Consider the following 114878-nt stretch of genomic DNA (forward strand, 5'->3'; position numbering starts at 1 on the left):
CTGCGAAGCGCTACGCATTTTTAAGCAGAAATAGAAAAGGGGCGATGATGATCGCCCCTGGGTAAGTCAGTTTATTGCAGTTACGCGGCTTCGGTGTGTTTCAGGCGCTTATCCTGCTTGAGCGACTTTTCCGGCTTACTGGCCGCCAGCGCATCCGGCTCGAAGTCATCCACGTTGATGGAACGCAGACGGCTTTCTTCGGCTTTCACCAGGATCTTCGCCTCGTCGGCGTTGATCTTGCCTTCTTCCAGCGCGCGCTGCGCCAGACGATCCAGTCGGGTGAACGGCAGATTCTTGCCGGCCGCCTTGCACAGACGATCGTGAATCGGTTCGGCGGCGATCACGTCAGCCAGTGCGGCTTCCAGCAGGCCAACCGGGTTATGCTCGCTTGGTGTCAGATATTGGCCACGGCCCAGACGGCTACGGGTGGCAGACGGCTGTTGGATGATCTTGGCCAATTGGTGATCCAGACGGTCAGAGGGTGCAGTATGGACTCGGCCTAACGGGAAAACGACCAGGCGCATCACTCCGGCGATGAAGCGGTTCGGGAAGTTGCGCAGCAGGTCATCGAGTGCCTGTTCTGCCTGATGCAGACTGTCCTGTACGGCCCAATGTACCAGCGGCAAATCTTCTTTCTGACGACCTTCGTCTTCAAAGCGTTTCAGTGCCGCAGAAGCCAGATACATTTGGCTGAGGATATCCCCCAGACGGGCAGAGATACGCTCACGGCGCTTCAGGCTGCCGCCCAGTACGCCCATGGAAACGTCCGACAACAGCGCCAGGTTAGCGCTCAGGCGGTTCAACTGCTGGTAGTAACGACGAGTCGCGTCTTTGGTTGGTGTGCTGCTGGTGCGACCGTTAGTCAGGCCCAGCCAGAAACTGCGTACCTTGTTGCTGCCCACGTGGCCCAGATGGCCGAACAGTAATTTGTCGTAGGCGTTCAGGTCGTTATTCTGCGCTGCAGCCATTTCATCCAGCACGTAAGGATGGCAGCGGATAGCCCCCTGACCGAAGATCATCATGGTACGAGTCAGGATATTGGCGCCTTCAACCGTGATGGCGATAGGCGCGCCCTGGTAAGCTCGGGCCAGGAAGTTGGATTTACCCAGCATGATGCCTTTACCGCCGGCGATATCCATTGCATCAATGATTGCCTGCTGGCCGCGGTGGGTACAGTGGTATTTCACGATGGCCGACAGCACGGCCGGTTTCTCACCCAGCATCAGGCCGCTGGTGATAAGCGTAGCCGCAGCATCCATCACGTAGGTGTTACCGGCGATACGCGCCAGTGGCTCTTCGATACCTTCCATCTTGCCGATTGAGAGCTTGAACTGACGGCGGATATGGGCGTAGGCCCCAATCGCCAGCGCCATGGACTTCACGCTACCGGTGGAGTTGGAAGGCAGGGTGATGCCACGCCCTACCGACAGGCATTCAACCAGCATACGCCAGCCCTGACCGGCCATTTTTGGCCCGCCGATGATGTAATCAATAGGTACGAACACGTCATTACCGCGAGTCGGGCCGTTTTGGAACGGTACGTTCAGCGGGAAGTGGCGGTTACCGATTTCAACACCTGGCGTGCTGGTTGGGATCAGCGCACAGGTGATGCCCGGTGATTCGTTATCGCCCAGCAGGTGATTCGGGTCATACAGTTTGAACGCCAGGCCCAGCACGGTCGCAACCGGTGCCAGCGTGATATAGCGTTTGTTCCAGGTCAGGCGCATGCCCAGTACCTGTTCGCCTTGCCACTCACCCATGCAGACGGTGCCGACATCCGGAATGGCACCGGCATCGGAGCCTGCTTCCGGGCTGGTCAGGGCGAAACAAGGGATCTCGTCGCCGCGCGCCAGGCCTGGCAGGTAATGGTTTTTCTGTTCGTCAGTACCGTAATGTTGCAGCAGTTCGCCAGGGCCGAGGGAGTTTGGTACGCCGACGGTGATGGCCAGAATGCCGGAAACGCCGGACAGTTTTTGCAGTACGCGCGCCTGAGCATAAGGAGAGAAGTCCAGGCCGCCGTATTCTTTCTTGATGATCATCGCGAAGAAGCGGTGTTCTTTCAGATATGCCCACAGTTCTGGCGGCAAGTCAGCCAGTTCATGGGTGATTTGGAAGTCGTTGGCCATACGGCAGGCTTCTTCCACCGGGCCGTCGATGAACGCTTGTTCTTCGGCGGTCAGCTGCGGTTTCGGGTAGTTATGCAGTTTGTTCCAGTCCGGCGTACCGCGGAACAGATCGCCTTCCCACCAGGTGGTCCCGGCTTCGATTGCTTCCTTTTCAGTGGTGGACATCGGCGGCATCACCTTGCGGAATGCGCGCAGCGCTGGGGCGGACAGCAATGAACGGCGCAATGACGTGACGTTCAACGGCAGCAGGATAATTGCCAGCGGCAGCAGCATCCAGAAGCTCCACAGACCGATAGCGCCCATGGCGGCGGTGTATGCCAGAAGAATAAGGCTACTGAGGGTAAGGTTCACTCGGTGATAAAACACCACACCAATGAGTGCCAGCAAAACAACAATACTAAGAACCATCATAAGAAGCTCCAAAGTGGCAAGAGGTCTGACCTGTTGTGTGTATGTAATAGGTTTTAGTACAACCCCATATTTTTATCAATGCATTTACAGTTTAATTACAACTTAAGTCACAAACTAACCGCATCAATCATCAAAAACCTCATCGTTGCCTCAACCGGGCTGCTGTTTGACTGACAATGCTTCTCGGTTTTTCCCCGATCCGTTACACTGCGGGGCGGAAGATTGACGATAACAAGAGGTTCCTCATGTACCACGACCTTATTCGCAGTGAACTGAACGAAGCAGCCGATACCCTGGCGAAATTTATCAATGACGACGCCAATATCGACGCGATCCAACGCGCAGCCGTGCTGCTGGCCGATTCCTTTAAAGCCGGCGGGAAAGTCATTTCTTGCGGTAACGGTGGCTCCCACTGTGACGCGATGCACTTTGCCGAAGAGCTGACTGGCCGCTACCGTGAAAACCGTCCGGGTTATCCGGCGATTGCCATTTCCGACGTTAGCCACCTGTCTTGCGTCAGCAACGACTTTGGTTACGAGTATGTGTTTTCACGCTATGTGGAAGCGGTAGGTCGTGAAGGCGATGTATTGCTGGGCATTTCCACCTCGGGTAATTCCGGCAACATTATTAAAGCCATCGAAGCGGCGCGTGCCAAAGGGATGAAAGTGATCACCCTGACTGGCAAAGACGGCGGCAAAATGGCCGGTTCTGCCGATGTGGAAATCCGCGTACCGCACTTCGGTTACGCTGACCGCATTCAGGAAATTCATATCAAAGCGATCCACATCTTGATTCAGCTGATTGAAAAAGAGATGGTTAAGGCTTAATGGCTTTAGGGGGCGTCAAGCCCCCGCTAATCATGTATAGCGCGAGTGGTTAAGGAGTGGCAATCGATGTGTGAACTGCTCGGGATGAGCGCAAACGTACCGACCGATATTTGCTTTAGCTTTACCGGGCTGGTTCAGCGCGGTGGCCGTACCGGGCCACATAAAGATGGTTGGGGTATTACCTTCTATGAAGGGAACGGTTGCCGCACGTTTAAGGATCCCCAGCCGAGTTTCGACTCGCCAATTGCCCGTCTGGTGCAGGAATACCCGATCAAATCCTGTGCGGTGGTATCGCATATTCGCCAGGCCAATCGCGGTGAAGTTGCGCTGGAAAATACCCATCCCTTTACCCGTGAGTTGTGGGGTCGTAACTGGACCTACGCGCACAATGGCCAGTTGAAAGGCTACCGCCAGTTGGAAACCGGCACTTTCCGCCCGGTTGGCCAGACTGACAGCGAGTACGCTTTCTGCTGGTTGCTGCATCAGCTTTCCCTGAAATACCCGCGCACCCCGAGCCGTTGGCCACCGGTTTTCCGTTATATCGCTTTGCTGGCGGATCAACTGCGTCAGAAGGGGGTATTCAATATGTTGCTGTCGGATGGGCGCTTTGTGATGGCTTATTGCTCGACCAACCTGTACTGGATCACGCGTCGCGCGCCGTTTGGCAAAGCCACGCTGCTCGATCAGGACGTAGAGATTGATTTTCAGCAGCAGACCACACCTAACGATGTGGTCACGGTAATTGCTACCCAGCCGCTGACGGCGAATGAAACCTGGCACAAGATAGCGCCAGGCGAATTCGCACTATTTCACTTCGGTGAGCGGCTTGCTCTGGGCGAAGGGATTGGTGCTGACAACGGGAGCCGCGGTTGACGCGTACTGCGTCATCTGGCTGCTGCTCAGCACGGGTTGACCCAATACGTACTGACCATTGGCTACGCTGACCATCGGCGGCTGGTGGTTTTTGACGAAGTAGTCATAGCCTGGCTTCAACTGGCGCCAGAAGGCGATGTAGCTGGAGGAGCTATGGCGTTTCAGGTTCTTGTCGGTCATGCGGAACGGATAGATACTGATATCGATCCGGCTCTGGCCGTAAGCGAACGCGGCTTCGACATAGCGGTAAATCTCATCCATATAGGTGTTGGTCATGGCATAACACCCAATAGATTTACATTCACCGTGGATCATCAGATAAGCGCCGGAATAACCCTGCGATTTATCGTAATCATTCGGGAAGCCAATATTGATGGCACGGTAATACTTGCTGTCGGGTTTCAGATGGCGCGCGTCGACGCTATAAAAGCCTTCCGGACTCTTAAAGTCACCTTCACGGCGTTTCGGGCCGAGGCCGCCGGAGAAATTACAGATTTGAAAAGAGTTCACCAGACGGAATTCGTTGCCCATTTTGGCATACAATTCCAGCGTGCGTTCTTCTTTGAAAATCTGAATATAGACCGGTGAACCCACTAATTGCTGCTTAACTACCGGAACCTCGGGAACCTGCTCGCTGGCGCTGCAGGCCGTGATCATCGGCATAGAAAAAAGCATCGCAAACAACAACGCGATTTTGCTCATTATTATTCCTGCTTATATTTATCTGCTGGCTCAATGCACTTGGCCAACATGCCACTGATTATTGTTTTACGGTCTTAAAACACCGCCAGATTACCAGTGTGTTCTTTTTTAGCAATATGTGTTGTGTATAAAAAAACTACAAACTTCGATAAAAGTGAATCGACAGGCAGATTTTAACGATTAGTGGGGCGAAACAGCCGAAATTTAATTGTGTTTGCTTGACTCAGGTCACTGCCTGACGCAGAAAAATGTTGTGGAAAATGTTAATATTCCGCCTCGAATTAACGCACAAAAAATGGACGCAGGAGTCAATCAACGGAATGTACGTTACCCCATTTTGTCAGTGCGAAAAATTTCATGTTGAGCGTGATGCCATTGCGCTCAACCCAGAGGCTGCCGATGTGGCCTCATCATCCAGGCATCGTCACTACCAGCCTCTGGGGTCGGTAAGACGTGTGAAACTAACCAACATCGTATAAATCCTATGATTAAAATCAGAAAAGGGTTAGATCTGCCAATTGCCGGAGCCCCGGCTCAGGCGATTCAGGACGGCCCAATCATTCAGCATGTCGCCCTGCTTGGGGAAGATTACGTCGGAATGCGCCCGTCTATGCTGGTGCAGGAAGGCGAAAGCGTTAAGAAAGGCCAGGCGCTGTTCGAAGATAAAAAGACCCCCGGGGTTTTCTTCACCGCTCCCGCCAGTGGCCGTATCCTGGCGATCAACCGCGGTGAACGGCGCGTATTGCAGTCGGTAGTCATCGCCGTTGAAAACGGCGGCGACGAGCAACTGGAGTTTGCCCATTATCCGGTAGCCGAATTGGCCCTGCTGCCGCGGGAACAGGTCGAAAGCGAATTGCTCGCCAGCGGCCTGTGGACTGCGCTGCGTACCCGCCCATTCAGTAAAACGCCTGCACCGGGCACCACTCCGCGCGCCATCTTCGTTACCGCCATGGACAGCCAGCCTCTGGCTGCCGATCCGCAGGTGATCATCGCCGAACAGTTGGCGGCGTTCAACGCCGGGCTGGCGGTATTGGCCCGCCTGACCGATGGCAAGGTGCACGTTTGCCACGCCGCAGGCGTGAACCTGGGCAAACAACCCGATGCCCAGGTGACCTATAACGAATTTGCCGGCCCACATCCAGCAGGTCTGGTAGGCACGCATATTCATTTCCTCGAGCCGGTCAGTTTGAAAAAAACCGTCTGGCATATCGGCTATCAGGATGCGATCGCCATCGGCACCTTGTTCACCACCGGCAAGCTCGATACCCACCGGGTGGTGGCATTGGCCGGGCCGCAGGTGGAACAGCCGGTGCTGCTGCGCACCCGCTTGGGCGCCAGCATCGACGAACTGACCGCCGGGCGTCTGAAAGCCGGTGAGAACCGGGTGATTTCCGGCTCGGTGCTGAGCGGCACCCACGTTGCCGGGCCGAACGCTTACCTCGGTCGTTTCCATTCGCTGGTTTCCGTCCTGCAGGAAGGGCGCGATAAAGAGCTGTTCGGTTGGATCGCACCATCACCGGATAAATTCTCCATCACCCGCACCACGCTGGGCCACTTCCTGAAGAACAAATTGTTCGCCTTCTCGACCACCACCCACGGTGGTGAGCGTGCGATGGTGCCGATTGGCAACTACGAGCGGGTGATGCCGCTGGATATCCTGCCGACCCTGCTGCTGCGCGACCTGCTGGCGGGTGACAGCGACAGCGCACAGGCGTTGGGCTGTCTGGAGCTGGATGAAGAAGATCTGGCGCTGTGCACCTTCGTTTGCCCCGGCAAGTATGAATACGCTCCGGTGCTGCGCGATGTGCTGACCAAGATTGAGCAGGAAGGATAACCGATGGGCCTGAAGAACTTTTTTGAAAAAATCGAGCATCACTTCACACCGGGCGGCAAGCTGGAAAAGTGGTACCCGCTGTTTGAAGCGACGACCACGGTGTTCTATACCCCTGGTTTGGTGACGCGCGGCGCTTCGCACGTGCGCGATGCCATCGATCTGAAACGTATGATGATCCTGGTGTGGCTGGCGGTCTTCCCGGCGATGTTCTGGGGGATGTACAACGTCGGCCAACAGGCCATTCCGGCATTGCACCACCTTTACAGTGGCGATCAACTGCAGCAGGTGCTGGCGGGTGATTGGCACTATCGGTTGGCGCAATGGTTGGGGGCCTCACTGGCGGCGGATGCGGGCTGGGTCAGCAAAATGGTGCTGGGTGCCTGCTATTTCCTGCCGATTTACGCCGTGGTGTTCCTGGTCGGTGGTTTTTGGGAGGTGCTGTTCGCCGTCATTCGCAAGCATGAGATTAACGAAGGCTTTTTCGTCACCTCAATTCTGTTTGCACTGATTGTGCCGCCAACCTTGCCGCTGTGGCAGGCCGCGCTGGGTATCACCTTCGGCGTCGTGGTGGCGAAAGAGATATTCGGCGGCACCGGACGTAACTTCCTTAACCCGGCTTTGGCAGGGCGCGCGTTCCTGTTCTTTGCTTATCCGGCACAGATTTCCGGTGACCTGGTGTGGACCTCCGCCGACGGTTTCTCCGGCGCGACGCCGTTGGCACAGTGGAGCGCGGGCGGGGCACACAGCCTGAGCAACGTGGCTACCGGCCAGTCCATCAGTTGGATGGATGCGTTTCTCGGCAACATTCCCGGCTCGGTGGGTGAAGTTTCCACGCTGATGATCCTGCTCGGCGGGGCGATAATCCTGTTTGGTCGCGTAGCTTCCTGGCGCATTGTCGCCGGCGTGATGCTCGGCATGATGGCGACCGCCTTCCTGTTCAACGCTATCGGTTCTACCACCAACCCGCTGTTTGCCATGCCGTGGTATTGGCACCTGGTGTTGGGCGGCTTCGCCTTCGGCATGATCTTTATGGCTACCGACCCGGTTTCCGCCTCGTTCACCAACAAGGGGAAATGGTGGTACGGCATTTTGATTGGCGTGATGTGCGTGCTGATCCGGGTGGTCAACCCGGCCTATCCGGAAGGCATGATGCTGGCGATCCTGTTCGCCAACCTGTTCGCACCGCTGTTCGATTACCTGGTGGTGCAGGCCAACATCAAGCGGAGAAAAGCCCGTGGCGAATGAATCTAAAAACGACAGCATCGGTAAAACGCTGCTGGTGGTACTGCTATTGTGCCTGGTGTGTTCTGTGGTGGTGGCGGGTTCCGCCGTCGGCCTGAAGTCTAAACAGCAGGAACAGAAGTTACTCGACAAACAGCGCAATATTCTCGACGTGGCCGGTTTGCTGCAGCCGAAAATGGAAGGCGAGCAGGTCAAGGCGCTGTTCACCCAACGTATCGAACCGCACCTGCTGGATTTGAACAGTGGCGAGTTTGTCACCGGCAAGGCAGCAACATTCGATCTGGCTGCGGCCCTGCGTGATGACGCCAAAAGCGTGGCACTGCCGGCGGCGGACGATCCGGCCGGCATCAAGCGCCGCAGCAACCTGGCGGAAATCTACCTGGTGCGCGACGACAGCGGTGCGGTGAACAAAATCGTACTGCCGGTCTACGGCACCGGCCTGTGGTCGATGATGTACGCCTTTGTGGCGCTGGATAACGACGGCAACACGGTGAAGGGCATCACTTACTACCAGCAGGGGGAAACTCCGGGGCTGGGTGGTGAAGTGGAGAATGCCGGCTGGCGCCAGCAGTGGATCGGCAAAAAACTGTTTGACGACAGTGGCAAACCGGCGATCCGCGTGGTGAAAGGCGGAGCGCGTCAGGGGGATGAACATGGGGTGGACGGCTTGTCCGGTGCCACGCTGACCTCCAACGGCGTGCAGCATACTTTTGACTTCTGGTTGGGCGAGCACGGCTTTGGCCCGTTCCTGAAAAAAGTTCGTGAAGGAGCGCTGAAAAATGGCTGATTCCAAAGAGATTAAGCGGGTCCTTTTAGGGCCGTTGTTCGACAACAACCCGATTGCCTTGCAGGTGTTGGGCGTCTGTTCCGCGCTGGCGGTGACCACCAAGCTGGAAACGGCGGTGGTGATGACTATCGCCGTGACGCTGGTTACCGCGTTCTCCAGCTTCTTTATTTCACTGATCCGCCACCATATTCCGAACAGCGTGCGCATCATCGTGCAGATGGCGATTATCGCTTCGCTGGTGATTGTGGTTGATCAGTTGCTGCGTGCTTATGCGTTCGAGATATCCAAGCAGCTGTCGGTGTTTGTCGGCCTGATCATCACCAACTGTATCGTGATGGGGCGCGCCGAAGCCTATGCCATGAAATCGCCACCGATCGAGAGTTTTATGGACGGTATCGGCAACGGCCTGGGCTACGGGGTGATCCTGGTGTTGGTTGGCTTCCTGCGTGAGCTGTTTGGTTCCGGCAAGCTGTTTGGCATCCCGGTGCTTGAAACCGTGCAGAACGGCGGCTGGTATCAGCCAAACGGCTTGTTCCTGCTGGCACCGAGCGCGTTCTTTATCATCGGCTTGCTGATTTGGGCGCTACGCACCCTGAAACCAGCGCAGATCGAAAAGGAGTAATGGCCGATGGAACATTATATCAGCCTGTTTGTACGCGCGGTGTTCGTTGAGAACATGGCGTTGGCGTTCTTCCTGGGGATGTGTACCTTCCTGGCCGTGTCCAAAAAGGTGTCGACGGCCTTTGGTTTGGGCATTGCGGTGACTTTGGTGCTCGGGATCTCCGTGCCGGTGAACAACCTGGTCTACAACCTGATCCTGCGTGACGGTGCGCTGGTGGAAGGCGTCGATCTGAGCTTCCTCAACTTCATTACCTTTATCGGCGTGATTGCGGCGCTGGTGCAGATTCTGGAGATGATCCTCGATCGCTTCTTCCCGTCGCTGTACAACGCGCTAGGCATTTTCCTGCCGCTTATCACCGTGAACTGCGCCATCTTCGGCGGCGTGTCCTTTATGGTGCAACGTGACTACAACTTCGCCGAGTCGGTGGTTTACGGCTTCGGCTCCGGCACCGGCTGGATGTTGGCGATTGTCGCGATGGCGGGGATCCGCGAAAAACTCAAGTATGCCAATGTCCCCGCAGGGTTGCGCGGCCTGGGCATTACCTTTATCACCACCGGGCTGATGGCGTTGGGCTTTATGTCCTTCTCCGGTGTTCAGTTGTAAAGGCGGGAAGAATTTATGGAAATTATTTTAGGTGTCGCGATGTTTACCGGCATCGTTATGGTGCTGGTATTGCTCATTTTATTCGCCAAATCCAAGCTGGTGAACACCGGTGACATTGCGGTGGAAGTGAACGGCGATTTGGACAAAAGCTTTACCGCTCCGGCGGGTGACAAGCTGTTGAATATGCTCTCCAGCCAGGGGATCTTCGTTTCGTCCGCCTGTGGCGGCGGCGGCTCTTGCGGCCAGTGCCGGGTGGTGATCAAAGAGGGTGGCGGCGATATCCTGCCGACCGAACTGTCACACATCAACAAGCGTGAAGCGAAAGAGGGCTGCCGGTTGGCCTGTCAGGTGAACGTGAAGCAGAACCTGAAAATCGAGCTGCCGGAAGAGATCTTTGGTGTGAAGAAGTGGGAGTGCGAGGTTATCTCCAATGATAACAAAGCCACCTTTATCAAAGAACTGAAGCTGAAAATCCCTGACGGGGAAGACGTGCCGTTCCGCGCCGGTGGTTTTATCCAGATCGAAGCGCCGGCACACGACATCAGCTATGCCGATTTTGACGTGCCTGAAGAGTACCGGGGCGACTGGGACAAGTTCAACCTGTTCCGCTACCGCTCGGTAGTGAATGAAACCACGGTGCGTGCCTACTCGATGGCCAACTACCCGGACGAAAAGGGCATTATTATGCTCAACGTGCGTATCGCCACGCCGCCACCGCGCGATCCTGACGTGCCGCCGGGCATCATGTCCTCTTATATCTGGTCGCTAAAAGCCGGTGACAAGGTGACCATCTCCGGGCCGTTCGGCGAGTTCTTCGCCAAAGACACCGACGCGGAAATGATCTTTATCGGCGGTGGTGCCGGTATGGCACCGATGCGTTCGCACATCTTTGACCAGCTCAATCGTCTGAAGTCGAAGCGTAAAATCACCTTCTGGTACGGCGCGCGTTCACTGCGTGAAATGTTCTACGAGGAAGATTTCAACCAACTGCAGGCAGAGAACGAGAACTTTACCTGGCATGTGGCGCTTTCCGATCCGCAGCCTGAGGATAACTGGACGGGTTACACCGGCTTTATCCATAATGTTCTGTTGGAGAACTATCTGCGGAACCACCCGGCACCGGAAGACTGCGAGTTTTACATGTGCGGTCCGCCAATGATGAACGCCGCGGTGATCAAGATGTTGAAAGACCTGGGCGTCGAAGACGAAAATATCATGCTTGATGACTTTGGTGGCTAAATGCGCGCATGGGCAATGAAGGGGTTAATGACGACGGTGGCGCTCAGCGCCGCCCTGTTATTGACCGGCTGCGGACCGGAGCAGGTCAATCTCGATGGCAAAACCATGGGGACATCTTATTCTGTCCGTTACGTCACCGGTGACGACACGCCGTCTGCCGCCAAAATTCAGGCGGAGATCGACAAGCGCCTGGAATTGGTGAATGACCAGATGTCCACCTACCGGCCGGATTCTGAACTGAGCCGCTTCAACGCCAGCCGCGTAGTGGATAAGCCCTTTCCGGTATCGGCAGCGACCACCGAGGTGGTGCTGGAAGCGCTACGCATTAACCGCGTCACCGACGGCGCGCTGGACGTGACCGTCGGGCCGCTGGTTAATCTGTGGGGCTTTGGCCCGGAAGGTCGACCGGATAAGGTGCCGAGCGCTGCCGAACTGGAGCGCCGTCGTGCCTGGACCGGTATCGACAAGCTGTCGGTGCAAGGCAACGCACTGGTAAAGAGCATTCCTGAGCTGTATGTCGATCTCTCCTCGATCGCCAAGGGCTACGGGGTGGATGTGATTGCCCAGTATCTGCAATCGCAGCAGATTAAGAACTACATGGTAGATATTGGCGGCGAAGTTCGTACTCGCGGCCACAACGGTGAGAAAAAACCGTGGCGTATCGCCATTGAACGGCCGACGGCGGGTATGGAGCAGAAGGCGCAACTGGTGATCCAGCCGGGCGAGATGTCGATCGCCACCTCGGGGGATTATCGCAACTACTTCGAGCAGGGCGGCGTGCGTTATTCGCATACCATAGATCCGGTTACCGGCAAGCCGATCCATCATCATCTGGTGTCGGTTACGGTGCTGAGCCCGACCTGTATGGCTGCCGATGGCCTGTCGACCGGGTTGAACGTATTGGGGCCGGAGCGCGGTATGGCGTTGGCGAACCTGATGGGGATCCCGGTGTTCATGATTGTGAAAACCGCCAAAGGTTTTGAAGAGCGCTACTCCGAGGCGTTCAAACCCTATTTGAATAAGAGCTGATGAGGTCGCTATGTTGACAGTATTTGTCGCCAGCTTCGCGTTGTTTCTGCTGATTGTCGGCGGGATGTCGTTGGGTTACGTGTTCAAGCGTAAAAGCCTGCAGGGCAGCTGCGGCGGCATTACGGCGTTGGGGATGGATAAAGTCTGTGACTGTCCTGAACCCTGCGATGCGCGTAAAAAGCGTCTGGAGAAAGAGGCATTACGGCAGAAACAGTTGGAAAAACACCGGATCATCTGAATAACAGGGGCGCATACAGCGCCCCTTTTTTTATCGGTTATTTTGCCTTAACAAAGCTCTTTGCTTCGGCCGGTGAGTTGACCATCACCCCGTCCACGCCTAATGCCACCGCCTGCTGGTATTCCGCCGGTGAGTTGATGCCGAACAAAATGATGTGCGCCGGCCCTTGTGAGCGGAAGCAGTCGATCGATTCTTTATCCCAGGTCAGAAACGCCTTGGAGCGCCCTTCACCCAGGGTAAATTTCTCCACCACTTCTACTTCACGCTTCAGTTCCAGCCCGTACCAGCGCGGTTGCTGGTGGTCTGGCTTCAACTCGCACAGGTGCGACAGGCTGATATTCGCCAGCAGGTCGCGGGTTCTATCGCGGGTTTCAAAGCGGTTGATCGCTGGCGGTAGTGCTTGCAGATATTTTGCATCGGTGGAGTACACGCGGGTGCGGTTCAGGCTGTGGGTTTTTTCCAGCGTCGCCAGCAGGGCTTTGCCGAACTGTGCCGGGTCTGCGTCTGGGGATTTGATATCCAGATAGAAGTTAACCTTGGGGAAGGCAGTGAGGATCTCATCCAAACGAGGAATGCCAATGCCTTTCCCCCGGAACGGGTGGGTTTCACCTTTGGCGAATGACCAACCTGCGTCAACTTTCGCCAGTTGCGCAGCGGTAAAGGCGGAGACCAGCCCCTGCTGATTGGTTAGCGCTTTCAGATCGGAAGGGCGGTAAAGCACGATCACACCGTCTTTGGATTCCTGCAGAGTGATCCAGATGGCGTCGGCGCCGTTTTTCAGTGCGGTTTCAATGGCGACGCGGGTATTTTCAGGAGCGTCGGCAGTACCACCACGGTGAGCGATAATGGCGGGGGCGGCGGTCGCGGCAAGGGATATCAGGGATAAGGCAGAAGCTAATAAATAGACCGATAATGATTTCATGTAGGGCACCATCCTGTGCATAGAGTTATTGTTGTCAGTAACTGCGGCGACTAATTCGCCACAGCGTACTATTGAAAAATTACGCTTTTTTAACAAGTCGAAGATAATTGGGTGAAACCCTGTTTTCTCCGAGTAGAGCCGAGGCTTGAGCTTTTCACTATCACCTGTATACTTATACAGTGTTATTGGAGGCGCGATGCGTAAAATCATTCATGTCGATATGGACTGCTTCTTTGCAGCGGTAGAAATGCGCGACGACCCCAGCCTGCGCGACATTCCATTGGCGATCGGCGGTAGCGCTGAGCGCCGTGGGGTGATCAGTACCGCCAACTATCCTGCGCGCCGTTATGGTGTGCACAGTGCAATGTCGACGGCGATGGCGCTCAAGCTGTGCCCGCACCTTAAACTGCTGCCGGGCCGTATGGCGGCCTATAAGGAAGCCTCGCTGCATATTCGCGAAATCTTCGCCCGCTACACCCCACTAATCGAGCCCCTGTCGCTGGATGAAGCCTATCTGGACGTGACTGACTGCAGCCAGTGCAACGGTTCGGCGACGTTGATCGCCGAGCAAATCCGCCAGACTATCTCCGACGAACTCAACCTTACCGCTTCTGCCGGTATCGCGCCGATCAAGTTCCTCGCCAAGATTGCCTCAGAGCTGAATAAACCGAACGGACAGTACGTCATCACCCCGGCACAGGTGCCGGCGTTTTTACAGCAATTACCGCTGAGTAAAATCCCCGGTGTGGGCAAAGTGACCGCCAAACGGCTGGAAGAAGTGGGGCTGATCACCTGCGCCGACGTACAGCAGTATGACCTGGTGGCGTTGTTAAAGCGCTTCGGCAAGTTTGGCAGGGTGCTGTGGGAGCGTTGTCAGGGGATTGATCTACGTGAGGTTTCACCAGAGCGGTTGCGTAAATCGGTGGGAGTGGAGCGCACACTGGCGGAAGATATTCATGCTTGGGAAGACTGCGAAGCGCTGATTGTCGACAAACTCTATCCCGAGCTGGAACTGCGGTTGCGTAAGGTGAAACCGGATCTGCACATTGCCCGGCAGGGGGTAAAACTCAAGTTTCAGGATTTCCAGCAAACGACTCAGGAACATGTTTGGCCGGTACTGAATAAAGACGATTTGATCAACGTGGCACGGCAGGTCTGGCGTGAACGGCGTGAAGGTCGCGGGGTGCGACTGGTCGGGTTGCACGTGACGCTGCTGGATCCGCAACTGGAGCGGCAACTGCTGCTACCCTGGGAATAACAAAGGCGCAAATATTTGCGCCTTTGGTTTATCTGTAATATTACGCGCGTTCCGGGATCGCTTTCAGCAGTGCCGTCAGCAGTTTCCAGTACAGACCCACGCTTTCGATATGCACCTGCTCATCCGGTGAGTGTGGCCCGGTGATGGTTGGCCCAATCGATACCATATCCATGTTCGGGTACGGCTTTTTAAACAGGCCGCATTCCAGACCGGCGTGGATCACCATGATGTTCGGTGTCTTGTTGAACAAGTCCTGATAGATCTCGCGCACCAGATGCATCACCGGTGAGTCGGCGTCCGGCTGCCAGCCTGGGTAGCCGCCTTTTGGCGCCACTTTGGCGTTGGCCAATTGACCCAGAGCGGTCAGCATGCCGACCACGTAGTCTTTACCGCTGTCGATCAGTGAGCGGATCAGGCAGATGATTTCTGCTTCGCTGTCGCTGGTGGTGACCACGCCCACGTTCAGTGAGGTTTCCACCACGCCTTTCACCGCGTCGCTCATGCGGATCACACCGTTTGGCGTACCGTTCAGCAGCGCCACAAAACGCTGCTGGCTATCGGCGGTCATCGCCTGCGAGGCACTGGTGACAGGCTCCAGCAACACGGTGATGTTCTTCTCTTTGGCAGCCAGCTCGTTTTGCAGAGTCGCCAGGAACGCCTGGCTCAGCGCTTTCAGCGCATCGGCTTTTTCGGCCGGCACGGCAACTACCGCAGAGGCTTCACGCGGAATAGCATTACGCAGCGTACCGCCGTTCAGATCCAGCAGGCGCAGGTTCAGCTCGGCGCTATGGTCGAACAGGAAGCGTGCCAGCAGTTTGTTGGCGTTGCCCAGCCCGACATGGATATCCGCGCCAGAGTGGCCGCCTTTCAGGCCCTTGATGGTCAGTTTCAGTGTCTGATAACCGGCAGGCACGGCTTCGCGCTGCAGTGGCAGGGTGGTGATGAAATCAATCCCCCCGGCGCAACCCATGTAGATCTCACCTTCCTCTTCGGAGTCGGTGTTGATCAGGATATCCGCTTGCAACCAGTTGGCCTGCAGGCCGAATGCACCGTCCATGCCGGCTTCTTCGGTCATGGTCAGCAGCACTTCCAACGGGCCATGCTCGACGCTGTCGTCGGCCAGTACGGCCAGCGCGGAGGCCATACCGATACCGTTGTCGGCACCCAGCGTGGTACCGCGTGCTTTGATCCATTCACCGTCGATGTACGGCTGAATCGGATCCTTGGTGAAGTCGTGCACGGTGTCGTTATTTTTCTGCGGCACCATGTCCAGGTGCGCTTGCAGGGCAACCGGCTTACGGTTTTCCATCCCTTTGGTGGCAGGTTTGCGCAGCAGGATGTTGCCGACATGGTCACGCTCGGCGTGCAGGTGTTTCTCTTTGGCCCACTCGAGGATGTGCTGTGCCAGCGCTTCTTCATGATAAGAAGGATGCGGAATAGAGCAGATTTTGGCAAAAATATCCCACAGCGGCTGTGGCGAAAGTTGAGACAATTCAGACACTATAAGTCTCCTGTAACAGCATTCTCGGCAGTGCGGGAATGCCGCTCGGTTAGGGTTAGGGGCATCTGTGCGGCTTTGGCACGATCTCCAGAGAATATCACTTTATTCCGGGCGGTGCCCGTACCGTATTGCGCTGTTCAAGCGCTTGATCACACTAGTTTGGTTGGTCATCGCTCATTTATTCAGCATCAATCACCAGACGAAATACTGATGAAATCCAAGGTACAACTGGTATTTGATGCGGTCAGTCTTTATAATCTCGCGCAACCTTTTTTCCCCTGATTACTGAGTAAGCCGCACCACTGCTGGCTGGGACACCATTCTATGAGCGAAAAATACGTTGTTACCTGGGACATGCTGCAAATGCAAGCACGCAAACTGGCTCACCGCCTGCTGCCTGCTGACCAATGGAAGGGCATTATTGCCGTAAGCCGCGGCGGTCTGGTACCGGCTTCTCTGTTGGCACGTGAGTTGAGCATTCGTTATGTGGATACCGTCTGCATTTCCAGCTATGACCATGACAACCAACGCGAAATGAAAGTGCTCAAGCGCGCCGAAGGCGACGGTGAAGGCTTTATCGTTATCGACGATCTGGTGGATACCGGCGGCACCGCGAAAGCGATCCGCGAAATGTACCCGAAAGCGCATTTCGTGACTATCTTCGCCAAGCCGGCAGGTCGCCCGCTGGTAGACGATTATGTGGTTGATATCCCACAGGATACCTGGATTGAGCAGCCATGGGACATGGCGGTGACCTTCGTGCCACCGATCGGCGGCCGTTAAGTTTGCCACGCTGATTGATTAAAACGCCCGGTACTGCCGGGCGTTTGCGTTATTTTGGTTTATCGTTCCAGAGTTAGGTACACTACCTCCAGTTGATTAGGCTGTTTGCGGCCTATTACCAGATTTACGGAGGCTGTTGTTACCATGGCACAAGCCAACCTTTCTGAAATCCTGTTCAAACCCTCATTTAAACACCCTGAGACCTCAACGCTGGTGATGCGCGCGCGCAGTAAAGTCAGTGCCGATCTGCATTCCACGCTGGAAGGCGACACCGTCAGCAATTGGTACCGCATGCTCAACCCGCTGTTGTGGGCCTGGCGTGGCGTCGATCCAATTGAAATCAACGAAGTGCTGGCACGCATTGCGGTCGCGGATGTGGAACACACCAACGACAAATGGCTCGATACTGTGGTCGGTTACCGTAACGGCAACTGGATCTACGAATGGGTGCATCAGGGCATGCTCTGGCAGCAGCGCGCGCTGGAACAGCAGGATCCGCTGCTCGGCGGCCAGTACTGGCTTAAAGCTGCCAACTTTTACAGCATTGCCGGCTACCCGCATCTGAAAGGCGACGAACTGGCCGAGCAGGCGGAGGCATTGTCCAACCGGGCTTACGAAGAGGCCGCGTTGTTATTGCCGTACCAGTTGAAAGAGCTGGAGTTCCGCATTGAAGGTGGCAGCAGCATTACCGGCTTCCTGCATATGCCGGAGAAGGGCGAGGCGCCGTTCCCGACGGTGCTGATGTGCGGCAGCCTGGACACCCTGCAGACCGACTATCACCGCCTGTTCCACGATTATCTGGCTCCGCAGGGCATCGCCATGCTGACCATTGATATGCCTTCCATCGGATCTTCTTACAAGTGGAAGCTGACGCAAGATTCCAGCTTCCTGCATCAGCAGGTGCTGACCCAACTGGCCGACGTGCCCTGGATTGACCACCAACGCGTCACCGCGTTTGGCTTCCGCTTTGGCGCCAATGTGGCGGTGCGTCTGGCCTATCTGGAGCCACAGCGGCTGCGTGGCGTGGCCTGCCTGGGGCCGGTGGTGCATCGCTTGCTGTGCGACAGCAGCACCCAGAAAAACGTACCGGACATGTATATGGACGTACTGGCCAGCCGGATGGGCATGGCCAACGCTTCGGATCATGTGCTGAAGGTCGAGTTGAACAGCTATTCGCTGAAAACCCAGGGCCTGCTGGGCCGCCGTTGCCCGACGCCGATGCTGGCCGGTTACTGGGAGCAGGATCCACTCAGCCCGAAAGAAGAGTCGCAACTGATCGTTTCATCCTCGATGGATGGCAAACTGATCGCCATACCGCGCAAGCCGGTGTACAGCAGTTTCCACAAGGCGTTGCTGCAAATGTCCCATTGGATGAAAGATAAAATGCGTTAATTAGTTGCTAAATTTTAACAGTTTGTTAAAAAGAGTGGTCTACATTGAGGAGCTTAAGAATGACGTTACCGAGTGGTCACCCTAAAAGCCGACTAATGAAACGTTTCGCCAGCTTGGGGCCGTATCTGCGTGAAGGGCAATGTGAGAACGACCGTTTTTTCTTTGATTGTTTAGCCGTCTGCGTCAATGTTAAGCCTGCTCCAGAACTGCGTGAGTTTTGGGGCTGGTGGATCGAACTGCATGCTGAAGATACGCGTTTCACCTACGCCTATCAGTTTGGCCTGTTTGATAAGAAAGGGCAGTGGACGCCGGAAAAGATTAAAGATACTGAAGTTAAAGCCAAGCTGGAAACCACACTGCGTGATTTCCATCGACGTCTGGGTGAGCTGTTGACCACCATGGAACTGACGTTGGAACCCGCCGATGATTTCAAAGAAAAACTGATTAAACTTTCCGCCTGACCCCGTTTGACCGCAAGTATTCTGCTGATTTCGCGTTGTGCCTGTTGGCATAACGCGTCTCTCCTGTTACAAAGTCCCTAAGCATTATTCTTCTCATCTTATACGGCAGAAACACTATGAACGGCAGCCAGACACTGGTTGTGAAATTGGGCACCAGCGTGTTGACCGGCGGATCGCTGCGTCTTAACCGTGCCCATATTGTCGAACTGGTTCGCCAGTGCGCACAACAGCATGCAGCGGGTCACCGCATCGTTATCGTCACCTCCGGCGCGATTGCCGCCGGGCGCGAACATTTGGGCTACCCCGAACTCCCCGCCACCATCGCCTCCAAGCAGTTGCTGGCGGCGGTTGGGCAGAGCCGGTTGATCCAACTGTGGGAGCAACTGTTTTCCATTTATGGCATCCACGTCGGGCAGATGTTGCTGACGCGTGCCGATCTGGAAGACCGCGAACGCTTCCTCAATGCGCGTGACACCATGACGGCGTTGCTGGACAACCGTATCGTGCCGGTGATCAATGAGAACGACGCGGTAGCGACCGCAGAAATCAAGGTGGGCGACAACGACAACCTGTCGGCATTGGCGGCGATCCTGGCCGGGGCCGACAAACTGTTGTTGCTGACCGATCAACAGGGGCTGTACACCGCCGACCCACGCAACAACCCGCAGGCAGAGCTGATCCGTGAAGTGCACGGCATCGACGATGCACTGCGCGCCATCGCCGGAGACAGCGTTTCCGGCCTGGGCACCGGCGGCATGGGCACCAAGCTGCAAGCCGCCGACGTGGCCTGCCGCGCCGGTATCGACGTGATCATCGCCGCCGGTAGCAAGCCGGGCGTGGTGGCTGATGTGATTGAAGGCAAACCGGTGGGCACCCGTTTCCACGCGCTGGAAACCCCGCTGGAGAACCGCAAACGCTGGATCTTCGGCGCCCCTCCGGCCGGTGAGATCACCGTCGACGACGGTGCGGTCGACGCCATTATGGCGCGCGGCAGTTCACTGCTGCCGAAGGGCATCCGCGAAGTCAAAGGCGATTTCTCCCGTGGCGAAGTGATCCGCATCCGCAACCTGACGGGGCGCGATCTGGCGCACGGCGTCAGCCGTTATAACAGCGACGCGATGCGCATGATTGCCGGTCACCACTCGCAGGAAATCAGCGAAATTCTCGGTTATGAATACGGCCCGGTGGCAGTTCACCGCGACGATATGATTGTCAGCTAAGGAGTGAGCATGCTGGAGCAGATGGGGAAGGCCGCCAAGCAGGCCTCCTGGCAACTGGCGGTGCTGAGCACGGCGAAGAAAAACCAGGTGCTGTCGGTGATTGCCGACAGACTGGAAGCCGAAAGCGAAGTGATTTTACAGGCTAACGAACAGGATATGGAACAGGCACGCGCCAGCGGGATGACCGAAGCGCTGCTCGATCGCCTGTTACTGACCCCGGCACGTCTGGCGGCGATCGCCAATGACGTGCGTCAGGTGTGTCGCCTGAACGACCCGGTCGGCCACGTATTGGACGGCAGCCTGCTGGACAGTGGCTTGAAGCTGGAACGCCGCCGGGTACCGCTCGGGGTGATTGGCGTGATTTATGAAGCACGGCCAAACGTCACCATCGACGTCGCCAGCCTGTGCCTGAAAACCGGCAACGCGGTGATCCTGCGCGGCGGCAAAGAAACGCACCGCACCAACCAGGCGACGGTGAAGGTGATCCAGCAGGCGCTGGAACAGTGCGGCCTGCCAGCTGCGGCGGTACAGGCGATTGAAAGCCCGGATCGCGCGCTGGTGAATGAACTGCTGCGCCTGGATCGCTACGTCGACATGCTGATCCCACGCGGTGGCGCTGGCCTGCACAAGCTGTGCCGCGAACAGTCGACCATCCCGGTGATCACCGGCGGTATTGGCGTTTGCCATACCTACGTGGATGACAGCGTGGATTTCGACAAAGCGCTGACGGTAATCGAAAACGCCAAAATTCAACGCCCAAGCGCCTGTAACTCGCTGGAAACGCTGCTGGTGAACCGCAACATCGCCGCAGAGTTCCTACCTGCCTTGAGCACCCGAATGGCGGCGGTTGGCGTTACCCTGCACGCAGCGGAGAACGCCATGCCGCTGTTGCAAGACGGCCCGGCAACGGTGGTGGCGGTAGCGGCGGAAGATTACGACGACGAATGGCTGTCATTGGACCTGAATGTGGCGCTGGTGGATGACATCGATCAGGCCATAGACCATATCCGCACCCACGGCACCAGCCACTCCGACGCGATCCTCACCCGTTCACTGAGCAGCGCCGAGCACTTCGTACGTGCGGTGGACTCCAGCGCGGTGTACGTCAATGCCAGTACCCGCTTCACCGACGGCGGCCAGTTCGGCCTGGGCGCAGAAGTGGCCGTCAGCACCCAGAAACTGCACGCCCGCGGCCCAATGGGCCTGGACGCACTGACCACCTACAAGTGGATCGGCTACGGTGATGATTTGGTTCGTAGCTAAGTTTTAGTTCGGGGCTTAAAAATGCGGGGCGCAGTTCATTTGGACTGTGCCCTTTGTATTTGGGGAGTTTAGCGTTGCTGGCCTAAGCGGAACCTTATCTGACAGTCGGCTTTGTGCCAGGAGCGGACGTTTCTATAGTAATTGTGTGTCAAAAAATGGGGCGCGAATAAAGCCGATGATGCGTTGGAGACCCCTGAGTCGATTGAAGTCTAAAATGGTCAAGCTGCAAATGTAAGCAGCCCTCAGTCAAAAATGGACAGATTCTAATGTTCTGGTTTCTTAAAGAAAAAGTGCAAATCAAAGTACTCGTAACTCTTCCTCTTATGTAAGTTTACATTTTTGAAATAAATGCTAAATTAAGTCAATGCACTCTAGCTGTCCATGTAATAAGCTAGGATAAGCACCAACACAGCTCTAAATAACAACGATGGCAAGGATTTTAGAATGAAAATTTCATATATATGGGTTGAGAAATATAAAGGATTTATGGATTTCGCCATAAATTTAGCAAGCGACAAGAGGTTTTCATACAATCAAGACTCATGTTCAATAAATATGATAGATAATGAAGATTATATTGCTAATTTATTCTCTACTAAAATAACAGATGTCACAGCCATTGTTGGAAAAAATGGTGTTGGGAAAACAAATTGCTTAGAGTTGATATGTACTATCCTAGAAGGAACCATGCGTCAGTACAACACAAGTTTTTTGGCTATTGTAGAAGATGATGAGAAAAAATACACTATTTATCACAATCTAGAACAAGGTATTGAAGCTAACTTTGAGTATGAATATGAGTCAGACAGAAATAAAATAAAAGGAATTAAGGGAATGTTCTTCTCAAATATTCATGATAACAGGAGATATAATTTTGGTCGAGAGATTACATATGCTACTTCAAATAACAACTATGGCTATCGTAATTACAGTTCAAGCGGAGACAAGGTTAACTTATTATCTTCACAAATCGATTTGATTACAAAACATCGAACCATTCTAAAAAATGAAATTAAAATATCGATACCTACATCTCTTGGGATAGACTTATACGTTTTTTCCGAGAAACTGGATTTTGAAGACGGTCAAAACTTCACAAGCCTGGTAAGAAAAAGGATTAAAGATATTGTTAACCCTAAAAATAAATTCATCTACTCTTTAAAGTATATGTTTTTAGTTAAACTAATAAACAATATATCAAATGATTTTGAAAAAAAACATCTAGAACAAATTAATTTCGAATCAATGGACAACGAATCAACGGATTTATATCTGCAAAAAATTGGCGAGCAAGTATCTGGTTGCATTGCTGAAATTATAGATGGTTATAAAATAGATAATAAAAAGCATGAAAAATACTCTGATTTACAGGCAGGGTTTAGTGACTTTTCTAAAATTGAAAATAATCTAAATACGATCAATCCAATTGTTAATAATACGGTTAGTGGTTTCAGTTCTTATACTCGCTATACGATAGAAGTAAGTGAGAAAAATTTAGAGGTAATTAAAGATATAAATTATCTCTTCGGGAAAAGAGGGGATTTTCGGGCCGATTGGGAAGGTGTTAGTTCAGGTTCAAAAGCTTATTTAACATTATTTACTGTACTTAGAGAAAGATTGAAAAATGTAAGAACTGATACTTTAATATGCATTGATGAAGGAGATTTATATCTACATCCTTCATGGCAGATTGACTTCTTAAATAATTTAAATAAAATGCTCCCTAACTTTTCTAATTATAATATTCAGTTAGTGCTTACATCACATTCTCCTTTTTTGTTGACCGATTTGCCACATAGTAATGTGATAATTTTGGAAGAGGAAAGTGTTCTGCTCTCTGAAAATAAGGATGTCAGAACTTTTGGCTCTAATATTTATGATTTATACTCAACCATATTTTTTCTTGACAACCAAAGATATGGTACGTTTGCAACTAACCATATAAAAAAAATAATACGAAAGATTTCCAACCGATCCTATAGTAACTTAGAAAAAGAAGAGATCAATAAATTCATAAATATGATTGGTGATAAGTTTCTTCATAACCAATTAAAGGCTATGCTTTATGAAAATGAAATCACCCCAAGAATAAACGAGGGGGTTGAGAATGATTAAGTTTATAAATAGTATTTCATCTGCTAACCCCAAGGTATATTTGAATGGTAAAGTATCAGAGTTTTGGGATGTATTAAATCCGCGAACAAATAATGATGAGTTATTTAAAAAATCTTTATGTGGCAGACTTTCCAAGCTATTGACCGAATATAAAGGCGGGCAGCACTTAAATACTTCCGCATCAGGTTCCAAACAAACACAAAAACGCCACATAAAATACCTTCAAAGATTAGAATTCAATAATTACAAGAAATTAAAAGAATTAATAACCTCAGAGCCGCAGTATTTCCCTATTAGAATTCGTGAGGCTTTTAATATTTTAGACGCTGACGATATTTCTCAATGTGTAAATGGAGTTTGGCAGCCGACTAAACTTGGAGAACTTTTATTAAGACGAGTATTTTTCTATGACACATTTAGAAGTAGTTCTAAATGTGTTGAGTTTTATAAAAACACTCACATTAAAAGAATGCATTGCTTTTATTGCGGAATTTATGATCTGAAAGTTATATCAGATATAAAACCAACCATAAATAATAACTATAGAGACGGAAATAATAAAATTCTTTTCGACTTAGACCATTTTTATCTAAAAAGTAAGTATCCTTTTCTATCCTTGTCTTTTTATAACCTCATACCGTGCTGTGGTATATGTAATAGCCGAATTCGCTCCACAAAAGAATTTGACATAACTACACATATTAACCCTTATGCTGATTCATTTGATTCTCATTACAAGTTTAATTTTAGTAAGGAAGATATCGTAATGGCAACACTTATGGGGAACTCTGAAATCACTAATTTAAATCTAGACATCAACGAGCAATCTGCAAGAGTTAATGACACAACAGCAATTGATTTGCAACTTGAGAATCGATATCAAGAATATAAAGGTGAGCTGAGTGTTTTTTTGAATGAGATATTTAACTATAGAGATAAAAATTTACAAGAAATAGAAGATCAAATTTACGCACGTGGAAGGCAAAAAATACCGAAAAACAGCAATGAAATACCTTATTATCAAAGAGGTAAGTTCTATCTTGATTTTTGGGAGCAAGTAAAACCGAATCTAAAAAACCGTTTATAACAGAACGGCCTGTAATTAATTAGCCATTTAAAATGTTATGATTAATTTGTGTTGAAATCACACACACCTATAGCAGCACGGTTCGGATTCAACATTTCTTCAACTGTGCTGCTTAGGCAACTCCAAAAGAAGTACAACTTCCGCTTTTCGCTCATAGCTGACATGCGCTCCTTGCAACAGGCAGCATTGTGCCAGGAACGGACATCATTGACTGGCTATCCCTTTCTCTTAAATAATTGTAACAGTCCTTTTACTGTAACATCCAATTGACTCCCCTCGTTATACAAAGCAGGAACAACATAATTAGCCCTCTCTTCAGCTATTAACTTCTCGACTTTTTCTTGCGTAGTCTTATTATTCCATTTTTTATTGTCAAATACAGCCAAAGAAACTCCACCTTGATATCGAACCATTTTCATTGCTGGAATGTCTGTGTCTCCATCTCCAAAGTATATCATTTTTTGGAAAGGGATCTCGCGATCTTCAGGTTCAATGAATTTATTGATAGCTGCATTATCCCATGAGTTAGGAATGCCTTTATTTATTCTAAATAAAAATTGAGTCTTTGTAGTGTAATTGATTGCTTGTGCTGGCCATGTAACGGATTTACCATCAGGAGAATAATGATATTTACATGCATAGATATCACGGAATTTACAGCCTATGGATGTCCCTCTAATCATCGCATCTAAACCACTGGAAATTATGTAATGATATAATTCCAAACCGTGTTGTTGAGCATAATCATTTATTCGCTCAAACCAGCCTTCAACACCGGGGAATAACGGGATTGATTTTCCATGTTTTTTCAAGTTGGCTTCAGTTAACTCTTGGGAACCAAGCTCACTTGCTTTCTCAGCAAGAAGTCCAAGATAAGACAATATTTCATCGCCATCATCATTCTTGGCCCGGTGTTTAACGGACTGCCAAAAAGAAGCAATATCATCAATTCCTAAAGCGGGCATAAGTCCGTGTTGGGCACAATCACCTTCTGCTAGAGTTCCATCAAAATCATAAATTAACGCACATTTCATTGGTTATACCTTCTTAACGTAACGCAAAAATATAGAACATAGTATGCAATGGTTGGAGGCAACGCAGTGATGTAAAAGATCAAAACTATATTAATGCTGATTTAAAATCGGTCAATAGAGATTTTAGCAATATGTCAAAAATTCTGCTCCACCAACTGGCTATTTCCTTTTGATTAAAAAACCAGATGTTAGTGATGCCCTAACTAATTTGACAAATAAAAGTGAACTTCCGCTCCTCGCTCATAGCCGCCGAAGCTCTGTGGGTGGTCCAGCCCAAACCTGCTAGGTAAACCTGTGGCAGATTCACTCTGCTGTTCTGTTAGCAACACATCGTTCGAGATACACGGAAGGTTCACTGTGGCAGACATGACAGGGGCAGGATTACGCTGGCACAGACCTTGGCTGTTAGATCCGATCCTCTTTAGCGCACAGCAATAACCAGAGTAATACCTCCCTCAGATAATACTCAAAGTGGGTGATGTAGCTCCCTTTCAGAACATAGAAAGTAAAAATGCCCTTGAAGCGAGACCCGTTGTCAGTGACACTTCAAAAATCCCCCATCGACAAGGAAACTCATGTATCTCGCCGTCCCGCCAGGGCAGAAAACTATCGCATGGTCGGAAATGGCCCTCGACCGCGAAGCCAGGAAGCTGGTCAATATCGCTAATACTGTCGCATCCTCCCACCTGAAAGACGGGTTAACACGCATCAAGTTCGTGGAAGAAATACGCGATCTGGTGACGCTGCAACTTACGTGGGTAAGAAAGTCGAAAACCATCGAAGCTTATACTCAGGCTACGCAGACATTACGCACTGAAACCAACAATTTGCTGGAACAAGACCGGTTGATTCGCACCAAGGCCGCGCAACTCTATGCCAAAATTGAATTTGTGCGTGAGAACAACAGCATTGTTGGCTATGTGATCAGCTCGATAAATGTGGTTCTGGCAGGTGTGGAAATTTTTACAGGGACGGTGTTGGTCGGAACATCGACGCCGATAGGCGTGCTTGCGGGGGCGATACTTTTCGCTGATGGCTTTAACACGATATCAAAAGAGTTCGATCACTATTTTAGAGACAAAAAGAACTCGGAAGGCGTGCTGGCAAATGGCGCAATGTCAGCGGCTGAATTTATGGGGTTCTCAAGAGCAGACGGGCTTGGGGTTTTCAAAGTGGTAGCCCTGACAGCCAATATATACAGCATCATTGGGCTTATAAAACGCCCTGGAACATGGAGACTATTCCATCATTTGCCATCTGATTTCTACCGAAAGGTTAGCTCAATGAGTAAACCCGCGTTAACTATGAAAATCGTGGGTTATGGACTGAAAGCTAGAATAGTCTTTGATTTGTTAACTACGGAACATCCTGAGAATTGAAAGATTGTTTTCTGCTGGACCACGCCCTGTAAGCTAATGGGATTGGAACAGTGAACCAAACAATGGCCAGGGCGATTAAAGCCGCGACTGCGGCAGAAGCTGCGTCACCCAATGAACCGCCGAACAGAACCGTCAAGCAAACGACAACCACTGCCGCAGTGATCCAGATATTTGCTCGAAACCTGTTCGACAGACCTTGTATGACCTGTTCAAACGAACCACCGTAATTATCGAGGTTGTTCTTCAGCTTTTGCACATCTGCTAGCGTAAAACCTGCAGCCAGCAATTTTTCTTCAGTGATCGCCATAGCGCAGTTTCCTCAGACGGCTAGAGTGTAGAAACGAGGGGTAAACAAGCAGTTTTAAACACCCGCAAACATTCTAGCAACCTTCACCCCGAAATTCCTGTACGTTTCCGCTCCGTTGGTCCTCAAACTCTTTTACCAAATAGCTCTCGCTCGTCCAAGTTCGTCGTCGCATTGGCGATAAACGACTGAGGGCGGCCCAGTACTTCGGCCAGCTTGGCCTGAGTGATGCCTTTTTCAATGCGAGCATCCCAAAGTGTTTTTATAACTAATTGATACTCTGATAAATACACTGAAATCATGGCGTTTTCCCACTTGTAATTTTCCAGGAGAGTGTAAGAAAAGTGAGCGACAGGGGCGGTGTATAAGAGGGTAGTGAGTTTGGCTGACCGTTAACGCTTTTTCAGCCACGGCAGCATACGCACCAGCGCATTGTCCTTAACGAGGTAATGATGGAACAGCGCCGCCGCCGCATGCAGCCCAATCAGCCAATAGCCGAAGGCTGCCAGCGTCTTGTGCCAGCCGATAATCATCCTTGCCTGCGGCCGGTCGGCGACGTCGGCAAAGGGCATCGGCAGGCCAAACAGAAACCACTCTTTACCGCCCAGATAGCGGGAATAAACGCCCAGCACCGGTAGCGTCAGCAGCAACAGATAAATCAGGCTGTGCACCAGATGCGCCGCGCCGGTTTGCCACTTTGCCGGCTTTGGCTCGATGGCAGGGCTGGTGTGGCGCCAACGCAGCAACAGGCGGGCGATCATCAATACAAATACTGTCACCCCACAGCTGAAGTGGGTCACCACCAGTACATACCACAGCGGGGTGCCAGGTACGCTAAAGCCTCTCAGCTCAATGGTGGTGCAGGTGATGACCAGCAGGATCGCCACCAGCCAGTGCAGACGGATCTGCATCGGCATATAAGAGTTCTGCACCGGGTTGCCTTTGAATGTTAAATCACAGTGCTGATGAGAGTAACCAAATGTTACAGATGAGGAAAGCGCCGGATGAGAATATCATCCGGCGCGGGCTGCGACTCAGTCGGCCTTGGCTTTGGCAAAGTCACTGCCGTTAACGTCAACCACATAGCCGCTGACGTTGCTGCGGGTGGCGTAGAACACCTTGCCGTTAGCCAATGGCAGCAGTGGCACCTGTTTGGCAAAAATCACCTGCGCCTGCTGGTAAAGCTTGGCGCGCTCGGCCGGAGCGCTGACCAAAATGGCCTGATGGATCAGCTTGTCATAGCTGCTGTCGCACCAGCGGGCCACGTTGGCCCCGGTCTGTACGCCGGCGCAGTTGAGCAGGGTGGCGAAGTTGTCCGGGTCGCCGTTATCCGACATCCAGCCGTACAGCGCGCTTTGCTGTTCCCCTTTGCGCAGCCCGGCCAGATACTGGCCCCATTCCCAGGTGACGATTTTGGCCTTCACACCCACTTTGGCCCAGTCGCTCTGGATCATCTCGGCGATGCGCCGTGAGTTAGGGTTGTAAGGGCGCGCCACCGGCATTGACCAAATGTCGGTTTCAAAGCCTTTTTCCAGCCCGGCCTGCTTGAGCAGTTCACGCGCTTTGTCCGGGTTATAAGCGTATTCCGGCAGCTTGTCGTTGTAGCCCAGCATGCCCGGCGGCAGTATTGAATTGGCTGTGTTGCCGCTTTCCTTGAAGACCGCCGCAATGATGGCCTTTTTGTCCACCGCATAGCTCAGCGCCTGGCGCACCAGCACATTATCAAACGGTTTCTTCTGGGTGTTGAACGCCAGATAGCCGACGTTCAGGCCGTCGATACTGTGCAGCTGCAGGTTTTTGTCGCTCTTGATGGCGTCAAACTGTTCCGCCAGCGGGGCAGGGATAATCTGGCACTCGTTGGTTTTCAGCTTCGCCAGCCGGGTTTGCGGGTTCGGCGTGATGGAGAAGATCAGGTGCTTGCTGGCGACCTCGCCCTGCCAGTAATGCGGGTTGGCGATGTAGCGGATCAGTGAATCCTGTTTGTACTGTTGCAGCGCGAACGGACCGGTGCCGATCGGCCAGTTGTCGACGTTCTCCGGCGTGCCTTTTTTCAGCATGGCGTCGGCATATTCAGCAGAAAGGATCGAAGCGAAGTCCATGGTCCAGTCCGCCAGGAAGGCGGCATTAGGCTGGCTCAGCGTAAAGCGCACGTGGTCGTTATCCACCGCTTCCACTTTGGTGATCAGCTTGTCCAGCCCGGTGTCGGTAAAGTACTCGTAGTTGCCGCCGGACACCTTGTGATACGGATTATTGGCATCTTTTTGACGCATCACGGTGAACACCACGTCCTCGGCGTTGAAGTCGCGCGTTGGGGTGAAGAACTTGTTGCTGTTGAATTTCACGCCCTTGCGCAGCGTAAAGGTGTAGGTCTTGCCGTCCGGGCTGATGGTCCACTCGGTCGCCAGTGAGGGAGCGGGGGTTTTATCGCTTTCACGCAGCGTCAGCAGGCGGTTGTACAACACCTGCGAGGTGGCGATAAAGGTGGTTCCGGAGCTCGATAGCTGCGGGTTGAAAGACTCCGGCGAGGCCACGGTGCAGTAGACCAGGGTATCGCTGGCGGCCAGGGCATTGCCCGCCGTCAACAGGCCGGTTCCCGCCAATAACAGACCCACAGTGCTTGGTTTTAAACGCATAAAATGGATGGCTCCCTCAGGTTGATTGAGGACACTGCCGCTGCATTGGCATTCAGGCAGCCCTCAATTTAAATATAAGTGATTGATAGCAGATATGGGAACTGGGGGGTGAGAGTTCTCTCCCGATATTTCTGTTTCGCCATGCTCCGGTTGGTCAAGCAAGTTTGCGATATGAGCAGGTTGTTCTATATTCATGAAAATGATAATAAGTGTTATTATCATTTTCATTTGTAACTGAATAGAAACATCTTCAGCGCGCTGCGGCTGCCGTTTTAAGTGGCCCACGCCGTCTCGTTTTACCTGAACCAGGGAGGTCAGGCACGCCAACCACCATAAGAAGGAACACGCCGGGCCGTTTGCAAAGGTGTCGCCCAGCCGTGTCTGCATTTACCCCGTTTTGGTCGCTATCAGCCGTAATCTGCGGCGGCGGGGTTTTGGCTTGTGTTGTTTCAACATTTGTTTATGGCTTATCAAAGGTAGGTAACATGTCGGGAACTGTTTTGGCGACTGAATGGCTGCCGCTGACAGCGGCGCAGTTAGACTTCTGGGACGAATTTACCTTGCACCCTGGGCAACCTTTTTCCACCGTCGCCCACGTCACCGAATTGCGTGGCGCGGTGGACGAGGTGGCGCTGGCTCGGGCAATTACACTCACCATGGCGGAAACGCAGGCGTTTGCTTTGCGCTTTAGCGCCGGTATTGGCGACAGCCCACCGCTGCAGCGTTACGATCCCCAATCGGTGCCGCCCTTGCAGCGTGTTGATCTGCAGGCGCAGCCCGATCCTTATCAGGCGGCGATGCGGCTGATGCAGGTGGATGTCGAGCGACCGATAGATTTATGCAGCGAGCCGATGGCGGCCGTGTGGCTGATCAAACTGGCGCCGTCGCGCTACGTCTGGTATCTGCGCGCCCAGCATATTGTGATCGATGGCTTCGGTATGGCGCTGGTCGAACACCGCTGCGCCACGCTATACGCGCACTTTCTTGGCAACGGCGCGGCGGGGCAGGCTCTGGGTACCTTCAGCGCTTTCCAGCATCATGAACTGGCTTATGCTGCTTCTGAACGCTGCGCAAAGGATCGGCTTTTTTGGCAGAACTATCTGCCACCGTCGCAGACCTTGCCGACGGTGCGCAAAGGCGGCCGGGAGTACGGTGTGAAATGCCTGAGCACCAGCACGGCTCTGCCGGAAGAGATCTCACAGCGGTTGCGTTGGTTATCGGAGCGCAGCGGTATTGGCTGGCCCGATCTGCTGTTGGCGCTGTCTGCCGCCTGGTTGTTCTTTACTTTACCGCCGTTGCCGCATGATAAAGGCGATACACGCACCCTCTGGATGCCGGTGATGAATCGTCGTAGCAGCCAGGCGACCAATACCCCGGCGTTGGCGGTCAATACGCTGCCGTTTTTGGTCTCACTGCGCGGGGAGGAGACGCTGGGGCGTTTTCTGTCTGATATGGCGCAGAAGCTGCGCGAGCTGCGCAGCCACGCCGGTTATCGCTTGCGACAGATTGCTGCCGATCGCGGCGTGACGCCGGCTTCGCGTTTGTTTATCTCTCCGTTTATCAACGTTCAGCCGTTTGAACCGGCCGGTTTCAGTGGTTGCAGCAGCACTCGTCGGGTACTGGCCGGGGGATCTGGCGATGGCGCCAACCTGACCTTCCGTGGTCGCACCGATGCCGGCGATCTGTATCTGGATATTGATATTTACGTGCAGCAGTTCCCCACGGCCGGGGTTGCCGACTACGGCAATGCTCTCCAGGAGTTTTTACTGCGTGCGCTGCGGGAAGAGGCGTTGGAAACGGCGGTTGGTGAACTGGTGGCGGTGCCAGCCTGATTGCGAACCGGTAGGGGTCGAACATGTTCGACCCGATTTATCCTTGGGGGATGTGAGCGGGCGCAGCATACAGCGCCCCTACGTTTAAACCCTGTTAACGCGCCAGCAGTGCTGCGACCTCCCGGGCATTTTTACAGGGGATCAGCAGCGTGGGCGGCAGACGGGTGCCGAAAGCGTCGTTGAGCTGCGCGGCCACCTGCCGGATGTGCGGCAGTTTCAGTCCCATGCTGATAAAGGCGGTTTCCTCCCCCCATTCCGGGCGCGGCGTTGCGCCGATCGCCTGCCAATAGATAGCTAAAATCTTGCCGCTATTGGCCGGTGCTGCGCCTGGCAACGGTGCTGCGCAGGCGTTTAACCCCGGCGCTGCCCGTTCGGTGCTGAAGGCGGCGCGGATGCGGTGGCGGTCTGTCTTGCCATTGCCCGAAAGCGGCAGGGCTTCGGCATGGATAAAACGCGTCGGGATATGGGTACAAGGCAGGTAGCCGGTTGAGAATGCGCGGATCGCCGCCAGCGACAGCGGTTTGCCGTCGTGGGTGAGGTACATTGCCCCGAGCGTGGCTTCGCCATTATCTCCGCCGGGGTAATCCACTACCACGATGTCGAGGATCGCTTCGTGTCCACGCAGCACGTCTTCAATCTCCGGCAGCGAGACGCGCACGCCACGGATTTTCACGTAGCCGTTCACCCGGCTGGCGAACAGGATGTTGCCGTCAGCCCGATAGTAACCCTGGTCACCGGTGCGGAAGGCGCGCAGCGGTTGGCCGTCTGGCCCCTCCAACGTGACGAAATCATGCTGTTTTAAATCGCCGTCTTCCAGATAACCCAGTGCCAGATTCACCCCCGCCGTGTGGATGCGGCCGACCACTCCGGCCGGGCAGTGGCTGCCGTCGTCATGGCAAATAAAATACTGGTTGGCCGGCAGTGGCTGGCCATAGGGCACGGTTCCGGTGTCCTGCTCCGCTATCGGGTGCCAGATGCTCCAGATGGTGGTTTCGGTTGGCCCGCCGAGCGAAAACAGGCGGATATCCGGGCGCAAGCCGCGCAACTGCTGCACCGTGGCCGGCTTGATGTAGTCGCCACCCTGAGCCACCAGCCGCAGCGAACGCAGGCTGTGGTCGGTTTTACAAGTGAGCAGCATCTCCAGAATGGCCGGTACCGAACACCACAGGCTGACGCGATGGCGCTCCACCAACTGGTTCCAGCTGATGGCGTCTTTTTCCTGATGCGCAGCCGGTAGCACCAAGGTGGCACCGGCGCTGAGCGAGCCGAACAGATCAAACATCGACATATCATGATGCGGCGGGGTGACCGAGATCATCACATCGTCGGCGGTGACCGCCCAGCGCTGCAGGGTCTGGCCGATGACGTTAGCGGTGGCGCGGTTGTTGAGCACCACACACTTTGGCTTGCCGGTGGTGCCGGAGGTGTACAGGTAATAGCTGGCTTCGGTGCTGGCGCTGCGCTCGGTCAGCGTCTGGCGGTCCGGCAATGCTGCGTGGCTTGTTGCCGGGGTGAGCAGCTCGGCCGGTGTTACCCCGTTCGGTGTCGCCAGTTCACCATGCTGTACCACCAGATCGGGCCGACAGTTGGTCAGCAGATAAGCGGTGCGTTCCGGCGGCGAGTTAATGTCGAGCGGCACCCAGATAATCCCCAGCAGCGCACAGGCCAGGGAGATGGTGACATGTTCCGGGCTGCGCGCCAGATACAGCGCCAGTACGCTGCCATGCCCCAGACCGCGCTGTTGCAGATTGGCCATCACGGTGACGACCTGTTGGCCAAGCTGTGGGTAAGTCAGGCTTTGTTGATCGCAGATCAGCGCCGGTCGCGGCTGCGGATCGTTAAACAACCGTTCAGCTAACTGAGCAAGATAAGGATAGGCGCTGAAGGTCGTTTCATTGTGGTTATGCCGATAGTGGCGGTAATCGATAAATTGCGACGGCGCAATCTCCAGTTCGCCCTGTTGGCACATCAGCATCACCCGGCGTTGCAGTGCGTCCAGCATCGCCTGCACCTGCTCGCCGTCCAGCGCTTGCTCGGCGTAGTCGACGCACAGCAGCAGATTTTTGTCGGCATCCAGCGTCAGCCGAATATCGATCGCCACCTGCGGCGTCTGGGTTACGCCGTCAAAATAATGCACCGGTGCCTGGGGCGGCAGCGTCTCCCACCCCAGGCAGTTGGTGAGGATCACCGGCAGCGCAGGAGCTCCCTGGCTGTGGCTTTGCAGCTGCCGCGCCAGATCAACGCCGGAAAACGTCAGATGGTCGAGTGCGCCGAGCACGTCGTCTTGCAGCGCCTGCGCGCGGCTGACAAAGTTGCCGCCCAGACGTGAATAACGCACCGCCACGAAGGTGGAGGCGTTACTGAGTGAGCCATCCGCCGCCGGAAAGGCCACGGGTACGCCAACGCAAAGCTCGCCGTCGGTGGTCCATTGCGCCAGCGTATCGAGGATCAACGCCGAAAGGCTGCTGTTGCGCAGCAGGGCATGGGCGGAACCCAGGCGAGAGAACTGTTTCAGCACTTCGCGCGGCAGGGTCAGGTTGGCGCGACGGTAGCGCGAAGATTTAATCGTGGCCAGCGGTGTGCGCCACGGCAACGCCGAAGGGGTGGTGATGTCCTGCAGTTTGGCCTGCCAGTAGGCGGTGTCGGCCTGACGTTGTTGCGCGCTGGCGGCCGCCGCTGGGCTGGGTGGCGCGATAGGCGTCAACGGGGCGTCGTCAAACAGCCGGGCGATCACGCTGGAAATACCCTGGCCGTCGAGAATTAGCGCGTCGAAGCTGGTGAAAATCACGCTGTCGTAGGGGTTGCCCGCAGCGTCCTGCATCTCGGGTAATTGAATGGCGACAATGCGCCACAGTGGCTGCGTGGGATCGTGGCGTTGGTGAGAATACAGCTCGCGCAGGTCGGCCAGCCGTTGTTGTGCGGCCTGATGATCGAGCGTCCGCAGATCCTGCCGATCCAGGTTCAGCGTGGCCTCCGGTCGAACATGCTGAGTAAAGCGCTGGGGATCGATGCAGGTGCGAAGCGCCGCGTAATGTTGTACCAGTTCTCTCAGCCGGGCTTCCAGCCGGGCCAAATCCAGCCGCAGGCCGTGGTATTCGCGAAAGTCGTGCATTGCCACGCCGCCGAGCGGCCATTGTTCGCTGCGGCCGAGCAGATAAGCCTGCTGTAGCGTGGTTAATGGTGTCTCCATGGTATTTCCCTATTGTCGCTAACCAACGAAAAAGAATGCGGAGCGCGTGAGGCTACGCGCCCGGAACCGATATCAGGCTTTGGGTGCCAGCACCTTTAGCAGCAGTTGCGCCCCCTCGGCGGCGTTGGGCGCTCGCTGGCAAATCAGCGCGGCGAGTGCTGCCGGGGTCGGGTTGGCCGCTACGTCCGCCGGGGTCAGCGCCACCGAAAGATATTTATTCACCACCGCCAGTAAGGCCGGCAGCCCGTCCTGCGGCAATGGCAGGGCGTTGATGTCGTCGTCATCGCTCAGTCTGGCGTCCGGCACCACGCGTGCCAGCAAACGATGCAGCAATTGGCGCACTGGCATTTGGCGGGCCAATGCCGGTGCGGAGCACTGTGTCAGCCACTGCGCCAGCGGCAGATTGAAGCTGCCCGGTTGGGTGGCGGCCTGTTTCAGCAAGGCGCCATAGGTGGCAAACAACTGCGGCAGCAGCCCATCCGGGAAGGCATCCAGACGCACGTCCCAGTTGATCAGAATGCCGCCGTTGGCGTGCGCCACCTGGGCATCCAGTGCCACCTGCGGCCCCTGGGAAATCACCCATTCCAGCGGACCAAAGGTGCGGGTGACATTGTCTGAGAACAGCGCTTTGCCGCGGATGCCGAAACCGGCGGTAAATACCACCGGCGAGGGCTGCATGCTGCCCTGCAGGCGCGACAGGTCACGCATCACGCTGACGCCCGGATAGTCGGCATGGGCGATCAATTCCGCCAGTTGGGCCATCAGGCGGCGGCAGAAGACAGGCAGGCTTTCTGCCGGATCCAGCTCCACGCCAAGCAGCACCAAATTGGAGAAGTCGCCAATCAGGTTGCCTGCGTTTTCTTCGGCTCGATGGAACAGCGGCACGTTCAACCGAAAGCGCGACAGCTTCCAGCCGTGGCCGACGGTGACGGCGAACAGCGCTAAAAACAACGATGAAAGCGTGATGCGGTGCGCTTTGGCGACCTGTTCCAGTGCCTGGGTTTCTTTGGTGCTCAGTTGCAGCGCCAGCCGATCGCTACGGCAGAGATCCGGGGTACGCAGCAAGTGCGGTGCGGGCGGTAACTGGGGCAGGCGCTCACGCCACCAGGCCTGCGCACGGGTGCGGCGTGCCTGTAGCGCGCTGTCGGCCTGCTGCCGTTCCAGATAGTCAAAGTAGGCCACGCTGTTGTCGTTGGGGGCGGCAGGACACTGATGATAAAAGCGCGCCAAATCCTCCATCAGCACGCGGAAGCCCATGGCATCACCGGCAATCATATCCAAATCGACATGCAACCTGCTGTGGCTACCCGGCAGCAGGCTGAGGCTGATATCACAGGGAATACCCTGTTCCAGCGGCAGCTTTTGGCTGCTTTTTGCCAGCCGTTTTTCGGCAAGCCGGTGGGTGACAGTGGCAGTGTCTGCGTGACTAAAATCGTCCAGATGCAGGCCATGTTGTGGGCCGCAGGGAGCGATGGTCTGCTGGCCATCGGCGGTGACCTGCAGGCGCAACATCGGGTGATGCAGGTAAAGAGTGGCAACGGCCTGTCTCAATCGTTCGACATCCAGGTCGCAGCAGTTAAATTCCGCATACAGGTGGGCGGAGACTCCCCCCAGCGGCGCTGAGGATTGCCGGCCCACCCAGTAGGCGGCCTGCATCGTGGTCAAGGCTTTCATCGGGTTTCCATCAGTATTGAGAGACTGTAAGAATATATTGCAATGTTAATGGGAATGAAAATTATTACTATTAATATTTATTATGATAACTCAGGTGAATCGTATGGGTAATGCGGGATTCTGCTCAGGGGGATAAATTATTAACTCTGATATGATTATGTTTTATATTCATTTTAAATGAAATTATTAATTTTTTAGCGATGTGAGGCTTTTGCTTTGTCTCTTTCCTTTCTGATTGATTTCCCTGGTATTCATTCACTCAAGTGATAATGATTTGCATTAAAATATGTAAAATATTATCATTATTAACAATTCTTTACGTTTCCAGACAAAAAACAGTCTCTACCCGCTGCGCATCGGGGGTGGGGCGTTTGTCTGCGGCAAGGATATGCAACAGCAAGGTCAGGAAGGCCGCAATGCCATTGTCAGTGTGAAAAGCAGCGTCGTTACCTATGTGAAAACAATTAAATTTTTGTGCATCTGGGATGAAAGGAGAATACATCTATGAGCAAGCATTTAGCGGCTCAAAGGCATAAAATCGTAGGAAACAGGGAAAAAGCAGGCTTACAGGCCATTGGGGCATTTTCCTCACTCTTTCTGGGTCTTTGTTCTCTGTCCGTGGGCAGCGTTAACGCCGCCGTCGTGGACGAGAAGGTTCAGGAAACCGCAGACAGCAAACGTAACGATAACTGGCAGGACTCGGAAAGCCTGTTGGTCACCGGCGAAAAAATCAAACGCAGCATTTTTGATACCGGCTCCAGCGTGCAAGTGTTCGACAGTGAACGCATTGCCTCTATGCCCAATGCGTTGCAGGTCCCCGATTTGCTGCGCATGACCCCCAACGTGGTGGATTTGGGCATTGGCAACAATCTGCCGACCGTGCGCGGCATCGATGGCTCCGGCCCGAATACCGGTGCCAATGCCTTCCTCAGCGGTACCCGTCCGCGCCTCAACCTGTCACTGGATGGTCGCTCATTAACCTACAACGAGCAGGCGTTCGGCCCGCAGTCGCTGTGGGATTTGGATCGTGTCGAGGTGTTCCTCGGCCCACAGAGTTATATCCAGGGGCGTAACGCGATTGCCGGCGCCATCGTGATGACCAGTAAGGATCCGACCTTTGACTGGGAAAGTGCCTTCAAGGGCGGGGCGGGTAACCAGCATTCATCACAGTTGTCTGCCATGGCTTCCGGCCCGCTGGTGGAAGATCAACTGGCGTTCCGCGTCAGCGTTGACCGCCAGCGTCGCCGCAGTGACGTTGACTTGCCTGCCTATGAGCCGGTGGGCGACCCACGCGAGATAGAAGCTACCACCGCCCGGGCCAAGTTGCTGTTCAACCCGGCGGGGATGCGTGAATTGACCACCAAGCTGACCTTTAACCATTTTGGCAGCACCTCACCGCAAAACGAGAGCCTCAACCCATTGGTTCACCCTACCAACCCACGTCATGATCCACGCCGTGCGGTGTTTAAAAGCAACTCGAACAGCGGCGTCTGGGATCTGGCCTGGGAGCAGTCCGACAGCCTGACGCTGGAAAATCGGGTGATTTACACCGACTTTAATATCAACCGTCCTACCGCCTACAACATTCAATATGCCGAAATCGGCGGTAAAGAGGTGCACGTCGAGCCGGTGGCGCGCTTTGGCGGGCCGGACAGCCGCCTGCACGGGCTGGCGGGGCTGCGTTATTTCCACGCCAAGCAGGATGAGTTCGTTAATATTTTCGGCGGATCCAGCTTCAAGGATAAAACCGATACCCATTCGGCGTTCGCCGAACTGACCTATGCCATCACGCCACAGGTAGACCTGACCGCGGCCAGCCGCCTGGAGCGAGAGCACCGCCAGCGTAATGGCGGCAGCCAGGCCGTACGTATCGACTTCGACGAAACCTATACGGTGTTCCTGCCGAAGCTGGATCTGGCCTGGAAACCGACGGATACCCAGACCTACGGCGCCAAGGTGGCACGCGGTTATAACGCCGGCGGTGGCGGTATCACTATTGGTGTGCCGGTGGTCAGTTATACCTACGGTTCCGAGTATGTCTGGAACTATGAACTCTACACCCGCCACCACCTGAAAGACGCCAACGTCATTCTGACCAGCAACGTCTTCTATAACGACTACAAGGACATGCAACTGCCTTACTCCCTGGGCGAGAACTCCAGTGTGATCCGCAATGCCGACAAGGTAGAAACCTATGGTGCGGAAATGGGTGCAACCTGGCAACCGCGCTGGGACTTCGAGTTGTTCAGCAACGTGGGCTTGTTGAAGACCAAGATCAAGAAATTCTCGGGCAGCGGTGTAGAAGGGCATGAGCTGGCGCGTGCACCGGCTTATACCGCCAATATGGGAGCCAAGTATCAGTTGATGGCCGGGCTGGAACTGAGCGGCAACGTGGCGTTCTCGGATTCCTACTACTCGCAGTACGACAACGACTCACGCGGGCGTATCGGTTCTTATTGGTCGGCGAATACCCAACTGGCGTACACCTTCGCCTATGGGCGCGCCACCCTGTATGCACAGAACCTGTTCGACTCTGAGCGCCGCGTGATGGTCAGTGGCAACGACGTGTATACCGCGACCCAACAGCGTCCGCGCATGGTGGGTGCTGCAGTTGAACTGACATTCTGATGCGTTAGCAACCCGTCTGCACAAGGGGCGTATCGACGCCTGAGGTTGTTGACAAAGTACTCGGCTGTTTAATGGTAGGGGCGCTGCATGCTGCGCCCAATAGCATCATCAATGGGTTAAATCGGGTCGAACATGTTCGACCCCTACGGTTTAGCACTTGCGCGAGTTTGTCAGCAGTTTGAGGGCGGATCGACGCCCCTTCTTATCATCAGCATTCCCCGATGTTCCGGCATAGCCGGGCGCAAGGAGAGACAGCAGTGAGCGGTTATTTTGACAATATTCTCAGCGATGACGAGGCCCAGCGTCTGGATCTGGCGTTCGAGACTCTGGGGGCTCGGGCGCAGGACGCCAGCCAGCCATTGAGCGAAGCGGAAGAGCTGGCGTGGTTTATGCACCAGCAGCGGGGCGATGGCAGCTGTCAGCAGGCAATGGCCTGGCGCCTGGGTGGCGAGCCGGATATCGGCCGTTTGGTCAGCGCGCTGGAAGCCCTGACGCGGCTGATGCCGGAGCTGGACGTTCGTTATGACTTTGATGATGAACAGGGTTTACGCAAGCTGCGGGGGAGCGCGACGCTAAACCCGGTGAGCATTCAGGCGGTTATCGGCCAGCAACAGGCGGTTAGCCGTTTGCTGCAGGCGCAGGCCGCTCCTTTCGAACTGGCGCGAGAAGCACCGATACGTTTCCTGCTGTTTACCGGCAGCGGTGCGATATTAGGTGTAGTGGCGCACGATATTTTGGCCCCCACGCTGTCCTGTCGGCAATTATTGACCACGCTGTCGGCGCTGTATAACGGCATTGAGCCGACGCCGAGTTTTGCCATCATTTCCCCGGTGGCGACCCTGCCGGAAGCCAGCGAGTTGGTGCTGCCGTGGCCGCGTCAGGCGACGGCGCTGCGGGATTATCAGACATCCGTCCCTCAGAATGAGCTGCTGGCTCAGGCCGGGGTGCGTATAGCGACCCGCGTAGCGCGCAAAATCTTGCCGACTACAGACAACCCGGCGACGCTGCTGGCGGCGATTGCCGTGCGTTTTGGGCGCTTTATCAGCGCTCAGTCCGGCGGGCAACCAGTGCAACTGAGTGTGCCGCAGGGCGATGCGCAGCAGGCGAGCGGCCTGAACGCCTGGATGAGCACTGCGCAGCTAAAACGTCTGACCCTGGGGCCTGTGGATCCGGAGGCGGAAGGTCGCCTGCTGACACAGCAAACGGCGGAACTGGCTAATCCCCAACTGGCCCAACTGTTGGTGACCTGGCTGGCAGACCCGTCGGTGGCGCTGCAACTTGAAGGTGTCAGCGCTGAACGACTGTTGCTACCGCCGCTGCATACGCCGTTTGAATTGGTACTGGCCCTGAGCCTGCCGGATCCGGACTCGGTGGTGCTGGAACTGGTTACGGATCCCCGTTTGACGCCGCATGTCGCGCCTTTCCTGCTGGAACAGTTTGTCGCTTTCCTTGCCGGAGGAGCGATCACGGCGGCGCAGCTACCAGTGGCTGCGCAACCGTTAGCTGCGGTTGAGCACGCCTTGCCAGTGGATAATGCGCAAGAAAATGACGCGATCGCCCAACTGATCCTGGCGGAATTCCGCGACGCGCTGGTCGCACCGGAGATGACCGTCGATGAAGATTTCTTCGATCGCGGCGGGCACTCGCTGGTGGCTACCCGGGTTATCGGCCGTTTGCTCAGCCTGCACCGCATCGAGCTCAACATTAACGATTTGTTCAGTCACGCCACCGCCCGCGGGCTGTCGGCTTACGCCAAGCGTCAGGCGGTGGCGGAACCGAACGCACAGCAACTTGCCGCACAACCGCAGGATGAAGCCGTTCTGGCTCCCCTGTCGCTGGCGCAGCATTCCTTGTGGAAGGTCTACGAGGCGTTCGGCCACGATGAGATCTTCAATCTGCCATTCGCCATCTGCTTCCTCGATCCGGTGGATGAAACGGCGCTGCGTCAGGCATTTATCGACGTGATGACCCGCCACAGCGTATTGCGTTCGCTGTTTATCGAGCGCGACGGCGAGGTATATCAACAGGTGGTGCCAGCCGCTGACTTGCTGGATTACGGCTGGTTTTATTTCTCCGATGAAACACCGGTCGGTAATGCCAGTGAGTTGTTGGCCAGGGCGGGGGATCACCGCTTTGATCTGACCGCCGAGCTGCCGCTGCGCGCTACCTTCCTGCGGGATGCGGCCACCGGTCAGCAGTTGCTTTCGCTGCTGTTCCACCATGTGGTGCTCGACGAGTGGTCGCTGAACCTGATGATGGACGAGTTGGGCGTGGCCTATAGCCAGCGGGTAGCGGGGCAAGCGCCGCAGTGGAAAAGCGACGTACCGCAGTTTTATACCTTTGCCCGGCAGCAGCAGGTGGGCGGCGTAGTACAGCAACACCTGGAGTACTGGCTGGATAACCTGCGCGACGCGCCGGTCGGTCAGCCGTTGTTCCAGGAGCAACCTTCGCACCATCCTGCGGTACCGGCAGAGGCCGACGTCAACGGCGGCTGGCTGGAGTTCGACGTCGACCCGGCGGTGGCCGATGGGCTGTACGCGCAGGCCAGAAAGAACAATGCCTCACTGTTCAACGTGGTCTACGCCGGTATTACCTCGGCCCTACGTCTGCTCGGTGGCCCGGCGGATCTGCTGGTGGGCACTTCCACCTCTGGCCGTAATGACGCCGAGTTCTTCGATACCATTGGCTACTTCACCACCGTGGTGGTGCACCGGGTGCGTTTCGCCGAACAGCTGACGGTGGCGGGCCTGATCGATCAGGTTAAAAACACCATCAATGGCTCTATGCCCTACACCGATATCCCCATCGATCTGGTGGAAGAAGGGCTGTTTGGCGTTGATGCCGATCGCAAGAATCACATGTTCGAAGTGTTCATTCAGATCCACAGCCGCATCAAGTTGAATGGGGCATTCACTCTGCAGGACGGCAGCACGGTGGCCTACCGTCAGGTGGAACCGGAGAAAACTGCATCGCTGCTCGGTTTGCAGTTTGAAGTGATGGAAGAAAACCTAGAGGGCGTGAAGTCCCTGCGCGTGATGATGACCTACCGCACCGATCACTACACCGCGCAACAGGCGGAGCTGATCGCCGGCAGCATTCAGCAGGTGTTTTCACATTTTGCCCAGTTGACTGGCGGGGACATGCCGCTGGCTGCTCTGCCACCAGTGGCGCAGCAATGACGTTGTTCACCCTTACTGACTTTATGACTTTCATGGAGATAAACGGATGTCTGGAACCATAGCAACACCTCGCGCTTTACTGTCATTGTTGATTGCTACCTCGTTGGTGGTGGCCGGTGCGGCACAGGCACGTGATGCCGGGATTAAGCCAGAAGATATCAAGCGTCAGCCTTTATCGTCGGCGGTGGTGGAAATGGCCTTCAGCCCAAGCCAGCAGGCGCTGTTTGTCAGTGCACCGGACTGGAAGGAAGAAGCGAAATCCCGCGTACTGCGTTTGGATCCGGCCACGCTGGCGGTGCAGGCGGAGATCCCGCTGCAGGTGAAAGGCTTTGGTGTGGCGCTGGATGATGCCGGGCATCGGCTCTATCTGACCCAGGGGTTTAACGGCTCGGTCGGCGTGGTGGATACTGCCACCAACCGCGCGCTGGCCAGCATCCCGGTGACCGAAAAAACGATGCTGGAAAAAACCTACAAAGACGCCGGTATCAGCGGTAAACGGCTGGAGTTTCTGCTCGAAGAACTTAAACGCTTCAAGATCACTGAGGATTATCAATATCGCATCCGCGAAGTGAAGTATGACGCGCAGAGCGGTCGCCTGTTCCTGCCGGGGCTGGGGTTCGGGGTGGATAGCGTGCTGTTTGTAGTGGATACAAAAACCAAAAAACTGGAGAAAATGATCCCCGGTTTTGGTTACAACGCGGTAGGGATCACCATCGACGAAAAAGGACGGCGGGTATTTGTCTCCAACATGCAGGGGCAGTTGATCACCTTGAATGCCGACACGCTGGCGATCATATCCACCAAAGAGATCCAGGCGGATCAGTTGCTGAATCTGGTGTATGACGGTAAGAACAACCGTTTGTTAGGGGTGGATCAGGGGATCGATCGCGATAACTACCGCGACACTCATCTGGAGCGTACCTACAAGAAACGCAGCAGCGGTCACCGGGTCTTCGCGCTGGATGCGGACAGCGGCAAGGTATTGGCCAGCGAACTGACCGATGAAGTGCCAATCGGCCTGCTGCTGGACGACCAGAACCAGCGAGTATACGTCGCCAATCGCAAAGGGATCCGCGTCGATCACGGCACTGGTACGCTGACGGTGTTTGATGCCAAGACGCTTAAACGCCTGCAAACGCTGGATGTGCCGCCGCATCCCAACAGCCTGGCCCTGGATACCAGTAACAATGTGCTGTTCGTGACGGTGAAAAATGACGGCGCCAGCACCAAGGCCGGAAAACCGGAAAGCGTGGTGCGTATTCAACTGCCAAAAAACTAGCTTTACCCTGCTGCGTCGGTGAAGGCTGACGCAGCATATTCCCGCCTGCCCCGGACTTCAGTGCGATCGGCATACACATTCTGTGCTTCTTTATCGACAACGCGATTGATCCCCGCTGCAACGCAGAACTACACTGCGCGATGGAAGGCAATCGCCATTCCCGCCGAGGTTCTAACCGCCAGAAACGCCAATGAAGGACTTTCCATGAATCATTTTCGCCCCGTTGCACTGGAACATGCCAGCCGTTTGCTTAACCATGGCCCGACGGTGTTGATCACCAGCAGAAGTCAGGATGGGACACGCCGCAATGTGATGGCGGCCGCCTGGTCGATGCCGGTTGAGTTTACGCCGCCGCGTATTGCCATCGTGGTCGACAAGGGGGCATATTCACGGCAGATGATCGAGGAAAGCGGGGTGTTTGGCATCTGCATTCCAGCAGCGATGTTTATTGATACCACTTATGCCGTGGGCAGTATCTCGGGAGAGGAGGTGGCGGACAAATTTGCTCGCTTCAATATTGCCGCTATCTCCAGTGCCACGCTAAATGTTCCCCTGATAGAACAGGGTTGCGTGGCCTGGCTGGAGTGCCGCCTGTTGCCGGAGAGCGGCGCGCAGCAGAAATACGACACCTGCTTTGGCGAAGTGCTCGCCGCCGCCGCAGATGAGAGGGTGTTCCACGGTGGTCGCTGGAATTTTGCCGACGCCGATCCGCAATTGCACACCATCCACCATCTGGGGGCCGGTAATTTTATTCGCAGTGGTGATACCTTGCGGGCAAAGAGCCTGTAAGCGATAGCATCCTCCCGCACCCACCGCCTGCCGGTGGGGCGAGTTTTACCCTGACGTCATCGCTGGCCCAAGAACAGACATTATCAGTGGGGACGAGCCTCTGGCGCTCGATTTTCCGGCGTTGGCTTATGTGGCTGCCGGAGAGGCTTCTTATTGTGATGCGGTTTGGGCGGCAGTGTATTGTGGTGCGGCTTTTTATTATTTTGATGAATAACCGGTTTCTCATTATGTTCATTGCCCTGCGGCGCAGCGAGAACTGCCGTGCAATTTAATGCCATTACGGCGGTAATAATTAATATCAGCTTTTTCATTATTATATCCTGAGTTTCTAACGTTATATTTTTGGTCAGCCCCTGAGCCGGGGCTGACAATTAACGTGGGCCGTTAAAGTGATAGCCGTGCCCGCCGCGGCCACCACCACCGCCGCCACCAGGAGGCGGGAATATACAACCGGAAAGCATTGCGCTAATAGTCAGCGCACTGATGAACATCAGAATACGACGCATAATATAACCTTTATCCGCTAAATTGAGAGGGCCAGTATCAGCTTCCGCTACCGGTATTGGCAATATGGAAACAGTAGGCAAATTGCAAAGATTCTGTAAGTAAGAATAATCTAATCGGGGGAGTCTTTGAGATGGGCGGTTTAATATCCCGCCCTGAGCATTTCGTCTCGTAATAGATCGATAATGGCCGGCTCTATGTGCGGAAACTTGCGTTTAATCTCTTTAATGGCCTCCGCCACGGAAGGGGCGGTGAAGGTACCGGAGAATGGCAGCAGAGGAAGGTTGGCATCGCTGTCCGGGAATTCACCGCTGATGGTGCCGGTGATCACCCCTGCTTTTTTATCCGCGGTGAAGTCATATTCACCTACGTTTTTGTTAATCGGTGTCATGTTTTACCTCGGCGTAGGTACTTTGGCGCCACGGCGCACTTATTTAATCTCCTCTATTAAGCATAGTGCCTGAGCTGGAGAACTCCACCGATCGCCCGCTCGCGGCTTTTGATATGGGTCAATCCCTTATAGATAACAGGTAATAAAGCCTGGCCTTAAGCCAGTAATTTGATTATAAACACCGACGTTACGGACAATGTTCTCATCTGAATTGGAGTAGTTATGTTGGCTAAAGTGAATCGGCTGCTGGCCGGTGCGTTACTGGTGTTGTTGCTGCCGACTGTCGCCGTGGCGGCGGATTATCGTGCGGGTGAACAATATACCCGCCTGGATAAGCCGGTCGCTTCCGCCCCTGCGGTGGTGGAGTTTTTCTCCTTTTATTGCGGCCCTTGCTATCAGTTTGCCGAGACTTACCATGTGGGCAGCACCGTCAGCCAGGCCTTGCCGGAGGGCACTAAACTGACCAAATATCACGTTGGCCTGATGGGCAAGCTGGGTAACGAGTTGACCGAAGCCTGGTCGGTGGCGATGGTCATGGGTATCGAAGACAAAATCGAAGGTATGCTGTTCGACGAGCTGCAAAAGAAGCGCGCCATCAACAGTGAACAGGATATTCAGCGGGTGTTTGCGGCTGCCGGGGTTGATGCCGCCACCTATGAAAACGCGCGCCACAGCCTGCTGGTGAAGGGCATGATTGCCAAACAGAATGAAGCGGTGAAGGCGCTGGACGTGCGTGCAACGCCATCGTTTTATGTTTCCGGCAAGTACAAGATCGACAATGCCGGTATGGCGAGCCAAAGCGTTGACGGCTACGCCAAAGAGTACGCCGCCGTGGTCCGCTATTTATTGGATACTCAGCCCTAAGCGTTATTTTGCGGCAGGCAAGTCCAGCGCGTGACGCAGTTCTTCACGCGCTTGCTGGTATTGCTGCTGGAAATCTTGCTGGTGCGAGATCTGCTGACTGATCACGCTGCCGGAGATTCGGCCCATCTCAATATCCGACGGGTAGTGAATACCGGCCACCACGCGGTTATCGCCGTATTGCCAGGCACGCGCCATGATCTCGGCGCGTTTTTCCGGCACCATATTAGCCAGCGTAATCCCCATCAACGTACCCAGAGTGGTATGACCGGAAGGCCAGGAACCAGAGGTAGAACGTTTTACTATCGGTTCAATACGGCTGTCCAGCATGTGTGGCCGTGGGCGTTTCCAGAAATCTTTAGCGGGATCAACCACGGCGGCTTCGGTAGCGACAATCCGCTCAAAGAACGCGCTCAGGACCGGCAGGGTCTGGGCATTGAATTTCGACCCCATCACGTTGCTGTACACCCAAACATTCTCTTCAGCATCCGCCTTGGCCTGTGTGGCCATTTCCGGCGTCCGTTTCTGCTGCATATCCACCACTTCCTGCAGTTCCCGTTTGGTTTGTTCGGAGTCATTAGCCGGCGGCGGTGGCAGGATCTGGGTCAGATCAACCTGCTGTGCCGTTGTGAAGGGTTGTGCTTCTTCGGTGGCATAAACACTGAACGCAGGCAGGGCGGCAGCAGTGAACAAACACAGTGCCAGCGCAGATTTTTGTAATAATTTCATTAGTCATACCCATGGTGTGAAGGTGGCTGTCATCAAATTGAGTTCTATATTTGGCGAGTGTTGTGATGGTTACATGACGGCAAGGTGTCGATTCAATGACACTGCCGATAGTGCGGATGCAATCTGTGATCCCAGCGCCAGATCCCGGTTCCGGCATTGCTTGTATGTTATCGGGTTGTTATGTTGATTTTCTGTTCATCGCTGATGTTGGAAGAGGTAAAGCATGGCAATTTCCGCACAGGTCAGGGAGGTTGGTTTCGAGGAGTGGTTGGCGAAAATCAATTCCGCCTGCGGCCGGTTTTGCGCCAGGACGCTGGGGCCAGGCTTTAGCGGTGCGATGCAGGAGTTCCGCGCCCATGCGCTGCGCCTGAGCGTGGTGGATGCCGCGCAGACCCGGCTGTATCGTACCCAACAGGAGATTGCCCGCAGCGACGGCTCGCACTTTTTTACGGTGTTTCAGCTACGTGGCAGCTCATTGATGGAACAGGGCGATCGGCAGACGGTGTTGTCCGCCGGTGACGTCACGCTAATTGATGCTTCGCGCACCAGCAGCTTTACCTTTCAACAAGACTCCCGCCAAATTTCATTGCTGATGCCGCGTAGTTACCTTGAGCAGTCCGCGTCCGATGTACAGTGCGCCCGGCGGCTCGATGCGCAAAGCAGCGTAGCGCGTCTGAGCCGACAACTGGTGCTGGGGTGTATGCAGGACTCGCAGATGAGCGCCCCGGAGAGCGAGGCGATATTGAACGCGGTTGCGACGCTGTTGCGTCCGGCGCTGGTCGATCGCGTGGTAGAGCAAGACAGCCCTCCGCACAGTTTCAGCCGTACGCTGGCGTTTATTGATACACACATTCAGTCGCCGCAGTTACGGCCAGAATGGATCGCCGGTGAGCTTGGCGTTTCGGTGCGCAGTCTGTATCGGATGTTTGCTCGTCAGGGGCTGGTGGTGGCGCAATATATCAAGCATCGCCGTCTGGATTTGTGCGCGCAGGCGTTACGCTGCGCGCCGGAACGGCAGAAACTGGCGACCATTGGCTATGACTGGGGTTTTGCCGATCACAGCCACTTTTCCACCGCCTTCAAAAGCCGTTTTGGCGTTTCGCCGAGCGAATACCGCAAGCAATATCAATAGCGCCATCTGCGGCGCTATTGATGATTAAGGCGCTCTTAGTAACGAATGCACACCGATTTGGATTCGGTATAGGCATCCAGCCAGTCCGGGCCGAAGTCGCGGCCGCTGCCCGATTGCTTAAAGCCGCCGAATGGCATGTTGGCGTCAATCAACGTATGAGTATTGACCCACACCGTACCGGCCTGAATGCGCGGTGTATAAGCCATTGCTGCCTGCAGGCTGGTGGTCCACAGGCTGGCGGTCAGGCCGTAGTCGGTGTCGTTGGCTTTGCTTAGCGCTTCTTCGGTGTCCGCCACCCGGATCAGGTTGACCACCGGGCCAAACACTTCTTCGCGTGCCAGATTCAGCTTGTCGTCCGGATTAATCACCAGCGTCGGCGGAATATAGAACCCTTGCGAGTCTGGCCCGGCCGCACCGCTGATCAGTTCCGCATGCTTGGATCTGGCGTCGTCCAGATAAGCTGCGACTTTATTACGGTGATCGCTGGAGACCAGCGGGTTGATCTGCGCGTTGGCATCCATGCCCGGCCCGACGGTCAGTGATTTCACCGCCTGTTCGAACCCGGCCACCAGACTGTCGTAGATCGGTGCTTCAATATAAATCCGTGAGCTGGCGGCGCACACCTGGCCCTGATTGAGGAAGCTGCCCGCCATCAGGCCTTCGATAACCTGTTGTTGATCGGCGTCTTTCAGCACGATGGCCGGGTTTTTACCGCCCAGTTCCAGCGTGACGCGTGTCAGGCGATCCGCCGCCGCACGCGCGATGCCTTTACCCACCGGTGTGGAGCCGGTAAAGCTCACTTTGGCGATCAACGGGTGTTCGGTCAGTGCCTTGCCACAGCCGGTGCCTTTGCCGGTCACCACGTTAAATACGCCCGGCGGGATACCGGCTTCGCTAGCCAGTTCGGCCATGCGCAGCAGGGTGAGCGGGGTGGTTTCAGAGGGTTTGATGACGATGGAGCAACCCGCTGCCAACGCCGGCATCACTTTCCACATGCCGATCATCAGCGGGAAGTTCCACGGCACGATACCGGCCACCACGCCAATCGGTTCTTTGCGGGTATAAACCTGATATTTGGCTCCCGGCGGCATCGGGATCGACACGTCCAGCGTCTGGCCGGTGATTTTGGTGGTCAGCCCGGCGGTATAGCGCATCCAGTTCAGCGTGCAGCCGACCTCGAACATGCGGGCGATATTGATCGACTTGCCCTGTTCCAGCGTTTCCAACTGGGCCAGCTCTTCGGTGTGTTGTTCAAGCAGGTCGGCATAGCGCAGTAGAATGCGCTCGCGCTCGGCGGGTAAACGTTGGGCCCAGACTCCGGAGGTGAAAGCCTGATGGGCCGATTGCACGGCGCGCGCGACATCTTGTGTGTTGGCGTCGGCGGTGGAGGAAATTTGTTTTCCGTCAGCGGGGTTATATACCGCCAACCGGCCTTCGGCACTGGACTCGCACCATTGGCCGTCAATATACAGCCCATGATGACGATCGAGAAAACGCGAAACGCTGTCCATCACTGCTAGGGTATTGTCAGGCATACGCCCTCCTGTCAGACAAAAAAGGTCGCTATCGTTAACCTTAAAAGTCTATAGCAGGCGGGGAGGATCGGCTTTTGTCTGCCTGACAATCGGTTTGTCCTGCGTGACAGTATCGGGTGGGAAACCAACGACTGAGGGCGTCAGCCGTTGGTGAATAGAGTCAGGAGCTGAGGGTCGCCAAACGGGTGGCAAAGCCGAGGAACAGCAGGCCAATCAGACCATTGCCCAGTTTTGCCAGGCCTTTCTTGTGGTTAAAGAAGTGCGCCAGCATCGCGCCGGAGAAAATCAGCGTGGTCATATAGAGAAAGCTGACCGATTCGAGGATCAACGCCAGAATGGTGAACGACAGGCCGGTGTGGGCATAGTCGAAGTCAATAAACTGCACGAAGAACGACACATAAAACAGGATCGCTTTCGGATTGGTTAGGCTGAGCGTCAGCGATTTGCGCAGAATGCTGTGGCTGCCTTCAATCTGTTGATGCTGCTCCGCGTTTTTCTGGATGAAGGTGGCATAGAGAATTTTGGCACCCAGAAACAGCAGGTAAATTGCGCCGAGAAAACGCACCAGGGTAAACAGGAAGGGCGTGGTGCGGATCAGCGAAGCCACGCCGATATAGGCGCAGAAAATCAGGATTGCATCACCGATAAACACGCCCAGCGCGGCGGTATAGCCGGCCCGCACACCGCGTGTCACGCCGGTTTTCAGCACGTACAACGTATTCGGGCCCGGCAGGATGATGATAAAAACCACCCCGGCCAGATAGGTCCAAAGATTCAGGACGCCAAAACTTTCTAACACAATAACCTCTCCATGCGCGGAACTGACAGCCAATAACACTGGCTACACCCGTAGCCGGGCGCGATCCTAACGCCGCAGGGGCGGGTTGGCAACGTAATAAACTTCATGTTGTTTGCCGTATTTACCGTCAGTGACGCGCAGGCGCAAAGGGAACTATGGCTTACGTGCCAGCAGGGTGGCAAAACGCAGCGAAATACGATTACCGGCGGCATCGGTTTTGTGCAGTTGGCCAACGTCCTCGTTGTACTTAAGCACTTCCCACCCGGCGTAATACTCTTTCAACTCACCCGGTTTAAAGGTGAATGGGAAGGGCAGGCTGCAAGGATAATCCGGGGTATCCATCGCCGCGACGATCAGGTTGTAACCGCCGTTGACCGTGCTGTCCTGCATGTTTTTCACCAGCCGCGGGATCTGCGCCGGGTTGAGGAACATCAACACCACGGTAGAAAGGATAAAGTTGTATTCGCCGCTGAAACTATGGGTATTGAGATCTTGCACGCTGGCACGGATATGCGATAAGCCTTCGCTGGCGATAATGTTATTGAGGTTATCGATAGACGGAGCATGCTTGTCCCAGGCGGTGACGTCAAAGCCTTTCAGGTTGAGATAAAGCGAGTTGCGCCCGCCGCCACAGCCCAAATCCAGCGTTTTGCCGGGGGCTATCTGCTGTACGGCCTCGATGACTTCTGAGTGGGTGCGTGTCAGTTGGTGCTTCTTGTGATAGTAATCTTCCGGCGAGCAATAGAAAGCCAGTTGGCAGGTCATATCATCGGAGAATGAAACGATGCGATGCCATTGCTGCGGCTCGATAAACGGCGGTTGACTCTCGGGGCTGAACTGCCAGGTTTCGGTAGTTTCGCCTTCCTCGGTCATCAACGCGAAGGTCAATGTTCCGCTCAGCAGCCTGAGTTTGGCCCAGGTACCGCTTTGGGTGTTGTGCTTTTGCTGGAAGCTCTCTGGCAGCGTAGTGCTGTTCCACTCCGGCAGGGTTTTATAACAAAGCAGTTCGTTCATCTATCACTCCTTGGGTTCTGCGTTGCCGCATCACGATTTTATATGTTGCATATAAAATACATGTTTATGGCTGTTTTGAACATGTCTGAGATCATCAAAGTGGATTTTCCTAGTGGCCGTACGAGAGGATCGGCATATTTAAGCTGGATCACGGCCCCAGCCTGGGCTAACGTCAGTGCAGTTTATGCTAAAAGATCAGGGAAAAGATGCTAATTCGCCGTTTTATCAAGCCATTGAGCCTGGGCGCACTGCTGGTGCTGGCCGGTTGTAGCACCAAAACCACGACCACGACGCCAGTGCAACGCCCGGCAGACGTCAAAGCCCAGTTGGTGCGGTTAATGCCGGCCAACACCGCAGACCGTCAGGGTTGGGCCACCGATATCACCGCCGCTTTTGCTGCGCAGGGCATTGAACCCAGCGACCAGAACCTGTGTTCGGTGCTGGCCGTCACCGAGCAGGAGTCGACCTTCCAGGCTAACCCGCCGGTGCCGGGGCTGCCAAAAATCGCCTGGAAAGAGATCGACCGCCGCGCCGACCAGCTGCATATTCCCAACTTCCTGGTGCATACCGCCCTGATGATCAAATCACCGAACGGCAAGAGCTACAGCGATCGGCTCGATAAGGTGCGCACCGAAAAAGACCTGAGCGATATCTTTGATGACATGATTAATTCGGTGCCGATGGGGCAAAAGCTGTTTGGCAGCCTGAATCCGGTGCATACCGCCGGGCCGATGCAGGTGAGCATTGCCTTCGCCGAAGCCCATGCCAAAGGCTACCCGTACCCGATTGACGGCACCATCCGCCGTGAAGTGTTCAGCCGCCGTGGCGGCATGTATTTCGGTATCGCTCACCTGTTGGGCTATCCGGCCAACTACAGCCAACCGATTTACCGCTTTGCCGACTTCAATGCCGGTTGGTATGCCAGCCGCAACGCGGCCTTCCAGAGTGCAGTCAGCCGGACGACCGGTATTCCGTTGGCGCTGGACGGGGATTTGATTAACTTCGGTACCGACAAGCCGGGCACCACCGAGCTGGCGGTACGCACCCTCGGCAAGCGTTTGAACATGAGCGACTCGTCGATTCGTCGGGCGCTGGAGAAGGGGGATTTGCCGGAGTTTGCCGACACCGACCTGTATGAGCGAGTCTATGCCCTGGCGGAGAAATCCACCGGCAAGAAACTGCCACGGGAAATGCTGCCGGGCATTCAACTGGAAAGCCCGAAAATCACCCGTAAGTTGACCACCGCCTGGTTTGCCAAACGGGTGGATGAGCGGCGCCAACGTTGCATGACGCGCGCCTCGGCGGGTTAGACTTGTGGGGTGCTGAGAAACGCAGGATGCCGTTCGGCCTGAGCGGCAAATGTCGCCAGTAAAGGGTGGTTATCGGCGCTAATCAGCCCTGGCAGCATTAGCTGAGTGAAGCTCCAGGCAACCGCCACGCTGACTTCGGCGCTACCCATGACCGGTGCGGCAGCGCCAGTCTGCGCCAGCTGTTTTTCCAGTTCGACGTAGGCTGCCAGCAACTGGCTCTGAACGCGATCCAACCAGGGCTGGTGCTGTTTCTCTTGCGGCCGTAACCGTTGTTCATAAACGATTTGCACCGTTTTTTCGCAGGCGGCCAGCGCCAGGCCATTCAGTTGCAGGGCACAGAGTCGCGCAGCGCCCAGAGTCGGCAGCAGACTCTTGCCGGTGGGGGCGATGCCGGCGGCGTATTCCAGGATCAGCGAAGAATCCATCAGAATTTGTTCGTCGGCGAGCACCAGCGTCGGGGCTTTTACTACCGGATTAATGGCTTTGAATTGTTCAAAATCGCGGAAAACCGAAAGAGCGCGGTGCTCAAACTCTATCTCCAATAACTTCAGACAAATTGCCACCCGACGCACATAGGGTGAATCCAGCATGCCAATCAGTTGCATCATGTTCTCCTGGGCTTATTTGCCCGGTTTAAGTGAATGAATAAACGTCACCAGCTGTTGGGCTACCCTTTCCGGCGCGTCTTCCATTAAAAAATGCCCTGCCTGTGAGATCACCTGCAGCCTGGCGCCGGGAATATCGCTCTGCAAACGGTAGGCGTAACTGACCGGCTGCCATTCATCGTTCTCACCCCACAGAATTTGCACCGGCAGGCGTAGCTCTGGCAGGCGCTGAGCAAAGTCTTCAGTATAGCGGGCATCGTAATGGGCGATTTGGTGTTGATAAAATGCCGGTTGACCGACCACGCCGACGATGGGGGCCAGATAGTGCTGTAATAGCTCCCCGGACATCCGCGACTTATTGAACACCGCCATTTTCAGTTGGCGAGCCAGGGTCTGCTCGTGTTGTGACGCATCCATGATGGCGTACTGCCGATAGTTATCACGGATACCGCGCCAGCTTGGAGAAGGCCAGGAATCGTAACTGCAAATGTCGGCGATGGTCAGCGAGCGAAAGCGTCGGGAATGCTCGAACGCTGCGCGCAGTGACAAGGCGCCACCTATATCGTGACCAAACACGTGGGTGGAATCCAGTTGCCAGTGGTCCAGCAGGCCGATCAGAAAATCTGCCTGTGCAGCAATCGAAGTGTCGGCCGACAGCGGGCGTTCCGATGCGCCGTAGCCCAGTAAATCATAGAGATGGACTCTGAAGCCTGCCGCCGTCAGGCTGGGCAGCAAATCCCGCCAGATGATCGCGTGGGCAGGGGTACCGTGTACCAATACCAGAGGTTCGCCAGTGCCATGTGTGCCGGTGGCAATACGATGGCCATCGACGATAACCTGCTGATTAAGCAATGAGGTTAAGCCATTCATGATGATTACCCGTTTGTGGTGTGGTACACAAACCATACTCATCGGCTTTCTATGACGCCAATGACAAGTTATGGTGAGTAAATCCCATTTTTGTCATGAGATGTCTATGAACCAGCGCTTATCCATTGATGCATTGCGGGCGCTTCAGAATGTTATTGATACCGGCAGTATGACGCGCGCGGCACAGCAGCTTAATCTCAGCCAGTCGGCGGTGAGCTGGAAAATCAAACGGCTGGAAGAGCAGTTGGGGCGTACGCTGGTGAATCGTCATGGCATGACGTTGACGGCCACAGCGGATGGCGAGGCGCTGTTGTCATATGGAAGGCAAATTTTGCTGGCTCACGATCGGGCACTGGCGCATTTCTCCCCCTCATTATTGCAGGGCAAGGTGCGTTTTGGTGCCACGGAGCAGATGTCTTTACCCCAGTTGTCTGCCTTGCTGGCGGCCTTTAGCCACCAACACCCGCAGGTGGATGTTCAGTTGGTGATTGAGCAAAGCCAGGTGTTGCGTGATGCGCTGGAGCAAGGAACGCTGGATCTGGTGCTGCATCAGCAGTTTTGCGATGCGTTGAGCGCAGAGGATGTGGTGCTGGCAACGGAACCTATTCACTGGTGTGTACCACCCGGTTGGCGCTATCAGCCCGGAGACAGGGTGAAACTGGTCAGCTACGGGCCGGACTGTTTTTATCGCCGCCTGGCACAAGAGCGCCTGAGCGCTGCGGGTATTGCTCATCAGGTATCGGTGGAGTGTCCATCGGTGGCGGGGATGTTGGCCGCGATCTCCGCCGGTATGGGCATTGGTCTGCTCAATCTGCAGTCTATTGACCGGCGAGTGCAGGTAGAGACTTCCCTTGAGAGCAGGCTGCCTTTGCCGCTGGTGGCACATGCCATGCGTTTGGGGGCCAGGCGGCACCACCCGCTGCTGCAGACTTTGCAGCAGCAGATAGTGCAGGCTTTGGGGAAAACCGCCGTTCCCTGAGCAACGACGGGAGACGCCGGGAGGTTAAGCGCGACGCGGGTTGGTCAGGCCGAAGTTAAAGTTATTGCAGCGGTTGCAAAATTCCTTCATCACCGGCGGTGTGTCCATCATCGGCAGCTTTATTTCGATAAAGGTCAATTGATCCTGTCGTGAGGCGTGCTCCAGCGCCAACTCCAGCTGTTGAGTGGTTTCTACCGCTACGCAATACGGTGTCGCCTGGGTGTTGAGCACCGCCGGCAGCTTGGCGTAGTCCCATGGCCCAATATCGTTGTACGACGAATTTTCGCCGAGAATATAACGCTCGATGGTGTAACCGTCATTATTAATCAGGAAGATAATCGGCTTCTGATCGTAGCGCAGCAGGGTGGAAACTTCCTGCGCGGTAAGCTGGAACGAGCCATCGCCAATAAACAGCAGGTGCCGACGTTCCGGTGCGGCCATCATGGTACCCAGCAGCGCCGGCAGGGTATAACCGATCGAACCCCAAATGGGTTGATTGACCACCTGGATACCGTCCGGCATCCGCATGCCGCCAATCGCCGCGCCAGAAGTGCCGTTCTCTACCACCAGCACGTCATCGGCCCGAATAAAGCGTTGCAGGCGCTGCCATAAATAAGCTTGATCGATTGGGGTATCGCTCGGCGTCGCCAGCCGATGGCGCGCTTCAGGTAGCGGGGCCGGCTGATGATCTGCCACGCCTTCACCCAATGCCAGCAGCGCCTGGAGCAGGTCTGCCGTCGCCACTGCCGGGTAGGAGGTATTACCCAGATTCAGCGAGAACGGCTGAATATCGATTTGCGCGTCGGACGGGATGCGATGCGAGAAATAACCGGTGGTGGAGTCCACCAGTCGTACACCAAAGCTTAGTACGCAATCGGCGTGCGCCATGTGTTCAAAGAGTTCGGGGCGTGAAAGATTACCGCTGTAACCGCCCATCCAGCCCGGCGTGGTTTCAGGAATAATGCATTTGGCCGTCGGCATGTTGGTGAGCGGGATGGCGAATTTATGCGCCACGTCGATCACTAATTGCTGTAGCTGAAAACGATCCACCATTTGGTCGACCAGAATTATCGGTTTCTTTGCTTGTTTGATTTGCGCCAGCAACGCCATCGCCGCCAGTTGAACATTATATTTGTCGCTGGCCGGTAATTGCGGCGCTGTTACCGGTTGGGTTATTTCGATTTCTACATCACAAATATCGGAAGGCAATTGCAAATAAACCGGTTTCTTTTCCGTCCAGGCACGGGAAATAACACGGGGGATTTCCACCGCCGCATTTTCCGGCGTAATTAATGCCTGGGCGACGGTAAATTGTTTAAAGCAGTTCATCACGTTATCAAAGTTGCCGTCCGCCAGCGTGTGGTGCAGCAGCAGGTGGTTTTTCATGGCATGCAGCGGCGGGGTACCGGACAGACAGACCACCGGGGCCGATTCGGCGTAGGCCCCGGCAATGCCGGACAGCGCTGCCAGGTCGCCGACGCCGTAGGTGGTGATCAGTGCTCCGGCACCTTTTAGCCGCGCATAGCCGTCTGCTGCGTAGGAGGCATTGAGTTCATTACAGTTACCGATGAACTCCAGTTTGTCATCCTGTTCAATCAGTTCCAGCAGCGCCAGATTATAGTCGCCGGGGACGCCATAAATACGATCGATGTTGAGGGTGCGGAGCTGTTGCAGGATAAAAGCCCCAATAGTGATTTTCATGTATTTCTCCGGATTTCTTATCTTTCTTTTATCAGGCAGAGAACGGCAAAATTCATTGCCGGCGATGTTGTGTAGCGAACCATGAAATAAAACTTGGCCCCTGTAGGCTGGGCTTCGTTGGTTAGCTTTAACAATTATTTAAACTATCGGCTTGTTCAAGTTGTGGCGGCTGTATCGGGGGCCGGAGGCTTGTATTCGGGGGTTTACGTTGTGACTAATCGGCATTGATTGTATGGATATTGGCAGTGGTATTTTTCATTGAATGTAACGGATATGTAAAATCTGGCTTGTGTAGCCAGATCATAGGGTACCGGGTGCGCATCCGGTACTTTTGCCTGCTGATTAAATTACTCCCTGCCATCCGTTTGTTATTGGTGGCTTGGGCCACTATTGCAGCGATGTAACTGCATATTTACAGCATCTCTGTGTGGCAGGGGCCTCAGTTTGTCAGGATTGCTGATAAAACGGCTTGTCAGTAGTGATTAAAAACGTGACCGCCGTTACATTTGCTTGCCGGAAGGGGGTAAACATTTCGCTACATCCAGAACAGAAAAGAAGTTTTACCGTATGCCACATTACCGTTAGCCCTTGCTGCCGTGGCAGCGTGATTGCGGAGTATTCTGACAGACGCTGCCCTGGGGGAAGGGTAGCCTGAGCGCCCAAAATCGGCTTTCTCCCCTGATGGCGGCTAAACTTAACCAAGTGACAACAGGGGGCAGAAACAGGCTGGATAAATAAGATACAGCTTGATCTTGATGGGGCGATCGGTAAGAATCCTCGGCCTTATTTTTTACAGGAGTTTATGATGTTTTTTAAACGGACCATTTTGGCTTGCACAGTAGCGTTGCTATTTCCTGCACTACCTTCTTACGCTGAGGTTGGTGCAGAAAATAGCAACGCCACGCAGGCTGAAAAGCCGGGTCTGTGGCAGCGTTTCACCAGTAACGTGGCGGAAACCTGGAACAACTCTCCGAATAAAGACCTCTATGTGCCGGCAATTACCTGGCATAACCGTCTGACTTACAGCCAGGAAAAAATCGATTCATACAATGAGCGGCCGTGGGGCGCCGGTTATGGTATCTCGCGTTATGACAGCGACGGCGACTGGCATGGCCTCTATCTGATGGCATTCAAGGATTCGTTCAATAAGTGGGAACCGATCGGCGGTTACGCTTATGAGAAGATCTGGCGACCGCTGGAGGACAAGGATTTCCGTCTCGGCCTGGGCTTTACCGCCAGTATCACCGCGCGCGATAACTGGAATTACATTCCTATTCCGGCGCCGTTGCCGTTGGCTTCCATCGGCTATAAAAAGCTGACCTTCCAGGCTACCTATATTCCCGGTACCTACAATAACGGCAACGTGTTCTTTGGCTGGTTCCGCTGGCAGTTCTAATCACCGGTGGGTCGTTCGACCTGCCCCTGATTCCCCCCTGTTGCTGATTATTCAGCCAAGAAATTACCTGAATTCCGAAAAAATCGCGGCATGGTCAGTTAAAAGGAACTTGTCGTGGGTGGTGGCGTCCGAAGATGTGACCCAGCGCATTGCGCTTATTGCACCGGATAGACCCGCTTGATTTCCCCTGCCACACAGAGCTATGGGAAACAGGCCGGGATGGCGAGATAAACAGGAGTTTTACCCCATGAACACCAAGCAACGTTTACTGTTGGCACTGACATTGACCACCGCTATGACCTGCGGCGCGGCTCAGGCTGCCGGACTGATGGATTCTCTCAGCAGCGCAGCCGGTGAACTGAGTAAGTCAGGCGACAGCACTGGCGGCACCTCGCTGTCCTCATTGACCGGTTTGTTGAACGGCGGTGATAAAGCGCTGAGCTCCAACAGCATGACCAATGCGGCCGGTATCCTGCAGTACTGCGTGAAAAACAACGTATTGTCAGGCAATAGCGCGGAGGCGGTGCAAGACAAACTGCTGAACAAGTTGGGCATCAGCAGCACTGAGAACGCCAAGAGCCAGGATTACCAGCAAGGGCTGGGCGGTTTGCTGCAAACCGGCGAAGGCAAGAGCCTGGATCTGAACAGCCTGGGGACTTCGCAAATCACCGAACAGGTGAAACAAAAGGCCTGCGATCTGGTACTGAAACAGGGCGCTTCCTTTATTTCCTGATAATGTTAACGGCGGGCGCTTTGGTGGCCCGCCGTTTTAATTTTGTATAAGAGAAAAATGAAAAAAATTCTGATGATCTCCCTGCTCGCAGGGATGGCGATGCTACAGGGCTGCACCATGAACTCCAACGATGCACCACCCCCACCCAAGATGAAACCGATCGGCATGGCTAATCCGGCAGACGTTTATTGCACCGAGATTGGCGGCAAATTGAATGCCAAACAAAACGCCAACGGCCAGTATTCCACCTGCACCCTGCCTGATGGCCAGGAAATTGAAAGCTGGGAACTGTTCCGCCGTGACCACCCGGTGAAGAAATAAGCGCTCTGGTTAGAACTCACGATCGCTGATCGGCTGTAGCCGCACGCTGCCGTCCGTTTGCGGGGTTAGCGGCAGCCGCCAATTCTGCTGACTGCTCAGGGTGAAAGGCCGGGAGCGGAAGTTACAGCCGCTTTTGATATTTCTGATCTTCAGGACATATTCACCAGCCGGATTGGTTTTGAGATTGAAGCTGCCTGCCGCGGGAATAAACACTTCTGCCAGCTGTTGTGGTTGGCCGGGCGTTTCCAGTTTGACCAATACCGGAAAATCGTTGTTTTGATTGTCCAGCGTCAGTTGCTGCAGGTGCCCGTTGGCCTGGTGTTCCGCCTGATGCAAGAAACCGGCCGAGGTTGGCCAAGGCTGTCCGGCATTGTCATGCAGCGGGCCTCCGCACTGTTCGCGTGCCTCGCGCAGCGGCAGTTCACGCTGGATAGCCCGGTTGTAATCAGTGGGGATGACCGAGACAAACTCGTCGTCGTTTTGATGTGCGCGCAGATAGCGCTTGGCGCTGAACACCCCGACGGCGATCAGCATAAAGAAGATAAAAATCGTCAGGCGACTCCTGAAAATCCCCCCAAACAGCCTGACCGGTAACTGAAACAGCCACTTCACTATTCTTGACAGCATCTTTTTCCCTTAGCGCCCAAGCTGTTACGTTCTACGGTAACGTTGCTTGCCTCAGTATAGCCAAATCGTTCGGGAGCGGGGACCCGGTCATGAAATTCCTGCATTTTACCCGATCCCATTTCTGCATAACGGCAACGAAAGAGTTTGTACATTTATGAACGTTTATGTACATTCTTGATCACTTATTTGCCGCAGAGAGACAGAATGTCCAAACTGCTCCCCAACCAACGCCATGAAGCGATCCTGACCTTGCTACAGCAACAGGGGCAGGTGCTGGCAGTCGAAATGGCCGAGCGCCTGAACACCACCGAAGCCACCATTCGGCGCGATCTGCGCCAGTTGGCAGCTCAGAACCTGTGTAAGCGCATTTATGGCGGCGCACTGGCACCGACACCGGCAACCGGGCCGATCGGTGCGCGGCTGCTTTTGAGCGGTGATGAGAAACAGGCGCTGGCGTTGGCCGCACTGGCGTTGATCAAGCAGGATCAGGTGATTTTCCTCGATGCCGGTAGCACCCACCTTTATCTGGCCGATCTGTTGCCATCCGACCAACGGCTGACAGTGGTGACCAATTCGCTGAGTATCGCCGCTAAAATGCTGGGACGGCCGGGGATCCGCACTATTTTAATCGGCGGTGAGCTGGATGCCGACATCGGTGGTTGCGTGGACGCTAAAGCGGTGCAGGAAATTGACGGTTTTCATTTCGACATCGCCTTTACCGGCATCTGCGCCTATGAGCCGGGCAGCGGTTTTTCGGCGCTGAATTATCAGGATGCGCAGTTCAAAAAACGCCTGCTGACGCGTTGCGGAAATGTGGCGGTGCTCTGTACCGGCGACAAACTCAATACCTATGCCCCTTACAGCTTCCTTCATGCCAGCCGCGTTGATTATTTGGTTACGCCTCCCGGCAGACACCCACAGCTCGAACAGCAGGTGACCCACAGCGGCGGCAAGGTGTTGTACAGCGATTCCCCTATTGGAGACTGAGATGAAAATAGCCCATGTTGCCCTGTGGACCCGTGATATTGATGCCCAGGTGGCGTTCTGGCAGCGTTACTTCAACGGCGTGGCAGGAGAATTGTACGTCAGCAACAACCGTCCGGGTTTTGTTTCCCGGTTTGTCAGCCTGGCCAGCGGCCCAACGCTGGAGATCATGAGTTTGCCGGCGTTGCTGCCGGCGGAGCAGGCCAGTGAACGAGTCGGCTGGGCGCATATTGCGCTGTCGCTCGGCGACGAGGGCCTGGTCGATCAACTGGCGCAGCGAGCGCAGCAGGAGGGGATCCTGCAAGCGCCGCCACGCTGGACCGGTGACGGTTTTTACGAGGCGATCATCCGCGATCCCGATGGCAATGCCATCGAAATCACCGGTTGATCACTCTTCTTCGATAGTCGCGAACTGTTGCGCCAGATAGTCGAGCAGCAGGCGTACCGCCGGCAGCAGCCCACGGCGTGACGGGTAAACCGCATGCACCACGCCGCCCTGTGGCTGCCAGCCGGGTAACAGTTGCACCAGTTCCCCACGCAACATGTCGTCGCGCATCATCATCGACGGCAGTTGTACAATACCGGCACCGGCAATTGCCGCGGTACGCAACATCAGCATATCGTCGGTGACCAGCCGTGGCCTGTGTTCCCATTCCACTTTCACGCCGTCCGGCCCGGTCAACTGCCACAGATGCTGTGCGCGTGCAGGCCCAAGATCGAGCGTGGGGTACTTATGCAAATCCTCCGGTCGTTGCACCGGACCGAGGGTGCGTACCAATGCCGGGCTGGCGGCGACACACCAGGTGCGCTGCGCCAGGATCTTCAGTACCAGATCGCTGTCTTCCAGCGGCGGTGGCCGCACGCGGATCGCCAGATCCAGCCCTTCTCCCACCACATCAACCCGACGGTTGGTGGCGTCCAGGTGCACCGTGACCTGCGGGTAATCGGCCATAAAGGCCGCCACCATACTGCCGACCCGGGTATGCAGGATCGCCACCGGGCAGGACATGCGCACCGTGCCGCAGGGTTCGGCGCGGGTTTGTTCGATCGCCTGCTGTGCCGCATCCGCTTCCACCAACATCGCCTTGCAGTGTGCGTAGTAATTGAGCCCCACGTCAGTGACGGAAAAACGCCGCGTCGAGCGTTGGATCAGACGCACGCCCAGACGTTCTTCCAACAGTGCCACGCGGCGGCTCAGTTTGGACTTGGGAATACCCAGCGCCCGACTGGCGGGGGCGAACCCCTGATGGTCGACCACGCTGGCGAAATAAAACAGATCGTTCAAATCAGTGAACATCGCCTGTCCTTATCGTTCCATATATAGAACGCTGAGTGTACATCTTGCCTACTACTGCAGCAAATGGCGTTGGATTAAACTTCTGGCATCAACCTAAGGTCGTGAGACCTGAAACAGGAGTTCAAGATGAAAAAGATCCTCGGTATTTACAACAGCCCTGAAGCCCATTGGGTCGGCAACGGCTTCCTGGTGAATTCGCTGTTCTCCTATAACGATCTGGGGGCGGAAATGAGCCCGTTCCTGCTGTTGGATCATGCGGCGCCAACCAAGTTTCGTTCTGCCTCCGGCACCCGTGGCATTGGCCAGCACCCGCATCGCGGGTTTGAAACGGTGACCATCGTCTATCAGGGGGAAGTCGAGCATCGCGATTCCACCGGCAGCGGCGGAGTGATTGGCCCCGGCGACGTGCAGTGGATGACAGCCGCCTCGGGTATTTTGCATGAAGAGTTCCATTCACGGGATTTCTCGCGCAACGGCGGCACCATGGAAATGGTGCAGTTGTGGGTAAATCTGCCGGCCAAGGACAAAATGGCTGAGCCGGGTTACCAGACGCTGCTGAATGCGGATATCCCGGTGGTTCCACTGGCGGACGGCGCAGGGCAGGTTCGGGTGATTGCCGGTAGTTTCGGCGACGCAGCAGGCCCGGCACGCACCTTCAGCCCGCTCAATGTCTGGGACATGAAGTTGAACGCCGGTCACACCACCACGCTGACGGTGAAAGAAGGCCATACGCTGGCGCTGGTGATGCTGCACGGGGCCATTCATGTTAACGGCGAGGAAGTGGTGCGTGAAACCCAAATGGTCAGGTTCGACCGTGCGGGGGATTCAGTCACTATTGAAGCCAATAATGACGTCAGCTTGCTGGTACTGAGTGGCGAGCCCATCGACGAGCCAATCGTCGGTTATGGCCCGTTCGTAATGAACAGCGACGCGGAAATTCAGCAGGCTTTCCATGACTTCAACGGTGGCAAGTTTGGCAGCATGGTGGCAAAGCACGAAGCCGTCTAAGCTCAATCCACAGCTCAGAACCGATCCGGAAAAACAGCTCCGGATCCGGTTCTACACTTTAAGACAATCTCTGCGCTCTGGCCTGATCGGCCAAGGCAACCTTCAACGCAATAATCAAAACCCCACAGGAGTAAACCATGACTGCAAATTACAAGCGCCTCGACAAGGATCAGGCTGCCGTATTGCTGGTGGATCATCAGGCAGGGCTGCTTTCACTGGTACGAGATATCGATCCCGATCGTTTTAAAAACAACGTACTGGCATTGGGTGATTTAGCGAAATATTTCAATCTGCCGACCATCCTGACCACCAGTTTTGAAGATGGCCCCAACGGCCCGTTGGTACCGGAACTCAAAGCGCAATTCCCCGATGCCCCCTTTATCCCGCGTCCTGGTCAAATTAATGCCTGGGACAACGATGACTTCGTTAAAGCGGTGAAAGCCACCGGCCGCAAACAATTGATTATCGCTGGGGTGGTCACCGAAGTATGCGTGGCCTTCCCGGCGCTGTCTGCTCTCAGTGAGGGGTTTGAGGTGTTTGTGGTCACCGACGCCTCCGGCACCTTTAACGAATTGACCCGTCAATCGGCCTGGAGCCGTATGGAAGCCGAAGGCGCGCAGCTGATGACCTGGTTCGGCGTTGCCTGTGAACTGCACCGCGACTGGCGCAACGACGTCGAAGGGCTGGGTACCCTGTTTGCGAACCATATCCCCGACTACCGCAACCTGATGACCAGTTACAGCACGCTGACCAGCGGTAAGTAATGTCTCTGGAGCGCAGCTGCTGGCTGTGCTCCATTTGATTTTATCCAGACTGAGGGATATTAGCTGACTGAAAATATTGGTAGATAAATCCATCTGTTATACCCGCCTCCTTACCGCTTATCCCGTTCTGTTTCAGCAAGAAAATACCAGAAATGCAACCGTGAAATACTGCAATTCGATTGCGATTGAAATGATTAAGTTTCTATAAGTTTTTTTCTGGTTATGAATGCTGACCGATTATTTTTGAACTATGTATTAATATTGAATTGATGCCTTTGATCAAAGCTTGCTTGTTCTGCTATATATTTAATGTTTAAGGTTAATATTATTTTATTCAACAAATAAACTCAGCCAGTTACCGATACGGTAACGTTGGTGAAATTAGTAAATCTTTCTGTAGGTATGACTTTAAGAAATGACCCATTTCTAACACAGCAAGAGGGATGTTTGATGAATGCATTCAGAGATAAGCTTAAAGCGCATGTACATCATGTCGCTACGGTAGGCCAGCATTGCAACACGGAAGAAACAACAAAGCAGGCATTAATTTTACCTTTATTGGAAATTCTTGGTTTTCACCCTTATGACCCCACTAAAGTAAAAGCAGAGTATGGCGCTGATTTCCCAGGAGTTAAAGTGGGGGAGCGGGTTGATTATTCTCTTTTCTGTCATGCCGTACCTGTCATGTTTATTGAGGCGAAATCCTTCAGCCAAAACTTAACAAACCACAGCCCACAGCTATCACGTTACTTTAATGCCACCCCAGAAGTCACCGTATCAGCAATCACCAACGGCAAGGAATGGCGGTTCTTTACCGATCTGAAAGATAAAAATATCATGGATGATACGCCATTCCTTAAGATAGATTTTAATGATTTAAATGACTCTGATATTGAACAGCTTTATAGGTTTAGACACGATCAATTTCAGCCGGAGGCATTGAGAACCTTGGCTGAAGAAAGCATTTATCTGACATCATTTACCAAAACAATCAGTGCCAGTTTAAGAGATGTGGACGTGGATTTTGTCAGGTATGTGGCGAATCGTTCTAACGTTCAACGTCAACTTAACCAGCGTTTTCTTGAGACGATCACCCCTCTGGTGCGCCTGGCCGTAGAGAAAGCGGTAAGTGCAATGGTGGTTTCCGGGCTGTCTGTAACTTCTGAAAATAAAACGCCGTCTGAAGAGTTTGGTGACGCTAATAAAAGCAACGAAATCGATCCGCTAGCGCCGATTATTGACCCAGAAAACAGTAAGATAGTTACAACCTTTGCAGAGCGGGCTTTATTTGAAAATGTGGCAATGATCCTGGGTGAAAGTGCAGATTTAACAGCAAAAGATACGGAAAGTTATTTCAGTATTCTGGTTCAGGGGAAGACTACCCGATGGGTTTTACGCTATTTCGACAATAAGCAGAGGCCTACCGTATTACTCCCTTTGGAAATCAACGAAGAGAGACATGCCGAAATTATCCGAGCGGGTTTAGAACTTGCTGCTGGAGGGCATATTATTATTGACCGACCTGAGAATATCTTGCGGCTGACAGGCTTGATTATCGATTCCTATCATTATTGTATTGATGATGAAAACTTCAGACAGAAGAAAAAAACGCAGTCGTAAAAATCGTTAGGCTGAATGCTTTTCATGTTGCACAGCCGTGTGTTCTCAACAAAAACTTCTTCATGATTTTTACATAATCCTTATACTTTCATCACGTTAGTGATGGGATGTAAGCAAAGATCATCGGGGTGAAAAGGTCGTGAAAAGCGGCTTTCTCATGTGCCGGGGGCGGGGTAGGTTAAGCCCAATCCCGGCAAATGAGGTCATAACATGAAAAATACCGTTAAAGTACTGGCACTGCCATTTCTGGCTGCCGTGACGCTGTTCAGCGTCAGTGCGCTTTCCGCTCCGGCTCCGGCCGATAAAAATGCCCCGCCGCTGGCTGAGCAAGGCTTCCGCTTGCCGCCGTTCCCTGGTGGGCATATGCCCAAACCGGGTTTTTGTCACGGGGGCGAGCTATTCTGCGCGACTTCCGCCAGCGATAACCCTACTGAAACCATCAATAAGCTGACTGCGGTGATCCCGGCCAGTAGTGCCAAGCATTATGAGGTCCGCGTTTCGGTTGTGGCGTTGCCGGATCATCCACCGGCCCCCCTAGCGCCTTAAACGGGTCTATTGGCTCTGAGAGGGAATGCACGCTAGTCTGGTGGCATTCCCTCAGGAGGCAAAATGAATCAGCCAGCGCTCCCCCCTTATCTCCAGCCCGGTGACCGGGTGCTGTTATTCGATGGCGAATGTAACCTGTGTCACGGGCTGGTGAGATTTTTGATCCGCGCCGATCGTCACGGCAAGATCCTGCTGGCTACGGTGCAATCCGTGGAGGGGCAGGCGATCCTGCGCTGGCTGGCGTTACCCACCGACCGTTTTGACTCCATTGTTTATCTGGATCAGGATCGACATTGGCTGCGTTCGGCGGCGTTTTTTCAGGCACTGCAACAGCTGGGCTGGCCATTTCGTCTGCTGGCATTGGCTCGCTTTCTGCCGCAACGGTTGGTGGATGCGTTTTACAATGCGGTGGCGCGTAACCGCTATCGGCTGTTTGGCCGCAACGACGGCACTGCCTTGCCTGGGCCGGAGTTGCGGGAGCGCTATCTGCATCGCCGCGGTGAATAAACCCGCTGAGCTTTACGCTTCTTTACCCTTTAATCGATTGAAATATCAGCATTCCGGCCCCATATAATGGAACGTTCAGCCAATCGGGAGAGAGTATGGGAATCAGTGAAGAAGAGCACATCCGCCGTTTAAGTCGGGAAAAGAATACGATGGGGAATACGGCGAAATGGGTAGCGATTGTCTCTGCCATTTATTTTACCCTGATGGTGTTTTACGGCCATCCGATTGGCGTACTGACCATGTCCGGTCTGATTTTTATCGTATCCACTACCACCTGGCTGAAGAAACGCCAGAAGGTGAAGTCTTACCGTCGGGAACTGGCGAAAATCAACGATGATCCGTCGGTTCAGTAGTGCTGATACTCGCTGCGCAGCATGCTGTAAACCAGGCTTGGCCTATCGCCGGGCACATCATCCAGAGTATCCACCAAACGTAAACCCGCTTTTTCCAGCACGCGGCACGAGGCCAGGTTCTTTTCACGTACAACCGCAGAAATTTCTGCCAGCCGCAGCTGTTCGAAACCATATTCCAGCGAGGCTTGCGCCAGTTCGGTAGCCAATCCACGGCCCCAAACCTGGGTGTCAAAACGATAACCCAGATTCACCGTACGCTGTGCTCCCAGCGGCCGCCAGGAAATCCCGCCAAATCCAATAATCCACTCCGGCCGTTCATGCAGTGCAATCGCCCAGGAACCATAGCCGTGCTGCCGCCAGTTTTCGATCCTTTCTGTCAGCGCCTGCCGTGCCAACTGCTCATTGGCGACAGGTCCGGCGGGGTTAAAGCGTTGAGTCTCCGGATCGCCAAAAATAGCGTAAAAGCGGGCAACATCGTCGGCCACCGGCGGACGCATCAGCATGCGGGCGCTAGCAAAAGGGCGGGTAGAGGGAATTTTTGACATGGTTTCTCGTCACTTGCGGTCATTGGCAAGGATTAACTGTAGACCAGGATGTGGGGAACAAGAAACATTAAACCCCTCTCCGGGCGGAGAGGGGCTGGCATCAGATAAACGAATCGTCGTCGCTGTAATCGTCATCAGAGAAATCGGTGTTATCGTCGTTTTGATAATCCGCGTTCTGGAAGCCGTTATCCTGATTGAGGAAGCGACTATCGCCACCGTTGAAGGTGTCGAGGTTGTTGGAGGCGTCGAAATTGTTCATTGCGCTGTCATCCACCGGCGTTGCCGGGGTCTCATCGATAATGTTCACAATCTCTTGCGGTTGCGAATGGCGGAACATGCCGGTCAGCATATCGGCCAATACCACCCCGCCAGCCACGCCGGCAGCGGTCTGCAATGCCCCACCGAGGAACCCACCGGCACGTGAAGGTGCCGCCTGTGGTGGCTGGCTGTAAGCGGGTTGCTGCTGTTGCGGCGCATAGCCCGCTTGCGGCTGATTGTTCCATGCCGCGTTATTTTGCTGTTGTGCCTGATACTGCTCACGCGGGCTTGGCGTATTGCGGTTGCCGCCGCCGAACAGACCGGCCAGAAAACCACCGCTGCTTGGCTGGCTGGCGTTATTTTGCTGTTGTTGGACAAGTTGGCTTTCCAGATCTTTCACCCGCTGATCCAACTGCTTGAGTGCCGCTTCCTGAATGATCATCGCCTGCGCCATGTAATAGGGCGCAGAAGGCTGTTCACGGATGTGCTGATTGATTTGCTGCTCTGCCTGGAGATCCCTCTGGCCCGTCTTGGTCTCGGCTTCTTTCAAGCGGCCAAACAGACCATCGATAAGACGTTGTTCTTCGGATTGCATAGGATTACCTCAAGGAGATGAATAACGTTACTGGATGATGGATATCATCGGTAGCTATCACCCTAGCGCGTTTATATGAACCAATAAATAAATGGCAGGTAAACCTGTTTATGAATTTGTTACCAGTTACGGCAGAGGGATCAGCATCACCAGCTTCAACCCGCTATTTTCCGCCGGGTTAAACGTCAGTTGCCGATAGCGCAACGCCCCCTGTTGCAAGTGGGTAAATACACGCTCGCCTCCTTCTCGTGCCAGCACGTCCTGCTGTTTCCACCAGTGGTTAAAGGCCTCACTGTTGTGCGTCATGTTGCGTACGAAAGCGCGCATTTCTTCGGTGTTCTGATGGTGACTGGTTTCGGCCCTAAATTCGGCGACCACGCGTCGTGCACGGTCGTCCCAGTCGCTGACCAGGGTTTTGGCCAACGGGTGGAAAAACATAAAGTGCAGCAGATTGGGGGTAGCGGCCTGGCCCAGCCAACCGCTGAACAGGCTTTCCGCCTGCGGGTTCCAGGCAACGACATTCCAGGTGATATCCAGCAGGTAGCAAGGCACCGTTACCTGGTGAACACTTTGCAACACGGCACTGTTAGCCGTTTCCTGGTGATGCTCCTGTTCGGGATCGGCCACTCGCGCCAGGGTAAACAGGTAGTGACGTTCGGCTGCCCCCAGGCGTAGCGCTTTGGCAATGCGTGCCAGCGTATGGGGGGATATGGAAACCTCGCGCCCCTGTTCGATCCAGGTATACCAGGTGGCGCTGATACCGCTGATTTGGGCCAGCTCTTCACGGCGCAGGCCGCTGGTGCGACGGCGTGGGGCGCTGGGTAAACCCAGCATTTCCGGTGTGATGCGTTCCCGGTGCGCACGCAGGAAGGCACCCAGGGCTTTAGGGCCGGACAAGGCTTCTGATTGCATAGACTGGTACCTCATGATACTAGGATAACTGCTTATATTGTACCCGTATAATAAGCCGATTATAGTCATTAAAAGCCATCCGGCACAGGCGAAAGCCAGACAATAAAGGGAGCACCTATGAGCATCAGCAATAGCCATAAAAATGCGGTCGACCGTCAGTTTGGTGAGCAGGCCAGCGCTTACCTGACCAGCGCAGTGCATGCACAGGGAAAGGATTTACAGCGGTTGGCAAGACTGTTGGAACCCCATGCCAACGCCAAATTACTGGATTTGGGGTGTGGCGCGGGGCATGCCAGCTTTACCGCGGCAGACAAAGTGGCGCAGGTAGTGGCCTATGATTTATCGGCGCAGATGCTGGCAGTGGTCAGCCAGGCGGCGGCGGATAAAGGTTTCAACAACATTCAGGTAAAGCAGGGCGTGGCAGAATCGCTGCCGTTTGACGATGCCAGCTTTGATGTGGTGATCAGCCGTTACTCGGCGCACCACTGGCATGACGTCGGCCAGGCGCTGCGCGAAGTTCGACGGGTATTGAAACCGGGTGGCAGGGCCATCTTTATGGATGTGGTTTCACCGGGGCATCCGCTGTTGGATATCTATCTGCAAACCGTTGAGGTGCTGCGTGATACTTCACATGTGCGTGACTATGCGCCGGGTGAATGGCTGAGTCTGCTGACCGAGGCCGGGTTGCTGGTACAGGAAGTGACATCGGATCGGCTGCTGTTGGAGTTCAGCAGTTGGGTAGAGCGGATGCGTACGCCGGAGCATTTCGTTACCGCCATCCGTGCTTATCAGCAGGGGGTTTCTGAAGAAGTGATGCAGCATTTTGCCATCGAGCCGGACGGAACATTCACCAGCGACATTATGATGTTTGAGGCCGTCAGAGGCTAAATAACTCAGGGCAGCCGATATACCCTTCATTCTCCCGATGGCAATCGGAAATTCATGGGATATAGCGGCTGCCCTGACAGACTATTACCGGGCAGAATTTACTTCTTGTCTTCCAACAGGCAGCGATAAATCAGGCCGCCAATAACACCGCCCACTAATGGCACCAGCCAGAATACCCAAAGCTGTTGCAATGCCCAGGTTCCCTGGAATATTGCCACGCCGGTACTACGTGCCGGGTTAACGGAAGTATTGGTTACCGGAATACTGATCAGGTGAATCAGGGTTAACGTCAAACCAATGGCCAATGGAGCAAAGCCGGCAGGTGCACGTTTATCTGTTACGCCATGAATAACGATCAGGAAGAATGCGGTCAGTACCAATTCAATGACGATAGCGGATTGCAGAGAATAGCCGCCTGGTGAGTGTTCACCGTAACCGTTGGAGGCAAAGCCGCCGCCGGTAGCGTCAAAACCAGCCTTGCCGCTGGCGATCAAATACAACACCGCCGCTGCAGCAATCCCGCCAATAACCTGAGCAATCACATAGGGAATCACGTCTTTAGCGGCAAAACGGCCGCCGGCAAATAATCCTACGGTAATCGCCGGGTTAAAGTGCCCGCCAGAAATATGGCCAACGGCGTAAGCCATGGTGACCACGGTCAGACCAAAAGCGAGCGCGACACCAAGAAAACCAATACCCAGCTGTGGAAATGCTGCTGCTAATACTGCGCTACCACAACCACCGAACACCAACCAGAATGTGCCAAAAAATTCGGCAAAAAGTCGCTTTGACATAGATTCCATCCTACGGAAAATACTAACGGGCGTTAGCACTAAAAACTATAGAACACCTTTTTCAATTAATGCAGGTTTCTACGGAATTTTCTTAATGCACCTTGAATAACGGCAGGTATTAAATCCCCACCAATTAACTTTGTCTATGCGAACACGCCTATATTTTGAGGAACGGAGTGCGTTTGCTGATTTTTTTATCGCTGTTATAAGAATTCACCCTAAGCTTAAGCGATATAGGTATTTCTGACGGGGAATGGCCACGATTAAATTTGTTTTTCCATATGATTATCCCATTCGATTTTCCCGGGTTAATTGTTAATTCCTATTTGCCATATTTAATTATTGCGACAATTCATGGCATTAGACCTGCTTGTCATCAAACCGTCATGCAGGACTAATACCTTAGCAAGCTGCCAACTTCATACCCTTAACTCTGAGCCATAACCATGAAAATAAAATCGGTTTCGCTGTTAATCAGTTCGTTGTTTCCTCTGTTCTCCTATGCTGCCACTGACGTTGAGGTGGCGCGCTATGTGGTCAGCTTTCCCGCTGGCGAACATGTGAGCTATCAAGGCGCATTCGCCAAGAATTTCCCACAGGGGTTGCCTGTAGGTATTGGCTCGGGCCTGGTATTCAATGGCCGTGAAGGCCAGGATTTGCTGCTGACCACCCTGACCGATCGCGGCCCCAACGCGGATGCGCCTGCGGTTGGGGATCAGGAAGCGAAAATTTTCGCCAACCCGGAGTTTGTTCCGTTGTTGATGGATATTCGTGTCGGCGGCGGCAAAGCGGTTGCCAGCAATGCACGCCCGCTACATGACCAGCAAGGGCCGATCAGCGGGTTGCCGCTGCCGGCGGGCCTGATAGGTTCCACCAACGAAGTGGCACTGAGCGATACGCTGAAAACCTTGCAGGGTGATCGGCGTGGGCTGGATACCGAAGGTATCACAGCGGACGGCAAGGGGGGTTACTGGCTGTGTGACGAATACGGTCCGTTCCTGATCCATATCGACAGCCAGGGCAAGATCCTCGCCAAATACGGCCCAACGCCGGAACAGGGCGAACAGGCGGTGGCGGGTGGGTTACCGAATATCATCAAGTGGCGTCAGCCGAATCGCGGCTTTGAAGGCATTACCCGGATGCCGGACGGACGGATTTTAGCGGCGGTGCAGAGCACGCTCGACGTTGAGGGCAAAAGCAAGAACAAGGCGCAGTTCACCCGGCTGGTCAGTTTTGATCCCGCCAGCGGTAAAACGGCGATGTACGGTTACCCGATCGATATCGACAGCTATAAAAAAGCCAAAGACGCCAAGGTCGGCGACATTGTGGCGGTTGATGACCAGCACATCCTGTTGGTTGAGCAGGGTAGCGATAAAGACAAACAGATGATCAACAAGATCTATCTGGTTGATCTCAGCCAGGCAACCGACCTGACGGCTTTTGACGGCAAGGGCAAGGCGCTGGAATTTGATGATGCGAAGGATCTCGCGAAACGCGGCGTGAAGCTGGCACAGAAGCGTGAAGTGGTGGATCTGCGCAAATTGGGTTGGCAGCAGGAGAAAGTGGAAGGCTTGTCGTTGATCGACAATCGTACATTGGCCGTGATCAACGATAACGATTTTGGCCTGCAGGCCAAGCTGGTGGACGAGCAGCCGAAGGCTAAAAAAATTGGCGATTATCAGTTGGATCAACAGGGTAAGCTGAACCTGGACGGCAAAACCGTGTCGACCCGTATCGAATTGCAGCCGCTGGAAAAACCGGAGTCACTCAGCGAACTCTGGGTACTGACATTGCCGCAACCGCTGAAGTAAACACCAGTAAGTGTATGGACTCTATCAGAGTGCTGATAAACCCGCATAAGAGCTACCTGTAGGGGTCGAACATGTTCGACCCGATTTAACCCATTGATTATGCTATAGGGCGCAGCATGCAGCGCCCCTACCACTAAACAGCAGAGCTCTTTGTCAACGACCCCCTGTTTCCTTCCTTATATGATAGCGTCGCGGTTAGCCTGTGGCGCTCTGCCACGTGAAATGCTTTCCCACACCGCCACTGCCACCATAATCAGCGTGGTCAGACCGTTCACCATCAATAAATCGGTGAGATACGCAATCGGTGCCAGCACCGCCAGCGCGATCAGCCCCAGCAAATGCGACAGCGGGAAGCGGCGATACACCAGCCGCTTGTACAGCGCATTGGCGAGCAGATAAATTGCCGGGCCCAGTAGGAGCACCGCAGCCGTTACGTTAGTGATGTGGCCGTCAGGGTGGGCGATCACCAGTTCATTGGCGACGGCGCAGACGATGATCGCGCCCACCAGAACCACATGGACATAATGGAAATTGGCCCCCAACTGGCCAGGATTTTCGGCCTGACTGATGGCATGGCTACCGGCTTTGCTGCTGGTATCGAAATAAACCCACCACATCGCCAGGCTGCCGAGAAAGGCCACCAGCGACGCAATCAACACCGGTGCGGTCCAGGACTCCATTTCGCTGAGAGTAGAGCCGGTGATCAGAATGGTTTCCCCCAGCGCCACGATCACAAACAGCTGGCAACGTTCTGCCAGATGATGGCCTTCAATCGTCCACTCGCTGCTGCTGTCGGAACGGCCAAGCACCGGCAAGCGGAAACCGAACATTGGTGAAACGTATTCACATAATACCGCCACTGCCCATAGCAACAGTCGCTGGTTACCTTCCGCCAGACCGCCGAGGATCCAGAATAGCGCCGAGATGCACATCCAGCCGAGAATGCGGCGGAAGTTTTGTTTGAGCGGATGCCCGGCCGGTAACAGGTTCAGAACAACCAGCGAGCGGCCCACCTGGATCGCGACATAGAACAGCGCGAACATCAGCCCGCGCTCACCAAATGCCTGTGGCAGCGCGGATGAAGCGAACAGCCCCAGCAGCATGATGGCGAACAGCAGGATGCGAATAGGGCGAGTATCCGGGTTAAACCAGTTGGTAACCCAGGCGGTGTATTGCCAGGCCAGCCAGACGGCGAACCATAACAACAGGGTTTCCAATGCTCCGTTCAGCGTCAGGTGGTGCAGCAGATAGTGAGAAAGCTGGGTAACGGCAAAAACGTAGATCAGATCGAACAGCAGTTCCGAGAACGAAACCGAGGCGCCATGGCCATCGCGTACGCGTAGTAAGGTTTGCGACATAGGGAGTCCTTCCAAAATGATAACCTTCAGCAATAGCGTAGTTCAGCCGCCCGGTGATGGGTGATAAATCTTAAAACCGAGGTTTTTTATCTTTCTCTGACCAAACTGACTTTTCATTGTCATCTGCCGGGAGTATTGTTGGTCTCTCCTCTAGGAACAATCTTCGCCAAGACATATCCGCACGCACCTTCTCCTTATTTTCGTCACAATGATTGATGTTCTTTACATTGCATTACGTCACCTTTCATTGCCTGGCCGATAATTAACTCCACTGATTCGAGAAAATAAACAAAAACACCTGGAGTTAATCATGAAACTATTAACTGGCATCGCAGCAGTTCTGTTGGCAGCCGCTTCGTTCTCTTCATTTGCAGCGCCGCTGTCATCAGTAAAACAGGTCAGCACTGAGCAAGCCAGCGGCTTGCAGAGCCTTGGCGTAGTCTCGGTTTCCGGTGTTAGCGGTTCACCGGGTGACGCGGTCCACGCGCTGAAAGAAAAAGCTCAGGCGGATGGCGCCAGCCATCTGCGTATTATTGGGCTGGACACCCCGGGGGATTCCAGCAACTGGCGTGGTAATGCGGAAATCTACCGGTAATTTTTAGACAGTAAATTAATATCGGTCGCTTTAATAAGTGGCCGATAAAATAAACGGTTGTGGATAATAATCTGACCGGTAATGTCGTTATAGACTTACCCGATGATCATTATCACAGCCGTTTTTTTTGCTGGCTGTCAGTTGCATTTTATTACAACTGTACCGGTGGTTTTAGGACTCATGTTAATGAATGCTTAAGGAATTGAGTTCAGATTGGTGGCTACTCAACCTAAGGAGGCCCCAATGTTAAATGCGACACGGCTGCAACTGAAAAACCACTTTTCCTACCTCCAGCAGTTTATGGCTTCGCCACGCACTATTGGCACTCTGGCGCCTTCTTCCCCCTGGCTATGCCAGGCGATGCTCAATCAGATTGAGTGGACGCGGGCATTGTCGATCGCGGAGTTAGGCGCAGCGGACGGCGTTTTGACCAAGCGTATCTTGGGGCGCATGCGGGCCGATGCCTCACTGGACGCTTTTGAAATTCAACCCAACTTTGTCCATCAATTGCGGAAAATTGACGATCGCCGCCTGCAGGTGATGAACTGTTCGGCGGAACAAATGGCTCGCGATTACGACGTGGTGTTCTCCTGCCTGCCGCTACTGTCGATCCCGCTTAAAATCAGCATTCGTATTTTACAGCAGGCACAACAATGCTTGCGTGCAAACAACGGGACATTGGTGTTGTTTCAGTACAGCCACCTGTCAGAAAAATTGCTGTCCCGCTATTTTCACTGGAAACGACTGCGGGTGGTGCGTAATTTCCCGCCGGCGCTGGTGTATATCTGCACCCCGCGTTAACTAAAGCCTTTTTTCCATCACCACCACCTGGCCATCATATTGCTGCCGGCGTTCGATGGTTTGCCAGCCCCAGCCGGTATACAGCGACTCTGATTTGTCGGTAATCAGGTGCAATACGGGGTGGTTGCGTTGGCGCGCCAGTTGGACGATGGCGGCCTCCAGGCGCTGTGCAATGCCCTGACGGCGATGGTCAGGGTGAACAAACACTCCAGCCAGCCAGGGGGAAAGGTCCATCCGGTGATGATCGTCACTTGGCCACAGGCTGGCCATGCCCAGCGGGCGTTCGTCCTCAATCATCAACAAGGTGGTGTAGTCTTCACTCGGTTGCGCGCATTGGGCAAAGCGTTGACGCGTGCGTTCCAGAGTACCGCCGCGCTGCGAACCCCATTGGCCAAAGGCCCATGCGGCACAAACGTCGCTGAACTGTGGGCACTCGGTCAGTGGAATAATCTGTTGAGTCATCTCTGCACCTCCTTTTATCTGCCAATCTGGCTCAGCCGTTATCGGATTATCGACCGCTTTTTTAACTTAATAAAACCGTATTTATAGCGGTTTTGCACGCATCAGTGACGAAACTGCGTAATTCAGCGGATTTGACCCGCACTTTGCCTGTTGTGATTGAAAGTGTTAATGAGAGTGATTATCATGCGCGCATATTTTGACTAATCCGGCTCACTGATGCGCAATTCCCTCATTTTTATTCTGCTTTCCCTGCTGCTCGGCTTTTTTGGCGTTCAGGCAAAAATGGTCACTGACATTACGGGGCGTCAGGTTGAGGTGCCGGATAATCCGCAGCGTATCGTGCTGGGCGAGAGCCGCATGTTGTATACCCTGGCGCTGCTCGAGCCGGGAAACCCCGCCCAACGTATCGTTGGCTGGCCGGAAGATATGGCGCGTTTCGATGCGCAAAGCTGGCAACTCTACACGCAGAAATTTCCGCAGATCAAAGCGATCCCCTCTATCAGCAAGGGTAATTTCCGCCAGGTAAATATTGAAAACCTGATCCGCTTGAAGCCGGACTTAGTGATCCTCGCGCGCTATGCGCGGGAAGAGGGTGACAGTGATTTATTACTGAGTGCGTTGAGCAAGGCCGGAATTGCGGTGATCTACGTCGATTTACGGGTCGATCTGCTGCATAACACCGTACCTAGCGTCCGTCTGTTGGGCGAAGTGCTTAACCGCCAGCAGCGCGCAGAGCAGTTCATCAACTTCTATCAACAGCATATGGCGGTGATCCAGCAGCGGCTGGCCGGCTATCAGGGGCCGAAACCCAAGGTGATGTTGCACCTGCATCTCGGCCGGCGCGAAACCTGCTGCACCACGGCGGCCCATGGCAACCTCGGTGATTTACTGGCCTTTGCCGGCGGCGACAATATTGCCAACGCCAGCATCAAAGGCGTTTACGGTGAGCTGAACCCGGAAACCATTCTGACCGCCAATCCCGACATCTATATCGCCACCGGCATGGCCGGGCCACAGGGCAAACATTTTTCCGATCTGCGCCTTGGGCCGCTGGTCACCCAGCAGGAAGCCGATGAGAGCTTTAGCCGGGTGATGGAAAAACAGCCAATGCTCGCCAATCTGAAAGCAATAAAAAATCATCAGGCCTGGAGCCTCTGGCACAACTTTTATCTCAGCCCCTATCACGTGGTAGCGGTTGAGATGTTCGCCAAAATCTTCTACCCGGATCTGTTTGCAGACATCAACCCGCAGCAGACCTTTAAGCAGTTATATCAACAATTTTTGCCGTTACCTTTTTCAGGGACCTATTGGAGTCAGTTAAATAATGAATAACCCCCAACGTGGCTGGTGGTGTGCACTGCCTCTGGCAGCCTGTGCATCGGCACCGACGATCGCTGCCGACAAAACCGCAGACAAGGGTGAAACCCTGGTGGTGGTCGGGCAAAAACAGACCGACGGCGTGCAAAGCTATCAGCCGCTGACCAGTGTGACCGGTACCCGCAGCGAAACCAGCCTGTTGAATGTGCCGCAGGCTATCGACGTCGTGCCGCAGCAGGTGATTAGCGATCAGGCGGTCAACAGCCTGGATGAGGCGCTGTATAACGTCAGCGGCATCACCCAGGCGAATACGTTGGGGGGAACCCAGGACGCGGTGATGAAGCGTGGCTTTGGCGATAACCGCGACGGCTCAATTCTGCGCGACGGCGTGCGCTCGGTGCAGGCGCGCAACTTTACTCCAACCACCGAACGGGTTGAGGTACTGAAAGGCCCGGCCTCAATGTTATACGGCATGGGTGAACCGGGTGGGATGATCAATATGATCACCAAAAAGCCGCAGTTGCAGCAGCACACCCATGTGGAAGGCTGGGGCAGTAGCTTCAAGGGCGGCGGCGGCCAGTTGGACGTTACCGGGCCGCTGGGGACTTCAGGATTCGCCTATCGGATGATTGTCGATCACGACGAGACCGACTACTGGCGCAACTTTGGCCGCAACCGTCAAACGGTGATCGCACCTTCGCTGATGTGGTATGGCGAGAGCACCACAGTGCGCGTTGCCTACGAGCATATGGAGTATTTGGTGCCGTTCGATCGCGGTACCATCATTGATTCACGTACTGGCAAACCGGTGAATACGCCGCGTGATCGTCGCTTCGACGAAAGCTACAACGCCACGCGTGGCGATCAGGACAGCGTCACCCTGCAGGTTGATCAAGTGTTGAACGAGAGCTGGAAAAGCTCGCTGACTTACGCCTACAGCCGCAACAGCTACAGTGACAATCAGGCGCGCGCGCTGGCTCTGGATCCTGAAACTGGCGTACTGTCGCGCCAGGCCGACTCCACCGCCCATGCCGTCAGCCATGCCAACGCGGTGCAGTTGACGCTCAACGGTGACGTCGACTGGGGCCGCATCAACCACCAGATGCTGTTCGGCTTTGATTTTGAAGATAATCGCACCTACCGGGGCGATATGATCCGTGGCAAGAAGAACAGCGATTTCAATATTTACCATCCTGTTTATGGCCAGATGCCTACTTCGAACGCCGTCAGTGCCAAAGACAGCGATCAGCGTGAAAATCTCACCAGCTACGGCTGGTTTATGCAGGACTCCGTGCAACTGACCGATAAATGGCTGGTGATGGGCGGGTTGCGTTACGACGCCTTTGACGTGTTTGCCGGCAAAGGGCGGCCGTTTGTGACCAATACCGACAGCTCCGATAGCAAACTGGTGCCCCGCGCCGGGGTAGTCTACAAGCTGACGCCGTATGTGTCGCTGTACAGCAGCTATACCGAATCTTTCAAGCCGAACTCTTCCATCGCCAGCCAGATTGGTTCGCTGCCGCCGGAACAAGGCAAAGCCTGGGAAGTGGGCAGTAAGGTTGAGTTGCCCAATGGCGTTACCGGTACCCTGGCGTTGTTCGATATCACCAAACGCAACGTGATGGTCAGCGAACTGGTGAATGGTGAAACCGTAACCCGCACCGCCGGGCGCGTGCGCTCGCAGGGTGTGGAGCTGGATGTCGCGGGCAATATTACCGACTCACTGAGCCTGATCGGTTCTTATGCCTATACCGATGCGCGGGTGGTGGATGATCCTGACAACAAAGGCAAGGAAATGACCAACGTGGCGCGCCACACGGCTTCACTGTTCCTGACGCAAGATTTGGGTTCCCCAGGGCTATACAGCGGAGACAACGTGCGCATGGGGGCCGGTGCGCGTTATGTGGGCCGCCGCCCCGGCGATGCTGCCAACAGTTTTAATCTCGATAACTACACCGTCGCTGATGCCTTCGCCGCTTACACCATGCCGGTCAATGGCTACCGGGTGAAATGGCAGTTGAACGTAAAGAACCTGTTCGACAAAACCTATTACCCTTCCAGCGGCGGCAATTTGCGCGTGGCGGTGGGGGAACCACGAGAAGTGGTGCTGCGTGCCAGCGTCGACTTCTAATTTGGCGGGCCGGGAAGCCAGTTCGGTGGCGGGTATCTGCCGTCGGATAAATCTGGTTAAATAGCCGGCCTGTGGTTAAGGAGAATCCGATGAGCCTGAAGATCCGTTTGGCGCAACTGCAGGATATTGCTCAACTGATCGCCGCCGAACGGTCGGCTGCGCAGCTGTTTCAGCAACAACCGGCCTGGGCTTTTATTGCCGAAAGCCCGGTGATGGATGTACAGCAGCATACTGATTTTATTCAGCGGCGGCAGGAATGGCTGGCGGAGAGCGCAGCGGGTGAGGTAGTCGGGTTTATCGCGGTGACGGCGCAACAGCAGGATTGGCATATCGCCGAACTGTCGGTTGCCGCCAATTGGCAACGTCAGGGCATTGGACGTCAGTTGATTGCCGAGGTTGCAGCACAGGCCCGGTTGCAGGGCGCGCAGCGCCTGACGCTGACCACCTTTATCGATGTGCCCTGGAATGCCCCCTATTACCAACGGCTGGGGTTCCGGCCGATAGCCCCTGAGCGGCTCAGTGCATCATTGAGCTCCCGGTTGGCGCAAGAAGTGGCAGATGGCTTTGCCGTCGGCAGTCGCTGTGCCATGGAATTTACACTATCGTAAATATTGAAATACAGGATGATGGCGGTATGATGCAGCAACCCCGCCATCGCAGGATCAGCACGCCGGGTTTTGGCGAGCAAATGCACTTAAGTCACCGTATAAGGGACAACCCGTAATGACACAAACCATTTTCATGGTAGGCGCGCGCGGAGCCGGTAAAACCACGGTGGGCAGCGCACTGGCGCTGGCGCTGGGTTATCAATTCATCGATACCGATCTGTTTATGCAGCAGACCACGCAGATGAGCGTGGCGGAAATGGTCGAACAAGAAGGCTGGCTGGGTTTTCGCCGCCGTGAAAGCATTGCCCTGCAAACCGTCACTCAACCGTCAACTGTAGTTGCCACTGGCGGTGGTGCGATCCTGGCGGAAGAGAACCGCTGCTTTATGCGTCAGCACGGCACGGTCATTTACCTGCGGTCTCCTGCCGAAGTGTTGGCACAGCGGCTGGAAGAGTATCCGCAAGACACGCAGCGCCCTACGCTGACCGGCCGCCCGATTGCCGAAGAGATGCTGGAAGTGCTGGCCGCGCGTGAAGCGCTGTATCAGGAGGCCGCGCACTACGTGATGGACGGTACCGGCGACCCGCAGCAGGTGGTGGAGCAGATCCTCGCCGTTTTGCGACCAGAAACGGTAAAATAGGGTCTCAGTGAGTTTTCTCTTGGGGCACCGTCAATTGCGCCTGACGGCTGCCTCGTTTTTCTCTCGAGAATGAGTCTCGTGCTGAACAAAATACAATCCCGGTGTGGTGCCAAAACGCTGACGGAAAGCGGCAATATAGGCACTGACATTGTCATAACCGCACTCGGCGGCGATCCGGTTGACGGCGTCACCGCGTGATAGCGGCTCCAGCGAACGGATCACCCGAGCTTGCTGGCGCCAGCGGGCGAACGTTATGCCGGTTTCGTTGATAAAACGCCGGCTCAGGGTGCGTATGCTCAACCCGGCCCAGGCGGCCCATTCACTCTGTGTTCGGTTATCAGCAGGTTCGTTCAGCAACGCACGCGCAATTTTCAACAACCGTGCATCCTGCGGTAGCGGCAGTTGCAGCGGTGTATTTTCCTGCATGCGTACCTCATCCCTTAACACCTGTAATAGCCGCCGTTGCGGCGCGTTCAAACTCTGCCCTGCGAAGAGGGCGATGCGCTCCACCAACGCTTGAATCAACCCAGAGGCGGTGCTTAGGTGTGGTTGTTCCGGTAGCCCGCTACAGTAAGGCTCCGGCAGATACAAACTCCAGCCTGCAACGTTACCGCACGCCAGCGCCTGATGAGCGCAATGGGGTGGCAGCCAGCCGATACTGCCGGCGGTCATTGCCCATTGTTGCTCCTGAGTTTCCAACGCAATCATGCCGTGGGTTAATAAATAGAGCTGTCCGCGGGTATGTTGATGCCAGGGCGTTAAGTGTTTTTTCTCATGCCAAAGTCGTGCGCTTTGCAGGATCATCAGTGTTGGCCGTTTTGCGGTATATAAAGTCCATATGCGGTTATTATGCCATTCCCTGTCTGATTTATGCTCTGCGCATCATTCAACTTTTGGAGAAAAATGATGAGCCGCCTGAAAACCCCCACCGCCATCGTGCTCGAGGCCCTGCAACGGGTCGTCGCGGCACCCCAACACCAGCCGCTGCTGATCGCTGAGTTTTTCAGTGAAGATTACCTCCAGCAGGTTGACGGCAACACATTGGATTACAGCCATTTTATGCAGCATATGGCGTTACTGAAACAACTTACCCGCAGCATGACGCTGGAGATAGTCGCCGTGGCCGGGCAGGGGGATTCGGTACTGACCCACCATCAGGTTCGGTTGGAAAAGCGGGACGGAGGCCGCAGCCTGGTTAAGGTGTTGGCACATTTCACCGTGCGTGACGGCAAGATCTGCGCCTGCGATGAGCTGACGAAGTTGCTGGAAGGCGAACAGGGCGATCGCGATTTGGGGTCGCGCGTGTCGGTATAAATAGCGCTGCTATACTTAACCCTGTGGAATCAAACGGGAGATCAGCATGCGCGAAAATGACCGACCTGGCTATCCGAGAACCGCCCGAGTGGTCGCCGTTGACCGGGGTGATCCAAGCTTGCATATGCACCGTTTTGAGGTGCGCACCGATGACATTGAGCCCAATACGCTACTCAGTGAGCATCCTACCGAGCAGGAAGCGCTCGATGCCAAGCATCGTTACGAAGATCCGGCGCTGGAAGATTAAATACTATCCCTCTGAAACCGGCGTCATGCCGGTTTCTTTATTTATTCCGCTTACTGCTTTAATTACCTCACTCGATAACGAACAATTAGCATGACATGCTGGATTATACCGGTACGGTCGAATAACTGAATGGTAATTGAGCTGTTTCATCCACGTTCGCCGTTGCATTTAATTTAGCGAAGCATCATCCGCTGCTATTTTAAGGCGGGATAAAAAATAAACTGCTTGACGATAAGTTGTACGAGTTTTAGTTTCTAATTATCAAACAGGAACTGAGTTCCATATAGTGGAACAAGGCATGCAATGACAACTCTGGAAAATGCTGCTGCGGTATTAAAGTTATTTTCTCAACAGCGAATGATGCACGGCCAGGCCGGTATTTCATTCAGTGATGTAGTGAGCCAATTGATGCTGCCAAAAAGCACCGCCTCTCGCCTGTTACAGACCATGGAAAATGAGGGCATGCTGGAGCGCGATCCTGACAGCAAGCTGTATAAAATCGGTCGTTTGCTGCTATCGGTCTCCAGCCACTATCTGTCGACGCCGTTGGTCGACAGCGTGGCGGCGAGTATGGTGCAGCTCAGTCAACAGACCAACTGCACGGGTTACGTTTCGGTGCTGGAGGCGCAGGAAATTATGGTGATGCGTATGTTCCCCGGCCGCCATTTCCTCCAGGTGGTGACGCCGGCAGGCAGCCGCTCACCGGTGGCGGAAACCTCGGTAGGCCGGGCGATACTGGCGCGTGACAGTGATGAGCAGGTGATAGCGCGTTTTTCCGCAGGCTACCGCGCCGCTTCACCCAATGCTCCGCAAACGCTGGAAGCCTTGTTGAGTAAGCTGGCACAGGTTCGGCAGCAGGGCTGGTCTCTGGCGCGTAACGAAACCTTGCAAGGCATCAGTTCTTTGGCAACCACGGTGACCAACAAACACCGTAATGAGACGGTTGGTCTGTGTTTGTCTTTCCCTACGCAGGCGGAAGAACAGCCGTTTTCACCCGGTGTGCTGGAAGCATTAATGACAGTATCCCGGCAATTGGCGGAAAAACTCGGTGATGATTATTGGCAACAGATCAAATAACGCACCGAAACAGTCTGCCAGCAACTGATAATTAACGAAGACCAACACCAGGGAATTCCTTAATTATCTCACTTAGAGTTATGGGCAATAAATACTTAACGGCACTCACAGTTCCAATATTTGGAACTGTGAGTGCCGCTTCATGCCGAAATTAACGTTGCCAGACACCAGGGAATATTCAGGGAAATTAAAACTATGAAAGAAAATAGCAGCATAAATCCTTTGAAAGATATCGGTACTCTGCTGGTGATGGTGCTGCTGTCCATCGTCGGTGCGATTATCGGCGTGCAGCTGATCACCACGCTGGGCGTGACGCCCAACACGTCGATTATTGGCGCGTTGCTCGCCATGCTGTTGGCGCGCATTCCACTGCAAATGTTCCAGCGCTACCGCTCGGTACATACGCAAAACCTGGCGCAAACGGTGATCTCTTCCGCCACCTTTGGCGCTGCCAACTCGTTGCTGATGCCGATTGCCGTGCCTTATGTGATGGGGCAACCTCAGCTGATCCTGCCGATGTTTTGCGGGGTGGCGGCTGCGATGTTGCTCGACGCCTACCTGCTGTACCGCATGTTCGACACCAAAATCTTTCCTGCGGCCAATGCCTGGCCACCGGGCGTCGCGGCGGCGGAAGCCATTAAGGCCGGTGACCGGGGCGGCAAACAAGCCTGGCTGCTGGTGGTAGGGGTAGCGGTCGGTGTCGCCGGTTCGATGCTTAAAATCCCGATGGCGGCGTTCGGCACCGCGTTTATCGGCAATATCTGGGCTTTGGGCATGTTTGGTGTCGGTCTGTTGTTGCGAGCCTACGCGGAACCTATGGCAGGCTTTGATATCAATGCGCATTTCATTCCTCACGGAGTGATGGTGGGGGCCGGTTTGGTGGCCTTGATCCAGGTGGTTCAGGTGATCCGCAGCAAGCGCGCCGACACCGGTGGTTATAGCCAGGCCGACAGCGAAGTGCGCAAAGCGCTGGGATTAGGCGCGGTGGGCTATATCGTCATTGCCGCGCTGCTGGCGTTGGTTGGCGGGCTGTACAGCGAGATGTCGCTGGGCATGCTGGTGCTGTTTGTGATTTACGCCGCGTTTGCCGCCTTTGTGCATGAACTGATCGTCGGCATCGCCGCGATGCATTCCGGCTGGTTCCCGGCCTTTGCGGTGGCGCTGATTACATTGATTATCGGTATCCTGATTGGCTTCCCGCCGCTGGCGCTGTGCGTGCTGACCGGATTTACCGCGGCTACCGGCCCGGCGTTTGCCGATATGGGCTTTGATCTGAAAGCCGGGTTTATCTTGCGTGGCTACGGCAAGGATCTGCAACAGGAGCTGATGGGACGCCGCATTCAGCTGTTTGCCGCGCTGATCGCCTTTGTCATCGCCATCCCGGTGGTGTACTTCGCTTATACCAGCTATTTCCTGCAGGACCTGATCCCACCGGTGGCGCGAGTGTACGCCAAAACCATCGAGGCGGGCGCACAGCCGGGCATTGCCTACAGCCTGCTTATCTGGGCGGTCCCCGGTGCCATCGTGCAGCTGATTGGCGGGCCCAAGCGCCAGCTCGGCGTGCTGTTGGCCACCGGCCTGTTAATCAACAATGCGTTGGCGGGATGGGCAGTGATTGTCGGTATTGCGCTGCGCATCCTGATTATTCGCCGCTGGGGTGACAAGGGGCGCACGCCGATGGAGATCATGGCGGCCGGTTTTATCGCCGGTGACGCGCTGTACAGCTTCTTCAATTCTATTTTTTCCAGCAAAGGGAAATAACCCACCCGGTTAAATTGTGAGGTCAGCCGATTATGAGTTTGCAACAAACGCTGCAGGTTTTTGAATTAATTGATAGTGCTTATGTGAACGGTCAGCAGGTGGTCGATTTGTTCACGTCCTATCCCGGTATCCGCGCCAGCACGCTGCGTGCCAGCGGGCCGAAGGGTGCGACCGACTTCGTGCGTATTGAAATCCCCGGCAGCGCCGGTAAAAGCCAGGGTGGGGATGCGCCGACCCTTGGCATTATCGGCCGCCTGGGCGGCATTGGCGCGCGGCCAACGCGTATTGGCCTGGTGTCCGACGGCGACGGGGCGATAGCCGCGATAGCCAGTGCGCTGAAGCTGGCGGAAATGCAGCGCAAGGGCGATGTGCTGGCGGGCGATGTGATCATCACCACCCATATTTGTCCTGATGCGCCGACTCGCCCGCATGATCCGGTCGATTTTATGGATTCTCCGATCGACGATGTGACGATGAACGATAATGAAGTGATGGCGGAGGCCGACGCTATTTTGTCCATCGACACCACCAAGGGCAATCGCATCATCAACCACAAAGGCTACGCGTTATCACCGACGGTGAAAGAAGGTTACATCCTGCGGGTGGCGGAAGATCTGCTGCGGATTATGGAGATGACCAGCGGCCGCCCGGCGGTGACCTTCCCGATCACCACTCAGGACATTACCCCGTACGGCAACGGGGTACACCATCTGAACAGTATTCTGCAGCCTTCGACCGCGACGTCTGTGCCAGTGGTCGGTGTGGCAATCTGCACCGAGTCAGTCGTGCCAGGCTGCGGAACCGGCGCCAGCCATGAAGTGGATATTGCGCTCACCGTCAAGTTTGCGGTGGAAGTGGCAAAAGAGTTCGGGCGTGGTACCTGTCATTTTTATCAGGCCGATGAATATGCGCAGCTGCTGGCGCTGTACGGCAGCCTGAGTCACCTGCAAAAAAGGAAATAACCCCATGAATGCCTCATTTGCCACGCTGACTATCGGTCAGGCACCGCGCAACGACATTATGCCGTTGCTGTCTGCCTATTTGCCTGCGGAACAGGTGAGGCATGTCGGGTTGCTGGACGGGCTGAATGCCAGCCAGATTGACGAGCGTTATGCACCGCAGGCCGGAGAGAAGGTGCTGGTTTCACGCCTGCTGGACGGTACACAGGTGAGATTGGCGGCCACTCGGGTTGAGCAGGGGTTGCAGCAGAAAATCAATGCGCTGGAAGCGGAGGGCTGTGAGGTGATCCTGCTGTTGTGCACCGGAGAGTTTGGCCAGTTGCATGCACAACAGGCGCTGTTGCTGGAGCCGGATCGCATTATTCCACCGCTGATTTCTGCCATTGTCAGCCAACATCGGGTGGGCATTGTGGTGCCGGTGGCGGAGCAAATCAGCCAGCAGGCGGGCAAGTGGCAGTTACTGGCGACGCCTCCCTGTTTTGCCGTCGCCAGCCCTTATCTGGCGGATGACGCAGTGCTGGAGTTGGCCGCAAGCGAATTACAGCGGCAGGGCGCGCAGGTGGTGGTGCTCGACTGCATTGGTTATCACCGGCAGCATCGTGATTTCCTGCAGGCACGGCTTGAAATACCGGTGTTGTTGTCCAACGCGCTGGTAGCCAAGTTGGCAGCTGAGTTAATTGACTGATTAAAAAGCTAATAAAATCTCATATGGCGGTCTGTCGGGGGCCGCGCTGCGTGTTTTTGGGCGTGAACCCAGAGCGGCGGGCTGAGGGTCAACCGCTCGGCAGCGTTTTACTCTGCGCCACGATCGCATTTCGCGAGAAAAACCAGTGACAGATCAACCGCAATCCCCCAATATGGATTTCCCATAAAGTTGATTACGCGGGTGACAGTTATGCTGAAAGTGAACGAGTATTTTGCTGGAAAAGTGAAGTCTATCGGTTTCGATAGTAGCAGCATCGGTCTTACCAGCGTCGGTGTTATGGAAGAGGGTGAATACACCTTCAGCACTGCCCAGCCGGAAGAAATGACCGTGATTACCGGAGCGTTGAAAGTGTTGCTGCCGGGCTCGCCGGACTGGCAGGTGTTTACGCCAGGGGAGAAATTCTTCGTACCGGCCCACAGTGAGTTCAACCTGCAAGTGGCCGATGCGACCGCCTATCTGTGCCGTTATTTAAGTAAGTAATTTCACCCTTCGGTGATAAATCAGGGCTCTGCATGCAGAGCCCTTAGTGCGCCGGGCTCGAGTATCTCGGGTTCAAAGGCAACTTTGTCATCGCACTCAGAGATTGCAATCTCTCCGTTTAAGCAAAGGAGTGCTTTGTGAAACAGGAAAGATTAAAAAGATTGATGTTCGTTGCAGGGGTTTCTTTTTCATCATTTTTAATCGCCAACATAAAAGAGTTTTCCTTCCCCACCTCATTCATCAAAGCGTTTTTAGCGTCTATTATCTTCACGTCGATTTATGCATTTCTTTCCAGCCGCTTCTGGAAAAAGTATGTTCTAAAAATAAAAGATGAAGAATAACCCTAGGGTTCAGCGCCGCGTTTTCCCCAATATCCCTGGTCGCAAACGTCTTAGGGCTCTGCATGCAGAGCCCTTGGTATTTTAAGGCAGACTTAGCGCTGGGCTTCGCCACCCAGAGCTTCGATGGTGTTCTTGATTAACGCCGCCAATTCGCTGGTCATCAGGATAAAGTCGGCGTCAAAACGCTGGGCGAAGTCGTCACGATCGATATCGTCGTTCTGCTCACGCAGTGTATCGGCGAACTTCAAACGCTTCAGTGAACCGTCGTCTGCCAGCACCAGTTGAATGCGCTCCTGCCAGTCCACCGCCAGCTTGGTCACCAGCTTGCCGGCTTCGATATGCACCGCGATTTCATCGCTGATCAGGTTCTGTTTTTTGCAGCGGATCACGCCGCCGTCTTCCAGAATGGCCTTTAACTCCGCTTCGTCCTGAATGATAAAACCGGCCGGCAGTTCGCCGGAACGTACCCATTCGGTCAGCGTCAGTTCGATCGGGCTTTCCATGGTCAAGGGCACCACCGGCAGTGAACCCAGGCTTTTGCGCAGCAGCGCCAGAGTGTCTTCCGCGCGTTTGGCGCTGGCGGCATCAACCATGATCAGATCGTTAACCGTGTCGATCCACATAAAGGTCTGGTTAAAGCGGCTGAAGGCGCGTGGTAACAGGCTATGCAGCACTTCATCTTTCAGCGCGTCTTTCTCGGTTTTCTTCAGCTTACGGTGCTGTTCACCTTCCAGGCGTTCAATCTTGGCCTGCAGCTCTTGTTTGATGACCGGCGACGGCAGGATTTTTTCTTCCTTGCGCGCGCAGATAACAATTTGGCCGTTAACCGCGTGTGTCAGTGACTCGCTGTGGGAACCCATTGGAGAAACCCAGCCGGTTTTCGCCATGTCCTGGCTGCCGCACGGGGTGAAAGCAAAAGCGCTGAGTTGTTTTTCCATTTCATCCGCGTTTAACGCCACTTCGCGGCTCAAACGGTAAACCATCAAATTCTTAAACCACAGCATAATGTTATCCCTGGCTGGGCGTGCATCTGGCACGCTTATTCATCAAAAGCAGGGCGGCATAATAACGAATCAGGGGCGAAAAATCGCCTCATTCCCTCCGAATTGCGTCAGCGGCCGCGTTTGAGCGGCGTGCCCGTTGCAGTGCCAACGCCAGTTGCCGCTGGCTGAAAGGCTTGCGCAGCAGTTCAACATTGGGCAGCGTGTCTTCATGGTGGCGACGTATATCCTGGCCGCTGATCAGCAGCGCGGTAAGGCGCGGATTAATCTCACGCGCCAGCCCAATCACCTGCATGCCATCCAGTTCGCCCGGCAGCATCAGGTCACTTATCAGCACCCCAATATCCGGCGTCTGACGCAGTAGCGCCAGCGCCTCATTGCTGTCTGCGCAGTCCAGCGTCAGGTAGCCGAGCTGGTGCAGGTGTTCGCACAGCGTATGACGCACGTCATTTTCATCTTCCAGCACCAACACCAGGCTGTCGGTGCCGTCGCTTTCTTCGAGTGGTTGTGGCACTGCTTGCGCGACTGCCGGTGCCGGGGCGCGCGGCAGTTGCAGACGCACCAGAGTGCCTTCGCCCGGTGCGGTTTCAATCTGCACCCGGCCGCCGGACTGGCGTACAAAGCCGTAGACCATCGACAGCCCCAGCCCGCTGCCGCTGCCCACCGCCTTGGTGGTAAAGAATGGCTCGAACACCTGTGCTTTGACTTCCTCCGACATGCCGCAGCCGGTGTCGAGCACCTCCAGCGCCACCATGTCCTGTTTCTTGCCACCGCTGCGTACCACACGTTGGTTGTAGATGCGGATCTTAACCACGCCGCTGCGGCCTTCCATGGCATCCCGGGCGTTGACCACCAGATTGATCAGCGCGTTTTCCAACTGATTGGCATCGACCCACGCCGGCCAGCCGGGCTGCTGAGTCTCAATGCTTAGCGACAATGTCGTGGGCAGCGAATGACGCAGCAACTCCTGCAGGTTTTCTACCAGCGTCTGTAGCCGGATGGCCTGCGGATGCAGTGCCTGTTTACGCGAAAATGCCAGCAACCGTTGGGTAAGCTGGGCCCCGCGTTCGGCGGCCTTTAGCGCCCGGGTAATGCGCTGTTCGGTTTGGGCATCCTGAGTTTGTTGGGTAGTCAGTTCCAGGCTGCCGATAATCACCGCCAGCAGGTTGTTAAAATCATGCGCCAGGCCGCCGGTGAGTTGGCCGACCGCCTTCATTTTCTGGCTGTGCAGCAGCGCTTCTTCCAGCGCTTTGCGCTCGGTGCGTTCCAGCACCACGTTAACTACGCCGCGATTGGGTACCGGGCTGAAGCGCAGTTCGACGGTGCGACCGTCGCTCAGGCGCAGTTCCTGCGGCTGCGGCAGTTCACTGGACAGGTTGGCCAGCACTGCCTCCCAACGCTGACCCGCCGGGGGCGTCACGTGTTGCAGTAATTCGCGGTAGTGCTGGCCACGGTGCAACTGGTGTTCGTTTAGCCCCAGCAGCAGCGGATATTGCGGGTTCCACACCACCAGTTGGCCGTCGTTATCAAACAGTGCAAAGCCGTCGCGCATTGCCAGAAAGGTGGTTTCCAACTGGGTGCTTTTTTCTTTCAACAGGCGTGAGGTCTGTTCCAGTGAGGCGGTGTTGCGCGCAAAGACGTTGAATGCCCGCGCCAACTCGCCCAGTTCGTCACGGCGTTGCAATGCCGGTACGCTGACCTCACGCTCACCCCGTGCCAATCGCGTCATGGCACCGGCGATTGCCGTCAGGTTCGATCCAAGATTGCGGTAGATATACCACCCGGCGAAACCGGTAATCACCAGTGCCAGCAGGGCGAACAGGCCGATAAACCAGCTGATGGAGCTGAGCTCTCGATGGGTTTGATGGGTGCGCAGCTCCGACTCGTCCGCCACTTTCTGTACGTAGAGATTGATGTCGTCATTGAGCATCGCCACCAAGGCTTTGATATGGTAGGTATAATAGGCCAGAGCCAGATCGCTTTGCTCCAGCTCCAGCGTTTCGGGCAGCAGGCGTTGTTCGCTGTCGCGAAACTGGCGCATTTTCTCGTCGACCAGGGCATCCGGGCTGTGCTGCGGCCAGTAGGCCATCACGCTGTCGAGTTGCTGGGCGGCGGCCTTGGGCGTCGGGGTTTGAATGGCGATCGCCAGCAGCCGGTCGATCTGGCTTAGCAGCGGCAGCGAGGGCTGGTTCAGATTATTACGTTGGTTGAGACTGGCGATATGCCGCAGCGTGCTCTGCGTCTGATACAGCCCACTGAGCAGGATATTGCGTTGCAGATGCCGTGCGTGACCGAGATCCAGCATGCGGGTCACGCTGGTTTCCAACGCGTTGCTGCGGCTGATGATGCGCTGAACCAGCTCCGGCTCGCTATGTGCCAGCGGAGCGGCCGCCAGTCGGCCCAGAGAGGCCTGCAACGCCAGTTGGGTTTGCTTGAGCCGGGCTGACTCGCTCTGATACTCCAGCGCGCCTACCACCTGCGATAGCCGAATGGCGGCGGTCGCCACGTTCGAGGTATCGCGGCTCAGCGCCATGCTGCCGTTCATCTCATTTAGCGTTTGCGCCTGAACTTGTTCCTGCAGCTTGCCCGCATGGTTAAAGCCGACGATCGCCACGCCGCTGACCATCAGCGTCACCGCCACCACCAGCAGGTTGAACATCAGCAGGCGCCCACGTGCACCGGCAAGGAAAGGCAGTCTGCGCATTGGATCCCCCGTAACTGATTGTCCGCATTATAAATCCCCGTCCCATTAACAATATGACAAAGATGAACGGCCGCTGACATTTTGCATTTATTTATGCGTGATTAACTGCACTCAATCCGAACCGCAACCTGAGGTATGACGATGAGCGCGACCCCGATCCTGGAAATGCACAACATCGCCAAGAGTTTTGGTCAGTTTTATGCGCTGAAGGGCGTCAACCTGACGGTTTATAGCGGTGAGATCCACGCGCTGATGGGTGAAAACGGCGCGGGTAAAAGCACTTTAATGAAAATATTGGCCGGCGCTTATATCGCCAGCAGCGGGGAAATTTTTATCGATGGGCAGCCGTTTGCCATTAAAGGGCCAAAAGATGCCCTGGCGGCGGGCATCACGCTGATTTATCAGGAAATGAATCTGGCACCGAATCTGACGGTGGCAGAGAACATTTTTCTGGGTAGCGAGATCCAGCGCGGCGGCCTGGTGAAGCGCCAGCAGATGTTGCTGGAAGCCCAGAAGGTGATCGATCGTTTGGGCGCGCAGTTCAGCGCCGGCGATCGGGTGATGAAATTAACCATTGCCGAACAGCAACAGGTGGAAATCGCCCGTGCGCTGCACCGCAACAGTCGCATTCTGGTGATGGACGAACCGACGGCGGCGCTTTCTTCGCGTGAGACGCATCGGCTGTTTGAATTGATCAAACGTCTGCGCGATGAGGGGATGGCGATCATTTACATCAGCCACCGCATGGCGGAAGTCTACGAGCTGTCGGATCGCGTTAGCGTGCTGCGCGACGGCCAGTACGTCGGCAGCCTGATGCGCGACAAACTGTCTGCCAGCGAGTTGGTGCGCATGATGGTGGGCCGTCCACTGAGCGATTTGTTCAACAAGGAACAGGGCATTGCGGTGGGCGAACCACGCTTGACGCTGCATGGCCTGACCGACGGCAAGAAAGTAAAACCGGTCAGCCTGCAGGTACGTGCCGGTGAAATTGTCGGCCTTGCCGGGCTGGTGGGCGCCGGTCGTTCCGAACTGGCGCAGCTGATTTTCGGCGTGCGCAAGTCCAGCGGCGGTACGGTGGAAATTGACGGTAAGCCGGTCAATATCCATTCACCGCGTGACGCCATTGCGCTGGGCATTGGTTTTCTCACCGAAAACCGCAAAGAGCAGGGCCTGTTTCTCGATCTGGCCGCGCATGAAAATATCGTTATGGCGACGCTGGAACGCGACGGCCGTTATGGCCTGCTGAATAGGCGCAAGGCGCAGCGTATTTCCAGCGACGCCATTGGCCTGCTGAATATCCGTGTGCCCCATGCTCAGGTACGGGCCGGCGGACTGTCCGGCGGTAACCAACAGAAGCTGCTGATTTCACGCTGGGTGGCGATCGGCCCGCGCATTCTGATCCTCGATGAGCCGACACGCGGCGTTGACGTGGGTGCCAAAAGCGAAATTTATCGCATCATGAGTCAGATGGCGCAGCAGGGAGTGGCGATCCTGATGATCTCCAGTGAACTGCCCGAGGTGGTTGGCATGAGTGACCGGGTTTATGTGATGCACGAAGGCAGTATTGCCGGGGAATTGAGCGGCTCAGAGATCAGCCAGGAGAGCATCATGACGCTGGCCACCGGCGTCGAACCCGTCCTGGAGGCGGCCAGCCATGAATAATTCTATCCCTACGCTCAAGGAGCCTGTCATGACTTCGAACCCTCTGCCACCCGCCGCAAAAAATCCTACGCTGAAACGGGCATTATTGGGCGATATGATGCAAACCGTCGGCATCTTGCCGATATTGATCCTGATCGTCGCCGTTTTCGGCTTTGTCGCACCGAATTTCTTTACCGACGCCAACCTGCTGAACATTGCCCGGCAGGCGTCGATTAACATTGTGCTGGCGGCGGGGATGACCTTCATTATCCTGACCGGCGGTATCGATCTTTCTGTTGGCTCAATGCTGGGGACCACGGCGGTAGTAGCAATGGCGGTTTCACTGATGCCGGGCCTGGCCGGGCTGTCGATCCCGCTGGCGCTGCTGGCCGGTTTGGGCATGGGGCTGTTTAACGGTTTTCTGGTGGCCTACGCCGGTCTGCCACCCTTTATTGTCACGCTGGGCACCTATACCGCCCTACGCGGTGCGGCTTATCTGCTGGCCGACGGCACCACCATCATCAATTCCGATATCAGTTTCGAATGGATCGGCAACTCGTATCTGGGGCCGATCCCCTGGCTGGTGATTATCGCCTTTGCGGTGATTGCGCTGTGCTGGTTCATTCTGCGCCGCACTACGCTGGGGGTTCATATCTATGCCGTGGGTGGCAACATGCAGGCGGCACGCCTGACCGGGATCAAGGTTGGCGCGGTGCTGCTGTTCGTCTACGGCATGAGCGGTTTGCTGTCGGGGCTGGGGGGAATAATGAGTGCCTCACGGCTGTACAGCGCCAATGGCAACCTCGGCATGGGCTATGAGCTGGATGCGATTGCTGCGGTGATCCTCGGCGGCACCAGCTTTGTCGGCGGCATTGGCACCATTACCGGCACGCTGGTGGGGGCGCTGATTATCGCCACCCTGAACAACGGCATGACCCTGATGGGGGTCTCTTATTTCTGGCAGTTGGTGATCAAAGGGGCGGTGATCATCATAGCTGTGCTTATAGACAAGTACCGCACCCGCAATTACCAGCACTAGCTTACCCGTCGTCTTTCAAGCCGCAGCGTTGTTACCTGCACTAGCCCACCCCAGTTACTTACTCAAGTAAGCGCCTGGGGATGAACTAGCTGGGCGCCTAGCTGCAACTTGAAATTCATAGGGTAAGGTTGAGTGATAAAGAAAGGTTGGCGCCCACCGGGGCAGGTTTTTCGTAGGTCGGAAAATAATGAGGAAAACACTATGCGTTTCAAGCCATTGATTACCGCTTTGCTGGTTACTGCCGCGCTCGGCAGTGCCTCGTTGGTGCAGGCAAAAGAGTTGAAATCGATTGGGGTGACGGTGGGCGATTTGGCCAACCCATTCTTTGTCCAGATCACCAAGGGTGCAGAAATGAAAGCGCGCGAGTTGGCCGGCGATAAGGTCAACGTGACGCTGGTGTCGAGCGGTTACGATCTTGGCCAGCAGGTGGCGCAGATCGACAACTTTATCGCTGCCAAGGTCGATATGATCATCCTGAACGCCGCAGATTCCAAGGGGATCGGCCCGGCGGTAAAACGCGCCAAGGATGCCGGTATCGTGGTGGTGGCCGTTGACGTGGCGGCTGAAGGGGCCGATGCCACCATCACCTCGGATAACACCCAGGCCGGTGCCATGGCCTGTAAATACATCAGCGATCGCCTGAAAGAGAAAGGCAACGTGGTGATCATCAACGGGCCACCGGTGTCTGCGGTGCAAAACCGGGTCGAAGGCTGCATGACCGAGCTGAAGAAACACCCGGAGATCAAGCTGCTGTCCTATAACCAAAACGCCAAGGGCAGCCGTGAAGGTGGGCTGGAGGTCATGACCGCGCTGTTGGCGGCCAATCCGAAGATCGACGGCGTGTTTGCGATTAACGATCCTACAGCGATCGGCGCCGATCTGGCCGCCAAGCAGGCGCAGCGCAGCGAGTTCTTTATCGTAGGCGTGGATGGATCGCCGGACGGGGAAGAGGCGCTCAAGCGTGGCGGAAAATCGCTGTTTGTCGCGACGCCGGCACAGGATCCTCAGGTTATGGCGGCCAAGGCGGTCGAGATCGGTTACGACATTCTGCAGGGTAAACCTGCGCCAACCGCTCCGGTGCTGATCCCGGTAACCATGATCGATAAAAACAATATCGGCAGCTACAAAGGTTGGACGGTGAAATAACCAGTTATCGGCGGGGCCTGCCAGACTGGGCCCCTCATTTCCTTACCGCTTCCGGAGGCACCATGAACCGTTCCGCCGTGAACCAAATCCTGCAGCAAACCCAGCACTTTTTTGCCCGTTTCGACGTCCAGCTGCCGCCCTTTGCCCATTTTAGCCCCTCGGTCTGGCAGCAGCTCGATCGCCAGCCGTGGCAGGAGGTGTTTGACCTGAAACTGGGTTGGGACGTCACGGCATTTGGCGACGATGATTTCGCCCGCAAGGGGCTAACGCTGTTTACCCTGCGCAACGGTTCACCCGGCGGTAAACCCTATGCCAAAAGCTATGCGGAGAAAATCATGCATTGCCGCGAAGCTCAGGTGACGCCGATGCATTTCCACTGGCGCAAGCGGGAAGACATTATCAACCGTGGTGGCGGCAACCTGATTGTCGAATTGCACAACGCAGACCCGCGGGAAGGGCTGGCCGAAACTGCCGTGACCGTGACGCTGGATGGCTGCCGCCAGACCCACGCCGCCGGTTCGCGTCTGCGCCTGGCGCCGGGAGAAAGCATCTGTCTCACGCCGGGTATCTATCACAGTTTCTGGGGCGAAGAAGGCTTCGGAGACGTTTTGGTAGGGGAAGTCTCGACGGTAAACGATGACGACAACGACAACCGTTTCCTGCAGCCGCTCAGCCGCTATAGCCAGATTGAAGAGGACCAGCCACCGCAGTGGTTGCTGTGTCATGAATACTTGCGCTTTATCGCTTAAGGAGAACCAGCATGGCATTGATTTCATTGGCGCAGGGTTTGGCGCAGGCTCGTCAGCATGGCTATGCGCTGGGGGCATTCAACGTGCTCGACAGCCACTTTTTGCGTGCGTTGTTCGCTGCGGCGCAGGCGGCGCGATCGCCGTTTATTATCAATATTGCCGAAGTGCACTTTAAGTACGTCTCGCTGGAGTCCCTGGTGGCGGCGATTAAAAGTGAAGTGGCGCAGCACGATATTCCGGTGGTGTTGAATCTGGATCATGGCCTGCATTTCGAGGCGGTGGTGCAGGCACTGCGGCTGGGATTCAGCTCGGTGATGTTCGACGGCTCCGGCCTGAGCTACGAAGAGAACGTGCGTCAGACACAGGAAGTGGTACGCATGTGCCACGCGGTCGGCGTATCGGTTGAGGCGGAGCTGGGGGCGGTCGGCGGTGACGAGGGCGGCGCGCTGTACGGCGAGGCCGACAGCAATAAATTTACCGACCCGCAGCGGGCGCGCGAATTTGTCGAATTGACCGGCATTGATGCGTTGGCGGTGGCGATTGGCAATGCGCACGGCAAATATAAAGGCGAGCCGAAGCTCGATTTTGAACGGCTGGCGGCGATCCAGCAGCAGGCGGGGATCCCGCTGGTGCTGCACGGCGGTTCCGGCATCAGCGATGCCGATTTCAAACGCGCGATCGGGCTGGGTATTCACAAAATCAATTTCTATACCGGCATGTCGCAGGCGGCACTGGGGGCGGTGGAACAGCGAATAACGCAGCGCCACGCGATTTACGATGAATTTGCCGAAGTGCTGCTGGCGGTGGAGCAGTCGATCAGCGAAGTGGTGCAGCAGCAAATGCATATTTTCGGCAGCGCCGGGCGGTTGTGATGACCCGGCGTGGCATTGTTTCGGCCGGTAACATGCTGGTGGATCATGTGCATCAAATTGCGCACTGGCCGCAGCCGGGCTGGCTGGTGGAGATTGAACATAGCCAGCGCGCTACCGGCGGCGCACCGCTCAATGTGCTGCTGACGCTGGCACGCATGGAGACCGGATTACCGCTGGCGGCGCTCGGGGTGATCGGCTGTGACGCAGACGGTGACTACATCCTGCAAATGCTGACACAGCACCGGGTCGACAGTGGCTTGGTCAGGCGTAGCGAAACGGCGATGACCGCTATGTCGCAGGTGATGACCGAGCCGGGTGGCCAACGGACGTTCTTTCATGCGCCGGGGGCCAACCGGCAGTTGGATCTGGCCGATTTCAATGAGCTGCACACTGAGCATAAAATTTTCCATCTGGGTTATCTGCTGCTGCTCGACAGCCTGGATCGCCCGGACGAAGAGTTTGGCACCCGCAGCGCCCGCTTGCTGGCGCAAATGCAGCAGCGTGGTTATCAAACCTCATTGGATTTAGTGTCGCGCCAGGGCGATCCGCGCTATCGGCCACTGGTATTACCGGCGCTGCGCTGGCTGGATTATCTGGTGATTAACGAGCTGGAGGCCGGTGAGTTTACCGGGCTGGCATTGCGTGCGGCCAATGGCGCAGTGCAGCCACCGTTGATGGCCCAGGCCGCAGAACAGCTATTGCTGGCCGGTGTGCGGCGGCGAGTGGTGATCCACTGCCCGGAAGGCGCATACGGACTGGAGAAAGACGGGGAAGCGCGCTGGCAACCCTCATGGCTGGTTGGCGAAACTGAAATCGTCGGCAGTGTCAGTGCCGGGGATGCCTTCTGTGCCGGGGTGCTGTACGCCAGCCATGAAAGCTGGCCTTTGGCAGAGACGCTGCAATTGGCGCATGCCTGTGCGCGGTTCAACTTATTGTGCGCCAACGCGATCGATGGCGCACGCCCCTTGTCGGAACTGCAGGATTATATCAGGCGACAGCCACCGGCTGGCTGACGTCGGCGGCGAAAACATAACCCAGCCCGCGAATGGTGCGGATCAGCTCGGGCTGATGGGGGTTGATCTCGATCTTGCGCCGCAGCCGCATGATCAACACGTCGATAGTGCGATCGAACACTTCCAGCGTTTCGCTGTGGGTCAGCTCAAGCAGGCGATCGCGGGTCAGTACTTTGCGCGCATGTTGCACCAGCGCCAGCAGCAGGCCGTATTCGCCCTGGGTCAGATCGACCGGTTGTCGCTGCGGGTTGTGCAAGGTGCAGCGGACGGTATCCAGACACCAGCCGTTGAACTGCCAGCCCTCGGGTTTGTGCTGACCGGCGGTGGCTGGTTCCAGCGCCAGCGCACCGGTACGGCGTAATACCGCCTTGGCGCGGGCGACCACCACGCGTGGATTAAAGGGTTTGGCGATGTAGTCATCGGCGCCCATCTCCAGACCGACCACCACGTCGGACTCGGAGCCCAGGCCGGTCAGCATCACTACCGGCAGATCCGGGCGCAGACGGTGGATCTGCTGTAATACCAGCAGGCCGTTGGTGTCCGGCAGGATCAGATCAAGCAGCACCAGAGCAATATCCGGCTGCTGGTTGAGTAGCGTCAGCGCCTCGTTGCCCCGGTGGCAGGCATGCACGGTAAACACGTGCTCATTGAGGACGTCGCAGAGCAGGTCACAAATAGCGGGGTCGTCGTCGACGATCAATACGGCAGGTTTCATCGCTGCTCTCCGGATTTTAGGATGCGGAAAATGTTATCAACAAGTTAACTGCAGTGTACCCGATGACTAATTAATAAGCGGTAGCCGGTGTGAGTCTGATGCGGAAATTGCCATCACCGTCACACTCGGCGCTGATTGAGTGATCCCGGCAACTGAATATATTAGGCTGTGGCAACGTTGTTGTGCATTGAGGAGAAAAATCGTGCGCATTGGTATCGACCTGGGTGGCACCAAAATTGAAGTGATCGCGTTGGCCAACGATGGACAGGAACTGTTCCGCCATCGCATCGCTACGCCGCGCCATGACTACCAGCAAACGCTGGATGCGATTACCGGTCTGGTGAAATTGGCAGAAGAGAATACCGGCCAGCAAGGCTCGGTCGGCGTCGGCATCCCCGGCACGCTGTCGCCTTATACCGGGCTGGTTAAAAACGCCAACTCGGTGTGGCTCAACGGCCAACCGCTGGATAAAGACCTGTCGGCGATGCTGGCCCGTGAAGTGCGTATTGCCAACGATGCCAACTGCCTGGCAGTGTCGGAAGCCACCGATGGCGCTGCGGCCGGCAAGCAAACCGTGTTTGCGGTGATTATTGGTACCGGCTGTGGTGCTGGGGTGGCGATCAACGGCCAGGCGCACTCGGGCGGTAATGGCATCTCTGGCGAATGGGGGCATAACCCGCTGCCGTGGCTGGATGATGACGAGCTGCGTTTTCGCGCCGAGGTTCCCTGTTACTGCGGCAAGCAGGGCTGTATCGAAACCTTTATTTCCGGGACTGGCTTTGCCACCGACTATGCGCGTCTGAGCGGTAATCCGTTGAAAGGGCATGAAATCATGACGCTGGTGGGGCAAGGGGATGCCGTCGCGGAGCAAGCGATCAGCCGTTACGAGCTGCGGCTGGCGAAATCGCTGGCGCACGTGATCAATATTTTTGATCCGGACGTCGTAGTGCTGGGCGGGGGGATGAGCAACGTGGATCGGCTGTATCAGCACGTACCGCAGTTGGTGAAATCCTGGGTATTCGGCGGCGAATGCGAAACCCCGATCCGCAAGGCGGTTCACGGCGACTCCAGCGGCGTGCGCGGTGCGGCCTGGTTGTGGCCACAGCGGTAACTGTTACAAAAAAGCGCGGGCCTGCTCGCGCTTTAATCAATCCGCTGTACAAAATCTGGACTCCCCTCTATGCTTTAGCTAACTTAGCTAAGGAGGTCGCGTATGCCTATTCAGGCCAATATGCATGAAGCAAAATCCAATCTGAGCCAACTGGCGGATAAAGCCGCGCAAGGAGAGACCGTGATTATAGCGAAAGCAGGGAAGCCGTATGTTCAGCTGGTGGCCATCAAGGGGCAAACCCGCCAGCCTGGTGCCGCCAGGGGCAGATTTACCGTGCCGGACAATTTTAATGATGGCGACGCAGACATCACGGCGCTGTTTGAAGGCGATGAATGAAACGCCTGCTGCTCGATACCCATGCGTTGCTGTGGTGGCTGGCAGACGACCCCAGCCTGGGGGGGAACGCCAGAAGGCAAATAGCCGATCCCGGTAATGTGGTGTATGTCAGCGCGGCCAGCATTTGGGAGATTTCGATTAAGCGGGCGCTGGGCAAGCTGGCGCTACCGGATGACATTTTCGAGGTGATTGAGGCCGAAGATTTTCTGCCGTTGCCGATGGCGGCCTTTCACGGCCAGCAGGCGGGCCAGTTGCCGCCGCATCATCAGGATCCTTTTGATCGCATGCTGATCGCTCAGGCGCAGGCAGAAGGGCTGACGTTAATTTCCGCCGACGCCGCTTTCCCGCAGTATGGCATCCGGGTATTTGACGCCCGGCGCTAAAGTGGGTTAACCCTCGGGTTCGCTACGCACCGGCTCTCTTTCGCCGGTGCTGCGACCCTGCTTCTCTGTCAGTACCGGGTTATTCCAGCCGGAACTGCGGCTCCAGCCGGCTGATGCCGAGCCCGTTGACCTTTTTCACCTTGATTTGTACCGGGATCCGTTCTTTCATGGCCTCAACGTGGCTGATCACGCCTATGGTTTTCCCGGAGGCGTTCAGGCTGTCGAGCGCATCCAGCGCGGTATCCAGGGTTTCTGCATCCAGGGTGCCGAAGCCTTCGTCGAGGAACAGCGAATCGATACTGGTCTTGTGACTGACCAGATCGGACAGCGCCAGTGCCAGCGCCAGGCTCACCAGGAAGCTTTCACCGCCGGACAGGGTGCGGGTATCGCGCAGCGCGTCCGCCTGCCAGGTATCCACCACCTGTAGCTCCAGCGCATCGCTGGTTTTACGCTGCAACAAATAGCGTCCGTGCAGCCGCCCCAGTTGGTTATTTGCCAGATACACCAGATGATCGAGCGTCAACCCCTGGGCAAACTTACGGAATTTATCCCCTTCTTTGGAGCCGATAAGCTGATTGAGATAGCTCCAGTCGTCGTACTGGCTCTGGCTCTGGCTGATTTGCTCAAACAGCGACTGCTGATTGATACGGCGCGCGGCATCGCTTTCTAACTGATTGCGTACTTCGCCCTGGCGTAGCTGCAAGGTTTTTAACTGCTGTGCCAGCGCAGCCAGACTCTGGCTCAGTGCCTCGGGATCGGTCTGGTTCTCATCGAGCCCTTCAGGGCGCTGTTGCTGATGCTGCTTCAGGCTTTCTATGGCCTGGGCCAACAGAGCGCTGGCCTCCACCTGACGCTGTTGCAACTGCTCTTTGCGCTGCTGCAATTGTCGGCGCTGGTCGTCATCCAACAATGCGGCACTGAAGGCGGTTTCATCGCTGAATTCACTGGCAGCCAGCGCTTGCAGCCACTCCTGTTCCGCCTGCTGCAACCGCTCGGTCTGTTGCAGCAGTTGCTGCTGCAGCCCGACAAGCTGGCCGCTCAGACGATCGCGTTGCTCCTGGGCTTTCTGCCATTGCTCGGCCGCTTGCTGGCTGGCTTGCTCACAGGCCATCTGCCGGGCGCGCAACTGTTCGCGCACCTGGGTAATCTGCTGTTCACCAAACAGGGTCAGCCGCTGCGCCCGTTGCTCGCCAAGGGCTTGTTCACCTTCCTGCCACTGTTGCTGCAGGCGCTGCTGTTGCAGCTGGGCCTCTGCATGGCTTTTCTCCAGCAGGATGAAACGTTCGTCCAGCCGTGCCTTCTCTTGTTGCGCCTGCTGCTGTTGCGCTTGCAGTGCGGCTAATTGGTCTTTGGCCTGCTGCACAGCGTGCGACGCCTGTTCGTGTTGCAGTAGTGTGGCCTGAGCCTGACGTTCTTCGTTGTCGCAGGCGTTCAACCACTGACTCAGGCGGTCGGCGTCTTGCAGGCTAAAGTCAAATGCCAGCGGTGTGCTGAGGGTTTGCCACTGCTGCAGGTGGGTGGCCAGTTGTTGCTCGTCTTGCGTGATGAGTTGCTGTTGGCGCTGTTGCTGTTCTTTCAGGCTTTCGCAACGGGTGCGCAGTTCGGTGCCCTGGGTATATAAAGCCTCGGTTGTGGCGCGCATCTGGGTCAGGCGTAATGCGGTTTCAGAAGGTTTTACCGCCTGATACTGCTCAATGGCCGGGTGGCTGCAGGAGCCGCACAATGGACAGGGCTCACCGGTTTGCAGGCGGGCGCGCTCGGCTTCCAGGCTGACAATGCGCTGTTCCAGCTCGAGGGCTTTTTCCACGTCTGTCTGGTGGGCTTTTTGCTGCTTATACTGCTGCCGCGTCTCTTCGAGCTGTTTTTCATGTTCGCCGAGTTGCGTCTGGCGGGCGGTGAACTCTTTGCGTTGCAGCTCCAGACGTTCACTGACCTGGCTAAACAGGGACGATAGGGTAAATAACTGCTGGCGTACCGGGCGCAGCTCGGTCAACTCGGTCTGACGCTGGCGCAGTGTTAGCAAAGGCGACTGGGCTTCCAGCGTATTTTGTTGTTGCTGCTGCACCGTTAACGCGGCGGTGAGGCCGTTAAGTTTTTCCTGATGCTGCCCGGCCTGTGCGGTCAACCGGGTTCGTTGAACCTCGAGTTGTTCCAGCGCTGTTTTTTGCTGGGCATACTGCTGTGCGGCGCTATCGCACGCCTGTTGCAGTTCGGCCTGGGTTTTCTGCAACTGGGCAATCTGGTTATCGAGCGGGACGACTTGCTCGTCGATCAGCCGTTGTTGCGCCTGTTGATGTTCAACATGTGCCTGCAGTTGCGCACGGGCTTGCTCCACAGCCTGCTGCAACGGCGCCATCTGAGCTAGCTGTTGTTGCTGCTGCTGCGTTAATTGGTTTATCTGCTGTTGCAGCGCCTGTTGATCGTTGCGGCAGCGGTTACGTTCGTTAAGCAATGGCCGCAGTTTTTCTGCCGGCTCGCTGCGCGCCAACTGCTGCAGTTGCGGTTCGGCCACCGCCTGTTCCTGCTGTGCCGCGTTCAGTTGGCGTTGGTAGTCCTGCTGTTTTTGTTGAGTTTGTTGCCACTGTTGTAACCAGTTCAGCGCCTGCTGTTGCTGGCGGGCCTGCTCGCCAAGGGTATTTTCCTGCGTCCCCAGTTCAACCAACTGGCTCTCCAGTTGTTGACGCTGTTCGTCATTGAGCAGCTCAATGCCACTGGCGCGTTGATGCAGCGCATCCAAATCGGCCTTGGCCTGCTTATGCTGTTCGAAAACCCGCTCGGAAAGCTGGCCGTAGATCTCGGTACCGGTCAGCTCTTCCAGCAGCTCGGCGCGGTCATTGGCATCGGCATTGAGGAAGGCGGCGAACTGCCCCTGGGATAACATCATCGATTTGGTGAAGCGGCCGAAGTCCAAGCCGGTGATTGCGGCGGTCATATCCAGCTTGTCGCGTACCTTGTCCGCCAGGATTTTTCCGTCCTCACGCAGCGCCAGCTCTACTTTCGGTGCCTGCAGGTTACCGTCCGGGGCATTTTTGGCCCGGCGCTGGCTCCAGAAGGCGCGGTAGCCGACCCCTTTGACTTCAAATTCGACCTCAGCCAGCGATTCGGCGGTGTGGCGCGTCATCAACTCGTTCTGGCTCGGCGTGACGTTAAGGCGCGGTGTCTGGTGGTACAGCGCCAGGCAGATAGCGTCCAGCAGGGTGGTTTTTCCCGCTCCGGTGGGGCCGGTGATGGCGAATAACCCATTGCTGGCAAAGGGTTCGGCGGTAAAGTCGATCTTCCATTCGCCCTGCAGGGAGTTGAGGTTTTTTAACCTCAGGCTGAGGATTTTCATTGGCTCGGCTCCTGGTCGTTGTGCCGCACGGACTCGACCACCTGCTGGAACATTTGGCTCATTCGTTGCCGACGTTGTTCGGCCATTTCAGGCTCCTGCGCCAGCCGCCGCTCGAACACCTCGTTGACGCTCAGTTCGTTGAGGGTTTCCTTGTCCTGCTGTTCAATCGCCTGGCGCCGCTGTTCTTTGCTGCGGCGCAACAGCACCACTTCTACCGGCAGTTGATCGGCCAGTAACTGGATGCGGCGCTGAATGTCGCTAAGGTAGTCCTGTGTTGCCACTTCAATGTCCAGCCACACCGGTAATTCACCCTGATAATCGGCGAACTCCTGCAATTGTTGCTCGATCTGTGCCAAATCACCCTTGATAAGCTGCATCGGTTGGAAGCTGGGGATCTCCAGCGCAGTGACCTGTTGCAGAGCGCCCGCGCTGAAATCCACCATAAACACGCTTTTGGCTTTGCCCAATTCGTCAAAACTGAGTGGGATCGGCGAGCCGCTGTAGCGAATATGCTCGGATTTGGCGACGTTCTGCGCGCGGTGAATATGCCCCAGCGCGATGTAGTCAGCCGGCGGAAAGGCCTGCGCCGGGAAGGCGTCCAGCGTGCCAATATAGATATCGCGCACCGAATCGGAAGTGGTGACGCCCACGGTGGTCAGATGGCCGGTGGCAATAATCGGCAGTGGCAAACCCAATGAATCACGACATGCGCAGGCCGCCTGATACAGCTTTTGATAATGGTCGGCGATAGCCTCTTGCAGTGCCTGCTGTTTTTGCACCCCGGACTCGCCGGCGCGGCTGGTGAGCAGATCGCGTGGGCGCAGAAAAGGGATGGCGCACAGCACCGCGCCCGGCTGGCCGTCGCGCTGATTCAGCACCAGAATTTGTTGCTCGGTCTCGCTCTGTGCGTTGGCAATCACGGTGGTATTCAGGCAGGAAAGCAATTCACGCGATTCATTCAAGGTTGCCACGGAGTCGTGGTTGCCGCCCAGCACCACCAACTGGCAGCCGGTGCGCTGCAGTTCCACCACGAAACGGTTATACAGCTCGCGGGCATAGCTTGGCGGCGAACCGGTATCGAACAGATCCCCGGCGACGATCAGCGCATCCACCTGCTGTTGTTCGATTTGCTCAATCAGCCAGCGCAGAAAAGCCTGATGTTCGGCGGCGCGGCTTTTGGTGAAAAAATACTGGCCAAGATGCCAGTCAGAGGTGTGGATCAGGCGCATGACACTCCCAGGGCGATAGGGTAATGGCGGGGATTATAAAGGGAATATGATGTTTCTGCGTGATTAGAAATAGTCGCTATGCTTACTGCCTGTAACAGACAGGTTTTTTCAAGGCTATTTATTTCATAAATCTGTCACAAAACTGACGCATAATGGCGCCCGCAATCAACTGTGATCGCTAACACATTGGCAGGATTGACGATGGCAAGACGCATACTGGTGGTGGAAGACGAAGCGCCGATCCGTGAGATGGTGTGCTTTGTGTTGGAACAGAATGGTTACCAACCGTTGGAAGCTGAGGATTATGACAGCGCAGTGACGCGCCTGTCTGAGCCGTTCCCTGATTTAGTGTTACTCGACTGGATGTTACCCGGGGGGTCCGGCATTCAGTTTATTAAACATATGAAGCGTGAAGCGATGACCCGCGATATTCCGGTGATGATGCTGACCGCTCGCGGTGAAGAAGAAGACCGTGTCCGTGGCCTGGAAGTCGGGGCGGATGATTACATCACCAAACCTTTCTCGCCGAAGGAGCTGGTGGCGCGCATCAAGGCGGTAATGCGCCGTATTTCACCGATGGCGGTGGAAGAAGTGATTGAAATGCAAGGGCTGAGTCTGGATCCCTCTTCTCACCGGGTGATGGCCAACGAGCAGGCGCTGGATATGGGGCCGACCGAATTCAAATTGCTGCACTTCTTTATGACTCATCCAGAGCGTGTTTATAGCCGCGAACAGTTGCTTAATCACGTCTGGGGCACTAACGTTTATGTGGAAGACCGCACCGTTGACGTGCATATCCGTCGACTCCGTAAGGCGTTAGAGACCAGTGGTCATGACAAAATGGTTCAAACCGTTCGGGGCACCGGCTACCGATTCTCAACGCGCTACTGATCGCGACGCGCTGGAGAATATGCCGTGCTAGAACGTCTATCCTGGAAGAGGCTGGCCCTGGAGCTGGCCCTTTTCTGCTTGCCTGCCTTACTGCTGGGGCTGATTTTCGGCTATCTGCCCTGGTTGCTGCTGGCCTCTGTGCTGGCGGCGCTGGTATGGAATTTCTACAACCAACTCAAACTTTCCCACTGGCTGTGGGTTGACCGCAGCATGACGCCGCCACCCGGGCGCTGGAGCTGGGAACCGCTGTTTTACGGCCTGTATCAGATGCAGCAGCGTAATCGCCGTCGGCGGCGTGAACTGGCGCTGTTGATCAAACGTTTTCGCAGCGGCGCGGAATCGCTGCCCGATGCGGTGGTGATGACCACCGTCGAAGGCAATATCTTCTGGTGTAACGGTTTGGCGCAGCATCTGCTGGGTTTCCGCTGGCCGGAAGACAATGGTCAGCACATTCTCAACCTGCTGCGTTACCCTGAATTCAGCCACTATCTGCAACAGCAGGAGTTCTCCCGGCCGTTGACGCTGCAGTTGAATAATGAACATTACGTCGAATTCCGTGTGATGCCTTATTCCGAAGGGCAATTGCTGATGGTGGCGCGTGACGTCACCCAAATGCGCCAGCTGGAAGGCGCGCGACGCAATTTCTTCGCCAACGTCAGCCATGAACTGCGTACCCCGCTCACGGTGCTGCAGGGTTATCTGGAGATGATGAGCGACGAAGAGCTGGATGGCTCGCTGCGCGGCAAAGCGCTGGGCACCATGCAAGAACAGACCCGGCGTATGGATGGGCTGGTCAAACAGCTGCTGACGCTGTCACGGATTGAGGCGGCACCTAACGTCGATATGAACGAACGGGTCGATATCCCGCTGATGTTGCGGGTGTTGCAACGCGAAGCGCAGTCGCTGAGCGGCGGTAACCATGAGATTACTTTCCGGGTGAACGAGCAGCTCAAGGTGTTCGGCAACGACGACCAGTTGCGCAGTGCGGTGTCAAACCTGGTGTACAACGCCGTCAATCACACGCCAAAGGGCACCAATATCGAGGTGAGCTGGCAACAGACGCCAAGCGGTGCGCAGTTCCAGGTCAGTGATAATGGGCCGGGCATCGCCGCCGAACATATTCCGCGCCTGACCGAACGTTTCTATCGCGTCGACAAGGCCCGTTCACGCCAGACCGGCGGCAGTGGGCTGGGGCTGGCGATCGTCAAGCATGCGCTCAGCCACCATGATGCGCGGCTGGAGATCCTCAGTGAGCAGGGCATCGGCACCCGATTCATCTTTACCTTGCCTAACCGGTTGATTGTTCCCGCAGCTTTATCAGAGAATGCGGTGAAAAATTAACGCGCGAGAGGCTGGCATGATCCGAATCACCCGAGGGCTGTTGCTTTGCCTGGCGCTGCTGGCGAGCCGTGGCGCGTTGGCGCAGCCGGACGGCATGCTGTCCGGCAACCTGTCGAGCGTCGGTTCCGATACGCTGGCGAATCTGATGGCGCTGTGGGCGCAGGATTTCAGCCAGCATTATCCCAACGTTAATTTGCAGATCCAGGCCGCCGGTTCTTCGACCGCACCTACCGCTTTGGCGGCGGGGGCCGCGCAACTGGGGCCGATGAGCCGACCGATGAAGGCGGCGGAAGTGTCGGCGTTCGAACACCGTTATGGCTATGCGCCGCTGGCAGTGCCGGTTGCGGTGGATGCGCTGGTGGTGTTGGTCCATCAGGACAACCCGCTACGTGGGCTTAACCTGCAGCAACTTGACCGCATTTTCTCCGCGACCCTGCGCTGTGGCGAAAACCAGCCGTTGACGCGTTGGGGTGAACTGGGATTGACCGGCGACTGGCAGCAGCGTGCGCTGCAACGCTTTGGGCGTAATTCGGCTTCCGGCACCTACGGTTATTTCAAACTGCGTGCGCTGTGTGGCGGTGACTTTATGCCCAGGGTCAATGAACTGCCCGGTTCAGCCTCGGTGGTGCAGGCGGTGGCCGGCTCGCTGAACAGCATCGGTTACGCCAGCATTGGTTTTCGCGCCAGCGGCGTGCGGCTGTTGCCACTGGCCGAGTCCGGTGATAATTATGTCGTTCCCAACGACGTCAATGTGCGCAACGGTAGCTATCCACTGTCGCGCTATCTGTATATTTACATTAACAAAGCGCCCAACCAGCCGTTGGAGCCACTGACCGCCGCATTTCTCGATCGCGTGCTTTCCGACACCGGGCAAAACCTGGTGAACCATGACGGTTATCTGCCGCTGCCCTCCGCTACTTTGCAGAAAACCCGTCAGGCGTTGGGGCTGCAATAAATTTCCCTCGGGGCGTTGATTCGCCCTCAACATGAATTTCTCTCACTACCGATGAAATTTCTTCTATTGCTGCCCGGCAGTCGGTATGACAGCATGCTTCCCATCTTCTTTAGACGTCTGGATGTCCATAATAACCTGGCGTAATAATTCAAACTGTCAATTACTGAGGTAAAGGCCCGATCTTTTACCTGCTACCGGGAGTCATAAATATGTGCGATTGCAGCCATGCTTTTCACGCTGACGTTGTCGGCAGTCTGTTGCGCCCCGCAGCGCTGAAAACCGCTCGTCACCAGTTCCAGCAAGGTGAGATTGATGCCGCCCAATTGCGGGCAGTTGAAGACGAGCAGATCCGCCTGGCCGTGGCCAAACAGCAAGAGCTCGGCCTGGCGGTGGTCACTGACGGGGAATTTAGGCGCGCGTGGTGGCACTTTGATTTCCTGGAAGGGCTGGACGGCGTGGAAGGTTATGACGCGGAGCAGGGGATCCAGTTCAACGGCGTGCAAACCCGGGCGCGCAGCATCAAGGTGGTCGGCAAGTTGGGCTTTAACTCACAGCATCCGATGTTGGCAGATTTCCGTTTCCTGAAGGCGATCGCCGGTGATACGGTGCCGAAAATGACCATTCCAAGCCCGAGCGTGCTGCACTTTCGCGGTGGGCGCAAGGCCATCGACAGTCAGGTCTACCCGGATCTGAACGCCTATTTCAACGATCTGGCCCAGACCTATCGTGATGCGATCAAGGCATTTTATGATGCCGGTTGCCGCTACCTGCAGCTGGATGACACCGTCTGGGCCTACCTGTGTTCAGACGATCAACGGCGACAGATCCGTGAGCGCGGGGAAGATCCGGATCAACTGGCACGTATTTATGCCGATGTGTTGAATGCCGCGATCGCCGACAAGCCGGACGATCTGACCATTGGGCTGCACGTTTGCCGCGGCAACTTCCGTTCCACCTGGATCTCCGAAGGTGGCTATGAGCCGGTGGCGGAAATCCTGTTTGGGCAGGTGAATATCGATGCCTTCTTCCTGGAGTACGACAATGAACGCTCCGGTGGGTTTGAGCCGCTGCGCTTTATTAAACCAGGTAAACAGCAGGTGGTGTTGGGACTGATCACCACCAAAAACGGCGAACTGGAGAACCCTGAACAGGTGAAACAGCGTCTTGAGGAGGCCGCGCAGTTTGTCGACCACAGTCAACTTTGCCTCAGCACCCAGTGCGGTTTTGCCTCGACCGAAGAGGGTAACAGCCTGAGTGAATCACAGCAGTGGAATAAACTGCAAAGCGTGGTGAATATCGCCCGGCAGGTTTGGTAAGAGCGAAAAACGCGTTCAGACCGCGCGAAAACTGGCTGTTTATTGGCGTTTTAGCGCGGTGGTTAGCCATGGGCTTCACGTTTTGTGAATGCGTTGCTCAAAAATGATACAAATCATGTATTGTATATTTATTGATAGCCACTATGATCGACTGGCGTGGAAAGATTATCTGGTCTATAACTCTGCTTTTTGTCATGCGTCTTGCCTTACGACGCTATAAACGTTTAACTTAGCCCTCGTTGTCGGACTAAACCTCCATTTATAACTCCTAAAACTCTGCCCATCATCATGAGTGGTCACTTTCGAATAAGGACAAAACGCCGGACGTTATGCGTTTTCTGCTCTTATTGGTCTCGCGATGAAATGGCAAGCCGGCAACCGGATGGGGCATAACGCCACCACCTATCGGGCACTTTTTTTCATTTGAACAGGCAACACGACATCGTATGAGTCATCGTTTAACGTCAAAAGATATTATTGCATTGGGTTTTATGACCTTTGCCTTATTCGTCGGCGCCGGGAATATCATTTTCCCGCCGATGGTCGGTTTACAGTCCGGTGAACACGTCTGGACTGCAGCTATCGGCTTCCTGATCACTGCCGTCGGTCTACCGGTGATGACAGTGATCGCGCTGGCTCGTGTCGGTGGTGGCATTGACGCCCTGAGTACGCCAATTGGGCGTCGCGCCGGTCTGCTGCTGGCGACCGTCTGCTATCTGGCCGTCGGCCCGCTATTCGCTACCCCGCGTACCGCGACCGTCTCCTTTGAAGTGGGTATTGCCCCGCTGACCGGTGACGGCGCCATGCCGCTGTTTATTTACAGCCTGGTGTATTTCGCGCTGGTGATCGGCATCTCTCTGTATCCGGGCCGCTTGCTCGATACCGTCGGCCACGTACTGGCACCGCTGAAAATCGTGGCGCTGGGCGCGCTGGGTATTGCCGCGTTGGCCTGGCCTGCGGGCACGCCAATTCCGGCGACCGAGGTTTATCAGAACGTTCCATTCTCTACCGGCTTCGTTAACGGCTATCTGACCATGGATACGCTGGGCGCGCTGGTCTTCGGCATCGTCATCGTTAACGCCGCGCGTTCCCGTGGTGTGAAGGATGCAAAATTGCTGACGCGTTACACCATTCTGGCGGGCCTGATCGCCGGTGTCGGTCTGACGCTGGTTTACCTGAGCCTGTTCAAGCTGGGTTCCGGCAGTGGTGTGCTGGTGCCTGATGCAACCAACGGCGCGGTGATCCTGCATGCTTACGTACAGAACACCTTCGGTGGGTTGGGCAGCTTCTTCCTGGCCGCGCTGATCTTTATCGCCTGTATGGTGACTGCGGTTGGCCTGACCTGCGCCTGCGCCGAGTTTTTTGCCCAATACCTGCCGTTCTCTTACAAGACGCTGGTGTTCATTTTGGGTCTGTTCTCGATGCTGGTCTCCAACCTGGGCCTGAGCCATCTGATCCAGATCTCTATCCCGGTACTGACCGCGATTTATCCGCCGTGCATCGTGCTGGTGGTGCTGAGTTTCACCCTGCGTTGGTGGAACAGTGCGCCGCGTATCATCGCGCCGGTGATGTTAGTCAGCCTGTTGTTTGGTATCCTTGACGCGGTGAAAGCATCCACCTTCCAGCATTTCCTGCCGGAGTGGACCAATCACCTGCCATTGGCGAGTCAGGGACTGGCATGGTTACCGCCGTCGCTGTTGATGCTGGTGCTGGTCGCAATTTATGACCGGGTTTGTACGCGCTCTGAAGTGACCGCGCACTCCTAATCCCCCGGCTAAATTTTGGGCCACGGACTTGTCCGTGGCTTTTTTACGTTTAAAAAACACGGGTTATCTTCATGCAACAACAGTCACCCGCCGCCCCTGCGGCCAATAAGCTGAAACGCGGCCTCAGTACGCGCCACATTCGCTTTATGGCGCTGGGCTCGGCTATTGGCACCGGTCTGTTCTACGGTTCGGCGGACGCCATTAAAATGGCCGGCCCGAGCGTTTTGCTGGCCTACCTGATTGGCGGTATTGTCGCCTTTATCATCATGCGTGCGCTGGGCGAGATGTCGGTCAACAACCCGCAGGCCAGTTCGTTTTCACGCTATGCGCAGGATTATCTTGGCCCGATGGCCGGGTATATCACCGGCTGGACCTACTGTTTTGAAATCCTGATCGTTGCGATTGCCGACGTGACGGCGTTCGGTATCTATATGGGGATTTGGTTCCCAGAGGTGCCGCATTGGATTTGGGTGCTGAGTGTGGTGCTGGTGATTGGCGCCATCAACCTGATGAGCGTGAAGGTGTTCGGTGAGCTGGAGTTTTGGTTCTCGTTCTTCAAAGTGGCCACCATCATCATCATGATTGCTGCCGGTATCGGCATCATCATCTGGGGGATTGGCAACGGCGGACAGCCGACCGGTATCCATAACCTGTGGTCCAACGGCGGCTTCTTCAGTAACGGGTTTATCGGCATGCTCCTGTCGCTGCAGTTGGTGATGTTTGCCTACGGCGGCATCGAAATTATTGGTATCACTGCCGGTGAAGCCAAAGACCCGAAAAGCTCGATTCCCAAGGCCATCAACTCGGTGCCGTGGCGTATTCTGGTGTTCTACGTCGGTACGCTGTTCGTCATCATGTCGATTTATCCGTGGAACCAGGTGGGTACCAATGGCAGCCCGTTCGTGCTGACCTTCCAGCACATGGGCATTACCGTGGCGGCCGGTATTCTTAACTTTGTAGTGATCACCGCGTCGCTGTCCGCGATTAACAGCGATGTGTTTGGCGTTGGCCGTATGCTGCACGGCATGGCAGAGCAGGGCCACGCACCGAAGATGTTCAGCAAGGTCTCCAAACGCGGTATTCCGTGGGTCACGGTGGTGGTGATGATGCTGGCGCTGCTGTTGGCGGTGTATCTCAACTACATCATGCCGGAAAACGTGTTCCTGGTGATTGCCTCCCTGGCGACCTTCGCCACCGTGTGGGTGTGGATCATGATCCTGTTCTCGCAGATTGCCTTCCGTCGCAGCCTGAGCAAAGAACAGGTGAAAAACCTGGCCTTCCCGCTGCGTGGCGGCGTATTCACCTCGGTGGTGGCGATTATCTTCCTGGTGTTTATCATCGGCCTGATTGGCTACTTCCCAACCACCCGCGTATCGCTGTATGCCGGTCTGGTCTGGGTGGTGGTGCTGTTGGCGGGTTATTACTTCAAGCTCAACCACCAGAAGAAACTGGCGGTGCTGGCGCAGCAGCAGGATTGAAAATGAAAACACCGGCCATGCGCCGGTGTTTTTTATCGTAAGTTCAATCGTGCCCGTTACGCAAAATCCAGCTTACGTAGTTTTGATACATCAATAGATTGCCTGGCGTGCCACAGGTCATACGCATCCTGCATTCCCATCCATACCCGTTCTGAACTGCCAATGACAATCGACAAACGGATAGCCATTTCTGGCGAAATATCCGATTTTCCGGTAATCAGGCGCTGCACCGTTGATGGTGCTACGTCCAACGCTTTAGCCAGACCGCGAGCGCTGAGGTTTAATGTCTCCATGGTTTCTTTTATCAGCTCTCCGGGATGCGGCGGGTTAAACATTTGAGTCATTAATGGTAATCCTCATAGTTAACGATATAGACGTCACCCTCTGTCAGCTCAAAAGTGATTCGCCAGTTACCGGTTACAGTTATTGACCAAAGCCCGCTTCGATCGCCCGTTAACGAATGCAAAAAGAAACCTGGGAGATCCACATCGTTTATTTCCTTGGCAAGATCCAACACGCTTAGGCGGAGACTGATTTTTTTCGCTTGTTTACTATCTATACCTGCCGTTGAACCGGTTTCAAAAAATTTTTTTAGTCCTTTATGCCTGAAGCTTTTTATCATCCTGATGGCTCCTTGGGTGTTGCGCTATACGCATCATAGGTCCGTGCCGCGCATGACGCAACGTTTTTGATTGTTTTTTAATCTTTGGCGCTTATTGTTTTTCCTCGGGTTCATCGTCGCCAGAGGCGCGGGCTTCAATGCGCAGGCTGCTGTCGTTGAGACGTTCTTCATTCTCGTCGCCAGCAGCGCGCGCCAGCATTTCGCGGATATCCTGCATGTTGCTGCTCAGGGTACTCAGTGCCGGCTGCAAGGTCTGGCTCATACGGCTTTCGTCCAGTGAGGCGTTGTGCAAGCAGCCAATAAACATCAGGGCGGCCAACAAGCTAAACAGCCGGTGGCGTAGTGGTTTCAGCAATCCTCTTTTCCTTCAGCGGGCGTTAATCAATGCATTAACGCTGTTTTTATGCTGAAAGAAAAGCGGACTGAGACATCCGTTGCCCCTGGGTTGAGAGTCATTTCCGGCAGAAACAGTTACGTCAGCTTGCGTCAGGAAATCTCTGCCGTTTGACGCATTTGGCTGAGCATGCTGCGCATGTCGTTGCCGGTTGGCGTTTGATGCACCCGTAAATCGAATTCGTTGATGACCGCCAGAATATGGTCAAAGATATCCGATTGAATACTTTCGTATTCTGTCCAGGCCGTGGTGTTGGTAAAGGCATAAATTTCCAGCGGCAATCCCTCCGGTAGCGGGGCCAATTGCCGCACCATCAGAGTCATATGCTGGTGAATATTCGGGTGGGCGCGCAGGTAGGCTTCCAGATAAGCGCGTAGCGTACCCAGGTTGGTCAGACGGCGGCCATTGAGTGGGGAACTGAGATCTACAGCAATCTGCTGGTTATGTTGACTCAACTCCTGCTTTTTATCGTTCAGATAACGTTGCAGCAGCGGGTTGCGGATCAGCCGTTGTTGCTCCTCATCCGACAGGAAATGCACGCTGGTGGTATCGATATTGATGCTGCGCTTAATACGACGCCCGCCGGACTCTGACATTGAGCGCCAGTTTTTAAAGGAATCGGAAATCAGCGCGTAGGTTGGAATGGTGGTGACGGTATTATCCCAGTTGCGCACTTTTACCGTGGTCAGGCCGATGTCGGTGACCGCGCCGTCAGCGCCGTATTTTGGCATTTCCAGCCAGTCGCCGATGGTCAGCATATCGTTGGCGGAAAGCTGAATACCGGCCACCAGACCGAGGATCGGGTCTTTAAACACCAACATCAATACTGCCGTCATCGCGCCCAAACCGCTGAGCAGCAGCAATGGCGACTTACCCATCAGCAGGGACACGATCATGATGCCAATCAGAATGGCGGCTACCAGCTTCAGCCCCTGAAAGATACCCCGCAGAGGCAACTGCCTTGAAATCGGGCTTTGGCGTAGCATCGCCAGCAGCGTATCGAGCAGGGAAAACAGCGACAGCAGAGCGAAGCCCATGATCCACACCTGGGCAGCGGTGACGATAACCGCCTGGGTTTGGCTACCGGCATGCAACCACAATACGGCTTGCAGATTAATGATCACCCCCTGCAGTAACAACGCCATGCGCTGGAACAGTTTGTATTGGGTGATTGCCTGCTGCCACATGCGTTGTGACTGCTGG

The 114878-nt window shown here is 55.2% G+C and carries 108 protein-coding genes and 1 pseudogene (1 of these 109 running past the window's edge); 70 read left to right on the forward strand and 39 right to left on the reverse strand.

The genetic code is table 11. The features are described 5' to 3' along the window. Window positions 1-80: 80 nt before the first annotated feature. Entirely contained in the window at window positions 81-2537 is a 2457-nt protein-coding gene (fadE, locus tag E5C26_RS04700; RefSeq protein WP_135315277.1) for an acyl-CoA dehydrogenase FadE, read from the reverse strand. 245 nt (window positions 2538-2782) lie between these two features. On the opposite strand from fadE, the gene lpcA reads away from it, so the two are divergent. Then, window positions 2783-3364 carry a D-sedoheptulose 7-phosphate isomerase gene (lpcA, locus tag E5C26_RS04705; RefSeq protein ID WP_004949058.1) on the forward strand — a complete coding sequence of 194 codons (582 nt, stop codon included), beginning with the start codon at window positions 2783-2785 and terminating at the stop codon, window positions 3362-3364. 66 nt (window positions 3365-3430) lie between these two features. Continuing rightward, the gene (locus E5C26_RS04710) at window positions 3431-4237 is read left to right on the forward strand and encodes a class II glutamine amidotransferase (RefSeq protein WP_135315278.1); all 807 of its coding nucleotides are present in this window, start codon (window positions 3431-3433) and stop codon (window positions 4235-4237) included. Here E5C26_RS04710 and dpaA read toward each other — a convergent pair. Further along, window positions 4169-4939: a peptidoglycan meso-diaminopimelic acid protein amidase gene (gene dpaA / locus E5C26_RS04715; RefSeq protein ID WP_135315279.1), complete on the reverse strand. Its 771-nt coding sequence runs from the start codon at window positions 4937-4939 to the stop codon at window positions 4169-4171. The genes E5C26_RS04710 and dpaA overlap by 69 nt on opposite strands. 484 nt (window positions 4940-5423) lie before the next feature. On the opposite strand from dpaA, the gene E5C26_RS04720 reads away from it, so the two are divergent. The 8 genes from E5C26_RS04720 to nqrM are packed head-to-tail and all read left to right on the forward strand — an operon-like array spanning window position 5424 to window position 12533. Then, on the forward strand, window positions 5424-6773 hold the full coding sequence (locus tag E5C26_RS04720) for a Na(+)-translocating NADH-quinone reductase subunit A (RefSeq protein ID WP_135315280.1): 1350 nt from the start codon (window positions 5424-5426) through the stop codon (window positions 6771-6773). Between the two features lie 3 nt (window positions 6774-6776). Continuing rightward, window positions 6777-8018, forward strand: coding sequence for an NADH:ubiquinone reductase (Na(+)-transporting) subunit B (locus E5C26_RS04725; protein WP_037423048.1), 1242 nt, complete (start codon window positions 6777-6779; stop codon window positions 8016-8018). After that, the gene (locus tag E5C26_RS04730) at window positions 8008-8802 is read left to right on the forward strand and encodes a Na(+)-translocating NADH-quinone reductase subunit C (protein WP_135315281.1); all 795 of its coding nucleotides are present in this window, start codon (window positions 8008-8010) and stop codon (window positions 8800-8802) included. The genes E5C26_RS04725 and E5C26_RS04730 overlap by 11 nt, the downstream gene beginning before the upstream one ends. Beyond that, window positions 8795-9424: an NADH:ubiquinone reductase (Na(+)-transporting) subunit D gene (locus tag E5C26_RS04735; RefSeq protein WP_020825369.1), complete on the forward strand. Its 630-nt coding sequence runs from the start codon at window positions 8795-8797 to the stop codon at window positions 9422-9424. Before E5C26_RS04730 ends, E5C26_RS04735 begins: the two co-directional genes overlap by 8 nt. Before the next feature lie 6 nt (window positions 9425-9430). Continuing rightward, window positions 9431-10027, forward strand: coding sequence for an NADH:ubiquinone reductase (Na(+)-transporting) subunit E (gene nqrE, locus E5C26_RS04740; RefSeq protein WP_012005400.1), 597 nt, complete (start codon window positions 9431-9433; stop codon window positions 10025-10027). Between the two features lie 15 nt (window positions 10028-10042). After that, window positions 10043-11266, forward strand: coding sequence for an NADH:ubiquinone reductase (Na(+)-transporting) subunit F (gene nqrF, locus E5C26_RS04745; RefSeq protein ID WP_135315282.1), 1224 nt, complete (start codon window positions 10043-10045; stop codon window positions 11264-11266). Continuing rightward, a complete protein-coding gene (locus E5C26_RS04750) occupies window positions 11267-12295 on the forward strand; it encodes an FAD:protein FMN transferase (RefSeq protein ID WP_135315283.1) in 1029 nt (342 codons plus the stop codon). Between the two features lie 10 nt (window positions 12296-12305). Then, window positions 12306-12533: a (Na+)-NQR maturation NqrM gene (gene nqrM / locus E5C26_RS04755; RefSeq protein WP_135315284.1), complete on the forward strand. Its 228-nt coding sequence runs from the start codon at window positions 12306-12308 to the stop codon at window positions 12531-12533. A gap of 37 nt (window positions 12534-12570) precedes the next feature. Here nqrM and E5C26_RS04760 read toward each other — a convergent pair whose 3' ends face one another. Further along, window positions 12571-13455 carry a glycerophosphodiester phosphodiesterase family protein gene (locus E5C26_RS04760; RefSeq protein ID WP_135315285.1) on the reverse strand — a complete coding sequence of 295 codons (885 nt, stop codon included), beginning with the start codon at window positions 13453-13455 and terminating at the stop codon, window positions 12571-12573. Window positions 13456-13651: 196 nt separating this feature from the next. Between E5C26_RS04760 and dinB the strand changes: the two genes are divergently transcribed. Beyond that, entirely contained in the window at window positions 13652-14713 is a 1062-nt protein-coding gene (gene dinB / locus E5C26_RS04765) for a DNA polymerase IV (protein ID WP_135315286.1), read from the forward strand. Window positions 14714-14753: 40 nt separating this feature from the next. Here dinB and pepD read toward each other — a convergent pair whose 3' ends face one another. Continuing rightward, window positions 14754-16214: a beta-Ala-His dipeptidase gene (pepD, locus tag E5C26_RS04770; RefSeq protein ID WP_135315287.1), complete on the reverse strand. Its 1461-nt coding sequence runs from the start codon at window positions 16212-16214 to the stop codon at window positions 14754-14756. A 324-nt stretch (window positions 16215-16538) separates the two neighbouring features. Here pepD and gpt point away from each other — a divergent pair, with 324 nt between their 5' ends. From gpt to E5C26_RS04805, 7 genes are all read left to right on the forward strand, one after another. After that, window positions 16539-16997, forward strand: a complete 459-nt coding sequence (gene gpt, locus E5C26_RS04775; RefSeq protein WP_020825376.1) for a xanthine phosphoribosyltransferase — start codon at window positions 16539-16541, stop codon at window positions 16995-16997. A gap of 144 nt (window positions 16998-17141) precedes the next feature. Continuing rightward, window positions 17142-18389 carry an esterase FrsA gene (frsA, locus tag E5C26_RS04780; protein WP_135315288.1) on the forward strand — a complete coding sequence of 416 codons (1248 nt, stop codon included), beginning with the start codon at window positions 17142-17144 and terminating at the stop codon, window positions 18387-18389. Window positions 18390-18448: 59 nt separating this feature from the next. Continuing rightward, on the forward strand, window positions 18449-18850 hold the full coding sequence (gene crl / locus E5C26_RS04785; RefSeq protein WP_135315289.1) for a sigma factor-binding protein Crl: 402 nt from the start codon (window positions 18449-18451) through the stop codon (window positions 18848-18850). Between the two features lie 116 nt (window positions 18851-18966). After that, the gene (gene proB / locus E5C26_RS04790; RefSeq protein WP_012005410.1) at window positions 18967-20070 is read left to right on the forward strand and encodes a glutamate 5-kinase; all 1104 of its coding nucleotides are present in this window, start codon (window positions 18967-18969) and stop codon (window positions 20068-20070) included. Window positions 20071-20079: 9 nt separating this feature from the next. After that, a complete protein-coding gene (proA, locus tag E5C26_RS04795) occupies window positions 20080-21333 on the forward strand; it encodes a glutamate-5-semialdehyde dehydrogenase (protein ID WP_167796610.1) in 1254 nt (417 codons plus the stop codon). A gap of 444 nt (window positions 21334-21777) precedes the next feature. Then, window positions 21778-23448 carry an AAA family ATPase gene (locus E5C26_RS04800; RefSeq protein WP_135315291.1) on the forward strand — a complete coding sequence of 557 codons (1671 nt, stop codon included), beginning with the start codon at window positions 21778-21780 and terminating at the stop codon, window positions 23446-23448. After that, on the forward strand, window positions 23441-24535 hold the full coding sequence (locus E5C26_RS04805; protein WP_135315292.1) for a hypothetical protein: 1095 nt from the start codon (window positions 23441-23443) through the stop codon (window positions 24533-24535). Before E5C26_RS04800 ends, E5C26_RS04805 begins: the two co-directional genes overlap by 8 nt. A 215-nt stretch (window positions 24536-24750) precedes the next feature. Here E5C26_RS04805 and E5C26_RS04810 read toward each other — a convergent pair whose 3' ends face one another. Continuing rightward, a complete protein-coding gene (locus E5C26_RS04810; RefSeq protein WP_135315293.1) occupies window positions 24751-25569 on the reverse strand; it encodes a haloacid dehalogenase-like hydrolase in 819 nt (272 codons plus the stop codon). A 575-nt stretch (window positions 25570-26144) separates the two neighbouring features. Between E5C26_RS04810 and E5C26_RS04815 the strand changes: the two genes are divergently transcribed. After that, window positions 26145-26948, forward strand: a complete 804-nt coding sequence (locus E5C26_RS04815; protein WP_135315294.1) for a DUF4225 domain-containing protein — start codon at window positions 26145-26147, stop codon at window positions 26946-26948. Here E5C26_RS04815 and E5C26_RS04820 read toward each other — a convergent pair. The 4 genes and pseudogenes from E5C26_RS04820 to E5C26_RS04835 all read right to left on the reverse strand — a co-directional run bounded on the left by E5C26_RS04820 (window position 26926) and on the right by E5C26_RS04835 (window position 29885). Next, window positions 26926-27255 (reverse strand): hypothetical protein, encoded by a 330-nt coding sequence (locus E5C26_RS04820; protein WP_085115356.1) that lies wholly within the window; start codon window positions 27253-27255, stop codon window positions 26926-26928. The genes E5C26_RS04815 and E5C26_RS04820 overlap by 23 nt on opposite strands. 140 nt (window positions 27256-27395) lie before the next feature. Then, window positions 27396-27554: pseudogene (locus E5C26_RS04825) on the reverse strand (helix-turn-helix domain-containing protein); the annotation flags it as partial. A gap of 90 nt (window positions 27555-27644) precedes the next feature. Beyond that, window positions 27645-28169: a cytochrome b561 gene (gene cybB, locus E5C26_RS04830; protein ID WP_135315480.1), complete on the reverse strand. Its 525-nt coding sequence runs from the start codon at window positions 28167-28169 to the stop codon at window positions 27645-27647. A gap of 117 nt (window positions 28170-28286) precedes the next feature. After that, on the reverse strand, window positions 28287-29885 hold the full coding sequence (locus E5C26_RS04835) for an ABC transporter substrate-binding protein (RefSeq protein WP_135315295.1): 1599 nt from the start codon (window positions 29883-29885) through the stop codon (window positions 28287-28289). 485 nt (window positions 29886-30370) lie between these two features. Between E5C26_RS04835 and E5C26_RS04845 the strand changes: the two genes are divergently transcribed. Continuing rightward, window positions 30371-31717 (forward strand): condensation domain-containing protein, encoded by a 1347-nt coding sequence (locus E5C26_RS04845; RefSeq protein ID WP_135315297.1) that lies wholly within the window; start codon window positions 30371-30373, stop codon window positions 31715-31717. A 94-nt stretch (window positions 31718-31811) separates the two neighbouring features. Here E5C26_RS04845 and E5C26_RS04850 read toward each other — a convergent pair whose 3' ends face one another. Continuing rightward, the gene (locus E5C26_RS04850) at window positions 31812-34907 is read right to left on the reverse strand and encodes an amino acid adenylation domain-containing protein (RefSeq protein WP_135315298.1); all 3096 of its coding nucleotides are present in this window, start codon (window positions 34905-34907) and stop codon (window positions 31812-31814) included. Between the two features lie 72 nt (window positions 34908-34979). Next, complete coding sequence (locus tag E5C26_RS04855; RefSeq protein ID WP_135315299.1) at window positions 34980-36581, reverse strand: condensation domain-containing protein; 1602 nt, start codon at window positions 36579-36581, stop codon at window positions 34980-34982. Between the two features lie 504 nt (window positions 36582-37085). Here E5C26_RS04855 and E5C26_RS04860 point away from each other — a divergent pair. From E5C26_RS04860 to E5C26_RS04875, 4 genes are all read left to right on the forward strand, one after another. Further along, window positions 37086-39209 (forward strand): TonB-dependent receptor, encoded by a 2124-nt coding sequence (locus E5C26_RS04860; RefSeq protein WP_135315300.1) that lies wholly within the window; start codon window positions 37086-37088, stop codon window positions 39207-39209. A 257-nt stretch (window positions 39210-39466) separates the two neighbouring features. Beyond that, on the forward strand, window positions 39467-42388 hold the full coding sequence (locus E5C26_RS04865; protein WP_135315301.1) for a condensation domain-containing protein: 2922 nt from the start codon (window positions 39467-39469) through the stop codon (window positions 42386-42388). Between the two features lie 46 nt (window positions 42389-42434). Continuing rightward, the gene (locus tag E5C26_RS04870; RefSeq protein WP_135315302.1) at window positions 42435-43667 is read left to right on the forward strand and encodes a YncE family protein; all 1233 of its coding nucleotides are present in this window, start codon (window positions 42435-42437) and stop codon (window positions 43665-43667) included. Between the two features lie 204 nt (window positions 43668-43871). Beyond that, window positions 43872-44456, forward strand: a complete 585-nt coding sequence (locus tag E5C26_RS04875) for a flavin reductase family protein (RefSeq protein WP_135315303.1) — start codon at window positions 43872-43874, stop codon at window positions 44454-44456. A gap of 83 nt (window positions 44457-44539) precedes the next feature. Here E5C26_RS04875 and E5C26_RS04880 read toward each other — a convergent pair whose 3' ends face one another. The 3 genes from E5C26_RS04880 to E5C26_RS04885 form a co-directional block, all read right to left on the reverse strand. Then, window positions 44540-44767, reverse strand: coding sequence for a hypothetical protein (locus tag E5C26_RS04880; RefSeq protein WP_135315304.1), 228 nt, complete (start codon window positions 44765-44767; stop codon window positions 44540-44542). A gap of 60 nt (window positions 44768-44827) precedes the next feature. Beyond that, complete coding sequence (locus E5C26_RS24870) at window positions 44828-44962, reverse strand: hypothetical protein (protein WP_260516238.1); 135 nt, start codon at window positions 44960-44962, stop codon at window positions 44828-44830. Window positions 44963-45102: 140 nt separating this feature from the next. Further along, entirely contained in the window at window positions 45103-45351 is a 249-nt protein-coding gene (locus E5C26_RS04885; RefSeq protein ID WP_135315305.1) for a hypothetical protein, read from the reverse strand. A 222-nt stretch (window positions 45352-45573) separates the two neighbouring features. Here E5C26_RS04885 and E5C26_RS04890 point away from each other — a divergent pair, with 222 nt between their 5' ends. After that, window positions 45574-46215, forward strand: a complete 642-nt coding sequence (locus E5C26_RS04890) for a DsbA family protein (RefSeq protein WP_135315306.1) — start codon at window positions 45574-45576, stop codon at window positions 46213-46215. A 3-nt stretch (window positions 46216-46218) separates the two neighbouring features. On the opposite strand, the gene E5C26_RS04895 is transcribed toward E5C26_RS04890, so the two are convergent. Further along, window positions 46219-46941 (reverse strand): acid phosphatase, encoded by a 723-nt coding sequence (locus E5C26_RS04895; RefSeq protein WP_135315307.1) that lies wholly within the window; start codon window positions 46939-46941, stop codon window positions 46219-46221. Between the two features lie 223 nt (window positions 46942-47164). Between E5C26_RS04895 and feaR the strand changes: the two genes are divergently transcribed. Beyond that, on the forward strand, window positions 47165-48073 hold the full coding sequence (gene feaR, locus E5C26_RS04900; protein ID WP_135315308.1) for a transcriptional regulator FeaR: 909 nt from the start codon (window positions 47165-47167) through the stop codon (window positions 48071-48073). Between the two features lie 35 nt (window positions 48074-48108). Here the strand turns inward: feaR and E5C26_RS04905 are convergent, their stop codons facing one another. From E5C26_RS04905 to tehB, 3 genes are all read right to left on the reverse strand, one after another. Continuing rightward, window positions 48109-49608, reverse strand: coding sequence for an aldehyde dehydrogenase family protein (locus E5C26_RS04905; protein WP_135315309.1), 1500 nt, complete (start codon window positions 49606-49608; stop codon window positions 48109-48111). A gap of 160 nt (window positions 49609-49768) precedes the next feature. After that, on the reverse strand, window positions 49769-50407 hold the full coding sequence (gene leuE / locus E5C26_RS04910) for a leucine efflux protein LeuE (protein ID WP_135315310.1): 639 nt from the start codon (window positions 50405-50407) through the stop codon (window positions 49769-49771). Window positions 50408-50560: 153 nt separating this feature from the next. Continuing rightward, window positions 50561-51421 (reverse strand): SAM-dependent methyltransferase TehB, encoded by an 861-nt coding sequence (gene tehB / locus E5C26_RS04915; RefSeq protein ID WP_135315311.1) that lies wholly within the window; start codon window positions 51419-51421, stop codon window positions 50561-50563. 206 nt (window positions 51422-51627) lie between these two features. Between tehB and E5C26_RS04920 the strand changes: the two genes are divergently transcribed. Further along, window positions 51628-52731, forward strand: a complete 1104-nt coding sequence (locus E5C26_RS04920) for a DUF1615 domain-containing protein (protein WP_135315312.1) — start codon at window positions 51628-51630, stop codon at window positions 52729-52731. On the opposite strand, the gene E5C26_RS04925 is transcribed toward E5C26_RS04920, so the two are convergent. Together E5C26_RS04925 and E5C26_RS04930 are read right to left on the reverse strand one after the other, a co-directional pair. Then, window positions 52728-53336: a glutathione S-transferase gene (locus E5C26_RS04925; RefSeq protein WP_135315481.1), complete on the reverse strand. Its 609-nt coding sequence runs from the start codon at window positions 53334-53336 to the stop codon at window positions 52728-52730. The two genes, E5C26_RS04920 and E5C26_RS04925, sit on opposite strands and share 4 nt — an antisense overlap. A 15-nt stretch (window positions 53337-53351) precedes the next feature. Beyond that, window positions 53352-54206, reverse strand: a complete 855-nt coding sequence (locus E5C26_RS04930; protein WP_409513899.1) for an alpha/beta fold hydrolase — start codon at window positions 54204-54206, stop codon at window positions 53352-53354. Between the two features lie 70 nt (window positions 54207-54276). Between E5C26_RS04930 and E5C26_RS04935 the strand changes: the two genes are divergently transcribed. Beyond that, window positions 54277-55185, forward strand: a complete 909-nt coding sequence (locus E5C26_RS04935; protein ID WP_135315313.1) for a LysR family transcriptional regulator — start codon at window positions 54277-54279, stop codon at window positions 55183-55185. 24 nt (window positions 55186-55209) lie between these two features. On the opposite strand, the gene E5C26_RS04940 is transcribed toward E5C26_RS04935, so the two are convergent. Further along, on the reverse strand, window positions 55210-56886 hold the full coding sequence (locus E5C26_RS04940) for an alpha-keto acid decarboxylase family protein (RefSeq protein ID WP_135315314.1): 1677 nt from the start codon (window positions 56884-56886) through the stop codon (window positions 55210-55212). 802 nt (window positions 56887-57688) lie between these two features. On the opposite strand from E5C26_RS04940, the gene pagP reads away from it, so the two are divergent. From pagP to E5C26_RS04955, 3 genes are all read left to right on the forward strand, one after another. Then, complete coding sequence (pagP, locus tag E5C26_RS04945; protein WP_135315315.1) at window positions 57689-58282, forward strand: lipid IV(A) palmitoyltransferase PagP; 594 nt, start codon at window positions 57689-57691, stop codon at window positions 58280-58282. Window positions 58283-58529: 247 nt separating this feature from the next. Then, complete coding sequence (locus tag E5C26_RS04950; RefSeq protein ID WP_135315316.1) at window positions 58530-59015, forward strand: DUF2501 domain-containing protein; 486 nt, start codon at window positions 58530-58532, stop codon at window positions 59013-59015. 57 nt (window positions 59016-59072) lie between these two features. Continuing rightward, the gene (locus E5C26_RS04955; protein ID WP_135315317.1) at window positions 59073-59336 is read left to right on the forward strand and encodes a putative hemolysin; all 264 of its coding nucleotides are present in this window, start codon (window positions 59073-59075) and stop codon (window positions 59334-59336) included. Window positions 59337-59345: 9 nt separating this feature from the next. Here the strand turns inward: E5C26_RS04955 and E5C26_RS04960 are convergent, their stop codons facing one another. Then, complete coding sequence (locus E5C26_RS04960; protein WP_135315318.1) at window positions 59346-59963, reverse strand: hypothetical protein; 618 nt, start codon at window positions 59961-59963, stop codon at window positions 59346-59348. Between the two features lie 204 nt (window positions 59964-60167). Here E5C26_RS04960 and E5C26_RS04965 point away from each other — a divergent pair, with 204 nt between their 5' ends. Together E5C26_RS04965 and E5C26_RS04970 are read left to right on the forward strand one after the other, a co-directional pair. Next, on the forward strand, window positions 60168-60950 hold the full coding sequence (locus tag E5C26_RS04965) for a DeoR/GlpR family DNA-binding transcription regulator (protein WP_135315319.1): 783 nt from the start codon (window positions 60168-60170) through the stop codon (window positions 60948-60950). 1 nt (window position 60951) lies between these two features. Continuing rightward, a complete protein-coding gene (locus tag E5C26_RS04970) occupies window positions 60952-61335 on the forward strand; it encodes a VOC family protein (protein WP_135315320.1) in 384 nt (127 codons plus the stop codon). Here E5C26_RS04970 and E5C26_RS04975 read toward each other — a convergent pair whose 3' ends face one another. Beyond that, on the reverse strand, window positions 61336-62244 hold the full coding sequence (locus tag E5C26_RS04975; RefSeq protein ID WP_135315321.1) for a LysR family transcriptional regulator: 909 nt from the start codon (window positions 62242-62244) through the stop codon (window positions 61336-61338). Between the two features lie 126 nt (window positions 62245-62370). Between E5C26_RS04975 and E5C26_RS04980 the strand changes: the two genes are divergently transcribed. The 6 genes from E5C26_RS04980 to E5C26_RS05005 all read left to right on the forward strand — a co-directional run bounded on the left by E5C26_RS04980 (window position 62371) and on the right by E5C26_RS05005 (window position 67042). Continuing rightward, window positions 62371-63252, forward strand: a complete 882-nt coding sequence (locus E5C26_RS04980) for a pirin family protein (RefSeq protein WP_135315322.1) — start codon at window positions 62371-62373, stop codon at window positions 63250-63252. A 137-nt stretch (window positions 63253-63389) separates the two neighbouring features. After that, window positions 63390-64016 carry an isochorismate family cysteine hydrolase YcaC gene (ycaC, locus tag E5C26_RS04985; RefSeq protein ID WP_135315323.1) on the forward strand — a complete coding sequence of 209 codons (627 nt, stop codon included), beginning with the start codon at window positions 63390-63392 and terminating at the stop codon, window positions 64014-64016. A gap of 450 nt (window positions 64017-64466) precedes the next feature. Then, on the forward strand, window positions 64467-65636 hold the full coding sequence (locus E5C26_RS04990; RefSeq protein ID WP_135315483.1) for a type I restriction endonuclease: 1170 nt from the start codon (window positions 64467-64469) through the stop codon (window positions 65634-65636). A gap of 210 nt (window positions 65637-65846) precedes the next feature. After that, a complete protein-coding gene (locus E5C26_RS04995) occupies window positions 65847-66182 on the forward strand; it encodes a hypothetical protein (protein ID WP_135315324.1) in 336 nt (111 codons plus the stop codon). Window positions 66183-66245: 63 nt separating this feature from the next. After that, window positions 66246-66689, forward strand: a complete 444-nt coding sequence (locus E5C26_RS05000; protein ID WP_135315325.1) for a thiol-disulfide oxidoreductase DCC family protein — start codon at window positions 66246-66248, stop codon at window positions 66687-66689. 95 nt (window positions 66690-66784) lie between these two features. Beyond that, the gene (locus E5C26_RS05005) at window positions 66785-67042 is read left to right on the forward strand and encodes an ABC transporter ATP-binding protein (protein ID WP_135315326.1); all 258 of its coding nucleotides are present in this window, start codon (window positions 66785-66787) and stop codon (window positions 67040-67042) included. On the opposite strand, the gene E5C26_RS05010 is transcribed toward E5C26_RS05005, so the two are convergent. The 3 genes from E5C26_RS05010 to E5C26_RS05020 all read right to left on the reverse strand — a co-directional run bounded on the left by E5C26_RS05010 (window position 67036) and on the right by E5C26_RS05020 (window position 69352). Then, window positions 67036-67587: a GNAT family N-acetyltransferase gene (locus E5C26_RS05010; RefSeq protein WP_135315327.1), complete on the reverse strand. Its 552-nt coding sequence runs from the start codon at window positions 67585-67587 to the stop codon at window positions 67036-67038. The genes E5C26_RS05005 and E5C26_RS05010 overlap by 7 nt on opposite strands. A 100-nt stretch (window positions 67588-67687) precedes the next feature. Further along, window positions 67688-68440 carry a DUF2076 domain-containing protein gene (locus E5C26_RS05015; protein ID WP_135315328.1) on the reverse strand — a complete coding sequence of 251 codons (753 nt, stop codon included), beginning with the start codon at window positions 68438-68440 and terminating at the stop codon, window positions 67688-67690. Window positions 68441-68566: 126 nt separating this feature from the next. Then, entirely contained in the window at window positions 68567-69352 is a 786-nt protein-coding gene (locus E5C26_RS05020) for a helix-turn-helix transcriptional regulator (protein WP_135315329.1), read from the reverse strand. A gap of 117 nt (window positions 69353-69469) precedes the next feature. On the opposite strand from E5C26_RS05020, the gene E5C26_RS05025 reads away from it, so the two are divergent. Beyond that, window positions 69470-70240: a class I SAM-dependent methyltransferase gene (locus tag E5C26_RS05025; protein ID WP_135315330.1), complete on the forward strand. Its 771-nt coding sequence runs from the start codon at window positions 69470-69472 to the stop codon at window positions 70238-70240. A 98-nt stretch (window positions 70241-70338) separates the two neighbouring features. Here E5C26_RS05025 and aqpZ read toward each other — a convergent pair whose 3' ends face one another. After that, window positions 70339-71034 carry an aquaporin Z gene (gene aqpZ / locus E5C26_RS05030; protein ID WP_012005450.1) on the reverse strand — a complete coding sequence of 232 codons (696 nt, stop codon included), beginning with the start codon at window positions 71032-71034 and terminating at the stop codon, window positions 70339-70341. A gap of 446 nt (window positions 71035-71480) precedes the next feature. Here aqpZ and E5C26_RS05035 point away from each other — a divergent pair, with 446 nt between their 5' ends. Next, a complete protein-coding gene (locus tag E5C26_RS05035; RefSeq protein ID WP_135315331.1) occupies window positions 71481-72845 on the forward strand; it encodes an esterase-like activity of phytase family protein in 1365 nt (454 codons plus the stop codon). A 176-nt stretch (window positions 72846-73021) separates the two neighbouring features. Here E5C26_RS05035 and E5C26_RS05040 read toward each other — a convergent pair whose 3' ends face one another. Then, a complete protein-coding gene (locus E5C26_RS05040; protein WP_135315332.1) occupies window positions 73022-74203 on the reverse strand; it encodes a low temperature requirement protein A in 1182 nt (393 codons plus the stop codon). A 310-nt stretch (window positions 74204-74513) separates the two neighbouring features. Between E5C26_RS05040 and E5C26_RS05045 the strand changes: the two genes are divergently transcribed. Continuing rightward, window positions 74514-74798, forward strand: coding sequence for a DUF1471 domain-containing protein (locus E5C26_RS05045; RefSeq protein WP_135315333.1), 285 nt, complete (start codon window positions 74514-74516; stop codon window positions 74796-74798). 243 nt (window positions 74799-75041) lie between these two features. After that, on the forward strand, window positions 75042-75599 hold the full coding sequence (locus E5C26_RS05050) for a class I SAM-dependent methyltransferase (protein ID WP_135315334.1): 558 nt from the start codon (window positions 75042-75044) through the stop codon (window positions 75597-75599). Here the strand turns inward: E5C26_RS05050 and E5C26_RS05055 are convergent, their stop codons facing one another. After that, on the reverse strand, window positions 75600-76061 hold the full coding sequence (locus tag E5C26_RS05055) for a GNAT family N-acetyltransferase (protein WP_135315335.1): 462 nt from the start codon (window positions 76059-76061) through the stop codon (window positions 75600-75602). Between the two features lie 216 nt (window positions 76062-76277). On the opposite strand from E5C26_RS05055, the gene E5C26_RS05060 reads away from it, so the two are divergent. The 4 genes from E5C26_RS05060 to aroL all read left to right on the forward strand — a co-directional run bounded on the left by E5C26_RS05060 (window position 76278) and on the right by aroL (window position 80757). After that, window positions 76278-77393 carry an ABC transporter substrate-binding protein gene (locus E5C26_RS05060; protein ID WP_135315336.1) on the forward strand — a complete coding sequence of 372 codons (1116 nt, stop codon included), beginning with the start codon at window positions 76278-76280 and terminating at the stop codon, window positions 77391-77393. Further along, complete coding sequence (locus E5C26_RS05065; RefSeq protein WP_135315337.1) at window positions 77386-79509, forward strand: TonB-dependent siderophore receptor; 2124 nt, start codon at window positions 77386-77388, stop codon at window positions 79507-79509. Before E5C26_RS05060 ends, E5C26_RS05065 begins: the two co-directional genes overlap by 8 nt. A gap of 89 nt (window positions 79510-79598) precedes the next feature. Next, complete coding sequence (locus E5C26_RS05070) at window positions 79599-80117, forward strand: GNAT family N-acetyltransferase (RefSeq protein ID WP_135315338.1); 519 nt, start codon at window positions 79599-79601, stop codon at window positions 80115-80117. Between the two features lie 115 nt (window positions 80118-80232). Further along, a complete protein-coding gene (gene aroL, locus E5C26_RS05075; RefSeq protein WP_135315339.1) occupies window positions 80233-80757 on the forward strand; it encodes a shikimate kinase AroL in 525 nt (174 codons plus the stop codon). 30 nt (window positions 80758-80787) lie between these two features. On the opposite strand, the gene E5C26_RS05080 is transcribed toward aroL, so the two are convergent. Next, a complete protein-coding gene (locus E5C26_RS05080) occupies window positions 80788-81561 on the reverse strand; it encodes a helix-turn-helix domain-containing protein (protein WP_409513900.1) in 774 nt (257 codons plus the stop codon). A gap of 99 nt (window positions 81562-81660) precedes the next feature. On the opposite strand from E5C26_RS05080, the gene E5C26_RS05085 reads away from it, so the two are divergent. From E5C26_RS05085 to E5C26_RS05120, 8 genes are all read left to right on the forward strand, one after another. Further along, window positions 81661-82071 (forward strand): nuclear transport factor 2 family protein, encoded by a 411-nt coding sequence (locus tag E5C26_RS05085; protein ID WP_409513901.1) that lies wholly within the window; start codon window positions 81661-81663, stop codon window positions 82069-82071. A 46-nt stretch (window positions 82072-82117) separates the two neighbouring features. Next, window positions 82118-82318 (forward strand): YaiA family protein, encoded by a 201-nt coding sequence (locus tag E5C26_RS05090; RefSeq protein WP_037423273.1) that lies wholly within the window; start codon window positions 82118-82120, stop codon window positions 82316-82318. 303 nt (window positions 82319-82621) lie between these two features. Then, entirely contained in the window at window positions 82622-83395 is a 774-nt protein-coding gene (locus E5C26_RS05095; protein ID WP_135315341.1) for an IclR family transcriptional regulator, read from the forward strand. A 195-nt stretch (window positions 83396-83590) separates the two neighbouring features. Next, on the forward strand, window positions 83591-85156 hold the full coding sequence (locus tag E5C26_RS05100; protein WP_135315342.1) for an OPT/YSL family transporter: 1566 nt from the start codon (window positions 83591-83593) through the stop codon (window positions 85154-85156). A 32-nt stretch (window positions 85157-85188) separates the two neighbouring features. Further along, on the forward strand, window positions 85189-86118 hold the full coding sequence (locus E5C26_RS05105; RefSeq protein ID WP_135315343.1) for a DUF1177 domain-containing protein: 930 nt from the start codon (window positions 85189-85191) through the stop codon (window positions 86116-86118). A 4-nt stretch (window positions 86119-86122) separates the two neighbouring features. After that, window positions 86123-86800, forward strand: coding sequence for an AroM family protein (locus tag E5C26_RS05110; protein ID WP_135315344.1), 678 nt, complete (start codon window positions 86123-86125; stop codon window positions 86798-86800). 210 nt (window positions 86801-87010) lie between these two features. Next, a complete protein-coding gene (gene ppnP, locus E5C26_RS05115) occupies window positions 87011-87301 on the forward strand; it encodes a pyrimidine/purine nucleoside phosphorylase (protein WP_037426875.1) in 291 nt (96 codons plus the stop codon). A gap of 137 nt (window positions 87302-87438) precedes the next feature. Beyond that, the gene (locus E5C26_RS05120) at window positions 87439-87642 is read left to right on the forward strand and encodes a hypothetical protein (protein ID WP_135315345.1); all 204 of its coding nucleotides are present in this window, start codon (window positions 87439-87441) and stop codon (window positions 87640-87642) included. A 92-nt stretch (window positions 87643-87734) separates the two neighbouring features. Here the strand turns inward: E5C26_RS05120 and rdgC are convergent, their stop codons facing one another. Together rdgC and E5C26_RS05130 are read right to left on the reverse strand one after the other, a co-directional pair. Further along, entirely contained in the window at window positions 87735-88646 is a 912-nt protein-coding gene (gene rdgC, locus E5C26_RS05125) for a recombination-associated protein RdgC (RefSeq protein ID WP_012005468.1), read from the reverse strand. 88 nt (window positions 88647-88734) lie between these two features. Then, on the reverse strand, window positions 88735-91347 hold the full coding sequence (locus tag E5C26_RS05130; protein ID WP_135315346.1) for an ATP-binding protein: 2613 nt from the start codon (window positions 91345-91347) through the stop codon (window positions 88735-88737). A gap of 141 nt (window positions 91348-91488) precedes the next feature. Here E5C26_RS05130 and E5C26_RS05135 point away from each other — a divergent pair, with 141 nt between their 5' ends. The 6 genes from E5C26_RS05135 (at window position 91489) to E5C26_RS05160 (ending at window position 97807) form a co-directional block, all read left to right on the forward strand. Next, window positions 91489-93009: a sugar ABC transporter ATP-binding protein gene (locus E5C26_RS05135; protein ID WP_135315347.1), complete on the forward strand. Its 1521-nt coding sequence runs from the start codon at window positions 91489-91491 to the stop codon at window positions 93007-93009. Window positions 93010-93037: 28 nt separating this feature from the next. Further along, a complete protein-coding gene (locus E5C26_RS05140) occupies window positions 93038-94027 on the forward strand; it encodes an ABC transporter permease subunit (RefSeq protein ID WP_017891794.1) in 990 nt (329 codons plus the stop codon). Between the two features lie 201 nt (window positions 94028-94228). After that, entirely contained in the window at window positions 94229-95173 is a 945-nt protein-coding gene (locus tag E5C26_RS05145) for an ABC transporter substrate-binding protein (RefSeq protein WP_135315348.1), read from the forward strand. A gap of 62 nt (window positions 95174-95235) precedes the next feature. Next, window positions 95236-95922: a D-lyxose/D-mannose isomerase gene (locus E5C26_RS05150; protein WP_135315349.1), complete on the forward strand. Its 687-nt coding sequence runs from the start codon at window positions 95236-95238 to the stop codon at window positions 95920-95922. An 11-nt stretch (window positions 95923-95933) separates the two neighbouring features. After that, window positions 95934-96794 carry a ketose 1,6-bisphosphate aldolase gene (locus tag E5C26_RS05155; RefSeq protein WP_012005474.1) on the forward strand — a complete coding sequence of 287 codons (861 nt, stop codon included), beginning with the start codon at window positions 95934-95936 and terminating at the stop codon, window positions 96792-96794. Next, window positions 96791-97807 (forward strand): carbohydrate kinase family protein, encoded by a 1017-nt coding sequence (locus E5C26_RS05160; protein WP_206194239.1) that lies wholly within the window; start codon window positions 96791-96793, stop codon window positions 97805-97807. Before E5C26_RS05155 ends, E5C26_RS05160 begins: the two co-directional genes overlap by 4 nt. Here E5C26_RS05160 and E5C26_RS05165 read toward each other — a convergent pair. Continuing rightward, window positions 97782-98522 carry a response regulator gene (locus E5C26_RS05165; protein ID WP_135315351.1) on the reverse strand — a complete coding sequence of 247 codons (741 nt, stop codon included), beginning with the start codon at window positions 98520-98522 and terminating at the stop codon, window positions 97782-97784. The two genes, E5C26_RS05160 and E5C26_RS05165, sit on opposite strands and share 26 nt — an antisense overlap. A 202-nt stretch (window positions 98523-98724) precedes the next feature. On the opposite strand from E5C26_RS05165, the gene mak reads away from it, so the two are divergent. From mak to E5C26_RS05180, 3 genes are all read left to right on the forward strand, one after another. Further along, a complete protein-coding gene (mak, locus tag E5C26_RS05170) occupies window positions 98725-99633 on the forward strand; it encodes a fructokinase (RefSeq protein ID WP_135315352.1) in 909 nt (302 codons plus the stop codon). A 102-nt stretch (window positions 99634-99735) separates the two neighbouring features. Further along, the gene (locus E5C26_RS05175; RefSeq protein ID WP_135315353.1) at window positions 99736-99969 is read left to right on the forward strand and encodes a type II toxin-antitoxin system Phd/YefM family antitoxin; all 234 of its coding nucleotides are present in this window, start codon (window positions 99736-99738) and stop codon (window positions 99967-99969) included. Continuing rightward, window positions 99966-100352: a type II toxin-antitoxin system VapC family toxin gene (locus E5C26_RS05180; RefSeq protein WP_135315354.1), complete on the forward strand. Its 387-nt coding sequence runs from the start codon at window positions 99966-99968 to the stop codon at window positions 100350-100352. The genes E5C26_RS05175 and E5C26_RS05180 overlap by 4 nt, the downstream gene beginning before the upstream one ends. 79 nt (window positions 100353-100431) lie before the next feature. On the opposite strand, the gene sbcC is transcribed toward E5C26_RS05180, so the two are convergent. Together sbcC and sbcD are read right to left on the reverse strand one after the other, a co-directional pair. Further along, the gene (gene sbcC / locus E5C26_RS05185; RefSeq protein WP_135315355.1) at window positions 100432-103683 is read right to left on the reverse strand and encodes an exonuclease subunit SbcC; all 3252 of its coding nucleotides are present in this window, start codon (window positions 103681-103683) and stop codon (window positions 100432-100434) included. Then, window positions 103680-104912: an exonuclease subunit SbcD gene (gene sbcD / locus E5C26_RS05190; protein ID WP_135315356.1), complete on the reverse strand. Its 1233-nt coding sequence runs from the start codon at window positions 104910-104912 to the stop codon at window positions 103680-103682. Before sbcD ends, sbcC begins: the two co-directional genes overlap by 4 nt. Before the next feature lie 201 nt (window positions 104913-105113). On the opposite strand from sbcD, the gene phoB reads away from it, so the two are divergent. The 6 genes from phoB (at window position 105114) to proY (ending at window position 112659) form a co-directional block, all read left to right on the forward strand. Then, the gene (gene phoB / locus E5C26_RS05195; RefSeq protein WP_012005482.1) at window positions 105114-105803 is read left to right on the forward strand and encodes a phosphate response regulator transcription factor PhoB; all 690 of its coding nucleotides are present in this window, start codon (window positions 105114-105116) and stop codon (window positions 105801-105803) included. Window positions 105804-105827: 24 nt separating this feature from the next. Then, window positions 105828-107144, forward strand: a complete 1317-nt coding sequence (gene phoR, locus E5C26_RS05200; protein ID WP_135315357.1) for a phosphate regulon sensor histidine kinase PhoR — start codon at window positions 105828-105830, stop codon at window positions 107142-107144. Between the two features lie 16 nt (window positions 107145-107160). Beyond that, window positions 107161-108099, forward strand: a complete 939-nt coding sequence (locus E5C26_RS05205; RefSeq protein WP_135315358.1) for a PstS family phosphate ABC transporter substrate-binding protein — start codon at window positions 107161-107163, stop codon at window positions 108097-108099. A 209-nt stretch (window positions 108100-108308) separates the two neighbouring features. Further along, window positions 108309-109415 (forward strand): cobalamin-independent methionine synthase II family protein, encoded by a 1107-nt coding sequence (locus E5C26_RS05210; protein ID WP_135315359.1) that lies wholly within the window; start codon window positions 108309-108311, stop codon window positions 109413-109415. A gap of 446 nt (window positions 109416-109861) precedes the next feature. Next, entirely contained in the window at window positions 109862-111181 is a 1320-nt protein-coding gene (gene brnQ, locus E5C26_RS05215; RefSeq protein ID WP_135315360.1) for a branched-chain amino acid transport system II carrier protein, read from the forward strand. A 71-nt stretch (window positions 111182-111252) separates the two neighbouring features. Beyond that, window positions 111253-112659, forward strand: coding sequence for a proline-specific permease ProY (gene proY, locus E5C26_RS05220; protein WP_135315361.1), 1407 nt, complete (start codon window positions 111253-111255; stop codon window positions 112657-112659). 56 nt (window positions 112660-112715) lie between these two features. Here the strand turns inward: proY and E5C26_RS05225 are convergent, their stop codons facing one another. The 4 genes from E5C26_RS05225 to E5C26_RS05240 form a co-directional block, all read right to left on the reverse strand. After that, window positions 112716-113003 carry a HigA family addiction module antitoxin gene (locus E5C26_RS05225; protein ID WP_112363951.1) on the reverse strand — a complete coding sequence of 96 codons (288 nt, stop codon included), beginning with the start codon at window positions 113001-113003 and terminating at the stop codon, window positions 112716-112718. Beyond that, a complete protein-coding gene (locus E5C26_RS05230) occupies window positions 113003-113281 on the reverse strand; it encodes a type II toxin-antitoxin system RelE/ParE family toxin (RefSeq protein ID WP_135315362.1) in 279 nt (92 codons plus the stop codon). The genes E5C26_RS05225 and E5C26_RS05230 overlap by 1 nt, the downstream gene beginning before the upstream one ends. A gap of 91 nt (window positions 113282-113372) precedes the next feature. Next, the gene (locus tag E5C26_RS05235) at window positions 113373-113636 is read right to left on the reverse strand and encodes a hypothetical protein (protein WP_135315363.1); all 264 of its coding nucleotides are present in this window, start codon (window positions 113634-113636) and stop codon (window positions 113373-113375) included. Between the two features lie 131 nt (window positions 113637-113767). Next, on the reverse strand, window positions 113768-114878 hold the 3' portion of the coding sequence (locus E5C26_RS05240) for a mechanosensitive ion channel family protein (RefSeq protein WP_135315364.1). The gene runs 155 nt beyond the window's last position; the window shows 1111 of its 1266 coding nt (coding positions 156-1266); the start codon falls outside the window, past its right edge; the stop codon is at window positions 113768-113770.

The organism is Serratia proteamaculans (assembly GCF_004684015.1).
Lineage (GTDB): Bacteria > Pseudomonadota > Gammaproteobacteria > Enterobacterales > Enterobacteriaceae > Serratia > Serratia proteamaculans_F.

Coding starts and splice junctions, on each gene's coding strand:
- fadE (WP_135315277.1), bottom strand. CDS start 2,537: ATGATGGTTCTTAGTATTGTTGTTTTGCTGGCACTCATTGGTGTGGTG.
- lpcA (WP_004949058.1), top strand. CDS start 2,783: ATGTACCACGACCTTATTCGCAGTGAACTGAACGAAGCAGCCGATACC.
- E5C26_RS04710 (WP_135315278.1), top strand. CDS start 3,431: ATGTGTGAACTGCTCGGGATGAGCGCAAACGTACCGACCGATATTTGC.
- dpaA (WP_135315279.1), bottom strand. CDS start 4,939: ATGAGCAAAATCGCGTTGTTGTTTGCGATGCTTTTTTCTATGCCGATG.
- E5C26_RS04720 (WP_135315280.1), top strand. CDS start 5,424: ATGATTAAAATCAGAAAAGGGTTAGATCTGCCAATTGCCGGAGCCCCG.
- E5C26_RS04725 (WP_037423048.1), top strand. CDS start 6,777: ATGGGCCTGAAGAACTTTTTTGAAAAAATCGAGCATCACTTCACACCG.
- E5C26_RS04735 (WP_020825369.1), top strand. CDS start 8,795: ATGGCTGATTCCAAAGAGATTAAGCGGGTCCTTTTAGGGCCGTTGTTC.
- nqrE (WP_012005400.1), top strand. CDS start 9,431: ATGGAACATTATATCAGCCTGTTTGTACGCGCGGTGTTCGTTGAGAAC.
- nqrF (WP_135315282.1), top strand. CDS start 10,043: ATGGAAATTATTTTAGGTGTCGCGATGTTTACCGGCATCGTTATGGTG.
- E5C26_RS04750 (WP_135315283.1), top strand. CDS start 11,267: ATGCGCGCATGGGCAATGAAGGGGTTAATGACGACGGTGGCGCTCAGC.
- nqrM (WP_135315284.1), top strand. CDS start 12,306: ATGTTGACAGTATTTGTCGCCAGCTTCGCGTTGTTTCTGCTGATTGTC.
- E5C26_RS04760 (WP_135315285.1), bottom strand. CDS start 13,455: ATGAAATCATTATCGGTCTATTTATTAGCTTCTGCCTTATCCCTGATA.
- dinB (WP_135315286.1), top strand. CDS start 13,652: ATGCGTAAAATCATTCATGTCGATATGGACTGCTTCTTTGCAGCGGTA.
- gpt (WP_020825376.1), top strand. CDS start 16,539: ATGAGCGAAAAATACGTTGTTACCTGGGACATGCTGCAAATGCAAGCA.
- frsA (WP_135315288.1), top strand. CDS start 17,142: ATGGCACAAGCCAACCTTTCTGAAATCCTGTTCAAACCCTCATTTAAA.
- crl (WP_135315289.1), top strand. CDS start 18,449: ATGACGTTACCGAGTGGTCACCCTAAAAGCCGACTAATGAAACGTTTC.
- proB (WP_012005410.1), top strand. CDS start 18,967: ATGAACGGCAGCCAGACACTGGTTGTGAAATTGGGCACCAGCGTGTTG.
- proA (WP_167796610.1), top strand. CDS start 20,080: ATGCTGGAGCAGATGGGGAAGGCCGCCAAGCAGGCCTCCTGGCAACTG.
- E5C26_RS04800 (WP_135315291.1), top strand. CDS start 21,778: ATGAAAATTTCATATATATGGGTTGAGAAATATAAAGGATTTATGGAT.
- E5C26_RS04805 (WP_135315292.1), top strand. CDS start 23,441: ATGATTAAGTTTATAAATAGTATTTCATCTGCTAACCCCAAGGTATAT.
- E5C26_RS04810 (WP_135315293.1), bottom strand. CDS start 25,569: ATGAAATGTGCGTTAATTTATGATTTTGATGGAACTCTAGCAGAAGGT.
- E5C26_RS04815 (WP_135315294.1), top strand. CDS start 26,145: ATGTATCTCGCCGTCCCGCCAGGGCAGAAAACTATCGCATGGTCGGAA.
- E5C26_RS04820 (WP_085115356.1), bottom strand. CDS start 27,255: ATGGCGATCACTGAAGAAAAATTGCTGGCTGCAGGTTTTACGCTAGCA.
- cybB (WP_135315480.1), bottom strand. CDS start 28,169: ATGCCGATGCAGATCCGTCTGCACTGGCTGGTGGCGATCCTGCTGGTC.
- E5C26_RS04835 (WP_135315295.1), bottom strand. CDS start 29,885: ATGCGTTTAAAACCAAGCACTGTGGGTCTGTTATTGGCGGGAACCGGC.
- E5C26_RS04845 (WP_135315297.1), top strand. CDS start 30,371: ATGTCGGGAACTGTTTTGGCGACTGAATGGCTGCCGCTGACAGCGGCG.
- E5C26_RS04850 (WP_135315298.1), bottom strand. CDS start 34,907: ATGGAGACACCATTAACCACGCTACAGCAGGCTTATCTGCTCGGCCGC.
- E5C26_RS04855 (WP_135315299.1), bottom strand. CDS start 36,581: ATGAAAGCCTTGACCACGATGCAGGCCGCCTACTGGGTGGGCCGGCAA.
- E5C26_RS04860 (WP_135315300.1), top strand. CDS start 37,086: ATGAGCAAGCATTTAGCGGCTCAAAGGCATAAAATCGTAGGAAACAGG.
- E5C26_RS04870 (WP_135315302.1), top strand. CDS start 42,435: ATGTCTGGAACCATAGCAACACCTCGCGCTTTACTGTCATTGTTGATT.
- E5C26_RS04875 (WP_135315303.1), top strand. CDS start 43,872: ATGAATCATTTTCGCCCCGTTGCACTGGAACATGCCAGCCGTTTGCTT.
- E5C26_RS04880 (WP_135315304.1), bottom strand. CDS start 44,767: ATGAAAAAGCTGATATTAATTATTACCGCCGTAATGGCATTAAATTGC.
- E5C26_RS24870 (WP_260516238.1), bottom strand. CDS start 44,962: ATGCGTCGTATTCTGATGTTCATCAGTGCGCTGACTATTAGCGCAATG.
- E5C26_RS04885 (WP_135315305.1), bottom strand. CDS start 45,351: ATGACACCGATTAACAAAAACGTAGGTGAATATGACTTCACCGCGGAT.
- E5C26_RS04890 (WP_135315306.1), top strand. CDS start 45,574: ATGTTGGCTAAAGTGAATCGGCTGCTGGCCGGTGCGTTACTGGTGTTG.
- E5C26_RS04895 (WP_135315307.1), bottom strand. CDS start 46,941: ATGAAATTATTACAAAAATCTGCGCTGGCACTGTGTTTGTTCACTGCT.
- feaR (WP_135315308.1), top strand. CDS start 47,165: ATGGCAATTTCCGCACAGGTCAGGGAGGTTGGTTTCGAGGAGTGGTTG.
- E5C26_RS04905 (WP_135315309.1), bottom strand. CDS start 49,608: ATGCCTGACAATACCCTAGCAGTGATGGACAGCGTTTCGCGTTTTCTC.
- tehB (WP_135315311.1), bottom strand. CDS start 51,421: ATGAACGAACTGCTTTGTTATAAAACCCTGCCGGAGTGGAACAGCACT.
- E5C26_RS04920 (WP_135315312.1), top strand. CDS start 51,628: ATGCTAATTCGCCGTTTTATCAAGCCATTGAGCCTGGGCGCACTGCTG.
- E5C26_RS04925 (WP_135315481.1), bottom strand. CDS start 53,336: ATGCAACTGATTGGCATGCTGGATTCACCCTATGTGCGTCGGGTGGCA.
- E5C26_RS04930 (WP_409513899.1), bottom strand. CDS start 54,206: ATGAATGGCTTAACCTCATTGCTTAATCAGCAGGTTATCGTCGATGGC.
- E5C26_RS04935 (WP_135315313.1), top strand. CDS start 54,277: ATGGTGAGTAAATCCCATTTTTGTCATGAGATGTCTATGAACCAGCGC.
- E5C26_RS04940 (WP_135315314.1), bottom strand. CDS start 56,886: ATGAAAATCACTATTGGGGCTTTTATCCTGCAACAGCTCCGCACCCTC.
- pagP (WP_135315315.1), top strand. CDS start 57,689: ATGATGTTTTTTAAACGGACCATTTTGGCTTGCACAGTAGCGTTGCTA.
- E5C26_RS04950 (WP_135315316.1), top strand. CDS start 58,530: ATGAACACCAAGCAACGTTTACTGTTGGCACTGACATTGACCACCGCT.
- E5C26_RS04955 (WP_135315317.1), top strand. CDS start 59,073: ATGAAAAAAATTCTGATGATCTCCCTGCTCGCAGGGATGGCGATGCTA.
- E5C26_RS04960 (WP_135315318.1), bottom strand. CDS start 59,963: ATGCTGTCAAGAATAGTGAAGTGGCTGTTTCAGTTACCGGTCAGGCTG.
- E5C26_RS04965 (WP_135315319.1), top strand. CDS start 60,168: ATGTCCAAACTGCTCCCCAACCAACGCCATGAAGCGATCCTGACCTTG.
- E5C26_RS04970 (WP_135315320.1), top strand. CDS start 60,952: ATGAAAATAGCCCATGTTGCCCTGTGGACCCGTGATATTGATGCCCAG.
- E5C26_RS04975 (WP_135315321.1), bottom strand. CDS start 62,244: ATGTTCACTGATTTGAACGATCTGTTTTATTTCGCCAGCGTGGTCGAC.
- E5C26_RS04980 (WP_135315322.1), top strand. CDS start 62,371: ATGAAAAAGATCCTCGGTATTTACAACAGCCCTGAAGCCCATTGGGTC.
- ycaC (WP_135315323.1), top strand. CDS start 63,390: ATGACTGCAAATTACAAGCGCCTCGACAAGGATCAGGCTGCCGTATTG.
- E5C26_RS04990 (WP_135315483.1), top strand. CDS start 64,467: ATGAATGCATTCAGAGATAAGCTTAAAGCGCATGTACATCATGTCGCT.
- E5C26_RS04995 (WP_135315324.1), top strand. CDS start 65,847: ATGAAAAATACCGTTAAAGTACTGGCACTGCCATTTCTGGCTGCCGTG.
- E5C26_RS05000 (WP_135315325.1), top strand. CDS start 66,246: ATGAATCAGCCAGCGCTCCCCCCTTATCTCCAGCCCGGTGACCGGGTG.
- E5C26_RS05005 (WP_135315326.1), top strand. CDS start 66,785: ATGGGAATCAGTGAAGAAGAGCACATCCGCCGTTTAAGTCGGGAAAAG.
- E5C26_RS05010 (WP_135315327.1), bottom strand. CDS start 67,587: ATGTCAAAAATTCCCTCTACCCGCCCTTTTGCTAGCGCCCGCATGCTG.
- E5C26_RS05015 (WP_135315328.1), bottom strand. CDS start 68,440: ATGCAATCCGAAGAACAACGTCTTATCGATGGTCTGTTTGGCCGCTTG.
- E5C26_RS05020 (WP_135315329.1), bottom strand. CDS start 69,352: ATGCAATCAGAAGCCTTGTCCGGCCCTAAAGCCCTGGGTGCCTTCCTG.
- E5C26_RS05025 (WP_135315330.1), top strand. CDS start 69,470: ATGAGCATCAGCAATAGCCATAAAAATGCGGTCGACCGTCAGTTTGGT.
- aqpZ (WP_012005450.1), bottom strand. CDS start 71,034: ATGTCAAAGCGACTTTTTGCCGAATTTTTTGGCACATTCTGGTTGGTG.
- E5C26_RS05035 (WP_135315331.1), top strand. CDS start 71,481: ATGAAAATAAAATCGGTTTCGCTGTTAATCAGTTCGTTGTTTCCTCTG.
- E5C26_RS05040 (WP_135315332.1), bottom strand. CDS start 74,203: ATGTCGCAAACCTTACTACGCGTACGCGATGGCCATGGCGCCTCGGTT.
- E5C26_RS05045 (WP_135315333.1), top strand. CDS start 74,514: ATGAAACTATTAACTGGCATCGCAGCAGTTCTGTTGGCAGCCGCTTCG.
- E5C26_RS05050 (WP_135315334.1), top strand. CDS start 75,042: ATGTTAAATGCGACACGGCTGCAACTGAAAAACCACTTTTCCTACCTC.
- E5C26_RS05055 (WP_135315335.1), bottom strand. CDS start 76,061: ATGACTCAACAGATTATTCCACTGACCGAGTGCCCACAGTTCAGCGAC.
- E5C26_RS05060 (WP_135315336.1), top strand. CDS start 76,278: ATGCGCAATTCCCTCATTTTTATTCTGCTTTCCCTGCTGCTCGGCTTT.
- E5C26_RS05065 (WP_135315337.1), top strand. CDS start 77,386: ATGAATAACCCCCAACGTGGCTGGTGGTGTGCACTGCCTCTGGCAGCC.
- E5C26_RS05070 (WP_135315338.1), top strand. CDS start 79,599: ATGAGCCTGAAGATCCGTTTGGCGCAACTGCAGGATATTGCTCAACTG.
- aroL (WP_135315339.1), top strand. CDS start 80,233: ATGACACAAACCATTTTCATGGTAGGCGCGCGCGGAGCCGGTAAAACC.
- E5C26_RS05080 (WP_409513900.1), bottom strand. CDS start 81,561: ATGATCCTGCAAAGCGCACGACTTTGGCATGAGAAAAAACACTTAACG.
- E5C26_RS05085 (WP_409513901.1), top strand. CDS start 81,661: ATGATGAGCCGCCTGAAAACCCCCACCGCCATCGTGCTCGAGGCCCTG.
- E5C26_RS05090 (WP_037423273.1), top strand. CDS start 82,118: ATGCGCGAAAATGACCGACCTGGCTATCCGAGAACCGCCCGAGTGGTC.
- E5C26_RS05095 (WP_135315341.1), top strand. CDS start 82,622: ATGACAACTCTGGAAAATGCTGCTGCGGTATTAAAGTTATTTTCTCAA.
- E5C26_RS05100 (WP_135315342.1), top strand. CDS start 83,591: ATGAAAGAAAATAGCAGCATAAATCCTTTGAAAGATATCGGTACTCTG.
- E5C26_RS05105 (WP_135315343.1), top strand. CDS start 85,189: ATGAGTTTGCAACAAACGCTGCAGGTTTTTGAATTAATTGATAGTGCT.
- E5C26_RS05110 (WP_135315344.1), top strand. CDS start 86,123: ATGAATGCCTCATTTGCCACGCTGACTATCGGTCAGGCACCGCGCAAC.
- ppnP (WP_037426875.1), top strand. CDS start 87,011: ATGCTGAAAGTGAACGAGTATTTTGCTGGAAAAGTGAAGTCTATCGGT.
- rdgC (WP_012005468.1), bottom strand. CDS start 88,646: ATGCTGTGGTTTAAGAATTTGATGGTTTACCGTTTGAGCCGCGAAGTG.
- E5C26_RS05130 (WP_135315346.1), bottom strand. CDS start 91,347: ATGCGCAGACTGCCTTTCCTTGCCGGTGCACGTGGGCGCCTGCTGATG.
- E5C26_RS05135 (WP_135315347.1), top strand. CDS start 91,489: ATGAGCGCGACCCCGATCCTGGAAATGCACAACATCGCCAAGAGTTTT.
- E5C26_RS05140 (WP_017891794.1), top strand. CDS start 93,038: ATGACTTCGAACCCTCTGCCACCCGCCGCAAAAAATCCTACGCTGAAA.
- E5C26_RS05145 (WP_135315348.1), top strand. CDS start 94,229: ATGCGTTTCAAGCCATTGATTACCGCTTTGCTGGTTACTGCCGCGCTC.
- E5C26_RS05150 (WP_135315349.1), top strand. CDS start 95,236: ATGAACCGTTCCGCCGTGAACCAAATCCTGCAGCAAACCCAGCACTTT.
- E5C26_RS05155 (WP_012005474.1), top strand. CDS start 95,934: ATGGCATTGATTTCATTGGCGCAGGGTTTGGCGCAGGCTCGTCAGCAT.
- E5C26_RS05165 (WP_135315351.1), bottom strand. CDS start 98,522: ATGAAACCTGCCGTATTGATCGTCGACGACGACCCCGCTATTTGTGAC.
- E5C26_RS05175 (WP_135315353.1), top strand. CDS start 99,736: ATGCCTATTCAGGCCAATATGCATGAAGCAAAATCCAATCTGAGCCAA.
- E5C26_RS05180 (WP_135315354.1), top strand. CDS start 99,966: ATGAAACGCCTGCTGCTCGATACCCATGCGTTGCTGTGGTGGCTGGCA.
- sbcC (WP_135315355.1), bottom strand. CDS start 103,683: ATGAAAATCCTCAGCCTGAGGTTAAAAAACCTCAACTCCCTGCAGGGC.
- sbcD (WP_135315356.1), bottom strand. CDS start 104,912: ATGCGCCTGATCCACACCTCTGACTGGCATCTTGGCCAGTATTTTTTC.
- phoB (WP_012005482.1), top strand. CDS start 105,114: ATGGCAAGACGCATACTGGTGGTGGAAGACGAAGCGCCGATCCGTGAG.
- E5C26_RS05205 (WP_135315358.1), top strand. CDS start 107,161: ATGATCCGAATCACCCGAGGGCTGTTGCTTTGCCTGGCGCTGCTGGCG.
- E5C26_RS05210 (WP_135315359.1), top strand. CDS start 108,309: ATGTGCGATTGCAGCCATGCTTTTCACGCTGACGTTGTCGGCAGTCTG.
- brnQ (WP_135315360.1), top strand. CDS start 109,862: ATGAGTCATCGTTTAACGTCAAAAGATATTATTGCATTGGGTTTTATG.
- proY (WP_135315361.1), top strand. CDS start 111,253: ATGCAACAACAGTCACCCGCCGCCCCTGCGGCCAATAAGCTGAAACGC.
- E5C26_RS05225 (WP_112363951.1), bottom strand. CDS start 113,003: ATGACTCAAATGTTTAACCCGCCGCATCCCGGAGAGCTGATAAAAGAA.
- E5C26_RS05230 (WP_135315362.1), bottom strand. CDS start 113,281: ATGATAAAAAGCTTCAGGCATAAAGGACTAAAAAAATTTTTTGAAACC.